Raw genomic sequence first — 112,483 nt, forward strand, 5'->3', positions numbered from 1 at the left:
TCTTCCGCTGCCCGGCGGCGTTCAGGAAGGACGCTATTTCCTTTACCGGGCACCAGCACAAACAACACGGGTCGCTGCCGAATAGGTCCTTGGGCTTGTCACCTCCCGAGCTTTGTGGTCTAAGCCAAGACAAAGCTCAGAGGAAAATGACATGACCGACAGCGAAGACAAAAAGGAAAAGAAGGACGATCCGGTCGCCCTCTTCATCCTCAGTCACCTGAAACAGAACCCGGGCACACCAAGCCCGGATGACATTGCCCGCGCCCTTTATGCCACCAAGGCCAAAAAGGGCGACCCCCGCGATGCATGGCGCAAGTACCTGCCCGCCGTCAAACAGCAGGCGCTGTTTCTGGCGCGTACGGAACGGGTTCACATTCTCCGCCACGGCGAACCGATTGATCCGAACAAACCGGTCAAGGGTCTGATCAAACTGGCCCTGCCGAAATAGGCAAACAAAAAGCCCGGCTGAATTCCAGCCGGGCTTTTTGTTTTTCTGGATATCGCAGAGCGATTACTTGCCCAGCAGATCCGGCTGTGGCAGGCCGAGCTTGCGTGTCGCAGCTGTCAGTGTGTTCACCAGCAGGCAGGCAATGGTCATCGGACCAACACCGCCCGGAACAGGTGTGATTGCACCGGCACGCTCCATTGCAGAAGCTGTGTCAACGTCACCCACCAGGATGTTCTTGCCATCGCGTTCGATGCGGTTGATGCCCACGTCGATAACAGTTGCGCCTTCCTTGATCCACTCGCCCTTAACCATTTCAGGACGGCCAACAGCAGCAACAACGATGTCCGCACGACCAACCACCTCAGGAAGGTCCTTTGTACGACTGTGCGCTGTTGTTACAGTACAGCTCTCACCCAGCAGAAGCTGGGACATCGGCTTGCCGACAATGTTGGAACGACCCACAACAACAGCGTTCAGGCCGGACAGGTCACCAAGGTGATCCTTCAGCAGCATCAGGCTGCCCAGCGGCGTACAGGGAACCAGTGGAGCCTGGGCGCCGGTTGCACCGGTCGCCAGACGGCCGGAGTTGATCACGTGGAAACCGTCAACATCCTTTTCAGGAGAGATCGCGTTGATGATCGCGTGGTCATCAATGTGCTTCGGTACAGGCAGCTGAACGAGGATGCCGTGAACGTTCTCGTCATTGTTCAGCTCTTCAACCTTGGCCAGCAGCTCTTCCTGGGTTGTTTCAGCAGGCATTTTGTACTCATAGGAGTTCATGCCGACTTCCTTGGTCATCTTGCCCTTGGAGCTGACATAGACCTTGGAAGCAGGATCTTCGCCCACCAGAACCACGGCCAGACCAGGCGTCATACCGTGATCGTTTTTCAGTTTTGCCACTTCTTCTGAAATGCGGCCACGAAGTTTTGCAGCAAAAGCCTTGCCGTCAATGATTTGCGCGCTCATCTGTCGTGAACTCCCGTATCAATCTCATTACTTTGGAGTCGCCGCCTGACCACAGCAGTCAAACGGCCCTAAACCAGTCTTTGGCTATCTATAGGGGATGGTGGAAAGGATGCAACACGAAAGGCTGCAGATTGCCCCTCAACAGAGCCAATCCTGATCCAAATTTTAGAAGAGATGATTTCCCTTTCTGATCAAGCCAGATCGGAACTCTTCAAAAGGATGACACCCGCTTCCTTCATTGCCTCCAGCGCACGAGCCAGCGACCCGTCCAGATCAATCGCCCGGCAGGCATCTTCCAGCAACACCACCTCGAAACCTTCCTTGCGCGCATCCAGTGCGGAATAGAAAACACAGAAATCCGTTGCCAGTCCCGTCAGGAAAACCCGTTTGATTCCGCGCTCCCTCAAGGCCCCGGACAGCCCTGTCGGGGTCTTCTGGTCATTTTCGTAAAAGGCCGAGTAGGAATCGATCCCCTTGCGGAAACCCTTGCGGACCGTCAATTGCGCCGGATCCGTTTGCAAATCCGCGTGAAAGGCTGCGCCCGCCGTCCCCTGCACGCAATGATCCGGCCAGAGAACCTGGGTGCCATAATCCAGTTCGACAGTTTCAAACGGGGCCTTGCCACTGTGGCTGGACGCAAAGGAAGAATGACCGCCCGGATGCCAGTCCTGGGTCAGAACAACCGCCGAAAAACGGTCCACAAGACTGTTGATGACCGGGACAACAGCAGAGCCATCCGGCACCGCCAGGGCACCGCCCTCGCAAAAGTCGTTCTGGACATCAACAATCAGCAGCGCATCGCTTTCAAGGAGAGCAGCTGGCATGTCCTAGAACCCGCCCAGAAGCTTGAACTGCAGCTGTGCCAGAATATTCTGCAGGAAGAAGATCCCCAGCAACAGCACAATGGCAGACAGATCAATGCCGCCAACAGCCGGAACAACGCGGCGAATGCGCCCCAGAACCGGCTCGGTCAGGCCAAAGACAAAGTTGCCGATCATGCTGACAAACTTGTTGTAGCTGTTCACGACATTGAAGGCATAGAGCCAGCTCAGAATGATCGCGATAATAACCACCCAGCTGTAAAGCTTGAGGGCAACCTGAAGAACAGCGAAAAGCGGGCCAATAAGAACGTCCATGATGATCAAGCACTCAGAAGTTGTTGAAAGCAATCCGACCCAAGACTAACGGAAAAGCCAATTCCGCGAAAGCCTTGTCCGGCTCTATCCCGGATTTAGGAAGTCTTGCCCGTCAACTCAAGAGGGCAGGCCCTCTCTCTGGAAATCGTAGACCGATCCCAGCCCCAGTATTCCGGTCAGTTCATCCAGTGCCGTGCGGCTTTCATCCAGCAGTTCCGGATCAGCCAGATCTGCCGGACTCAAGTCCTCGCGGTAGTGGCGCATCACCCAGTCCTGCAGGGTTGTATAGAGATCTTCATCCAGAAGAACCCGCGCCCCGAGGGCTTCCCGATCAGCACCGGACAATACCACACGCAAACGCAGACAGGCCGGGCCACCACCATTGTTCATTGATTGCCTCAGATCGAAATAGCGCACCTCCTGCAAGGGAGAGTCATTTTGCTGAAGCAATCCGTCCAGATAGGCCTTTACCGCAGGGTTTTCCGCACAGTCCTGTGGCGCAATCAGTGTATGGCGTCCGGCAGAATCCGGCAGGGAAATCAGCTGGCTGTTGAAAAGATAGCTCCTGACCGCATCTGCAACCGGAACCGCATCGCGTGGCACCTCCAGAAAGACCATTTCAGCACCGCACTGCCAGGCCAGCTTCGCCCCCAGCTCGGCTTTCATGGTTGCAGTCTCCAGAAAGGCATCCTGATGATAGAACAACAGGGTCCGGTTCCCGACAGCAATCACGTCATTGTGGAAGACACCCTGATCAATCACCGCCGGATTTTGCTGTGTAAAAACAGTATTTTCCTCGCTCAGGCCGTGTCGGCGGGCAATGGCGCGACTGGCCTCCAGCGTCTGTCTGGCAGGAAAGTTCTGCGGAGCGGGAGCCCCTTTGCGCTGCGCTTCAACACCATAGACGAAATGCTCGACCCCGGCCGAATCATAATCGGCGCAGAACCGCGTGTGATTGGCCGCTCCCTCATCACCCAGTGCAGCCTGTGCAGGCAGCGCATCGTGATGGGCGAACCGTTCCTCGTCTGCAAAGATTCGACGCAGAATGCGCCCGGTAACCGGATGTTCCAGGGAACGATGCAGCATGGAGGTCAGGTTTGCCGGAGAAAAGTGCGTGCGACCATCAGCCGTATCGGCAAAGGGCGAAACTGTCCCCGCATTGGCAGTCCACATCGGGGAAGCCGAAGCGGACGCAGCCAGCAGGGTTGGCGCTTCCCTGCCAACCTTCTCAACAATGCTGCGGTCAATGCCGCTGTAGCCAAGCTGTCTCAGAAAGGGGACAAAGGGGCGTTCCTGCGGGGGCAGAACAGCCTGAATCATCCCGGCATCATGCAGGGCCTTCATTTTGGCCAGCCCCTGCAGGGCTGCCGCCCGCGGACTGGAAAGCTGGCCTCCGTGCTGATCCGATGCAATATTGCCGTGTGACAGACCTGCATGATTGTGCGTTGGTCCGACAAGTCCGTCAAAATTGACTTCCACAGTTTCTGAAACACGCATCTGCTGTCTCCTCAGGCCTTGTTGTCAGGGAGAGTCAGGCCCGGTGCGAGCGCATCCGGCACCACAAGAGCATCCGCCTGCATGGTTGCCACGGGATAGGCCGCATAGTCTGCCGCATAGAAGGCACTCGGGCGGTGATTGCCGCTTGCTCCTGTTCCACCGAAGGGTGCTGCTCCGGATGCTCCGGTCAGAGGGCGGTTCCAGTTGACGATACCGGCCGTGCTCTCCAGCAGGAAATCATCCCACAGGGCCCTGTCATCACTGAACAGCCCCGCAGACAGACCATAGCGCGTGTTGTTCGCCTCGCGAATTGCCGCATCAAGATCGGCAACACGGATCACCTTCAACAAGGGGCCGAAATGCTCTTCATCCGGCAGGTTTTCCACCGCGGACACATCAATCAGGCCCGGTGTCAGATATGGCTTGTCCTTGTCCAGACGGCGCGCTTCACGCAGCACAACAGCCCCCTTCTCCACCAGATCGGACTGCGCCTTCAAAATGGCATCGGCAGCAGAATTGGAAACCAGCGGTCCGATGAAAGGCGGTTCACCCAGCCCGCCAGGCAGCATTTCGGGATCAGGACCAACAGAAATACCGTCCATCTGGGCCTGCAGCTCTTTGAGAAAGGCCCCGGCTTCCGGCCCGTCGACCAGAATCAGGCGGCGCGCACAGGTGCAGCGCTGCCCGGTTGTCACAAACGCGGACTGGATGGTGTTGTAGGCCGCCGCACGAAGATCCCTGACACCGTGAACGATCAGGGGATTGTTCCCCCCCATTTCCAGCGCCAGAATCTTGCCGGTCTGACCTGCAAACTGCTTGTGCAAAAGCTCACCCGTTGCAGAAGAACCGGTAAAGAACAACCCGTCTAGTTCTTCGTGTCCGGCAAGGGCAACCCCCGTCTCGCGGCCACCCGGCACCAGATTCAGCACGCCTTCGGGCAAACCGGCCTCTTCCCAGAACTTTGTCATGCGTTCGGCCACCAGCGGAGTCAGATCGCTTGGCTTGTAAACCACTGTGTTGCCCGCCAGAAAGGCAGGAATGATATGGCCATTCGGCAAATGACCCGGGAAGTTGTAGGGACCAAAAACAGCGACAACACCATGGGGCCGGTGGGAAACAACAGCCGTGACACCGCCCGGCATGTCCTTTGAAGTTACGCCTGTGCGCTTGTCGTGGGAATCAATCGACAGGGCAACCTTGCCGATCATGGCAGCAACTTCCGTGCGTGATTCCCAAAGGGTCTTTCCGGTCTCCAGCGCAATGGTACGCGCCATGTCTTCCTTGCAGGCTTCCAGAATATCGCGATAGCGCTGCACAATGGCGATGCGCTCCTGCAATGTACGGCGAGCCCAGGGTTTGAAAGCGGCACGCGCGGCCTTCATGGCCTGATCGACATCATCGGCAGAGGCTGTGCAGCCTGACCAGACCGGATCGTTTGTCAGGGGGCTGACAGAGTCCATGGTGGCGCCCTGTCCCTTTTGCCAGACTCCGTTGATATAAAGACGTCCAGACATGTCATTCACTCCTTTGGGTCTCTCGCAGACCGGCTTATCGAATTTTGAAGGGACAGAATGCGACGGCATCACCCTCTGCCAGTTTGAGACCCCTTGCAGAGTCTGCGCTCATGTGAACAGAACAGCTTCCGTCATCCTCGCGGCTCAGCTCCATCGGAATCAGCGCAAGGCGGTAGCCCTCGCGCTTCCGGTTGGTCACGATATAGAGGTTGGAAGCATCTTCGGCCGGTTCCAGCTCCCTGAAATCACGCACCAGACCATCCCTGGAATGCTGGATTGTCCGGATCGAAGAACGGTGGCATTCAACAGAGGGGCCTCCATCGAAGACATCCACATAGCCCCGCCATGCAAAGCCTTCCTTTTCCAGTAGCTTCAGGGCCGGGCTGGAAGACTTGTGGGGCTTGCCGATCACCTCCTGTGCCTCCTGCGGCAGCAGATCCATATAGATCGGATACTTCGGCATGAGATCTGAAATAAACTGGGTGCCCTCAACGGCGGAAATCTTGTCCGCATTTTCAAAGGCAATGCCAAAAAACTTTTCACCCAGATTGTCCCAGAAGGGAGAACGCCCCTCATCCGTCTGGTAACCGCGCATTTCCGCGATCACCAGATCACCGAAACGCTCCGGAAAATCGCGCATCATCAGATAGCGGCTTCTGGAGAGAAACTGTCCAACGCCAGGCTTGCGATAGTCCGGCGAAAGATAGAGCGATCCGATTTCCGTCGTCCCGGTGTAGTCGTTGACCAGAGACAGAATACGGGTGTGCTTGGTTTTCTGCAAAACGGTGGAAGCCGTTGTCAGCGTGGACAGCTTGTAGGAGTAAAAGGGGGTTTGCAGCCCGACACCGGCATAGATTGCCGTCGTCCCGATGGCTTTCTGTTTCTCTGTGTCTTCCAGCACCAGAAAGTAGACTTCGCCCCCCGGTCCCTCGACAGCATCCTTGCCGAAAGACTCAACAGAACGGGTCAGCTTTTCAACCCATGCGCCTTCATTGGCCGGCATGGAGGTCATGCCGGTACCCACAGCGCGGGAAATCTCCATCAAATCGCCCAGATCGCTCAAGCGGGCGGGTCTCAGTACCAGCATATCAAAGCCTCACTTTCACAAAATGTTGTCGATTGAATACTTTATTGATCATTGCGCCCGGGAAAGGGAACCCGGCCAGAGGCCAATCTGTGCAACAGCAGGGCACTCAGGGCAGCCCGTTCGCTCAGGGACGACGCAATCATATACTCCTGATCGGAATGCAGGTTAGCCCCGCGCACTCCCAGGGTGTCGATGTTCACAAGTCCGGCAGCCGCAAGATTGTTTCCGTCACAGCAGCCCCCTGTGGCGCGCCAGCTCACGGACTGTTCCAGACTTTCACCACAGGATCTCAGGCTTTCAAAAAAGCTCTCGAGTTCCGGTGTCATGGGCTTGGCCTGACGCCCGAAGCCCCCATGCAGCTCAAGGGAAATGCCATCCTTCTCCTGCTGGCCGGCTTCCTCCAGAAGCCTTTGCAGCGACGCTTCCGTCCAGAGCTGATCATCCGGAGAGGGAACGCGAATGTTAAAGCGACAGAGCGCAAAATCCGGAACGACATTGTTCGGCGCACCACCGGACAGGCCTGCAACGTTGATGGTCACCCCGTCGCGTTGTCCGTTCAACTGATCCAGACGGCTCATGACACGGGCCAGAGCCGTCACAGCATTGCGCCCCGCCTGGAACTCGCGTCCGGCATGGGCAGAGCGTCCGCGCACGATCAGGGTAAAATTGCCGCTGCCCTTGCGCGCACCGGCCATTGTCCCGTCTTCAAGGGCCGGTTCAAAAACCATTCCCAGATCAGCCCGCCGAGCGGCAGCAGCCAGTTCCGCAGCAGAAGACAGCGAACCGACTTCCTCATCCGGATTGATCAGGATTTCCCACCCAAGAGCACCCGCCTGATCGCTTTTCTCGAAGGCCATCAGCGCATGGAGCATCACCAGCAGGCCTCCCTTCATATCCGCAGTCCCGGGACCACGGATCAGCTCTCCGTCACGACAGCAGCTCTGGAAATGGTGATCCTTTGGAAAGACCGTGTCACAATGACCACTGAACAGAATCTTGCGATTGGCTTCACGGTGTTTTGTCAGTTTCAGCAGGGGAGCCACCTGCGAACGCCGGACAGACCCGTCCGCAGCAACATCTTCACGCTCAGGCAGGGGCACAAACTCGACCTCGGCCCCCAGGGGAGCTGCAAGCGCAACAAGTCTTTGCTGCACGCTCCTGATCCCCTCCAGATGCGTGCTGCCGGAGTTGAGATCACAGAGATCTATCAACTCCTGCTCCATCCGGTCCTGAACAGCCTGCACCGATGCAATCAGTGCCTGCTCCCTGTCTGAAAGAGACAAAACCATGGACCTCAGCCCTCCGCGCGGGCCAGCAGCGTTTCAGCCGCAGCCGCAAGACGATCGATCGCCGTATCGATTTCAGCTTCTGTGACATTCAGTGGCGGCAGCATGCGCACCTGGTTGTCACCCGATTTTGCAACCAGCATCTGGTGATCATCGCGCAGACTGACCAGCACATCCCCGTTCGGAACAACACACTTGAAACCAAGCATCAGCCCCTTGCCGGAAACGGAATCATAAACATTCGGATAGCGGGCAATCAGACCAGCCAGTTTCTCCTGCAGATAGGCCGCCCGGGACTGAACGGATTCGAGGAAGCCCTCTTCGCTCAGCAGGTCCAGAACGGCATTGCCGATCGCAGTTGCCAGCGGGTTTCCACCATAGGTGCTTCCGTGTGTTCCAAAAACCATGGCCGCAGCAGCCTTGTCGTTGGCAAGACAGGCTCCCAGGGGGAAACCACCGCCGATACCCTTTGCCAGGGACATGATATCAGGTTCCACACCATACCACTGATGGGCAAAGAGCTTGCCTGTGCGACCCATCCCGCACTGAACTTCATCCACCATCATCAGGATATCGTGCTCATCGCAAAGACGGCGCACACCCCTGAAGAAGGCTTCATCAGCCGGACGGATACCGCCTTCACCCTGGACAGGTTCCAGAATCACACCTGCAGTCTGCTCCGTAATCGCGGCTTCCAGAGCAGCCAGATCACCGTAAGGCACCTGATCAAAGCCCTCGTCTTCCATCAGGAAGCCCTTCATGTGCGCCGGATTGCCGCCCGCTCCGACCGTCGCGATTGTCCGGCCGTGGAATGCACTGCTGAAGCCGATGATCCGGTTTTTGACACAGTTGTGTCCGGCAGCTTCAGCTTTGACAGCCTGGTACTTGCGAATGGCCTTCAGGCCGCACTCGTTTGATTCCGCGCCGGAGTTGGTAAAGAAAACCTTGGTCGCAAAGGACTGCTCACACAGGCGGGTTGCCAGACGTTCGGCCTGGGGAATGCGGAACATGTTCGAAAGGTGCCAGACCTTTTCAGAGGCCTCCTGCAGCGCCTTCACAAGATAGGGATGGTTGTGCCCGAAAGCAGACACCGCAATCCCGGAATAGAAGTCCAGATAGTCCTTGCCGTCATTGCCGTGCAACCAGACACCCCTGCCACTTTCAAAGGCAAGATTTGGCGGGCTGTAGGTCGCCATCATGGCTTCGCGACCAAGCAATACAGAGGGTGGTGTCGGGGTGGACATAATATACAGACTCCTGTCTTGGCCAGCCCGCACCCGCGAGCGGCCCTGTGTCATTTCTCCTGAAAAAGGATACAGAAGATTCTTCGAAATGAGCTTTCTTATTCACTATGAAAAAGCGCATAATCTGCCTAGAATTAAAGCACCATGAAATATTCTGCATCACAGGAAAACATTGAAAACAGCGCCTCTTCAAAAGAAAAATCAAGATAAATAATTGATAAAAATAAATAATATCTTCGCACCAAGGACATGCACATGAACGATGAACAGAAGCTGGACCGCATTGACAGAAAGATTCTGTCAATCCTTCAGAGCAATGCACGAATCAGCAATCAGCAACTGTCCGAAGAGGTCGGCCTGTCACCCAGCTCCTGCCTGAAAAGAACGCGACGGCTGGAAGATGCCGGCCTGCTTGGCCCCTATCTCGCGTCCATCAACCTTGATTCTCTCTGCCGAAGCGTCACTGTACTCGCAACCGTCGTACTCAAAGACCACACCAAGGAAGCCTTCATCGCCTTTCAGAAGCACGCCAATTCCATCCCGGAGGTCCTCGAGTGCTACATGGTCAGCGGGTCCTTTGACTTTTTCCTGCGGATCGTTGCCGCAGACATGAACAGCTACAACCACATCAATGACCGACTGCTTGATTCCGATGTCGGCGTCCTGAAAGTCAGCAGTCATGTTGTCCTGAACCAGAGCAAAAGCTTTGAAGGCTTTCCTCTGGAACGTTTACTCTGATGTCCCAAAGCGTCGTCCGGCAGACAAATTGTTTCCCGAACAGAAACAGTTTTTCTTTTATTCGCCCCCTACACCCGACAGAAATTCCATCTTAGTTTAGCATCAGACTCGAAAAACGAATGCCCGATCCCATCTTGAAAAGGGCCATCACGAACTGTTGAAGCGGGAGTGAAGTTATGTCACTGAAGAACACAGCCACACGCTACGGAAGCGTCGCTCGCGCGCTGCACTGGTCCATGGCGCTTCTCATCATCACCCTGATTGCCATGGGTTTCTGGATGGGAACACTGAGCGAAATCAGTGAGATTATCTATTACGTCAACCTGCACAAATCACTTGGCATTATCGCACTTTTCCTCGGAATTCTGCGCATTGTCTGGCGTTTTGTTTCCCCGCCTCCTCCGCTTCCGGCCGATCAGCCTGCCCATGAAAAGCTTGCAGCCCACACGGCCCATCTGGCGCTCTATCTGATGTTCATTGTGCAACCTGCAGTCGGCATCGTGCATTCCTGGGCGACAGGCTATCCCATCGTATTTTTCAACATTTCCCCCCTTCCTGCACTGATGGCCCCGGACAAAGGGCTTGCAGAAATTCTGGGAGCAACCCACTTCTATGTTGGTTGGGCTTTAGTGTTCGTTATTGCGGCTCATGCTGCTGCGGCCCTCAAGCACCATTTTATCGACAAAGATGATGTGCTCCTCAGAATGTTGCCTCACCGCGCCCCCCAAAACGGGCGTGACGAGTAATCCTTCGCCAAATCGTTGGACAACACGCAAACAGAAAGGAGCACCACAAGATGGAAACAAGCTCTATGAAAATGACGTTGAGACTTCTGGCCTCAGTTCTCTTTATCATTCTGGCCATTGCCTTTATCGGCCGTTCACATGCACAGGCTGCCCCCCTCTGGACCCTGACAGATGACAGCTCTGTCGGCTTTACAGCCGAGCAAAGCGGTGCACCGGTGCCAGGAAAATTTGAAGAGTTCTCAAGCGAGATCAAGTTCCACCCGGACCAGCTGGACAGCAGCAGCATTCGCGTTGTGATCCAGACAGGCTCTGTCAACACCGAGGACAACTCCCGCGATGGCACGATCCGTTCCGGCTCCTTCTTTGACAGCGACAGCCACCCGGAAGCGACCTTTGAAGCCAGCAGCTTTGAAAAAACCGGCGACGACCAGTTTGTTGCCAAAGGCACGCTGAACCTGCGCGGCACAAGCAACCCGCTGGAGCTGCCCTTTACCGCCTCGGTTGAAAACGGCGTTCTGAAAGCCAGCGGTTCAACAACCCTTGAACGTCTCGACTATGGCGTCGGGATTGGCGAATGGGCCTCCACGGCTGTTGTTTCCAATACTGTTGAAATCAACTTCGACATCATCGGGAACCAGTAACTGTCGCAAGCTCGGCCAGAGCTTGTCTTTCATGTGAGTTTGATGATCAGCCTGCCTGTTTCACCACAGGCAGGTTTTTCTTTGTTCCGGAGAAAAAGCATCCTTGGCATCCGGCTTGCCGTTGTTGTAGCGTCCTGCCATGACACTCCTTAAGCACATAGACATTTGTAACCACTGGGTCCCCGGCGACTATTCCCCCTGGTATATCGGGAACACGCGACAGGGCTGGCTCAAACACGATTTTTCCGAAACCCTGCTCCAGTACCCCGAGCTCTTTGTGAGCCACGGCGAGGGCCTGCAGCTCGCACCGGCGCTCGACACATTCGAAAGCCGGACGAGCACCGTTCAGGGCCTTCTGACAGAACTGGCCCGGCAGGAGAAAATTCCCGCTCTGCGCAACGAACCCTTTGCCGTGCGGCAACAGTGGGATGCCCCTGCACTCATGACCCTTGATCGCGGAGCCGCAGGAATTTTCGGCATCCGGGGCTATGGCGTCCACATGAACGGCTTTGTGCGCAGGGGGAACGAATTGCTGCTCTGGGTCGGCAGACGCGCGGAGGACAAGCTCTCCGCTCCGGGCAAGCTGGATCACATCGTTGCAGGCGGACAGCCCTATGGACTGAGTCTGCAGGAAAACCTCATCAAGGAAGCGGAAGAAGAGGCCGACATTTCGCGGGAACTGGCAGGGAAGGCGATTCCCTGCGGCATGCTCAGCTATCGCTGCGAGCGCGAGGACGGACTGAGGGATGATCACATCTTCTGCTTTGATCTGGAGCTTCCCGAGAGCTTTGTTCCCCGCAATATAGACGGCGAGGTTGCAGGTTTCGAGCTTTGGTCTGCTGAAGATGTTCTTGAAAACCTTCGCGAAACAGAAGACTTCAAATACAATGTCGCCCTGGTGCTTCTGCACTTCATGATCAGACATGGCGTCCTCTCCCCGGATGAGACAGGCTACACCGAGCTGGTTCAGGGTCTGTCACGCATTCCGGCCGAGCCAGTTTAACAAAAGTGGTGCGCCAGTTTTTTTTGTCACGGCCACTAATCCGGTTGGAAGCAGAGGCGTAAAGTGCAAGGATCACGAAGCAAGCCACCAGTAACAACCTGATACAAAAGGACAGATTTCATGGATATTATTCTGAATATCTTGATTTTCCTCTCTCTGGGCGTTGTTGTGTTCGTGCTCTTCGGTGGTCTGATTTCCATGGCCCGCGGCAATCATGAAAAATCAAACATCATGATGCGCTATCGGGTGATTGCGCAGGCCGGAGCCCTTGCCGTGATCGCGATCAGCCTCTGGCTCAAGCAGGCTGGCGCAGACTAGGCACAACACCCCTTCATAACGTGGAGAACAGCATGGTTCAGCTGACCAGAATCTATACGCGCGGCGGAGACAAGGGAAAGACCTCTCTGGGAAGCGGCCAGCGCGTTGCCAAACACGACCTGCGTGTGGACGCCTATGGCTCTGTCGATGAAGCCAACGCGATCCTCGGAATCGTGCGCCTTCATACAGGAGACTCCGGTGATTCCAGCCTCCGGGAAATGGATGCTGTTCTGAGCCGGGTCCAGAATGATCTCTTTGATCTCGGGGCTGATCTCTGCACGCCTGAAATCGAGAATCCGGAATACCCGCCCCTGCGGGTTACAGCCCCCCAGGTCGACGCTCTTGAAGGCTTCATTGACGTCTACAATGAAAAGCTGGAACCCCTGAATTCCTTCATTCTTCCGGGCGGCAGCCCTGCAGCGGCCTACCTCCACCAGGCCCGCACTGTCACCCGCCGTGCAGAGCGCCTTGTTTCGGCCCTGTCCGACCGCGACGAGATCAACCAGCAGGCCCTGCGCTATCTGAACAGGCTCTCCGATCTGCTCTTCGTTCTGTCGCGCGCCGCCAATGAAAACGGCCGCAAGGACGTGCTGTGGGTTCCGGGCAAGAACCGCTAATGCGAGAGCTAATCCGATCACGAAACGAGGATTGGTCGTAATCGGTCAATCTTCTCCTTCAGGAAGTCGCAAAAAAGCACGAATGAGATCATTTTCCATGCTGTGATCCGAGATGATTGACAGCCTCTTTTACGCCGCCTATGGTTTCCGCGAATTGGAGGCTTGCAGGGCACTTTTTAGCCAGGTGTTCTGCGAACGAAAAAATAGCAAGGATCCCTCTCGATGAAAGTTCTCGTCCCGATTAAACGAGTCATCGACGCAAACGTTCAGGTCCGCGTTAAAGCTGACCAGAGCGGCGTTGAACTGACAAACGTCAAAATGGCCATGAACCCGTTCTGCGAAATCGCCGTGGAACAGGCCGTGCGCATGAAGGAAGCAGGAACAGCAACAGAAGTTGTTCTGGTTTCCGTTGGCAACCAGTCTGCACAGGAAACACTGCGCGCAGGTCTGGCAATGGGTGCTGATCGTGGCGTTCACGTTCAGACTGATGACGATCTGGAGCCACTGGCAGTTGCCAAGCTGCTGAAAGCTGTTGTCGAGAAAGAAGAAGCCGGTCTGGTTGTTCTGGGTAAACAGGCAATCGACGGCGACAACAACCAGACCGGTCAGATGCTGTCCGCACTGCTCGGCTGGTCCCAGGGTACATTCATTTCCGAAATGGAACTGGCTGGCGACACAGTCAAGGTAACCCGTGAAGTTGACGGCGGCCTGCAGAAGGTTGACATCAAGATGCCTGCCATCCTGACCGTTGACCTGCGCCTGAACGAGCCGCGCTTTGCGTCCCTGCCAAACATCATGAAAGCCAAGAAAAAGCCGATTGATGCCATGAGCGCAGCTGATCTGGGTGTCGATGTTGCTCCCCGCCTGAAGGTTCTGAAGGTTGAAGAGCCTGCTGCACGTGCTGCCGGTGTCAAGGTTGCAAACGTCGCTGAACTCGTCGACAAACTGAAAAACGAAGCAAAGGTGATCTGATCATGTCCATTCTTGTGATTGCCGAACACGACAATGCTGAACTGAAAGGTTCAACACTGAACACTGTTGCTGCTGCAAACGCCATTGGCGGCGACGTACACATCCTGGTTGCTGGTGCCGGCTGTGGTGCTGTTGCCGAACAGGCTGCCAAGGTTGCCGGTGTTTCCAAGGTCCTGAACGCTGATTCTGCCGAATACGAAAACCAGCTGGCTGAAAACGTTGCTCCGCTGATCGCGAAGCTCGCTTCCGGTTACAGCCACGTTCTGGCTTCTGCGACAACAAACGGCAAGAACATCCTGCCACGTGCCGCTGCACTGCTGGATGTTCAGCAAATCTCCGACATTGCCGGTGTCGAATCTGCGGACACCTTTGTGCGTCCGATCTATGCCGGCAACGCTCTGGCAACCGTTCAGTCCTCTGACTCCATCAAGCTGATCACAGTGCGCTCCACAGCTTTCGAAGCTGTTGCTGCCGAAGGTGGTTCCGCTGCTGTTGAAGCCGCTGACGCAACGGGTGATGCAGGCCTGTCCAGCTTCGTTTCTGCCGAACTGACAAAGTCCGATCGTCCTGAACTGACTTCTGCCGGCATCGTGATTTCCGGTGGTCGCGGCATGCAGAGCGGTGACAACTTTGCCATGCTCGAGAAGGTTGCTGACAAGCTGGGTGCAGCTGTTGGCGCATCCCGTGCTGCTGTTGATGCCGGTTACGTTCCAAACGACTACCAGGTCGGTCAGACCGGCAAGGTTGTTGCTCCGGATCTTTACATCGCCGTTGGTATCTCCGGCGCGATCCAGCACCTTGCAGGCATGAAAGACTCCAAGTACATCGTTGCAATCAACAAGGACGAAGATGCTCCGATCTTCCAGGTTGCAGACTACGGTCTGGTCGCAGACCTCTTCGACGCTGTACCTGCTCTGGAAGCCGAGCTGGGCTAAGTTACGCCTGTACAAGGCACCAGGAAAAACGGGGCTGACTTGTTTCAGCTCCGTTTTTTTTTGCGCTCATACAAAGCCTCTGTTTAAACTACAGCCAAACAGGAAGTTCATCTGCAAGGATAGCAGTTTGAAAACAGAGGGTCCCGACATGACGATCACATCAATTGAGCAGATTTCGACCATTGGCGTTATTGGTGCAGGACAGATGGGCAACGGCATTGCCCATGTCTTTGCCCTGGCCGGCTATGATGTGGTGCTGGTTGATATCAATCAGGAGCAGCTGGACAGGGCTCGCGACAGCATCCGGAACAACATGACCCGGCAGGTCAGCAAGGACCGGATCACCAAGGACGAGATGGAAAGCGCCCTGGAACGTCTCAAGACCTCCAGTGACAATCAGGCTCTTGCACCGACAGACCTCGTGATCGAGGCAGCAACCGAGGACGAAGCCATCAAGAAGGAGATCCTCAAGAGCATCTGTCCGATTCTCAAGCCGGATACCCTGCTGGCGACGAACACCTCGTCGATTTCCATCACACGTCTGGCAGCGGTAACGGATCGCCCCGAACGCTTCATGGGCATGCACTTCATGAATCCCGTTCCTGTCATGCAACTGGTCGAACTCATCCGCGGTATCGCCACTTCGCCGGAGACCTATAGTCTGGTTCAGGCGCTGACAGAAAAGCTGGGCAAAACCCATGCCTCTTCCGAGGACTTTCCGGCCTTTATCGTCAACCGTGTTCTTATGCCCATGATCAATGAAGCGATCTATACACTCTATGAAGGTGTGGGAACCGTTCAGTCCATTGATACAGCCATGAAGCTGGGCGCAAACCATCCGATGGGGCCACTTGAACTGGCCGATTTCATCGGTCTGGACACCTGCCTGTCCATCATGACAGTGCTCTATGACGGTCTGGCAGACAGCAAATACCGCCCCTGCCCGCTTCTGGTGAAGTATGTCGAAGCAGGATGGCTCGGCAAGAAGAGCGAGCGTGGCTTCTACGATTATCGCGAGGATCCACCCGTTCCAACGCGATAGGCAGACGCCACAGCCCGCCCTGCTGACTGACCTCTAGAGCGAATCGTAGTATTCAACCAGTTTGAGAACCTCCGGACGGTCCCATTCAAAGGGGCCGAACAGAGCGCCAACAACATTGCCGGCCTTGTTGATCAGGAAAGTCGAGGGCATAACCTGAAGCTTGAAGGCCCCTGCCAGCTGGTTGTTGTCATCCTTGTAGACATCCAGGTGATTCAGGCTCAGTTTCTGAAAGAATTCCCTCGGGACACTCAGATCCCCCCGGTCCACGGAAACAGTCACAACACGCAGCTTGTCCTTGCCCGCTTTTTCCTGCAGGCGATCGAGTGACGGCATTTCCTTGACACAGGGTGCACACCAGGTTGCCCAGAAATTGAGGAGCGTCACCTGCCCTTCAAAATCCTTGAGTTGAACTGGCTGTCCATTTTCGTCTAGAAAGGACGCCTGAGGAGCTGGAACCAGCTGATCGATCACCGTATAGTTCTGCACCAGTTGACCTTCCAGAGGCACAGACTGGGCCGATGCGCCCTGCACTGAAAAGGCGGACAGAACAAGCCCTGCAGTCACAACGGCTTTTGCGGCAAGACGGGATACAACAGAAGAAACAGCCCTTCGCGGGGCCAGGGAACAAGTGGAAAAAGCGATGAGCGACATGACGAAAAAATCCTCCAATGCCATGTGGGGTGGACGCTTTGCAGTAGGTCCGTCAGAAGTGATGGAGAAGATCAATGCCTCCATCGATTTTGACAAACGCCTCTATCGCGAAGACATTGCTGGTTCGAAAGCTCACTGCGCAATGCTTGTAAAACAGGGCATTATCTCTGCTGAAGATGGGGAATCCATTCAAAAAGGTCTAGACACAATTCTGCGAGAAATTGCTGAAGGCCACTTTGAGTTCTCGGCTGCGCTGGAAGATATCCACATGAACGTGGAGTCCCGCCTGCGCGATCTTATCGGTGACGCAGCAGGCCGGTTGCACACAGCGCGTTCCAGAAACGATCAGGTTGCCGTTGATTTCCGCCTCTGGGTTCGCGGAGCAGCAGACGAGCTCGACAAGCAGCTGGGCCTGCTGCTCGAAGCCCTGATTGATCAGGCCGAAGAAAACCATGACGCCATCATGCCCGGCTACACACACCTTCAGGCCGCACAGCCCGTCACCTTTGGCCACCATCTGCTGGCCTATGCCGAAATGCTGGGCCGCGATCGCAGCCGTCTGCGTGACTGCCGTGCACGCATGAACGAATGTCCGCTTGGTGCTGCCGCCCTGGCGGGGACCTCTTTCCCGATTGACCGTTTTGCCACTGCAGAAGCCCTTGGCTTCGACCGCCCGACAGCAAACTCGATGGATTCTGTTTCCGATCGCGATTTTGCCCTGGAATTCCTGTCTCTGGGTTCCATTCTCGGCATGCACCTCTCCCGCATGGCGGAAGAGTTTGTGATCTGGTGCTCCGAGGGTTTCCGTTTTGTCGAGCTGTCCGATGCCTTCACAACCGGCAGCTCCATCATGCCGCAAAAGAAAAACCCGGACGCCGCCGAACTGATCCGCGGCAAAGTCGGGCGCGTCATGGGCTCCCTCAACACCTTGCTGGTCGTCATGAAGGGCTTGCCCATGACCTATGGCAAGGACATGCAGGAAGACAAGGAACCGGTCTTTGATGCCGCAGACACCCTGATTCTCTGTGTGACCGCCATGGCCGGCATGGTTCGGGACATGAAGTCCAACCGCGAGCGCATGATGGCGGCAACCTCCGCCGGCTTCCTGACCGCAACAGACCTGGCTGACTGGCTTGTTCGCGTTCTGGGCTTGCCCTTCCGCGATGCCCACCATGTCACAGGCACCCTGGTCAAAATGGCCGAAGACAAGGGACTGGATATCGCAGATCTCTCACTGGAAGAAATGCAATCGGTTGAATCACGGATCACAGATGATATCTTCTCTGTGCTGACTGTTGAAGCCTCTGCACAGAGCCGCACAAGCTATGGCGGTACAGCGCCAACAATGGTAAAAGCAGCAGCAGAAGCAGCACGCAAACGTCTGCTGTAACAGCAGAATTCAGGCAGAACAGACAGAAGAGGCTTTTTGGAATGAACAAAGGACAGAAACACACCGGACTGTCGTCACGGAGCCTCTTCATCCTGTCCCTGATCGCTCTTTTCGGTGTGACAGCCTGCGGAAAGGTCGGCAACCTTAAGAGACCGGAAGGGGATGCGCCCTATCCAAGGGAATACCCTGCGCCACAATCACAGGTTCCCACAAACAGGAGCAGTGAACCCGTTCAGCAAACCACTCCTGACGTTTCCAGCGGAATTCTCATTCACGGCAGAAACAGCAATACAAAGACAACAACCTACTGACTGTCTTGAAGACAACCCGTTTCAGGAAAAAACACTGCCGGTCTGCACAGCCTGATCAACCGCTTCGAGCATTTCATCAAGTTCAAAGGGCTTGCAAATGACGGAGTGGACCAGATCATCAAGGTTTCTGGCGCGATCACGCTCATCCGGATAGCCCGTCATCAGGATAATCGGAACGGCAGGACAGTCCCGGGCCACTCTCAAGGCAAGACCGATACCATCAAGCCCGGGCATGACAATGTCCGTGATCAGAAGGTCATATCCACAGCCCTGCAGGGCTCCAAGAGCCTCGGTCCCGTCCACAACGGCTACGACCTCATGCCCCCTGGCATGAAGCACCTTGTGCAGCAGTGTTCTTTGAACTTCATCGTCTTCAGCAATCAGAATACGCGCCATTCAAGCGACTCCCGACCCATCCCAATAGTTAAGATATTATTAACCACATATGGGGACGACGGAAGCAAAAAGCAAAAGCCCCGGTGGATCTGTCCTGTCCTCCGGGGCTGTATCTGCGTTCAAATCACAAATTTTATCATTCCTGATCAGGATGTTGGCTCAAAATCCGGTTCCTTCAGGGACTGCTCGTCACTGACAAAAATTGTAACGACATTTGAAGCGCCTTCAGTCGATGTCAGCGAGATTGTGAAGTTCTGGAACTGCCCCGGCTCCAGATGGGCCGGTTCCATTTGCAGGGTTTTGCGTGTCAGTGCGACACCCTCGCGATCCAGAAGGGAAGCCTGCAGTTTGGGAATAATCACATCCAGTTCGGTGATGTTCTGGATCTGACCGGAAATCACAATCAGGCTTTCGCCATTGTCACCACGACCCCGCTCCGTCTTCATATTGACCAGATCAAGGCCTTCACCCACCGGGAAAACAGGGATTCCCGCCAGATCATAAAGCTTCATGGCCTTGGGATAGAAGGTCACAATTTCCTTGCGGCCGTACCACAAACCTGCCCCGGTTCCTCCGATGATCAACAGCAACAGCACCCAGGCCAGAGCAGCACCGCCCCGTTTCCCGGTCTGCTTTGCTGCCTTGCCCTTTGCAGCGGGCTTTGGCTTCTTTCTTTTACGGGTTTCGAGCTCTTCAGGCTCGACAAAGTCATCCAGTGGCGGAGCAGAATCCAGCGGAGGGCGATCCCTGCCGGGTTCGTGTTCGGTTTCAGCCCCGGACTGTTCCCCTTCAGCATCCCCGTCTTGCGCATCATAGTCCCCGGCAGGCATCCCCATGTCTTCTGCCCAGTCAGGCGCTTCTTCCTCAACAGGCTGATCCTCAACCGGGTCCTGAACGGGGTCCTGAAACCAGACAGCCTGACATTCGCTGCAGCGTAACTTACGACCTTTGGGCTCCAGCAGCTTCGGGTCCAGGCGAAACTGTGAACCACAATCGGGACAATCAATAACCATGATCGCAAAAGATCCTGTGTCTACTCGTTATTTAAGGACAGCAACGGACGAATTATGCCGGACCAAAGATTGCGGAATCCTTTTCAGAAAGTCACAAAATTCGATCTTTATTGCATTCGGGGCAACAGAATACTGATCCAGCCCTTTTTCGTCCATTGATTAGTCGGCAAATTAAATGACAAAACAGGGATGCCACTTTGCGACGCATTGAAACTATGCCATTGTTTCGCCCATAAAAAAGGCTACGCCTTTCGCAATCCGGTTTGATCGCATCCCCCCAACCTCCTACCAGCAGGCTCTAAAGTGGTTCGATTTGAAGATGTCTCCCTCCGCTACGGGAATGGACCTGAAATTCTGAAATCAGTGAACCTGTCTCTGGAGCCGGGATCGTTCCACTTCATTGTTGGTCCCAGTGGCGCCGGGAAGTCATCCCTGATGAAGCTCATGTATCTCGCCCACCACCCCAGCAAGGGGCGCGTGACACTCTTCGGACGTGATACCCGGGAGATGTCCCGTCAGGACATGGCCAACATCCGCCGCAGAATTGGTATTGTCTTTCAGGATTTTCGCCTGCTTGATCACCTCAGCGCACTTGAGAACGTCGCCCTGCCCCTGACCATCACAGGGCAGCCGCTGGAAAAGGTTCGCAAGAATGTGACAGAGCTTTTGACCTGGGTGGGGCTGGCCGACTTTCTGGATGCAAAACCACCGACGCTCTCTGGCGGCCAGCAGCAAAGGGTTGCCATTGCCCGCGCCGTCATCGCACGCCCCAATCTTCTGATCGCCGACGAGCCGACCGGGAATGTCGACAACGCCATTGCGGAGCGTCTGCTGTTCCTGTTTGAAGAGCTGAACAAACGCGGCACGACAATTGTTGTGGCAACGCACAGTGATTCCCTGATTCGCCGGTTCAACCGCCCGATTTTCCGTCTGGCACACGGTGAGGTTCACCTGGATTACCCGAGTGTTGACAGAGCCCGGAAACCGAAGGAGAGCCAGACGCCATGATCTCTTCCTTCCTCTCGCGCAGCCACTCTGTTCCCCTCGACAATGATGCTTCAAGCAGGCTTCTGCCCTGGCTGATTGCCCTGATGGTCTTTCTGGCATCCCTTGCGATGGTCGTGGCCTTTTCCATGACAAAGCTTGCAGATCGCTGGGACAGTTCCCTCTCCAGGGGACTGACCATTCAGGTTCCATCCGGTTCGACCGAGGCTGAGCGCAACTTCACACGCGAGCAGATGGACAAGCTCGCACAGCGCCTTGAAGGCATAGAGGGTGTGTCTGCCGTCGCAATTCTGGGCGATGCGGAACTTGAACGCATGCTCGCACCCTGGCTGGGTACGGAAATCCTGATTCAGGACCTGCCCATCCCCTTTCTGATCTCCGTCGAGCTCGACAGTCTGGAAGGACGTCTTGTCGACGAGATTCGCAAGGCGGTCTCCGCCATTATTCCCTCCGCGGCAATCGATGATCACCAGCGCTGGATGCGCAGCCTGCTTAATCTGGCTGAAACCATCAAGCTTGTGGCTTTCCTGACGGTTTTTCTGGTCACAGGTGCGGCTGTTGTCATGGTGGTTCTGGTCACGCGCATGAGTCTGGCCATTCACTTCAAGCTGGTTGAGCTCTTTCACCAGATGGGCGCCTATGACAGCTTTATCGCCCTGAGATTCCAGCGACATGCCTTGCGCCTGAGCCTGCTGGGAGGACTGATGGGTCTTTTCCTGACAGGTGTCACCGTGGCGGTGATGAGCTATTTTATGGGGCAGGCCAACACCGCACTTCTTCCGCAGCTGACACTGACGTCATGGGAGTGGGCAGTTCTCGCACTCTTTCCCATCTCCGCCGGTCTCATTGCCATGATCACCGCCAGAGCCACAGTTCTGCGTTCTCTGGAAGAAATGCCATGAGACATGTTTTCAGAAGGGAACGGCACTCCGGCCTGACAGGTCGCCTGATCTGGCTGGCCCTCGTGGCACTGGTTCTTGCCTGGGGGCTGGGCTTTCTGTCCTATGCCGACGACCTGCCGGCTGTCATTGACGATGCAGACAGTTCCAGCGATGCCATCGTCGTTCTCACCGGCGGGACAAGTCGCATCAGTACAGGGCTGGACCTGCTCTCGGAAGGCAAGGCCGACAAGCTTTTCATATCCGGCGTCTACAAGGGCGTGGAGGTTCGCGAACTGCTTGAATCGGATCAGCACACCCCTGAAAGGCTCGAATGCTGCATTGTCCTCGGCTATCAGGCCGATGATACCCGGGGCAATGCTGCGGAAACCCGGCAGTGGGCCCGGGACAACAGCATCACATCCATTCGTCTGGTCACCGCGGCCTATCACATGCCGCGGAGCCTGCTGGAATTCAGGCACAGCATGCCGGATGTCACCCTGATCCCCCATCCTGTCTTTCCCCCGCATGTCAAGCAGCAGGACTGGTGGCTCTGGCCCGGCAGCAGCTGGCTGATTCTGTCGGAGTACAACAAATATTTGCTCGCACAGATTCGCATTTGGATCACAGACATGCTAGACCCTCTTTTCTCGTCTGACCAACAGTGATCTTTCAACCATGGTTTCTCCGCTGATCCTTCTGCGCTCCACAGTTTTCAATATCTTTTTTCTCCTCTGGTGCCTGATCTACTTCCTCGCCATCCTGCCCCTCGTTCTCGCGTCATGGAAAACCATGATGAAGGCAGGAAGCCTCTGGGCCCGCGGAACCTTTTTCCTGCTCCGGATCATTTGCGGAATCAAACTCGAGGTCAGGGGACGCGAGAACCTGCCCAAAGACGGCAAAAGCTATCTGGTGGCCAGCAAGCATGAATCAGCCGCAGAAACCATCAATCTGCTCATGATTCTGGAAACCCCCTGTTTCGTCCTGAAAAAGGAGCTGCTGAAGCTTCCGCTTTTTGGCTGGTTCCTCCAGTGTGGCAAGGTTATCGCCATTGACCGTTCAGCCGGGGCAAAGGCCCTGAAAATGATGGTTGAGGACGCAAAGGACAGAATGCAGACCGGGCGCCCGATCATTATCTTTCCCGAAGGCACGCGGACAGCTGTCGGGCAACGCCAGGACTTTCAGCCCGGTGTCGCAGCCCTGGCGACCGGCACAGGCCTGACCACAATCCCGACCGCATTGAATTCCGGGCTTTTCTGGGGAAAGAATGCCTTTGTAAAGCGTCCCGGAACAATGGTGGTCGAGTTCCTCCCGGCGCTGCCTGACGGCCTGAGACGCAAGGAGTACATGCCCTTGCTGGAAGAGACCATCAACACAGCCTCTGACCGCCTGACAGAAGAGGCTCTGAAAGCGGATCCGGGCCTGATCAGGGTCGTTGAGGAATCCCGTGCGAGAGGTGCATCCGGCTCCTCCGGCGAGGCTCAGTAAACATCATCCGCATCACGCACGGATCTGGTCACATCGCTTCTCGGATCAAGACGCGAGATCACAGGTGAGGACGGCGGAACAGGGATGTACTCGTTCCTCTCCTCCCGCGGCAGGGATGTACGGCGGGACATCCGGTAGAGCGCAATCGCGATAAAGGTGACAGCCAGAATGACCGTGTGCAGGAAAAGTCCGCCCGGTCCGACAAAATGCATCAGCTTGGTCGCAGTGATCGGACCAAGGGTCATTCCGACCCCGTAGGCCAGCATGAGCGTCGCACAAAGCGGCACCATTTCGTTTTCCTTACAGTAGTCTCCGGCATGGGAGAGCGCGATCGGATAAACAGACATGGTGACCCCGCCCATGACAAAGATCAGACCGATCTGGGCCCAAAGTCCCAGCATGGTTTCCATCAGGATAAAGAGCAGACTGATCGCAGCAACACAGCTCACGGCAAAGACAAGCACAGTCCGCCGATCTCCCCGATCCGAGGCGATGCCCATCGGAATCTGGAACAGAACCGCTCCAAACTGGAAACCGGCCACCAGCAAAACAGCCTGCTCCGTGGAAAACCCGATCGAAGCGCCATAAAGCGACAGCAGGTTTGCGAGCGGGCTGTTCATGATGCCCACAAAAAGACAGGCAATGAAGGCAAGGGGGGAACGATCAAACACCTGCCGGATCGACATCCTGTCCTGTCTTGCATTGTCCGGATTGGTGCTCTGGGCTTTCGGATTGCCGCCCTTGCGCATGGCAACGGGCAAGAGGGACATGGAAATCAGCGCGCTGACCAGCATGAAATGCCAGTTGCCAAAGATCGTTGCCAGTGTCAGAGCCAGTGGACCAAGACCCTGGGCCACCTTGTAACAGAGGGTATAGACCGCAAGGACGCGTCCGCGCCGACTCGAATCAGCCTCGACCGTGATCCAGCTGTCCGAAACCGTCAGCATCCCCGCAAAGCAGATGCCGGACATCAGACGCGCAATACTCCAGAGACCAATCGAGGTGTCAATGGCAAGTGCCAGGGTCAGCACCGACAGCACCGTTGCAAAACAGGCAAAGGCACGGATATGACCGACCTTGGCAATCAGTCTGGGCGCATAGAGGCATCCCAGTAAAAAACCGCCGGCAAAAGCGGCGGTCATGTACCCGATTTCTGCCGAGGAAAATCCGGCTTCGGCCATCCGCAGGGGCAGAAGCGCCGACATGAGGCTCATACCGGCCTGCAGCAGCACAACCCCTGAAATAATGGCAGCCAGGGACGCATAGGGCGAAGAGTGTGGTTGCGAGATCGAAGTGGTCGTCATTGTCCAGATAACCCGTGCCGTTTCCTGAAGCTTAAAACCATAAGGAGTGAAAAAGGAATGAAGAAAATGGCTTCAGAACGCATTTTTCTCTCTTTCCTGTTTCAAAACAGCAAAATCCCCGTCACGAAACAGACAATTAGGAGTCACATTCAAAACGCCTTTGCCCTATAGTTCCGTTTCAATCGGTTGGCAAACCGGTCCACTGGATACAACAGGAATCAAGAGACCAGAATGTCTGAAGAGACAGCCCCGCCCAATCCACAGGCCCGCCGCGTGATTCTTGTCAGCGGTCTTTCCGGCGCTGGACGCTCAACAGCGTTGAAAGCGCTTGAGGATGTCGGCTTTGAAGCGATCGACAACCTGCCCCTGTCCCTGATCGACCGCGTCGTCGAGGGCATGGATGACGCCACACCTCTGGCACTTGGAATTGACGCCCGCTCCCGTCACTTCACGACCCAGAATCTGACCCAGCACGTTCTCGAGTTGAAAGCCCGCAAGGATTTGAACCTGTCCTTTTTGTTCATGACCTGCTCTGACCAGGTTCTGGAAAGACGCTTCAAGGAAACCAGACGCCAGCACCCCATGGCTGACGGGCGCCCCTTGCGGGACGGGATTGCAGCAGAGCGCCGTTTGCTGGTTCCGCTTCAGGAAAATGCCGACCTCGTCATTGATTCCTCTGCCCAGACACCCGCCGAATTCAAACTGACACTGGCCGCCCAGCTGGGACTGAATCAGCAAAACCATATGACAGTTCAGGTTCTGTCCTTCTCCTTCCGCTTCGGAATTCCGACAGAAGCCGATCTTGTCTTTGATGTCAGGTTTCTCAGAAACCCGCATTATGACCCGGACCTTCGCCCCCTGACCGGACAGGACAAGGCCGTTTCCGACCATGTTAAAAGCGATCCGGAATTCGGCGGTTTTTCGGACAGACTGCTGGCTCTGGTTTCTCCCCTTCTGCCCCGCTACGAAGCCGAGGGCAAAAAACATCTGACCATTGCAGTCGGCTGTACCGGAGGACGACACCGCTCCGTAACAGTTGCCAACTGGCTGCACGCCAGACTGAAGGAACAGCACGACGCCATTGTGCTCTCCCACAGGGATATCCACCGGGACAAGGAACGCTATCAGGCCTGAAGCCCGACCCCCAAATCAGGCCGCTTGTAAGCACCTGCCTGACACGGTAGCTTCTTCCCCACGATGACAACGATTTATGCCCGGCGACACGGGCAAGAGGAAAGACAGAAACATGATTGGAATGGTCCTCGTCACACATGGCAACCTCGCCCTGGAAATGATCGCAGCACTTGAACATGTTGTCGGACCCCAGGACGCTGTTGCCTCGATCTGTATCGAGCCGGATGACGACATGGAACAAAGACGGGCGGATATCATAGAATCCGTTCAGAATGTCGATCATTCCAAAGGCGTTATCATCCTGACCGACATGTTTGGCGGCACGCCCTCGAACCTCGCCATTTCGATCATGGACAAGGCAAACGTCGAAGTGATTGCCGGAGTGAACCTGCCGATGCTGATCAAACTGGCAGCCATTCGTGAAAGCCGGGACATGAAAGCTGCCGTTCTGGAAGCTCAGGAAGCCGGGCGCAAATACATCCATGTCGCTTCAGAACTTCTGAATGACAACGGCTGAGGCAACACGTTTTCACAATGACCCAGGATCATCTTCAGACCACAGTCCCTGAAGCGGATTTCAGCAGTGAAGCCGTTATCCGGAACAAACGCGGCCTTCACGCCCGTGCTTCGGCTCGTTTCGTCAAGCTTGCCGGAAACTTCTCGGCACAGATCACCGTATGCCGCAAGGACACCTGTGTTCCGGGCGTTTCCATTATGGGGTTGATGATGCTGGCAGCCTCTCCGGGCACCACACTCAGGATTTCGGCAAGCGGAGCGGATGCCAGGGAAGCTGTTGAAGCCCTTTGCCAGCTCGTTGATGACAAGTTCGACGAGGAATAGAGCAGTGTCATGACAGACAGGAAAACGGACATGGAAAGGCCCGAGGAAAACTACGCTTCCATCCTGCAAAGACAGGAAGACGAGAAGCTGTTTCAGGGTCTTGGCGTTTCCCCGGGGATCGTGATCGGCCCCGTATATGTCAGTGCTGCCAGCGAGATCAGCGTTCCCGACTACTCCCTCGCCACGCGCGATCTGGACCGGGAACTCAACCGTCTGGACTGCGCCATCGAGGAAGCACAGGAGCAGGTCCTGAAGCTCAAGCGAAAGGGCGAGGACAACCACGGCGAATCGGCTGAAGAGCTGTCCCTGCTGCTGGATGCCCACCTCCAGATGCTGGCCAGCAAGAGCATGATCGGGGGGATTCGCGCCCGTATCCAGACGGGGCGAAAGAATGCAGAAGCTGCGGTCATGGCCGAAGCCAAACAGATTATGGCCCGCTTTGCCAAAATGGATGATCCCTACCTGCAGGGCAAGGCGCAGGAAGTCAGGGAAGTGGCCCTCCGCCTGATCCGCAACCTGATCAAGGCGACCAGTGACAGCTACACCGGTTTGAAAAAGGGTTCCATTATCCTTGCCGAGGACATTACCCCGGCTGACACGGCCCAGATGGACCCCGGCACTGTGGGCGGCTTTGTTGCCGCTCTGGGCGGACCGGAAGGGCACACCGCGATCATGGCCCGCTCCCTTGGGCTTCCGGCCGTTCTGGGGATACCGGATCTGATATCCGTCGCAGAGACATCGCAGACCATTATTGTCGATGGTTCGCGCGGCCTTGTGATTCTCAACCCGACAGATGAACGGCTGAAGGACTACCGCAAGCGCGCCAAGGCAGAAGCCGATGAAAACCACGCCCTGGCAGGCTTGCGTTTTACCAGGGCTCTCACGCTTGACGAGATCGAACTGAATCTCCACGCCAATATCGAACTGCCCCGCGAGACAGAAATCGCCCTGCATCAGGGTGCAGAGGGGATTGGCCTTCTGCGGACCGAGTTCATGTTCATGAACCGCGAGCAGCTCCCCGATGAAGAAGAGCAGTATCAGACACTCTCGACCATTCTCGAGGCAATGGACGGTCGTCCCGTCACCATCCGGACACTGGATGCAGGCGGGGAAAAACTGGTTCAGGCTCTGGACGGGCTGGACCCCAAGGCCATAAACCCTGCCCTCGGCCTTCGCGCTGTCAGACTGAGCCTGAAACACAGCGATCTTTTCAAGCAGCAACTGGCTGCCATACTGCGCGCTTCACTGCGCGGTCCCCTACGCATTCTCCTGCCACTGGTGACAACAGCCGGGGAGATTCGCCAGACGCGACGCCTCCTGAAGGAGGTTGCAGATGAACTCAGGGCAAAGGGATACAAAATTCCGGAACAGCTCCCGCCTGTCGGTGCGATGATCGAGGTTCCTGCTGCAGCTCTGGCCGCCGACGGCCTTGCCCGTGTTGCGGATTTCTTCGCGATCGGGACCAATGATCTGACCATGTACACTCTGGCAATCGACCGCGCGGATGATCAGGTCGCCTATCTGTACAATCCCCTTCATCCGGCGGTTCTGCGCCTGATTGAGATGACAGTTCGTTCTGCCAACTTTGCAGGGATTCCCGTCTCCGTCTGCGGAGAGGTTGCCGGAGACATCCGGTATCTTCCACTGCTTGTCGGTCTTGGCATTCGCGATCTGTCCATGAGCGCGCATTCCCTGCCGCGGGTCAAGAAACGTGCCCTGGCCCTTTCCGTCGAGGAAGCCAAACGCCGGACAGAAAAGATCATGGCCCAGAATGATCCCATCCGGATTGCCACACTTCTGGAAGACTTCAACGACAACATTCAGGCCGGTTAATGCGACCAATCAAAGACTTTTCAAAAGAAGACCGTCAGAAAGTCCGCTATCTGCTCAGCGACATAGATGACACCATCACCAGTGAGGGGCGCCTCACGGCAGAGGCTTACCAGGCACTGGAGGACCTCAAGGCTGCAGGTTTTGTTGTGGTTCCGATTACAGGCCGGCCAGCAGGCTGGTGCGATCACTTCTGCAGAATGTGGCCGGTGGATGCCATCGTTGGTGAAAACGGCGCCTTCTATTTCCGGTATGATCATGAAAACCGGAAGATGGTTCAGCGCTACTGGAAAGACGAAGAGACCAGAAAGGCAGACCGCCTCAAACTGGATCAGCTCCGGGACAGAATTCTGGACGAAGTTCCCGGCTGTGCCCTGGCCTCCGACCAGAACTACCGGGATGCGGATCTCGCCATTGATTTTTGCGAGGATGTTCCCCCGCTCCCCAGAGAGGATATCAGCAGGATCGTCTCCCTGTTTGAAGAGGCCGGTGCTGTTGCAAAGGTCAGTTCAATCCACGTCAACGGCTGGTTCGGAAACTATGATAAACTGTCCATGACCCGCCTTCTTTTCCGGGAGGTCTTTGGCGAGGAGCTGGAGACTGTCAGGGAAGAGGTGGCCTTCAGCGGCGATTCTCCGAATGACGCCCCCATGTTCGGCTTTTTCCCGCATTCTGTCGGCGTGGCAAATGTCCGGGATTTCGAGGACCAGCTTGCCGCAAAACCGGGCTGGATCACAGAGGGGCACAGCGGAACCGGATTCGTGGAAATGGCGCGACTGCTGATCAAAGCCCGCAAGCCTGACTGATCTTTTCTGTTGATGTTTGCACCGGACAAGCATAAGCAAAAATGATCATCTCCTGAAAAGGACAGCTGCAATGTCACATCTCGATCTTGATCTTCGTGCACTCGACATCTTCGTTGCCGTGGTTGAATCAGGCGGAATGACAGCTGCAGCCCAGCGCAAGGGCGTCACACAGTCTGCTGTCTCGCAGGCTGTTTCGGGCCTCGAAAAACGGATGAATGTCAGTCTGATGGACCGGGGTGTCCGCCCTCCGGCCCTGACACCGGCCGGCAAGATGCTGTTTGATCGTGCCCGCAATCTGCTGGACACCGCCAGAGAGACCTCCTTTCTGGTCAGGGCACAACAGCAACAGTCCCTGCCCCGCCTGAACGTCGGCATGGTTGATTCCTACGGAACCACGGTCGGCCCCTATCTGGTCCAGTCCCTGACAGATGAAGCACTGGAATGGTCGATCTGGTCCGGTCTGACAAAGCTCCATTTCAAAAGGCTCTTTACCCGGGAAGTCGACATTGTCATCACAGAGGGCCAGGTCGATACAGAAGAACAGATTCTCAGTCACCGCTTGCTGCAGGAGCCCTTTGTTCTTGCTGTTCCGGCCGGTTATGACAAACCCATAGAGACTCTCCATGACCTCATGGAGGACTATCCCCTGATCCGTCACAGTTCACGCTCCCTGACAGGCCTCAATATCGAATCCCACCTGCGCAGACTGGGTATCCGGGCCTCCAGACGTTTCGAGTTTGACACCGGGGACACAACACTTGCCATGGTTTCTGTCGGCATTGGCTGGGCCATCACAACCCCCCTGTGCCTCCTGCAGGCAAAAGGCAGGCTGGACAGCATCCGCGTTGCCCCGCTGCCCGGGCCTTCCTTTACACGCAGCCTGATGCTGGTCACCCGCCGGCACGAGCTTGAAAGCCTGCAACGCAAGATCGTTCAGGAATCGAACTCCATCCTGAAAGAGCACTACCTGCCAGAAATTGAAAGCTTTGCCCCCTGGGCTCTGAAGCACTTCAAAATCGGGCAGGAAGGTGATCCTGCATACTATTAATAAAACTAATGTTGTCTATTAGGAAGCAAGGCGACATCATGTCATTCGACGAAGAGTGGTCTCTTCCATGCAGAGAATGGTGTGGTGTTTCAGATGCCCGCTGTTTTCTGGTTTGATATTCAGTTCTGAAAAGCCCGTTCAGGTGAAACTTGTTTGCAGAATCGTGCTGTTTCGACTGACCTCATTTGATCCTGCCTCAGGATCATACCGTTCATGTCTGGATCCTTAAGGACTTGGACTTTAGGGATCAACTTTCAGCAGAATACCCCGCAAGGGTATTCTGCTTTTTTTATTGCTGAACATTCCGTGCTGTCACAGCGCTCAGGAAGAGCGCACCCTGCGCACGCCTTCAATGTAGCCCATTGTGTAGTCAACAGCAGTCCAGGCCGTCACAACCGTGGCAATGGTCAGAAGCCAGAAGGAAACCTCCGGGACGGACCAGTACTGGCTGAAGAAATCCTCCAGTCCGAACATGCCGACAGTCCAGACCTGTGCCGTTGCCTGGACAATCGCCTTGATCTTGCCACTGGACCGCGCGGCCATCGTGATACCCTCCTGCTGTGCAAAAACACGAAGATAGGCAACAATAATGTCACGGCTGATAATGATCGCGGCAAACCAGACCGGCAGCCAGCCCACAGCCATAAGCCCCAGGAAAACCATGGCCCGGTAAAGGCTGTCGCTCATGGGATCAATGATCATCCCGAAACGACTGACGAGATTGTAGCGACGTGCCAGAAACCCGTCCGCTGCATCGGAAAACTCGGCCAGCAGCATAATGCCGGTCGCAACGATCAGCAGATCCTTGTCGTTTTGCAGGAGCAGATAGATCACAACAAAACCGATAACACTGCGGAAAAGACTGAGGATATTTGGCAGGGACATCACATTTCTTTCCCAATGGCTGCAGGACTCTGCAGATGATCGAAACAGGGTTTCCTCACCTTCGCGTGCAACTGGCAACAGCAACTGGGCACAAAAAGGTGACAGAGACAGGAAATGCTTTATAACAATGCTTATATCCCTGAACAAGGCTCCGAACGACGAAGAAAAACACACCCGAGACAACAACCATTAACCGGTCCTTGTCTTTCATGGGGTTAGTGTTTCTTTCAAGGCCCTGCCCGGAGATACCGACTTGAATGAATGATACGGACGCATGAAAAGCTGGTTCAGACATAAGCTCCACGCCCGCAACAAGAAAAACTGGATTTCAGGCTTTCTGAGACTCCTGTACTACCGTTTGATCATCCCGATTCTGCGCTCCATTGATCAACCCCATCTGGTCGCGCGTGGCGTCATGATGGGCCTGATTCTCGGATCAACTCCGACTGTTGGTGTGCAGCTTTTCATGATTCTGGGGGTGTGGTGGGTTTCAAACTACATTCTCAAGTGGAAGTTCAGTCTGATTCTTGCCATGGCCTGGTCCTGGCACTCCAATCCCTTCACCATGATTCCACTGTACTATCTGTTCTACATGACAGGGTCCGTGCTGCTGTTCGACTTTGACCACAGCCAGAGCTTTGATCATTTCGAACACGCCCTGGGCGGTCTGCAAAATCCTGACCAGTCCTTCTGGGAATCCCTCTATCACGGTATTCTGCTGCTCTGGGAAAAAGTCGGCGTTTCCATCTTTATCGGCTGCATCCCCTACATGATTATTCTCGGCACTCTGGGTTACTGGATTGCCCTGAGAGTCGCGACGAAATGGATGCATCGCAAACAGCACAAGATGCAGGAAAAAAGCAAAACCCGTACGGCGCAAAACAATGAAAAGCTTGGGCAACATCAATGACCTCTCCCGGCAACACGGACACTCCACGCCGCAAAAGAAAACCGGATCAGAAAAAGTCCGGACAAAGGAAATCAGGTCCGCGCGGGCAAATGTCTCCCCGCGCCCTGGCTCTGGCCGCACTGGGCAACGTTCTCCAGAAAAAACAACAGCTCGACGAAGCTCTCAAGCCCTTCTCCTCACAGCTTGAAAAGCTCGAAAGCCGTGATCGCGCCTTTGTCAGGCTGCTGACCACCACAACCCTGCGACACCTCGGCCTTATTGACCGCGTCATCAAGGCCTGTCTGGATCATCCGATCTCTGACAAACAGATCGAAGTCAAAAACATCCTGCGGCTCGCCACTGCACAGCTGCTCTATCTCGACACGCCGCCCCACGCAGCCGTCAGCACGGCTCTTGATCTGGCCACACACCCTAGGAACAAGCCCTTCAAGGGGCTGATCAACGCGCTTCTTCGCAGGATCGCTGAGGAAGGAAAGGCCCTGCGGGAACAGGAAGACCCTGAAATCTGCAGCGTCCCTCCCTGGTTCTGGAACCGTCTGTCCTCCAATTATGGCGAGGACAGAGCCCGGGCCATCATTCAGTCACAGCTGCAGGAGCCTCCCCTGGACCTGTCGGTCAAGTCGAACCCGGCTGCCTGGGCTGAAAAGCTCGGCGGACAGCTTTTGCCAAACGGCTCTGTGCGTCTCCCGGCCGGATCCGGAGATCCCTCGCTTCTGGAGGGTTATACAGAGGGCGAATGGTGGATTCAGGACGCCGCAGCGAGCCTTCCTGCAAAGATGCTGGGCAGGACGGAGAATCTGAAAGTGGCCGACCTCTGCGCAGCTCCCGGCGGTAAAACAGCAGAGCTTGCCAGTTCCGGAGCAGAGGTCCTCGCGCTCGACATCTCGGCGAAAAGGCTGGAGCGCCTCGAAGAAAACATGGAGCGTCTCGGCTATCACAATGTGACAGTTCAGGCGGCAGACATCAGGGACTGGGCTGAAAGCAGCAATGAGCTTTACGACGCCATACTGCTGGATGCTCCCTGCTCCGCGACCGGCACCCTGCGGCGCCATCCGGAACTGATCCGTATCCGCAAGGCCAACGCCATTGAGTCCCTGTCCTCCGTTCAGACGACACTGCTGGAAGCCGCCTGGAAACGCCTGAAACCTGGCGGAACCCTTGTTTTTTCAACCTGCTCGCTTGAACCCGAGGAAGGACAGGATCAGGTTGATCTCTTCCTTGCAGCCCACAGCGGGGATGCTGCGCGCAATCCCCTCTCACCGGAAGAGCTTGCCGCGCTGACACAAAGCCCGTCTGAAGAGGAAGCCTTTGTGCCACTGGTCACAGCTGATGGAGACCTGCGTTGTCTGCCCTGTCACTGGCGCGATCTTGGCGGCATGGACGGTTTCTTTGCAAGCCGTCTGATCAAGAAGAAGCCCGCAGCAAACTGAGACTCTCACAAAGAACAATCACGAATTCATACAAAGAATTGATAATTTGTCTGGACAGAGACAGACAGAGAACAGAAACTCCTGCGTATTAAAAAATAACAATACTCCTCAATACGACGGTTGCAATGTTGGACATTCAGGCAGACTCGCTTCTGCAGGGGAAAGAACCCTCTCGCCCGAAAATTTTCGTGATCAATCTCCCCTCCTCGACAGAACGACGGGAGAGAATCTCCGCTCAGCTTGACAGACTGGGGCTCGAATACGAGATCACCGAAGCCGTCAACGGCCACAAGCTGACAGACGAGGACTGGGCGCTCTATCGCAGAGACAAACGCCAGAAGATGTTTGGCAAGGATCTGACCATCGGTGAAATCGGCTGTTATCTCAGCCACTATCGCCTCTGGGAACGCATCGTGCGCGAAGATCTGGCAAAGGGAGCCATCATTCTGGAAGATGATGTTGTCATCAGCGATGACCTGCCGCAGGTTCTGGACAGCCTCTCAAAGACGGACCTGAAGTGGGAAGTCCTTCGCCTTTGTGGCATTCGCAAGCGAAAGTACAAAACGCTGGAACAGCTCGACAACCACTACAGACTCGTTCGTCTCAACCATGTGGCCTGCGGTGCTGCAGGTTACTGGATCAATAAGAAGGGAGCCTCACGGCTTCTTCCGATCTGCCGGGAAATCATCTGGCCTGTCGACATCATTCTGGACCGCTACTGGAAAACCGGTTTGCGTATTCTCGCCATCCAGCCCTATGTAATTGACCAGTGCCAAAACGACGTCCCTTCCGACATCGACCAGTGCGGAGAACAGCGAAAAGCGCTGAAAGGGAAGAAAAACCTCTCTCTGTATTTCAGAAAACGCCTGCGCCGTCTGAATGACACTGTTCACAGAACCTGCCATAACTTTATTGACAGTCTGGGATAGGAAAGGCCGCCAATGGCGGCCTTTCCCCTTTCCGTCCCGATAGTCTCAGACAGCCTTGATGTCCCTGGAAAAGGTTCCGACAAGCTCGCGCATCATCGTGGCCCGATCTGAAACCTCCTTCGCAACCTGACTGACAGAGCGCGCCGCACCGTCTGTTTGCCCCGAAGCAGCACTGACAGCGTGAATGTTCGTTGTCACCTCGGCCGTCCCGGCAGAAGCCTCCTGAACAGAACGGGAAATCTCGGAGGTCGCCGCACCCTGCTGATCAATGGACACAGCAACGGAAGCCGAAATCTCGCTCATCCGGTGAACCGTATCACCCACACCCTCAATAGCTCCGACAGCGCCTTTGGTCACCTGCTGGATTTCCTGCACCTGCCCCGAAATGTCCTCGGTCGCCTTGGCCGTCTGATTGGCGAGATTCTTGACTTCGCTTGCCACAACCGCAAAGCCCTTGCCGGCTTCACCTGCACGTGCGGCCTCGATTGTCGCGTTGAGAGCCAGCAGATTGGTTTGCTCGGCAATCTCGGAAATCAGCTGGACAACCTCTCCAATCCGGTTCGAAGCCTCTTCCAGCTGGCGGATGGTTTTGACATTTGCCGTCACCTCGCTGACAGCCTCATCGGCAATGCTGTTTGATTCCTTGACCTGACGGTTGATCTCATCAATCGAGGAACTGAGTTCTTCCGCAGCCGAAGCCACGGTCTGCACATTTGCAGAGGCTTCCTCAGCCGCCGCTGCAACAGCATTGGATCTCAGGTTTGCATCCTCGGCACTTTTCAGAAGCTCATCGGATGTCGTTGTCATCTGGGTCGCCGAACTGGCGACATCCTGCAGGATTTGCTCACTTGCCTCTTCGAAGTTCTGAATCAGGCTCTCAATCTTTCTGGTTCTCTCCTCGCGGAACTGAACCATTTCAGCTTCCTTTTCTGCCATCTCGTCCTGTTTGATGGCATTTTCCTTGAAGACAGAAAGTGCGCGGGCAATGTCGCCGATTTCATCACCGCGATCCTCTCCGGAGATATCAAAACCGCGATCACCATCAGCCAGTGCCAGCATCTCGCCGGTCGAGCGCGACAGAGGCGAAACAATACCACGTGCAAAGTACCAGCCCATTCCCACAACAAAGAGCAGAACAACACCGCCAACCACAAAAATCATCATGCCGATTTCATGCACGGCATGCAGGGCTTCATCCACCCCGATATCCAGCATAATGGCCCATCTCTCACCCTCGAAATCAACAGGCTTGTAAAAGGTAAAGAACTCTCCACGCCCTTCCAGAACCTCGCGGCCCACACCGCTTTGCCCATCCAGGGCCGCTTCAACGAAACCGCTTTTCTGTTCTGTCGCAAGGATGGATGTCTCCCCCTCGGCAACAAAACGGGAGTCCGTGCGCATCATTCTGTCGGAACCAACGAGAACAGAATCCCCGACAGCGCCCAGCCCCGTTGCATCGTTCACAATAAGGTTGAGACGATCGACAGGAATCTGAATGATAAAGGAACCGGCAAAGCGGCCACTGACAAAGACCGGTGCCGCAAGGAAACTCGCCGGAGCATCCGCACTCGGTCCATAGGGTTTGAAATCATCGAAGACCATGGTTCCCTTGGCAGGATTGGCAGCAACCGTCCTGGCAACCGTTGCAAGACCACTGTCTGACCATTCCCCAGTGACCAGATTGGTGGCGTAATCCAGCTCCTTGAAAACCGAATAGACAACGTTGCCCTGGGGATCGATCAGGAAGATGTCATAATACTGGGTCTGTTCCAGCATAGTCCTGAAAAACGGATGATAGATCCCGTGAACAGAGTTGTAACTGTCCACTCCCGAAGCCGCATCCAGAAGATGCTTTTGCCCGGTCGGGTTCGGATTGTCGGTTATATAGGCTTTCTGAAGGTGTTCCAGGGCATTTCCCCTGGCATTTTCCACCGCATCAAAGCTGTCGGAAAAGGCCACCAGCGCTTCCGCGACATGGGCACTCACAGAAGAGCTTGAAACCTGGAAGGAAATATTATCCAGCTCGCGTCTCACATTGCCGTATCGCGTCTCTCCAAGGGCTTCCAGGCGCTCAATGGCAAGTTCTTCCAGAGCCTTCCCCATCGTAAAATTGATAAGTAAGCCAACGGATACAATGCTGATAATGGAAACTAATACAAAGAGAATCGGCAATTTTTTACTGAGTCTCATATCCTTAAAAGCCATAGCGGTCTCCCAAAAACACACTTTCGCATTCTTGAATTCTTTTTCGACGCCTGCTTTTTTATCTTTTTATATATGATTATTGAGAAAACTTAATTTTATATGAATAAAAAACACCAAATGGTTTATTCAAAATCACACTCAACTCCCTAAGGTTGATATAGTCCAATCAAAAACGCACGTGCTTATAATTTCCACAGTCAGATACCGGAAAGCACCGTCCCCTATCAGCCATGGACGCCTGAACAAATAGTGCTTATAAAGTCTCCAAATCCAAAGATCGGTAAGGAACCTGTCATGCCAAAACCTGTCCGCATTGCGCCATCCATTCTGGCTGCAGATTTTTCTTCTCTCGGAGAGGAGGTCCGCAGACTGGATCAAGCCGGATGTGACATGATTCACGTCGACATCATGGACGGCCATTTTGTGCCCAACATTTCCTTTGGCCCGGCCATCACCAAGTCCATCAGGCACTGCACAGACAAACCCTTTGATGTCCACCTTATGATTGCGCCGGTTGATCCCTACATTGATGACTTCGTCGATGCCGGTGCAGACATCATCACCGTGCATCAGGAGGCAGGCCCCCATCTCCACCGGACCATTCAACGCATCAAGGCCCATGGAATCAAGGCCGGAGTGTCCCTCAACCCGGCGACACCGGTTGAAACCCTTGACGCTGTTCTGGAAGAACTGGATCTCGTACTCGTCATGTCTGTCAATCCGGGCTTTGGCGGTCAAAGCTTTATCGAAAGCAGCCTGCGCAAAATCGAAAGCCTGCGAAAGCGCATTGACCAGCTGGGCCTTGATATTGATCTGGAAGTGGATGGCGGGATCAATTTCGAGACAGCGCCCAAAGCCATTGAGGCCGGAGCAGATCTTCTTGTTGCCGGTACAGCAACCTTCAAGGGCGGCCCCGATCATTACGCTGCCAACATCCAAAAACTGAAAGGTGCTGCATAAAAGCAGCCCTTCGCGATCTTTTCATCACAATCAATTGGGAGTAGAACATTTAACTGCTCCCAATTTTTTCTGTCAGGGTCACATCTTGCAGCATCTTCCCCTCCTCCCCAAAGGCAAAGCACTGATCGCTTTTGCACACGACATCATCATGCTGGCGGTGTCCTTTGCCCTTGCATTGAGCCTTCGACTGGGAATTGAAGATGCCGCAACGCTCTACTTTTCCGGCAAACTGGACGTCGCCCTTTCTCTCTTCACAGCGATGGGCATCCTGATTTTCTGGCTGGCCGGCCTCTACAGGGGAATCTGGCGTTATGCCTCCATGGCCGATCTTGCAACGATCCTGAAATCCGTTTCGCTGCTGCTCGTGCTCTATGTTCCGGCTCTCTTCCTCGTCAATCGTCTGGAAGACATTCCGCGCTCAACCGTTCTGATCAACTGGTTTGTGCTGATTTTCCTGCTTGGTGGCCCCAGACTGCTGTTCCGCCTGTACAAGGACGGCCTGCTCAAACGCAGCTTTTCCCTGTCTTCTGTCAGCAATCCCGGGCACCCCATTGTTCTGGTCGGCGCAACGGATCAAAGCGAGGCCTTCATCCGCGCGATGAGCCGGAACGCAAAGGCCCCCTACAACGTGCTGGCCCTTATCGATTTCAATCCGCGACGTGCCGGCAGAAAACTCCACGGTCTGACCGTCCAGCACATTGAACCCGAAGCCATTGGAACAGCCCTTTCAGATTACTTTCCGGCACCCCGGAAGCTCGTTCTTTCACGTCTGGAAGACCGCGAAACCATGCAACACCTGCGGGAGCAAACCAGCAAACTGGGAATCAAGCTGGAACGACTGCCCAAGGAATCAACGCTTGATTCAGGCAATGAAAGCAATCTGAAGGTTCAGCCAATCGCCATTGAAGACCTGCTGGGGCGTCAGCAGGTTCAGCTTGATCGTGCCGCCATCCGCGAGATGATCCAGGACAAAACCGTTCTGATTACAGGAGCGGGGGGATCAATCGGTTCCGAACTTGTGCGGCAAATTGCCAGCATGTTGCCCCGAAAACTCGTTCTGGTCGACAACGGCGAGTACAACCTCTACGCCATTGACATGGAGCTCCATCAGGCCCGAAACGAGGTTCCGAGGGAAAGCCTGCTCTGTGATGTCAGGGACAGGGCAAAGATTCAGGATATCTTTACCCGGCAAAGACCCGACGTTGTGTTTCATGCCGCAGCCTTCAAGCACGTCCCGATGGTAGAAGCCAACCCGCTGGAAGGCCTGAACACCAATGTTGTCGGCACAAGGAATGTTGCTGATGCCTGCCGGGACCACAAGGTCAAGGCAATGGTTCTGATCTCGACCGACAAGGCCATCAATCCACCCAACATCATGGGCGCCAGCAAGCGACTGGCAGAAATCTATTGTCAGTCCCGGGATATTGAAAGCCGCAACAACGAACAGGGAACCCGCTTTGTCACCGTGCGCTTCGGCAATGTGCTCGGCTCAACCGGTTCGGTTGTTCCCCTCTTCAAAAAGCAGCTTGAAGAGGGTGGCCCCCTGACAGTGACCCACCCCGACATCACCCGCTATTTCATGAGCATCAGGGAAGCTGTCGAGCTTGTCCTCCAGTCCGCCACCATGGGTCTTACCGACCTCACGGAGAGTCTGGGACGGATCTACGTCCTGAATATGGGGGAACCCGTCAGGATCGTTGATCTTGCCCGGGAGGTTATTCGTCTGGGCGGTTTTGTCCCCGACGAGGAAATCCAGATCGAATTTACCGGCCTTCGCCCCGGTGAAAAGCTTTACGAAGAGCTTTTCCACGACGAAGAACCCCTTGAGCCAACGCATCACGACAGCCTGCAGCTTGCGTCCCCCCGGGTTATCGACGCAAAGCTGGTTGCACAAAAGCTGGATCAGATCAAAAAGGCAATTGATCAGCAAAATACGGATGATGCAATTGCCATCCTGATGGAACTCGTTCCGGAATACTGCGGGCATCACAGGCAGGCTCTGCCGGACAGAGACCCTGCACAAAAGGAAGCCCAGAAAAAGCAGATCATTCACTAAAAAAGGCAGCCCAAAGGCTGCCTTTTCAATTCCTGCTACATCCTGAACTCTCTATTCAGGCGATGAACGGTCCAGGGAATAACCTGCAGAGCGGACTGTGCGGATCAGGTCCTTTTCCCCTTTCTCGTTCAGAACTTTCCTCAGACGACGGATATGGACATCAACAGTTCTCGGCTCGACATAAACATCGTGGCCCCAGACAGAGTCCAGCAACTGTTCACGGCTGAACACACGGCCGGGGTTCTGCATCAGATGGCGCAGAAGCTTGAACTCGGTCGGCCCCAGATGCACCTCGCGGCCGGAACGATAGACCTTGTAGGCAGACAGATCCATGTTGATGTCTTCAAAGGCAAGCATTTCGGTAAAGGTTTCCGGCTTGCTGCGGCGCAGCACGGCACGGATACGCGCCACCAGTTCTGCCGGAGAAAAGGGCTTGGTCACGTAGTCATCAGCACCGGAGTCCAGTCCGCGAACCTTGTCACTTTCCTCACCACGCGCCGTCAGCATAATGATGGGCGTGTCCTTTGTTTCCGGCAGGCGTCGCAGCTGGCGACAGACTTCTATGCCGGAGATCAGCGGAAGCATCCAGTCCAGAAGAATCAGATCGGGAGTCTCCTCCTTCGCCTTCAACAGGGCTTCCTCACCGTCGGCAGCTTCGTTTACACGAAAGCCTTCCTTTTCAAGATTGTAACGCAAAAGGGTTGTCAGTGCTGCTTCGTCTTCCACCACCAGGGCCAGGGGTTTCATCATCCATCTCTCTGCTAGAAAACATCAATTCTGTGGGAAACCGCACCTTGTACCAGACACAGTTTCCCAAAACACATAAGCCTTGTCACACTTTTGTTTCAGTTTCATGACTTCCTTGAAAACCGACAAAAGACACCTGGCCTGTCAACTCAGACTTCAAAAGCGGTCGTATCGCCCTTGGGTCGCTTTCCTTCGATCTGTTCCCCTGTTTCCAGATAATAGACCGTCTCGGCAATGTTGGTCGCGTGATCGCCAATGCGTTCGATGTTCTTCGCGATAAACATCATATGCGTACAGGCTGTGATGTTGCCGGGATCTTCCATCATGTAGGTCAGCAGCTCGCGGAACAGGGAGGTGTACATCTCGTCCACTTCCTCGTCGCGGTGCCAGATGTCGATCGCGCGGTTGATGTCCCTGTTTGAAAAGGCATCCATTGTGTCCTTGAAGATCGCCTGCACCAGGCGACCAAGGCGTGCAATCGGGGAAAAGGATGGTTTTCTGTCAACCTGGCCAATCGCAATCGAGCGCTTGGCAATGTTCTTGGCATAGTCGCCAATCCGCTCCAGATCAGATGCGATCTTCAGGGCGGAAATGGCCGAACGCAGGTCATCTGCCATGGGCTGTCTCAGGGCAATCAACCGGACAACTTCCTGCTCCAGCTCCCGCTCCAGATCGTCAATCTGCGCATCATTGGCCCGGACCTTCTGCGCCAGCTCGGCATCCATCCGGCACAAGGCATCAAGGGCTTCGGCAAACTGACTCTCCGTGAGCCCTGCCATGCGCATGATCAGGGTGTGGATATCATCAAGTTCCTTGTCGAAGGACGTTACAATGTGACCTGTGTTCATTCAGGTTAATCCTTTAGCTTGCAGGGCCACTCGCCCCTGCTGATCAAGTCATAATGACCGGAAAACTCTTGTTCTGACTAGCCAAATCGACCAGTGATATAACCCTGCGTGCGGCCATCGACAGGATTGGTAAAGACCTGGTCCGTGTCACCGACCTCAACCAGTTCACCCAGGTGGAAGAAGGCTGTCTTCTGCGAGACACGTGCGGCCTGTTGCATGGAGTGCGTCACAATCGCGATCGTGTAGCGCTCGCGCAGTTCGTCAATCAGTTCCTCAATCTTTGCCGTCGCGATCGGATCAAGCGCTGAACAGGGCTCATCCATCAGAATCACTTCCGGATTGATCGCAATTGCGCGGGCAATACACAGACGCTGCTGCTGACCACCGGAAAGCCCGGTTCCCGGTGTATCCAGACGATCCTTCACCTCGTTCCAGATGGAAGCACGGCGCAGGGACTTTTCAACAATCTCGTCCAGCTCCGCCTTGTTCTCGGCAATGCCGTGAAGTTTCGGGCCATAGGCGACGTTTTCATAGATGGACTTCGGGAAAGGGTTCGGCTTCTGGAAAACCATCCCGACACGCGCACGCAGCAGAACCGGATCCAGATCCGTGTTGTAGATATCCTCGCCATCAAACAGGATCTCGCCTTCGACGCGACAGCTTTCAATAACGTCGTTCATGCGGTTCAGACAGCGCAGGAAAGTGGACTTTCCACAGCCCGAAGGGCCGATCAGCGCAGTCACCTCGCGTTCAGGAATGTCCAGGTTGATTTTGTTCAGGGCCTGCTTTTCACCGTAATAGACATCGACATTGCGCGCTGTAATGGCGTTGCGCTTGGCTTCAGTCCCTTCCAGTGCAGCGTTGATGGTTGCAGCTGTAGTGCTATCGAGTGTTTGTGACATCGTTGAACTGTCCATTTTAAGTGTCTCCTTGATCTTTACTGCGAATACCGGATTTTTACCAGCGACGCTCGAACCGCTTCCGCAGAAGGACGGCCAGAGCATTCATTGCAAAGAGGAAAAGCAGAATGATGATAATAGCAGCAGAGGTTTTCTCGACAAAGGCGCGTTCCGGCGCATCGGCCCAGAGGAAAATCTGAACAGGAAGAACTGTTGCAGCATCGGTAAAGGATCCCGGGATATCCGCGATAAAGGCAACCATGCCAATCATCAGAAGCGGAGCCGTTTCACCCAGAGCCTGCGCCATACCCAGAATGGTTCCTGTCAGGATACCCGGCATCGCCAGAGGCAGAACATGGTGGAACACCACCTGGACGCGGGAGGCCCCCATACCCAGTGCGGCTTCGCGGATTGACGGCGGAACCGCCTTCAGCGCCGCACGCGCCGCAATGATGATGGTCGGAAGCGTCATCAGAGCCAGAACCATACCACCGACAAAGGGGGCAGAGCGCGGCAATCCGAACACGCCGAGGAAAACAGCCAGACCCAGCAGACCAAAGACGATGGAGGGAACGGCAGCAAGGTTGTTGATGTTCACCTCGATAACGTCCGTCCAGCGGTTCTTTGGGGCAAACTCTTCCAGATAGATCGCCGTCAGAACGCCAATCGGGAAAGAGAGGGTCAGGGTCACCAGCAGGGTCAGGAAGGATCCGACCAGAGCACCGCGGATCCCGGCATCTTCAGGTTCGCGGGAGTCGGCATTGACGAAGAAATCCGTGTTGAAATGGGTTTCAATGCGGCCTTCGGCCTCCAGCGTGTCCAGCCAGGCCAGTTCCTGATCCTTGACGCGGCGATCATCTTCGGGAAGGGTCCGGTCAATGTAGCCCTTGAAGTAGCTGTCCACATCATCGGAAACCTTCATCGCGATCCGGACTGTTGTTCCGATTTCACCCGGATTGTCCAGAACATACTCCTTGACGTTTCTGTCAGAGCCGGCACCGGCAATACCGAAAAGCTTGCGCAGCTCACGACGCCCCTCAACTTCCGGGAAAGCGTCCTGAAGGGCAGAGCGGACCAGAGCACGGTACTTCGAGGAGGAAACCGCCTCCAGCTTGGCCACGTCCCGCTGACCATCCGGGTCAATCCGGCTTTCTTCCAGCGTCACATCCAGAACCATATAAGTCTGGTAGAAGGCACTGTATCCCTTGGAAACAATGGAGGTGCCCAGCGTCAGGAGAATCAGGCCGGCCAGGGCAATGGCCATCAGCCCGTAGAGACGGAAACGCTTCTCGGCAGCTCTGCGCTGAACAAGGCGTTTTTGAATGACAGAGAGTTGATTGCTCATCAGTTAAATCCTTGCTCCGGCGCCTTAATCGTATTGTTCGCGATATTTGCGCACAACGCGCAGGGCAATAATGTTCAGGGTCAGGGTGACGAAGAAGAGCACGAGACCCAGTGCAAAGGCAGCCAGCGTCTTCGCACTGTCGAACTCCTGGTCACCGACAAGCAGCGTAACAATCTGCACCGTCACGGTTGTCACCGCTTCCAGAGGGTTCGCCGTCAGGTTCGCCGCCAGGCCGGCCGCCATCACAACGATCATTGTCTCGCCGATTGCGCGGGACATCGCCAGCAGGATCGCACCGACAATCCCCGGCAGGGCCGCCGGAAGGATCACAAGACGGATTGTCTCGGATTTGGTTGCGCCCATGCCATAGGACCCGTCACGCAGGGACTGCGGCACAGAGTTCATCACATCATCGGACAGGGAGGACACGAACGGGATGATCATGATGCCCATCACGACACCAGCTGCCAGCGCAGATTCAGAGGACACATCCAGCCCCAGCATCGTCCCGTTCTCACGGAAGAAGGGCGCAACAGTCAAGGCTGCAAAGAAGCCGTAAACAACCGTCGGGATCCCCGCGAGAACCTCAAGCATCGGCTTTGCCAGACCACGGAACCGCTTGCCGGCATATTCCGACATGTAGATTGCAGCAAAGAGACCGACCGGAACCGCAACCAGCATCGCAATAAAGGTGATCAGCAGGGTTCCTGCAAAGAGCGGAATGGCACCGAAACTACCGGAAGCCCCGACCTGATCCGCCCGCAAGGCTGTCTGCGGGCTCCAGTGTGTTCCGAACAGGAACTCCCAGAAAGGCACCTTGTTGAAAAACAGAAGGCTCTCGAAAAAGAGCGAGAGCACAATACCGATTGTCGTCAGAATGGCGATGGTCGAGCTGAGGATCATGATAACATTGATCACACTCTCGACCTTTGTGCGGGCGCGCATTTCAGGTTTGATCTTCTTGAGAGCAAACGCCAGCGCGGCAACCGCAACAGACACGGCAACAACAGCCATTGCATAGAAGCTGTTGTTGCGGAAAGAAACAAGATCGTTGGAAATCTGAACCAGAACCGGATCGATTTCACCGCTCAGAATACCCCCCGAAGACAGGGCCATGACATCCGTCAGACGCAGCTTCAACTCATCGGCAGTCAAATCGGGTTTCAGGGCCTGAAGCTGGGCTTCAACAATCCAGGCCGAAATCTCCGCCTCACCCAGCATCCAGACGGCCATCAGAATGATCGCCGGCAGACCACACCAGAGCGCAGCATAAAGACCGTAGTACGGAAAACGAGAATGCAGGGCGTTGTTTTCCTGACCGGACAGGGAAACTGCTTTGTTCCGTCCCAGGCTGAAAGCCAGAACGGACATGAAAATCAGAAGCAGAAAGAGGGTGATCTGTTCCATTTTGTGACCTATTGGAAGTCATGACGTGAAAGCCGGAATGGCTTTCGGGGAGTTGGGACCCGGGCCGGAACTGAAAGCTGTTCAGCTCTGCGACAGGGCCTTGAAAGAGCAAATCTCCGAAACGAAAGAACTGACGGCCTCGAAAAATCAAGAACCGCCAGTCCCTTTTCATTGACAGAAAATCTGCACTCTTGAAGCAATCAGAGTTTCAGCTCTGACAGGTTGCGAGCCGCAGAGCCAACGCTATCGCGATCCCCTGATGGCAGAGGAATCAGGCCCTTGTCAGTCAGGTAACCAACATCACCCCAGGCATCTTCATCCGTAAAGGCATTTACGAATTCCTGAATACCGGGCACTGAACCGACATGTTCTTTCTTCACATAGAAGAACAGGGAACGGGATACACCGTATTCGCCATCGGCAATGTTCTCGAATGTTGGCTCGGCACCATCAACGATGGAACCCTGAACCTTGTCGGAGTTCTGGTCGAGGAAAGAGAAACCGAAGATACCCAGAGCAGCAGGGTTTGCTTCCAGCTTCTGAACGATCAGGTTGTCGTTCTCACCTGCTTCAACATAGGCACCGTCTTCACGAACAGCGTGGGCAACAGCCTTGAACGCTTTCTTGTCTTCCTTGCGCAGAGCAGCCAGGGAGTCGAATTTCTTCGCACCACCTTCAAGAGCCAGCTCAACGAAAGCATCACGTGTACCGGAGGTTGGAGGAGGACCCAGAACCTCGATCTTCAGATCCGGCAGGGATGAGTCGATGTCGGACCATTTCTTGTAGGGGTTGTCAACCAGCTTGCCGTCAACAGGAACCTGCTTGGCCAGCGCCTGGAAGATCTGCTTTTTGGTCAGGTTGAAACGCTCACCGGATTTCGCATTTGCCAGAACAATACCATCAAAGCCAACCTTGACTTCGGTGATGGTGACGCCGTTCTTGGAACACTTTTCAAACTCGGAAGACTTGATACGGCGGGATGCGTTCGTGATGTCCGGGTGCTCAACGCCAACACCGGCACAGAACAGCTTCATGCCGCCACCAGAACCTGTGGATTCAACAACAGGCGTCTTGAAGTCTGTGTCTTTACCGAACTGCTCTGCTACCGCGGTGGAGAACGGGAAAACAGTGGAAGAACCAACGATACGAATCTGGTCACGTGCTTGCGCAGCGCCTGCGGCCGCTACAACGGCACCGGCGAATACTGTCGCAGTAAGAATCTTTTTGATCACGATCAATAATCCTTGTGAAAGGTTGTGTCTTTGTCTGTGCCTCTGACACCCCAATCCGAAGAAAGTTTGCTTTCTTTCAGATTTATACGCCGGGGCATCACATCAATTATCAGAAGCCGCCCGGTATAGCTCCCCAACCGAGCAACTGGGGCAGACACTACGCCGAATGCGAGATACTAATGTGACTCTAAAATTACATTTTCTTTACAAAGCACAATTCTGAACAAAGTCAGAAATTGATGGAATAAATGAATAAAAACAAAGGGGAAGGAGCATTGCCACTCCATTCCCCCTGTCCGGCTTCAAGGCTTTCAAAGCCCCAAAGATTAACAGCTGTCACAAAAAACTATTCCTGTTCGATCACAACAGCCGTGCCATTAGCACTGACCATCAGCATGGAATCCCCGACAGCCTCGTAGTCGAGATCGACACCGATAACAGCATTGGCTCCCAGGTCGCGGGCCTGCTGCATCATGTCCTCGATCGCGTGCTCCTTGGCACCGCGCAGGGCCTTCTCGTACCCCCCGGCGCGGCCACCCAGAACATCCGTGATGCGCGCAAAGAAATCCCGGATGAAGTTTGCCCCGACAATGGCATCTCCGCTTACGATCCCCTTGTAGGCAACAATCCGGGTACCCTCGACAGAGTCTGTTGTAACGATTTGCATGATCTGCTCCCTGTATTCAATCCTTGGTCACCCCGTTCGGGGATTGCGAACCCTACCATGACACAAAACAGTTTCAGATGTTTAGCAAAGAATCATGACAAAAATGAACAACCCCTGTCCTCCGGCGTGAAAGGAAATGCCTTTTCCAGATAACGGCAATCTCTTTTCTTTCCGGGCGAAGATCGTCAAACTGTGGCAAGGTCCATAAAAAACAACATAACAAACGCTAAGGGAGCACTCTTGATGTCCAGAATGGATCAGCACCTTGAACAGGAGCTTCTGTCCCTGAAAGAACAGGGACTGTTCAAGGCTGAAAGGCTTATCACCTCCAGCCAGTCCTCTTCGATCTCGGTCACCCGGTCCGGTGACGTCCTGAATTTCTGTGCCAACAACTATCTGGGTCTGGCCAATGATCCCGACCTGATTACAGCCGCCCAGTCGGCACTGGACCGCTATGGCTTCGGGATGGCCTCGGTCCGCTTTATCTGTGGCACCCTTGATATCCACAAGGAACTGGAACAGCGGCTGGCCCGTTTTCTGGGGCAGGAAGACACCATCCTCTATTCCTCCTGCTTTGATGCCAATGCCGGTCTGTTTGAAACCCTGCTGGGGCCGGAAGATGCCATCATCAGCGATGCCCTGAATCACGCCAGCATTATTGACGGGGTTCGCCTCTGCAAGGCGGCGCGCTTCCGCTATGCAAACCGGGACATGCAGGATCTGGAGCGCTGCCTTCAGGAGGCATCCGACAAGCGGTTCCGCATGATTGTCACAGACGGCGTCTTTTCAATGGACGGTTATCTGGCTCCCCTTCCCGAGATCTGTGATCTGGCTGACAAATACGACGCCATGGTCATGGTCGACGACAGTCATGCTGTCGGCTTTATGGGCCCGAACGGAGCAGGCACTCCGGATCACTTCGGTGTGCGCGATCGTATCGACATCATCACAGGGACCCTCGGCAAGGCCCTGGGTGGTGCATCCGGTGGCTACACTGCAGCCAGCAAGGCCGTTGTGGAATGGCTGCGTCAGCGGTCCCGCCCCTATCTCTTTTCCAACACGCTTGCGCCGGCCATCACAGCCACATCCCTGGCCGTTCTCGACAAGCTGGAAAGCTCCAGCAATCTGCGCGACAGGCTCTTTGCCAATGCAGCACGCTTCAGGGAGGGGATGAGCCAGGCCGGCTTCACCCTGCTGGAAGGCGAACACCCGATCATTCCTGTCATGCTCGGCGATGCGGCACTGGCCGGAAAACTGGCAGATTCCCTGTTGAAAAAAGGCGTTTACGTCATCGGCTTCTCCTATCCGGTCGTCCCCAGGGGCGAAGCACGCATCAGAACACAGATGTCGGCGGCTCACAGTCCTGAACAGATTGATCAGGCTGTGGCAGCCTTCACAGAAGCAGCCAAAGAGCTGCAAATCCTCTGACAGATAAAAACAATACTGTCAGATCAGTGTGTACCAGACCTCCCTGTCCCCACTTCGGGAGGCACAAAAAGAAAGTTCAAGAATGGTAACAACGAACTCATCAATGAAGGCTCTCGCCAAGCTTGAAGCACGCGAGGGCATATGGATGCACGAGACAACCGTCCCGGAACACGGACCGGATGACGTTCTGATCAAAATCAGGAAGTCCTCCATCTGCGGGACGGATGTCCATATCTACAACTGGGATCAGTGGGCAGAAGCCACCATTCCGGTCCCCATGACAGTCGGTCACGAATACTCCGGCGAGGTTGTCGCTGTCGGCAGCCAGGTCAAACACCTGAAAATCGGACAGCGCGTCACGGGCGAAGGACACGTTGTCTGTGGTCATTGCCGGAACTGCCGCGCCGGGCGCCAGCATCTTTGTCGCAACACCAGGGGCATTGGTGTCAACATCTCCGGCAGTTTTGCCGAGTATCTGGCCCTGCCCGCCAGCAACGTCTTCCCGCTGCCCGATGATATTTCCGATGACATTGCTGCCATCATGGATCCCTTTGGCAATGCCACCCACACGGCCCTCGCTTTCAACACGGTTGGCGAGGACGTCCTGGTGACCGGGGCAGGACCCATCGGCATTATGGGAGCAGCCATCTGCCAACACGTCGGCGCGCGCCACGTGGTCATCACCGACGTGAACCCCTACAGGCTTGAGCTGGCGAGGAAGATGGGCATCCGGAATGCCATCAATCCGCTGGAAACAGGTCTGCGCGATGTCATGTCCGATCTGGGTATGACGGAAGGCTTCGACGTCGGGCTGGAAATGTCAGGCAACGAACAGGCCTTCAACGACATGATTGACGGCATGAACAACGGGGGCTCGATTGCACTGCTGGGCATTCCGCCGGGGAAGATGGGCATTGACTGGAACCAGGTGATTTTCAAGGCCCTGACCATCAAGGGAATCTATGGCCGCGAGATGTACGAGACCTGGTACAAGATGGCCGCTCTGATTCAGGGAGGTCTGGATTTGACTCCGATCATCACCCACCGCTTTGCCATTGGTGAATTCCAGAAAGGCTTTGACGCCATGCGATCCGGCCAGTCGGGCAAGGTTATTCTGGAATGGGACTGACTGCTGTACAGCAGGTTGTTGAGCAGCGGGCCGGAGGAGACTCCGGCCCCTTATTTTTTGCGCAGCCACCAGACCCTGACGGTCAGTTCACCACCACTGAGGCTGGTTACATCCTCACAGGTCATCCCGCCTGCAGCAGCCAGCTGTTCGATCTGGTCATCGTCAAAACCCAGCCAGACATGAGCGTGATCCTCCCGCAGGCTTTCCATCGAGTGCGGAGCAAAATCGATAATCACCAGACGCCCGTTGGGCGCCAGAACCCGGCCCGTCTCGATCATGCAGGTCCTGGGATCGTGCAGATAGTGCAGCACCATGTGAAGCGTCGCGGCATCGAAGCGGTGGTCGACAAAGGGCAGATGGTGGATGTCTCCGTGGCGAAGCTGCGTCACAGAGGAAAGCTCTTCCTTGTCTTCCAGATTCTTTTCGGCAACCGCCAGCATCTCCCGGGATGTATCCAGGCCAACAGCCTCCTTGACATGGGGAGCCAGCAGTTCCAGCAGACGCCCGGTGCCGGTGCCAAGATCCAGAAGACGTTCCACAGATTCACGCATCAGGCCTGTAACGAGTGTATCCTCGATTCGCAGCGCATCAACATGCAGGCTGCGGATGCGATCCCACTGATCGGCATTGCGGCGGAAATATTCCATGGCGCGCGAGGCACGTGCTTCCTTGACCTCTTCAAGACGCAGAAGATCCTTCGCTGTTTCGGGATCGTCGTCATTGAGAAGATCGATCACCTGCCGCGCCAGTTCGGCACCGCGGCCACTTTCGGAAACCCTGTAATAGGCCCAGTTTCCTTCCTGGGATCTCTCCAGAACACCGGCTTCCATCAGAAGTTTCAGGTGACGGGACACACGCGGCTGGCTCTGCTCCAGAATCGTCACAAGTTCCGAAACCGTCAAATCAGAGTGAGCACAAAGGCTCAGAATCCTTAAACGGGTTGTTTCTGCAATGGCCTGAAGGCCTTTAAGCAACTGCCGCACGAGATACTCCGTCTTCAAGAGAGTCTATTAATTTCACTTTTAAGATATAACGCATTTTACGTCGCTTGCCAGAGGAGCGACCACTTTATCTTGATCAAATCCGAACTTCTTGTTTTCGACACAATTGAGTCCAACTTACCACGCATTCCTCAACAACTATGAAAGATGACAGGATTTTTTTGAAGTTGCCATATCCTGTCGTGTTGCTCTGCGCCTGAAGCGATCAGCCTTTTTGCCGGATTATCCCCCCTGGCAAGCTCTCCTATCGGGCTGTTTGGCGCAGACAAATGTTGCCCTTAAGTCAAACTTGAAGACACTGTCCCCCCGGGCAGTGTCTTTTTTTGCTCTGAATCATTTTCCTGCAATCTGTTAAACAGTACAAGAAAGCTGAATTCAAACAGATCGAATGCCCTGAATGCTTCAAGACACTCAAAATTCGCAGCCTGAATCCGGTAAGGATCAGCCCCTCCTGATCGTTGCCCGCAATCTCGCCTGTCAGCGTGGCGGGCGGACAATCTTCACCGGTCTTGACCTTGATCTTGCCGATGGGGAAGCCCTGCTCGTCAGGGGACCCAATGGCTGCGGCAAATCCAGTCTGCTGCGCGTCCTGAGCGGTTTGCTGCGCCCCGCAGGAGGAACGCTTGGCTGGCCTGCGGCCCCCGAAGAGGAAACCGCAGCGCTGCACCTGCATTATCTGGGTCACCAGAACGCTTTCAAATCCGTCTTCACGGTTCGCGAAAATCTTGCGAGCTGGGCGGGGGCCGAAAGAAATCCGGAACGCGAGGAACTGGCTCTGGCCACCTTTCAGCTTGAAAAGCTTGCCGACACGCCTGCACACCTCCTGTCGTCCGGTCAGGGACGCCGATTGGCTCTGGCCCGGCTGCTGGCCGTTCACCGCCCCCTGTGGCTGCTGGACGAGCCTTCTGTCGGTCTGGATGTTGCCTCGGTCAAACTGCTTGAACAGGCTGTTGAAACACACAGGCAAAATGGCGGTGGCGTGATTCTGACCACCCACACGCCTGTTGAACTGGAACAGTCCCGCATTCTTGATCTGGCGCCCTATTCAAAAACAGATCTGCAGCGCAAGGCATCGACAGGCCCGGGTGAAGACAGCAGGTCCGGAAAGACCGAGTGGAAGGATGAAGACCCATGGTTCTGAGCAGCTTCCTCTCGGTTCTCAAACGTGACCTCCGCCTCGCCCTGCGGCAGAAGAGTGATCTGGCAACAGCAGTGCTTTTCTTCATCCTGACCGCCAGTCTCTTCCCCTTTGGCCTTGGTCCCGAGCCCAACCTGCTGGCACGGATCGCCCCCGGCATCATCTGGGTCACCGCCCTTCTGGCCGTTCTGCTGTCTGTGGAGCGGATTTTCCTCGCCGACTACGAAGACGGCGCACTGGAACAGCTGATCCTCTCTCCGGCTCCCCTGGAGCTCGTCGTCCTGGCCAAGATCGTTGCCCACTGGCTGACCACCGGCCTGCCACTCATTCTGGCTGCACCTCTGCTTGCCGTTTTCTTCAACATGGATTTTGAAGGTCTGGGTGTCATGCTCCTCGCCATGTTGCTCGGCACACCAAGTCTCAGCCTGATCGGCGGGACGGCCGCAGCCCTGACACTGGGGGCCAGACGGGGCGGGATTCTGATCCCCCTGCTGGTCCTGCCGCTTTACATCCCGACACTGATCTTCGGAGTCGGAGCCATTGACGCAGCGCTTTTTGATCTGCCCTACAAGGCCCACCTTTTTCTGCTGGCAGCCATCATGACAGTTTCCCTGCTGGTTGCCCCGCTGGCAGGAGCAGCAGCCCTGAAGCAGGCCGTTGAATAAAACAGGCCGGTCGTGTCTTTAAAAACCACGGCACAAGCCGCAAATAACCGAATACCCGAGCAGAGTGATGCGGAATGTCACACCCTTCTGAAGCATTCAGGACTGGAAAGATACGCCGGATTGCCCTAGATCAAAGCACAAGGACGGAATGGATGGCAGGTTGCATCATAATAAAACGGAAGCCGACAAGCAGGTTTTCGGGATAAGCTTAACAAGCACCTGTTACTGGACGGATCAGGACGATGAGTGTTTTACACCGCTTCGCAAATCCCAATCGCTTCATGCGGCTGGCTACAGCCATCCTGCCGTGGAGCGCCGGATTGACAATCTCGGGACTGGCAATCGGGCTTTATCTGGCCCTCTTTGTGTCCCCCCCTGACTATCAGCAGGGCGAGTCCGTGCGCATCATGTATGTGCATGTCCCCTCTGCGTGGATGGCCATGTTCATCTACACAGGCATGGCTGTGGCCAGTCTTTTTTCCATCATCTGGCGTCACCCGCTTGCCGATCTCGCCGCCAAGGCTTCCGCACCGATTGGCGCAGCCTTTACATTCCTCGCCCTGGCAACTGGCGCTCTTTGGGGCAAGCCCATGTGGGGCGCCTGGTGGGTCTGGGATGCACGCCTGACCTCTGTGCTGATTCTCTTTTTCCTCTATCTGGGACACATGGCCCTGATGAACGCCTTCGAGGATCGCGAACGCGGCAACCGCGCGGCTGCGATTCTGGCGCTTGTCGGCTTTGTGAATGTTCCGATCATCAAGTTCTCTGTCGACTGGTGGAACACACTTCACCAGCCTGCCAGCGTGATGCGCCTGGACGGTCCGACGATTGATCCTTCCATGCTCTGGCCGCTTTTGATCATGGGAGCAGCCTTCAAGTTTTTCTACCTGACCCTGCTTCTGCTGCGTATCAAGAGTGAACTGCTGGAAGCCCGCATTCGCAAGCACCGTCGCCTGATGGTTGATGCCGCCTGATTTGTGTTATCCGGAGATCTGAAATGGAAAGCCTCACAGAATTCCTTGCCATGGATCGCTACGGCGCCTACGTCTGGCCCTCCTACCTGCTCGCAACTCTCATCATGTCCGGGTTGTGGCTCTCCACCCGCGCCCGTCTCAAACGCAACGAGACAGAGCTGAGACAGCTTGAACACAGCACGGAGGACCAGGCATGACCCGCAAGAAAAGACGCATCATGATTGTCTCTGCTGCCGGTGTTCTTCTGGCCATTGCAACTGTGCTGGTGCTCACCGCCTTTCAGCAGGACATCATCTATTTCTATGGTCCCAGTGATCTGAAGGAAAAACAGGTTTCCGGCGAACTGCCCGAAGGACGCGCCCTTCGCCTCGGCGGCCTTGTCGAGGACGACAGTGTGATCAAGGAAGACGGGACCACACGTACCATCTTCAGGGTTACGGATGGCAGCGAAAGCTTCACAGTGTCCTATGACGGCATTCTGCCCGATCTCTTCCGCGAAGGTCAGGGCGTTGTCACAGAAGGCATTCTCAACCATCAGACCGGCGTCTTCCAGGCCACGGAAGTTCTGGCCAAGCACGATGAAACCTACATGCCGCCGGAAGTCATGGAAGCCCTAGAGAAAGCCGGATACAAATACGAGGAAGGCAAGGGCCACAACGCCGCGTCCGGTGATGGTGAAGCCAAAGCCTACTGAAAAAGGCCACCCGTCAGAAGAGTACAAACCTGTAGCGAAAGACAAGCGCCGTCGCTTTCTTTCCCAAGAAAGACCACGTTATGATCGCAGAAATCGGACAGTTCACCCTTGTACTGGCCCTGCTTCTTGCCCTGTTGCAAAGCACACTGCCGCTCTGGGGCGCGGCCAGGGGTGACACACGCCTCATGGCAACCGCTCCGGTTGCCGCACACCTGCAGTTTCTTGCCCTGACAGCCTCTTTCGGTGCCCTGACGGCGGCCTACATTCTTTCGGACTTCACCGTTCTCAATGTGATCGAGAACTCGCACTCCACCAAACCCCTTCTCTACAAGATTTCCGGGGTCTGGGGGAACCACGAGGGCTCCATGCTTCTGTGGGTTCTGATTCTGGCCCTGTTCGGATCGGCTGTTGCACATTACGGGCACAACCTGCCACGCACCCTCCACGCCCGCGTTCTCTCCGTTCAGGGCATTGTCGCGCTCGGCTTTCTGTCCTTTATCATCATCACATCCAACCCCTTCACCCGCGTGGATGTTCCACCTCTGGACGGGAACGATCTCAATCCGCTGCTTCAGGACCCGGGTCTGGCGTTCCACCCGCCCATGCTCTATCTCGGCTATGTCGGTCTTTCCGTCGCCTTTTCCTTTGCCATTGCGGCCCTGATCGAAGGCAGGGTTGATTCAGCCTGGGCGCGCTGGGTGCGTCCCTGGACCCTGATGGCCTGGATTTTCCTGACCGGCGGCATCGCTCTGGGAAGCTGGTGGGCCTATTACGAGCTGGGCTGGGGCGGCTGGTGGTTCTGGGATCCGGTTGAAAACGTCTCCTTCATGCCCTGGCTGATGGCAACAGCCCTGCTGCACTCTGCCATTGTCGTCGAAAAACGCGACAGCCTGAAAGTCTGGACCATTCTGCTGGCCATCCTCGCCTTTTCGCTCTCTCTGATCGGTACCTTTATCGTGCGTTCGGGACTTCTGTCCTCGGTCCACGCCTTTGCCGTCAATCCGGGACGCGGACTGTTTATTCTCATCCTGCTGGCCATCACAGTGGGCGGTTCGCTGGCTCTCTTTGCCTGGCGCGCTCCGGATCTGAAAGCAGGCGGCCTCTTTGCGCCGATTTCGCGCGAGGGCGGTCTTCTGGTCAACAACCTGATTCTGAGCACGGCAACGGCAACTGTCTTTCTGGGCACTCTCTATCCGCTGTTTCTTGAAGCCTTTGGCGGAGGCCGTGTGTCTGTGGGTCCGCCCTTCTACGATGCGACCTTTGTTCCCCTGATGCTGCCTCTGCTGGCCCTGGTCTGTGTGGGTGCCATGATGCCCTGGAAACGCGGGGACATCCTCGCCGTTCTGGGACGTTTGAAAGTTGCAGGTCTTCTGACACTGCTGGCAACGCTGGTGGCTCTCTATCTCTCCGGAGTGTCGGAAATCTATGCTGTCCTCGGCCTGTTGCTGGTTGCCTGGCTTTTCTTCGGAACACTTGCCGAATGGGCTGAGCGCATCAAGCTTTTCTCTGCACCGCTGGCAACTTCCTGGCAACGCATGATCAAGCTTCCCGGCAGTGCCTGGGGCATGACCCTGGCCCATCTGGGACTGGCTGTCTGTGTCGCAGGCATGATCGGCGCCACCGCGTGGAAAGAGGAAGCCGTCGCCAACATGCGCCCCGGAGAAAGCCTGACACTGGGTGAAAAAACCTACGTCTTCAGGGATGTGGTAACTGTTGACGGACCAAACTATCAGGCCGCACAGGCCCGGTTTGATCTGCTCCACAACGGCGAGGTCATCGCGGAACTGACACCGGAAAAACGGGTTTACAATGTCCAGGCCATGCCAACAACCGAAGCGGCCATCCGCTCCCGTTTTCTGGGAGATGACTATCTTGCCCTGGGCGATCAGGGCACAGATGGTTCCTGGGTTGTCCGCGTCTATCGCGAACCCATGATCCAGTGGATCTGGCTGGGCTGTTTCATGCTGATGATCGGCGGCAGCTTTTCCCTGATGGACCGTCGGATCAGACTGGGATCACCAGCCGGAAAGACAGCCGGGGCAGAAAAATCTCCTGCCCGAACAGGACAACAGGAAGCCGTCTGATGACTGAAAGCACTCCGAAAAGCCCAACGCGCACACGCCTGCTCTTCCTGCTGCCACTGCTGCTGGTCTCGATCCTGTTCGGCTACTTCCTCTGGGGGCTCACCACCGAGGGGCGCGATCCGAACAAAATCCCCTCCGTGCTGATCGACAAGCCGGCACCCGACTTTGATCTTCCGGCCCTGGAAGGCACAAGCATGCCCGGCTTCAGCACAGCCGACCTTCGAAACAGCGGAAAGATTTCAGTCGTCAATGTCTTCGCCTCCTGGTGTATCCCCTGCCTTGCAGAACATCCCAACATGATGAAGCTGGGGCAGCGTGACGATATTGTTCTTTACGGAATCAACTACCGCGACAAGCCTCTCGATGCCCTGAACTGGCTTGAAAAACACGGCAATCCCTATGACAGCATCGGCGCAGATACAAACAGTCGTGCCAGCATCAACTGGGGTGTCTACGGTGTTCCTGAAACCTTCATCCTCGATCAGAGTGGCACCATCCGCTACAAGCACACCGGTCCGATCAATCCGGGTCAGCTTGAATCCCTGATCATTCCGGTAATCGAAACACTCAAGGCGGAGAAAACCTCATGATCTCCCGTCTGCTCTGCTGCCTTGTTTTCACTCTGGCTCTCTTCGCTCATCAGCCGCAAAAGGGTGCTCTGTCATTCGCTGGCAAGGCCGTCCTTGCCGTCGAGCCTGACGAAATTCTGCCCGACCCCGCTCTGGAAGCCCGCGCCCGGGAAATTTCAAAGAACGTTCGTTGCGTCGTCTGCCAGAACGAACCCATTGATTCCTCCAATGCCGACATTGCCAAGGAGCTGCGCCTGATTATCCGCGAGCGTCTGGTCGCCGGCGACAGTGACCGGGAAATCGAAGCCTTTCTTGTGGCCCGTTATGGGGATTACGTGCTCTTCAGGCCACCGTTCAATTCCTACACGCTTTTTCTGTGGCTCGGTCCTTTCGCCGTTCTGCTTCTGGGCGGAACCGGCCTGTTCTTCTATTTCCGTTCCGGCAGGAAGGCCTCCGGTACAGCTTCTGCACAATCTTCCGGCTCCAGCGCGCTCAGTGCAGAGGAACAGGCCGAGCTTGACCGGTTGCTTGCATCCGATCAGGAGAAAGGGTCCCGATCATGATCTTCTGGATTTTCTCCGGCATTGTAACAGCCCTGGCCCTGATTCTCGTCCTGCGACCTCTCACCCGTCCCCTTGCCGTCAGTGGCGAAAAAGCCAGCGTACGCGCCCAGCGCCTCTTTGAAGACCAGCTGGCCGAGCTTGATCGCGACCTGACTCAGAATCGCCTCAATGCCGAGCAACACGCGGCTGCAAAGGTAGAGCTCCAGCGACGTTTCCTGCGCGACCAGCGCCTGAACAGAAAAAACGAAGCAGACCTGCCCAGAATCAACAATCCGCTCTCCGGTTCAACACTGAAACTGATCATGGGCTCGCTGGCTGTTGCCTTTCCCGTTGCGGCCATGGTGCTGTATTTCCACTTCGGTTCTCCCGGCACACCGGGGCTGCCCCATGCCGAACGGCTGGCTCTCGAGCAACAGGCTCAACAGCAGCAGGCCGAGGCTCTTGCAGAGATGGAACAGAACCTGCAGCAGCAACTGACAGATGATCCTGCAAACATACGGAACTGGCTGTTGCTTGCGCGTCTGAGACTGGAAACAGGAAACATCCGCGGATCTGCCGAGGCTTTCCGGGGCGCTCTGGACAACGGTGCAGATGATGCAGCAACGCACGGTTCCTATGGTGAAATGCTCGTCGCCGCCGAACAGGGACAGGTCACCGGGGAAGCCATTGAAGCCTTCCGCACAGCCCTTGAACGGGACCCCAATGACCCGCGTGCGCTCTTCTACTCCGGCCTCGCCCTTCAACAGGGAGGCCTCCAGCAGGAAGCCCTCAATCTCTGGCTCAAGCTTCGCACAATCCTGACAATCGACAATCCCTGGCTGGAGCCCACCGATGAACGGATCCGGACAACAGCACAGGCCCTTGAGCTGAACGCCGTTGAACTGCTGGCAGCCAATCCTGCACAGCAGCCCTCCGGTCCGTCCCGGGCCGATATCGAGGCGGCACAAAGCCTCTCGGCAGAAGAACAGCAGGACATGATCCGCGGTATGGTCGAAAGGCTTGCCGAGCGACTGGAAACAGCGCCCGATGACCTCGAAGGCTGGCTGCGCCTGACACAGTCCTACCTGATTCTGGAAGAGCAGGAAAAAGCGCAGGAGAGCTTCGAACGGGTTCGCCAGATTGTGCAGGAACAGGGTCAGCCCGATCAGGTTCAGGATATCGAAGCGCTTGGCCGTCAGTGGGGTCTGGTGAACTAATTGCCTCTCTTGTCTTTCCAACATCATATACCAAGCCACTGATTTACCGGGCTTTTGCGAAAAGGCGAAAGATTATTGCGCATTTCTTCTTTCCTCTTCGGACAAAGAACAGTAATTTCGTGCCGAATTGCTATTTGCGTTGTACCGTTTGAACAGGGAACTTTTCATGACGTCTGCCGTCATTGATTCACAGAAGGCCACCACAACTCCGGCACTGGTTTGCGAAGATATCCATAAATCCTTTGGTTCTCTGGAAGTCCTCAAAGGCATTTCCATGACTGCAAACGAAGGCGATGTCATCTCCATTCTCGGCTCCAGCGGGTCCGGCAAATCGACTTTTCTGCGCTGTATCAATCTTCTGGAAACCCCTGATTCAGGAACTGTGACTGTCAATGGCGAGACCATCGGCATGGCCCTGAACAAAAAGGGCGCGTACCTGCCGACAGACAGGAAGCAGGTGGAACGCATCCGCACCAGCCTCTCCATGGTCTTTCAGAGCTTCAATCTCTGGTCTCACATGACCGCCATTGAAAACATCATGGAAGCACCTGTTCACGTTCTGGGTCTCTCCAGAGCCGAAGCCCGTGAAAAGGCCGAGGCGGCCATGAACAAGGTCGGCATCTTTGATCGCAAGGATTACTATCCGGCCCACATGTCAGGAGGACAGCAGCAACGCGTTGCCATTGCACGTGCACTGGCCATGAACCCGACTGTCATGCTTTTTGACGAACCAACCTCGGCACTGGATCCGGAACTGGTGGGCGAGGTGCTCAAGGTCATGCGCAATCTGGCCGAGGAAGGCCGAACCATGGTCGTCGTTACCCACGAAATGGGCTTTGCCCGCGAAGTTTCCAACCAGACGATTTTCCTGCATCAGGGCCGTGTTGAAGAACAGGGACCGTCGCAGGAAATCTTTGCAAATCCCAAGTCAAAACGCTTTGAACAGTTTGTCACCGGAAGCCTGAAATAATCGGGTTTCAGGGCGCAAAGCCTGACTTGTGATCACTTGGGCTTGAAAGCCCGCCAGAAATTAAACTAAAATCGCCGGATTATAAATCGGCACTCTCAAGCCGATCAACTAACGGGCAGTCACCTCTGACGGGGACGCTCAAGGGAAGGTAAAAAATGAAAAAAATTCTGCAAAAACTGACAACACTGGCTGTCGCTGCTGCTCTGCCACTGGCTCTGGCTGCAGGCGTTCAGGCTGCTGACAAGGTTCGCATCGGCGTCGAGGGTGCTTACCCTCCATTCAGCTCTGTTGATGCAGACGGCAAACTGGTTGGTTTTGACATCGAGATCGCGCACGCACTCTGCGAGGAAATGAAAGTCGAGTGTGAGCTGGTTGCCCAGGACTGGGACGGCATCATTCCCGGCCTGCTGGCCCGCAAATACGATGCGATCATCGCATCCATGTCCATCACAGAAGAGCGCAAGAAAAAGGTCGACTTCTCTGCGAAGTACTACAACACACCTGCACGCTTCGTGCGCAAGAAAGGCTCCGGCATCGAGATCGACGACGCAAGCCTGAGCGGCAAGACTGTTGGCGTTCAGCGCGGCACCATCCACGACAACTTCATTTCCGGCGAGTTCGACGGCAAACTGGACATCAAGTACTACGGCACCCAGGACGAAGCCTACCTCGACATGGCGGCTGGCCGTATCGACCTGCTGTTCGCTGACTCTGTTGCCATGGACGACGGCTTCCTGAAAACAGATTCCGGCAAGGATTTCGAATTCGTTGGTCCTTCCTACTCTGATCCGAAGTACTTCGGTGAAGGCGCAGGCATCGCGATCCGCAAGCAGGACAATGATCTGCGTGACAATTTCTCTGCAGCGATCAAGGCAATCCGTGCAAACGGTGTTTACCAGAAGATCAACGAGAAATACTTCCCATACGACATCTACGGCGCTGAATAATCGCCCCGTCTGACGAATAAGAGAAAGCGGAGAGAAAACTCTCCGCTTTTTCAGTTCTTTCATGCCTTTTAATCCAGAAGGTGCATCGTGCTAGATTTACAAGGTTACGGGAGCTCGGTCATTCTGACCGGTGGCTCGGTCACTCTGTCTGTGGCCCTCGTCTCTCTGCTTATTGCATTGTGTCTCGGTTTGCTGACAGCCCTGGCAAAACTCTCCGACGGAATTGTTTTGCGTTCTGTCGCAACGGTTTACACCACTGTCATCCGCGGTGTTCCCGATCTGGTCCTTATGCTTCTGATCTTCTTCGGGGGTCAGCTCTTTATCAACAATCTGCCCTACGATCTCCTGAATCTGATTGAAAGCTGGTTCGGGGAAGAGGCCAGGGCCGCTGCAGAGCCCTGGCTGGACTGGGGTTACATTGATATCAATCCTTTCATTGCCGGCACCCTCACCATCGGCTTCATCTTCGGAGCCTACATGGCAGAGACCTTCCGCGGGGCCATTCTGGCCGTGGATCGCGGAATGCTGGAGGCCGGAGAGGCCTATGGCATGACACGTCTGCAGGTCATCCGCCGCATTCTGATTCCGCAAATGATGCGTCACGCCCTGCCCGGACTGGGGAACAACTGGCTCGTTCTGATGAAAACCACAGCCATTGTGTCCATTATCGGCCTGGATGACATGGTGCGCAAAGCCAACCTGGCTGCCGGTGCGACCCGTGATCCGCTGACCTTCTACACCGTTGTTGCCTTCGTCTTCCTCGCCTTCACAAGCCTGTCAATCTGGGGCCTCAAGTGGCTGGAAGACCATTACTCTGTCGGCGTGAGGAAGGCCTGATCATGGATTTTGAAATCATCTTCGACAGCATCCCGCTCTATCTCGAGGGTCTCGTTGTCACACTCTGGCTCGTTGGTCTGTCTGTCCTGATCGGCTTTGCCCTTGCGCTGCCGCTGTCAATCATGCGCACCTCAAAGAATCAGTTCATCAACAAACCTGTCTGGGCCTTCACCTATTTCTTCAGAGGCACACCCCTGCTGGTTCAGATGTTCATGATCTATTACGGTCTCGGGCAATCGGAAACCCTGCAATCCCTCTATGATGTGGCACCGATCCTGAAACAGGCGAGCCTCTATGCGCTCGTCGCCTTTACCCTGAACACGGCAGCCTATACGACCGAGATCTTCCGCGGTTCCATTGAGCAGACGCCTTTCGGGGAAATCGAGGCTGCGAAGGCCTGCGGCATGTCGCGAGGCCTGATGCTGCGCCGCATCATTCTGCCCTCGGCCCTGCGTCGCGCCATCCCGGCCTATTCCAACGAGATTGTCTTCATGCTGCACGGCTCTGCCATTGCTTCCGTGATCACGATCATCGATCTGACCGGCGCGGCCCGACTGGTTCAGTCCGACTACTATGCGCCCTTTGAAGCCTTTGTCACGGCAGGGGCTTTCTACTTTGTTCTGACCTTCTTTATTCTCTGGGTGTTCCGCGTTGTCGAAAAACGCCTGAACAGGCATCTGCGCCCCCGTGAAGAAGTGAACATGGTCGTTTAACTATAAAACCTCTGCAGTCTGATTGATTGCAGAGGTTTTTTGTTTGAAATCTTAACCAAGCAAACATACAAAAGCATTCGGAAAGGCCCTTTCTCCCTTGAAGGATGAGAGATTTTTTGCCTTTCTTTAACAGCTGTTAACCTTGTTTGGTTAGCCTGAGCAAAAGAAGTGACTTCAATTCGAGAGTACTGAGGCGACAGCCCCGGACAAAGACGCAGGACAGGGACAGGGTTTCACAATGACAGCCACTGCAGAAAGCATTGAATACAACAGCGAGCAGAGAAATCTGCAGAGCTGTCTGCCGGGCAGTAACGTGAATGAGGTTTCGTTTCTTGCCACCGACTACCTGAATCACCTCAACGAGCCGATCATGATGCTCGAGATGGTTCCTGACATGCCCGACATGCTTGAGGAGGTGGAAAGCTGGCAGCCCAAGAGTTACCAGCAGCATTTCCGGGACAGCCTCTTTGCTGCCAAGGACATTGCCATCGAAGCCTACGAAATTGCCCCGGCTCCCTTCCGGCAACCCTTTGACATGTGCATCACCATGGCCGGAAACGCCATCATGGATTCCGCCCAGGCCACCCGCGCAGCGATCAAGTCCGGTGACGAAGCCCGCATTGCCTTTCTGGTTGAACGCACCTCAAGCCACGTCCGCCATCTGATCGATATTGCCTCCGGCGCGATCAACGGCAAGCCCAATGCTCTTGATCGCCAGAAGGCCATGGAGCTTCGCAACAGCTGGAAAGATGTTCTTGCCAACAAGAGTATGGCCCCTGTGGATATGGTTGAGCCGGAGATGGAAGAACAGGATGACAGCCCATCCATGAATCAGGACTCCATCGACGCCCTGTTCGACTGACAACCTTTCGACTGACAGCTTTTCGGGTAACGCCCCGTTGGCGAACCCTTGTTCAACTTGCGTTTGTCCCATTAACAGGTCGTCTTCTAGAACAGCTCCTCAATCCGGAACGATCCCAGATCGGGTTCCCTGTATCCTTCAGGCTCCTGCCGTTCAGGAAGCACAACCTTTTCCGTCTGAAGATCCGGATAGTCGAATTGCCGGAGCAGATGGGAGATGCAGTTCAGGCGGGCCCGGCGCTTGTCATTGGCCTCCACCACATGCCAGGGAGCCCAACCTGTGTGTGTGGCCCTGAACATGGCATCCCTGGCTCTCGAATAGTCATACCAGCGCTTGTGTGCCTCGATATCCATGGAGCTCAGCTTCCAGATCTTTCGCGGGTCCCGGATCCGCTGATGAAAGCGTTTTGTCTGCTCTTCCGCATCAATCTCGAGCCAGTACTTGATCAACCGGATGCCCGACTGGGTGATCATCTTTTCAAAGAAGGGCGTGGTTTCCAGAAAGTGTTCGTACTCTTCGTCTGTGCAGAAGCCCATCACCTTCTCCACCCCGGCCCGGTTGTACCAGCTGCGATCAAAAAGCACGACTTCACCAGCTGAGGGGAAACGGCTGAGATAACGCTGAAGATACATCTGACTGCGTTCGAGCTCGCTCGGTGCAGAGAGAGCCTCAACTCGGAAAACACGGGGGCTGACACGATCCGTAATCCGTTTGATCACCCCTCCCTTTCCGGCTGAATCCCGCCCTTCGAAAAGAACAATGACGCGCAGTCCCGTTTCGCGGACATGCATCTGCAGCTTGACAAGTTCACCCTGCAGAATGGCCAGCTGTCTTTCATAGCTGTCCCGGTCCATCTTTGCGGACAGGGTCCTGTTCCCATCATCCTTCTTCGCCATCAAGCTGTCCTGTCGCCTCCGTTGCGCCTGTTGAAGACTGACAGCTTTGAACCGGGGAAACAATGCGCTGTATCAATGGGCAGGGGCTGTATGAGGCAGCTGCGCTTCAAGAGCACGGACAATTTTTGGGGACAGCGGCGGTGTCATGGAGGAAAACCAGTCCACCAGTTGCCCATCCGGTGCAATGAGATACTTGTAGAAGTTCCAGCGAACCTGTCCCTGAACGCCAACCTGGGACGACACCCATTGATAAAAGGGATGAGCCTGTTCGCCCCTGACACTGACCTTTTGGGTCATCGGGAAATTGATGTTGTAATTGTAGGTGCAAAACTGGCGAATTTCCTCATTGCTGCCCGGTTCCTGTTTTCCAAAGTCATTCGAGGGAACCCCCAGGACCACAAGGCCGGCCTCCCTGTACTGATCCCACAGACTTTGCAGCGCTTCATACTGACCGGTGAAACCGCAAAAGGATGCCGTGTTGACCACAAGAACGGTCTGCCCCCTGAAGCTGGAAAGAGGAAGCTCCCCTCCGTCTATGGATTCAAAAACAAAATCATGGGCTGTTTTTTTGTCTGTCTGGTTCTGCCCGTTTGCCAGAGCAGAGCCAAAGAGGGAAACAGAGCAGAGAAGAGACCAGAGATACTTCACCGTTTATTCCTTTCAATCTTCTGTTTCTTATAGTCTTTTTTATGGCCTTTGGATCAAACAGGCAAAGAGCCAGTTTTTCCGAACCAAGGCTCCACCCCTGAATTATTCAAGAAAATGTTTGTATTCCACTGAAGAATATGTTGCGATTCCGTTACAGAATAAAAAATCACCAGTAAAGGTGAAGAAAAATGTGGTTTCCGACTGTTATTTATCCTGAAGACCACTGAATAAAATAGGGAAGCAGAGGAAAAACAATGAACAACTCGTATCTCGTTGCTGTAGACAACAGTGACGGCAGCAAAAGAGCATTGCAACATGCTGTTGAGCGTGCCAAAGCCTCAAGTGCAAAACTGATTCTGACACACGTGATTGACTGGTCCCCCTACAGTTTCCACACGCCGGATGAACTGGCGGAACGGACAAAACGCAGGGAAGAGGAAATCATCCGTGCCAGAGACATCGTGCTTGTCCCCCTGGCAGAGGAAGTCAGACAGGCCGGCCTGGAAGTCGAGATTGAAATCCAGCACGGTCGCGGAGCAGAAACTCTCGCTCAACTGGCAGAACAGCACAATGTTGCACAGATCATTGCCGGGCGTAGCGGAGAAACCAATCTCAAGACGCTCATGTTTGGCAGTACATCATCAAAGCTTGTACAGATCAGCTCTGTTCCGGTTCTGATCGTTCCATAATCGAATAATAAATCAAAAGATATCCTGACAGGGAGATTCTCCGTGAAAACGATCGCTTCTATGCTGGCTATGCTTGGAGCATGGCTTTCAAGCTCGTCTGCACATGCAGCCGGGATTGATGAAACAATCAACGAACTGACAGCCCCCATCGCCTCCTTTATCGGACAGGTTGTCTTCTTCAAGATCCCGCTTTTCGGCGCACAACTGCCCCTGGTCGTTCTCTGGCTGGTCGTCGGTGCCGTTTTCTTCACCCTCTATATGGGCTTTGTGAACCTGCGTGGCTTCAAGCACGCCATCGAACTGGTTCGCGGTGACTATGCAAACCCCAAGGATTCCGGTGAAGTATCCCATTTCCAGGCCCTCGCAACTGCGGTTTCCGGTACAGTCGGCATCGGTAACATCGGCGGTGTTGCTGTTGCGGTTACCGTTGGCGGCGCAGGTGCAACCTTCTGGATGATTCTGGCCGGGTTCCTGGGCATGTCGACCAAGTTTGTCGAGTGTGCCCTCGGGGTCAAATACCGTCAGGAAAATCCTGATGGCTCGGTCTCCGGTGGCCCGATGTACTACATGCGCAACGGTCTTGCAGCACAGGGCCGCGAAGGCCTCGGCAAGTTCATGGGGACTTTCTATGCCGTCGGCATCTTCATCGGCGCACTGGGTATCGGGAACATGTTCCAGTCCAATCAGGCCTACGTTCAGCTCAACACTGTTGCAGGTGGCGCACTGGATGGTCTGGGATGGCTCGTGGGTCTGGCCCTTGCCGGCCTGGTCTTTCTGGTGATCGTCGGCGGCATCAAGTCCATCGCTTCTGTCACAGAGAAAATCGTCCCCTTCATGGCGGTGCTCTACTGCACCTTTGCCATTATCGTGATTCTGCTCAATGCCTCCTACATCCCTGAAGCCATCAGCAACATCTTTGTTGGTGCCTTCTCTGCAGAGGGTGTCACTGGGGGTGCTCTCGGGGCCCTGATCATCGGTTTTCAGCGCGCTGTTTTCTCCAACGAGGCCGGGATCGGTTCCGCCTCCATTGCCCACTCGGCCGTGAAAACCAACGAGCCGGTCACCGAGGGCTATGTTTCCCTGCTGGAACCGTTCATCGACACGATTGTCATCTGTACCATCACAGCACTTGTGATCGGCACATCACAGGTTGCCGATCCGAACTTCGCAGGGGGCGCAACAGGTGTTGCCATGACATCCGCAGCCTTTGAACGCCAGTTCAGCTGGTTCCCGCTTCCCCTGGCGATTGCGGCCCTGCTTTTTGCCTTCTCGACCATGATTTCATGGTCCTACTATGGCCTGAAGGGCTGGACCTATCTTTTCGGGGAAGGCTCCCAGACACTTTACAAGGTTATCTTCTGTGCCTTTGTTGCCCTGGGCTGCATGGTACAGCTGGGACCAATCCTCGACATTTCGGACGCCCTTGTCTTCCTGATCTGTGTACCGAACATTCTGGCACTCTATTTCCTGGCACCAGTGGTCAAGCGCGAGATGAACGACTATCTCGCCCGCATCAAGTCAGGAGAGATCCGGAAACACAACCAGTCCGGCTCCGACAGCATGGCGGAAGAAACCTGATCGGCATTTTCTGCAAAACACACTGAATGAAAAAAGCCCCGGGGAAACACTCTCCGGGGCTTTTTTGATGGGTATGGGGCGCAGCTTTCCTGAATCAGCCTAACCGATCGGGAAACTGCCAAAACGAACACGAATACGGCGGTTCTGTTTGCCCTTTTTCTCGATCTTGCCCACATGAATGGCCCCGATACTGCCGGTTGAAGCAACATGGGTGCCGCCGCAAGGCTGACGATCAACGGCGCCGTCCTCTCCGATCTCCACCAGACGCACCCGTCCCTGCCCGCGAGGCGGACTGACAGACATGGTCCTGACCAGATCGGGATTGGCATCCAGCTCACGTTCCTCAACCCAGCGGGAGGAAACAGGATAATCCCCTTCAACCAGAGCCATCAGACTGTCTGACAGCTCTTTTTTGTCAGGGTTCTCAGGCATGTCGAAATCAAGCCGGCTTTCCTCTTCCCCGATGGAGCCACCTGTCACCGGATGGGGAATCAGCGAACACAGCAGATGCAGTGCCGTGTGCATGCGCATCAGTTTTTCACGCCGCTCCCACTCAAGCGAAAGAACAAGGGTTTCGCCCACCTCAAAGGCTGTTTGAGCCTCCGCAACGTCGTGAACAACCGTTTCCTTTTGCGCAGAATCAAAGCGTGTGTCCTGCACCGCCACCACCTCTCCGGATGCACGTCGGATCGATCCCCGGTCTCCGGGCTGCCCGCCACTGGCAGCGTAAAAGATGGTCTGATCCAGAATCAGACCACCCTCCGGTGTCACTGAGAGAACCCTGGCCTCTGTCTCCTGACAGAAGGCATCTTCAAGAAACAGCTTGTCTGTCATGACTTTTCCCTGTTGAGCCTTTGTTGCTTTTTGTTGTTCATCCTGCCCTTGAGCAGGGACAGGACACAAAGAAGAACAGATCACTCCGGAAAGCTCAACTGCTACATGACAAACAACCTCAAAAAGCCGGCTCCAGTGTCAGCTTCGGTGTCCCTCACAGCTCTCCCGCTCCATAAAGGCACGCAGCCCCCTTGTCTCGTCTTCCGTGAAAACCTCTTCAGTCAGCACAAGGTTCTCCATGCGATCAAAACGGAAAGTGCGAAAATCCTGTCGCAGTTCACACCAGGCTGAAAACATCCAGCCATCCGTCAGGTCCCAGACAACCAGAGGACACACCCGGCGCTCCGTCGGGTTATCAGCGCTGTCCCGATAGTCAAATCCGACAATTCTTTTCCGGCGAATGGCACTGCGGATCAGGGCAACATGGGCAGAGGCATTGTGCTTGTTCTGAAGACTGAAAAACGGTGCATCTGCAAGCCTGCGTTCTTCCGGTTCCGGCATACCGGCCTGAATCTTCGCACGGGCCTCGCGCGCGGCTGACACCAGAACAGGATCCCCCGTCCTTTCGACAAAGGAAAGACCAATTGCCAGAGCATCAATCTGGTCATGTGTAAAGGCAACATTGGGCAGATCAAACCCCGGTCTCAGCAGATAGCCGATACCGGCCTCCCCCTCTATCGGGAGGCCCGAGGCCTGAAGATGCGCAATGTCGCGATAGATTGTGCTGACGCTGACCTCGAAATGACCGGCGAGCTCACTGGCGCGGCTGACACCCCGGGTTCGCATTTCATTGACCAGTCTGAACAATCTTTCTGCCCGTCTCATCGCCCGTCCACTCAATCCGGTTTCCACATCAAAAGCCTACATCACCGCATCTGCTGTTCACAGTGATATCAGGAGCGAAGGCAACTCCGGATTGACCTTCCGGCACAGGAACCCGGAGTTTCTGCAAAGCCCTTCAAAGGATATTCTAATCCGCTGCAGTGGCTTCGATTTCAAACATCAGCGGTGGCAACGCAAGCCGCGTAACCCCCAGAAGGGTCATCGGCGGCGTCACCCCGAATCTCCCGAAGCGCGATCCCAGAAGATCAAGGTGCTTCATGGCATCATCAACATCCGTGGTGTAAAGGCTCAGGCGGATAACATTTGAAAAGGTCATCTCCGCAGCATTCAGGACAGTTTCAAGATTGTCGAGCGACAGTGCAATCTGATTGCGCATGTCACCTGCATGCTGCGGATTTCCCTCCCCATCCACAGACGTTTGCCCGGAACACACCAGACAGCGAGCGGACCTGTCGATGATTTCAGCCTGGTTGTAGCCGTAATTCAGGGACCACGGCCAGGGGTTTACAGCAGTTCTCTTCATGGTTTTAACATCCTCGTTCATGATTGGAGCCTCCTGTAAAACACAGAGCTCCTCTCAGCGTGGTGAGAAGAGAGTGAGAGGAGACCCGCCTCCGCATGCCTCCAGTCACCGAGCAGACAGCACAACAAAAAAGAGGCTACAGAAACTGCAGCCTCATCGTGTCAGAAACGTCTCTGAACGGTTTGCCGAACAGCAGGGATCAGGTCGCCAGGAACAGGTCTTTGTACTGTTCTCTCAGAACATTCTTCTGGACCTTGCCCATTGTGTTGCGCGGCAACTCCTCCAGAAGGATCAAATCACGCGGATGCTTGAAGCGCGCCAGGGAAAGCCTAACAGCCTCCCTGATTCTTTCCAGATCAGGGGTCTGGCCGTTTTCGGGAATGATAATCCCCAGAACCGTTTCCCCGAAATCGGGATGGGGCACACCGATCACCGCACTTTCCAGAACACCGGGTTGCTCATCCAGAATCAGTTCAATCTCCTTGGGATAGATATTGTAGCCCCCGGAAATGATCAGGTCCTTGTTGCGCCCGACGATATAGAGATATCCCTCCTCATCCATCCGGCCCAGATCCCCTGTGATGAAAAAGCCGTTCTCTCTCAATTCAGCAGCCGTCTTGTCCGGCATCTGCCAGTAGCCTTTGAAAACATTGGGGCCGCGAACTTCAATCTGGCCGACATCTCCCGCGTCCAGCTCTTCACCTCTGTCCGGGTCCGTGATCCTGATCTCCACACCGGGGAGCGGAAAGCCTACAGACCCGGCGCGCCTGTCTCCGTCATAGGGATTGGAGCTGTTCATGTTGGTTTCCGTCATCCCGTAGCGTTCGAGAATTCTGTGCCCGGTGCGTTCTTCAAAGCGGACATGGGTCTCTGCCAGCAGCGGAGCCGAACCGGACACGAACAGCCGCATGTGCGCCGTCAGTTCCCGTGTGAAGCGTTCATCATCCAGCAGACGCGTGTAAAAGGTCGGAACCCCCATCATGGCTGTTGCCTGCGGCAGGCTGGCAATAATCCCGTCCTGATCAAACCCTGTCATGAAAATCATGCTGCCCCCGGCAGCCAGTGCAACATTGGTTGCCACAAAAAGACCGTGCGTGTGGAAAATCGGCAAGGCATGAAGCAGGACGTCCCGATCGGTAAAGCGCCATTCTTCGACAAGGGTTTGGGCATTTGACAGCAGATTGTTCTGGGTCAGCATGGCCCCCTTGGACCGGCCCGTCGTCCCGGATGTATAAAGCAGTGCAGCCAGATCCTCTCCGTCGCGCGAAACCGTCTCAAAGAAAGCCGGCATTTCCTGCGCCAGCGCCATCAGGCTTCCCCCGCCCTCCCCATCCAGGGTTTCCAGCCGTGCCTCCAGTCTTTTTGCAACGGACAACAGAGCGTCTTCACGGGTCGGGGAACAGACAACCAGGCTGGCCCCGCTGTTTTCGATAAAATAGCTCAGCTCCTCAACGGTGTAGGCCGTGTTCAAGGGCAGAAACACCAGACCGGCCTGTACACAGGCCGCATAGAGAGCGAGCGCTTCCGGGGATTTGTCGACCTGCACAGCAACGCGATCCCCGGGCCGGAGACCTATTTGAACCATGACCCGAGCCATCCGCGCAGACAGGGCGAGAAAATCCCGATGTGTCAGAATCCGGCCATCCTGCAAATGCAAAAACGGCGTTGTCCTGTCAGCATGGATCGCAAAAAGGCTGTCATAGAGGGGGTTGGTCACAAGCTTGCCTGCCATTCAAGTGAATTTCCGGGTATTGTATAACCCTGAAACTCAAAAGCAAAAACAGTCTGAGTGATCTGCCATGGGTCCTGAAGATCCGGATCGCTCTTTGCGAGGAGAAGTTTTCAAAACGCGAAAAGCTTCTTTCCCGCTGCTCTCGCCTCCCGAAAAACAGGACACAGCCCTGAAAATGCCAACCCCTTCGCCTAAAAAAGAAGTTCTTGCGGCCGATGTCATGCTCGCCGGTGACGTCCTCCGTGTCGTGCACTCCGGCCTGCCCGAACTGAAAGCACAGAATGCAGAAGAGGCCCTGTTCGAACTCAGAGCAGAACACGAGGCTTTTCGTACATTCCTGAACACAGCACCCAATGGCAATGCAATGATCAATTCCTGCCTGCTTTACCCTCCATCAGGGGACGGTACGGATGGCACCCTGTTTCTGGCCTCACAGTTTGCCTATGCTCCCCTGGCCGGAACAGCCCTGATGGCAGCAGCCACTGTTCTGGCTGATGAGGGAAAGCTGGCAAGGACAGGAGACAAAACAGCATCGGAAAACAGTTGTAACCCGGAAAACAGTTGTAACACTGTGATTCTGGAAACAGCCCGGGGCCTTGAACAGGTTGATCTGGTTCTGGAAAATGGCCTGGTTGCTTCGGCAAGCTGGGCAACACAGCAACCCGAGATGCTTGCTCCCGGCGTCGAGCTGGTTCTACCGGATGGTCAAACTGTGACTCCGGCACTGGTTCATTCGGGCCTTCCCTATCTGGTCATCGCCGAATCAGAACTGGGCCTGTCACCGTCTTCTGAGCAATTCAGCCAGGCCATAACAGAGTTAAGCGCCCAGGCCTGCGCACGCTATCCCGTCACAGAATTCGGAGTGCAGAGTGATTTCGAGCGCTACCTTGTCATGATCATAAGAAACATCACGCCCGAAAGCATTCGGGTTCTGTGGGTTTCAGACAAGGGAGAGGTCGCAAATTCCGCAGGAGGAACAGGAGCTCTTGCCGCACAGCTTGTCTGCGAAAGACGCGGCCTGACAGAAAGGGGAAGGAGTCTCACCGTGGAAGCTCCCGGCGGCGCATTTAACTGTCAAATCTCTGACAGAAAGGCAACGGTAACCTCGAAGGTAGAGATCGTTTCCAGACATCTGTTTTATCATTCCGGATAAACTGGCCGCTCTGGGACACAAGAAGGAAAAATAGTCCAGAAACGACAAAAGCCCTTGCAGAGCAAAGGCTTTTTGGAATGGTGGAGCCGAGGGGAATCGAACCCCTGACCTCTACAATGCCATTGTAGCGCTCTCCCAACTGAGCTACGGCCCCATTCGCTGTGGATCGCTTTGATCCGCGACAGCCGGAAGATAGGCAGTTCATTTTCTTTTGGCAAGCAAAAAATAGTGCGCCACAACAACAACTTTCATCCGGGTCCGATCCCGGTTTGATTCGGGCAGGAGTTCCGGTCAACCCCCTGCCCCTGCACCTATTTCCTGACATAGACTGCCGTGATCGCAGCACTGTCCAGTGTATGGGCTCCAACCATGAAACCCGCCAGGGCCGAACTGACGTTTTCATTGATAGGAAGTGCCTCGACATCCAGTGCATGAACCGTGAACTGATAACGATGCATTTCTCCCTCTGGCGGACAGGCTCCGCCGAAATCGCGGCCTCCATAATCATTCTGAAGCTGAAAGGCACCGGATGGCAGCGTTTCGGCGCGCGTGCCCTTCTCAAGGGCGTGAACATCGGCAGGAATACCGGCCACAAACCAGTGCCACCAGCCGGAACCGGTCGGCGCATCGGGATCATAAACCGTCAGGGCATAGCTTTTTGTTCCCTTTGGCGCTCCGCTCCAGCTGAGAGCGGGGGAGAGATTACCACCCTCACAGCCAAAACCGCTGAATTCCATCTCAAGCGGCATGATCTCGCCTTCGGCAATGTCAGGACTGCTGAGCGTAAAGGGCCCGGCAAGGGCAGAGGAAACTGACAGCAGGAGGGGAAGGGAAACAACAGATTTCAAAAGACTCATGGCAAACTCCTTTTCTGGAGTGCAATCAATGCCATGACGACAGGAGAGCGGATATCAGCGATCAATCAAAAAGAATCAAAAAACGATCATTTTGCTCCAACATCAACGTATTTCCCGCGGCAAAAGATCGAAACGTGTTTTAAATGCTGTCGTCAGGTGGGAGGCACTGGAAAAACCGCAGGCATAGGCAATCCCCGCAACGGTCTCTGCAGTGCTCTGCAAAAGCAGCAATGCACGATCCAGCCGCACATCGGTCACCACGCGCTTCAGGGATGTTCCTTCCTGTCTCAGCCTGCGCCGCAGGGTCGCCTCACTCATTCCAAGCAGCTCGACAAAATCGGCTGTCCTCCAGGGTTTTTCCGGCTCTCGCGCAACATGCCTGTAAATCCGGCGTGTGAGGCTCTCCTGTGCCAGCAGCTCGACATCGAGTCCTGCTTCTTTGAGCCACAACAGCAATTCAGCGGATTGATGAAATCTCAGTTTATCAGGCAGGTGGGAAAAATCCTTATGCCGGGTGCGGTCAAGTGCCTCCAGAAAACCCGAAGAAGCTCTGCAGACGCCAATTTTTTCTCGCCCCTGATGCGTGGCATCACCGGAAGAATCACCCTGATACTGATTCAGGAAACGCCCGACAAAATCATGCGAAAGGCTGCAGGCCAATGCCTGATAGCCCTCCTCCTCACTGACGGTGTTGCGGATCGTGTAGAAATGTCCGGGAGCCACCCAGAAAATATCACCTGTTCGGGCCTGAACCAGCGCCTTTCGGTCCAGTCCGACAGACTTTTCGCCCTTTTGAATCAAAAAGAAGCTGGGGTGCTGAATGTAAATTCTGTTGAAAAGAGTCGAGCGGGATTGCCGGATTACAGAAAAATCAATCACGATAACATCCGGTTACAGTACAGCCCTCAATAGGCCTCTTCATGTTCATGCGCGGATTCCAGAGCCTCACCGAACTCGTCCTCGGAAATCTCCAGCTCCGGTCCGTCATCAATATGATCCAGCTCTTCATCATTCGGAAAATCGTCCAGCTTCTGCTCGCCCTCAGCCGCTTCGGTCTCAGGCGTTTCAACAGGGTCCTCCAGCCTGATTTCCCCGTTTTTGAGCATATCCTGAACAACCAGTTCCTCAAGATGGGCAACCGAAACATCAGCCTCGGTATCACACTTCGGACAGACGACAGGAAATTTCAGAAAATCATAGAACTTGGCACCGCATTGCTCGCAGTGATGCTTGCTTCCCCATTCAGGTTTTGACATGACGCGTTTTCTCCCTCTCCCAAGGCTGAAAATGGTGTCTGTTGCTACGTCAAATCTTTTACATCCAGGTGGCCACAGCTGAATCATTCAGCATTTTACCTTTTCAATGCAATCAGAAAATCATTGCAAAAGATTCCAGCCCCTTCCTTTTCAGATCCGCACTGTCAAAGGACAAATTGAATTTTGCTGACAAAGCAATCGCTTATCTTCAAGGAATACCCGGAAAAGGGCAGAAAAACCCCAAGTTCACTTTCATGTGGACTGTACACTTTTCACATTCACGCTTTTGCTCTAAAACAGGTTCAATTCCCTTTCCCTTTGTTACAAAGGCTCACCAGAATGTCTCACAGCCACGATTCCTCGGCTCCGTCCACACTGCGTTCCACACCATCCGGCCGCCCTCTCAAGGGAGAGGTCAAGGTTCCCGGTGACAAGTCCATCTCTCACCGCTCCCTGATGTTCGGAGCCCTGGCACTGGGAACGACGAAGGTTCACGGAATGCTGGAAGGCGAAGATGTTCTGAGCACAGCCGGTGCCATGCACCAGCTGGGTGCAGACATCACGCGGGACGACGACGGTGTCTGGCATGTGACAGGCCGCGGTCTCGGTGCCCTGCAGGAGCCGGAAGATGTGCTCGACATGGGCAACTCCGGCACTTCGGCACGCCTGCTGATGGGGATCCTTGGCAGCCACCCGATCACTTCTGTCATGACCGGTGATGCCTCCTTGCGCAAGCGCCCGATGGGCCGTGTCGCCAATCCGCTGGCGGAAATGGGTGTCACCGTTCACTGCCGCTCCGGACAGCGCCTGCCGCTGATGGTTCAGGGCACGGACAAGCCCCTGCCCGTTCGCTACAAACTGCCGGTTGCCTCTGCACAGGTGAAATCCTGTATCCTCCTTGCAGGCCTGAACACACCCGGCGAGACAACCGTGATCGAAACGGAACACACCCGCGATCACACCGAAAAGATGCTGACCCACTTCGGCGCCGAAGTGCGCGTAAAAGACACCGACGAGGGCCGGGAAATCACAGTTGTCGGCCAGCCGGAACTCAAGGCTGCCGACGTTATTGTTCCCGCCGACCCCTCCTCGGCGGCCTTCCCGACGGTCGCTGCGCTGATCAACCCGGGTTCCGAACTGCGTCTGCCGGCCATCGGCATGAACCCGCACCGCAACGGCCTCTACATCACGCTGAAGGAAATGGGTGCCGATATCACACTGGAAAACGAGCGTATTGAAGCGGGCGAACCCGTCGCCGACCTCATTGTCCGCGGCTCCAATCTCAAGGGTATCGACGTTCCTGCAGAACGCGCGCCGTCCATGATTGACGAATATCCGATCCTTGCCATTGCTGCAGCCTTCGCCAGCGGCAAGACCGTCATGCAGGGCGTCGGCGAGCTGCGTGTCAAGGAAAGTGACCGCCTTGCCGCTGTGGCAGCAGGCCTGAAAGCCAACGGTGTTGAAATTGAAGAGGGTGACGATTTCCTGATCGTCCACGGCGTCGGCGACAACAACAAACCCGCCGGTGGCGGTGTTGTCGAAACCCACCTGGACCACCGCATTGCCATGAGTTTCCTCGTCATGGGAACCGCGGCTGAAACGCCGGTGACCGTAAAGGATGCCGCCGCCATCAACACCAGCTTCCCCGGCTTTGCAACGCTGATGAACAATCTGGGTACAGAGATCGTCTGAGGAGACAGAAACCATGTCTGTGGTCATTGCAATTGACGGCCCTGCTGCTGCGGGCAAGGGCACACTCGCACGCCGTCTGGCTGACAGCTTCGGGCTGGCCTATCTGGACACGGGAGCCATCTACCGGGCAACCGCTGCGCGCCTGCTCGCAGAAGGTGGCGACCCGAACGACTCCGCAGCGGCTCTGGCTTCTGCCCGGAGTCTTTCCCCGGAAGATCTCGAGCGCACGGATTTGCGCACAGAGGCCGTTTCACAGGCCACATCCATCGTTGCTGCAAACCAGGATGTTCGCGCAGCCCTGCTTGAATTCCAAAGAAGCTTTGCGAATCAAGCACCTGCAGAAAAGGTGGGTGCCGTTCTGGATGGCCGCGACATCGGAACCGTGATCTGCCCCGATGCCGACGTGAAGCTTTTTATCACTGCAAGCGATGAAGTCCGCGCAGAACGGCGCTATAAAGAGTTGCTCGCAAAAGGAGAAGAGGCTATATACGCGCGTGTGCTTGAGGACCTTCAGGCGCGGGACAAACGTGATTCTTCACGGGCAACCGCACCTTTGAAAGCAGCAGAAGATGCCGTCACACTGGACACCAGTGCGCTGGATATCGAAACTGTCTTCGGCCAGGCCGCGCAGATCATTTCGGACCGGACTGGTCTGGAACAGAGGATCTGAGACCTGATCAGGATCTCCTGCCACATCTGAATATAAACCCCGGCCTGTCGGAAATCACCTCACTGAACATCCGGCAGGAAGTCCACCGATCGTATCGTGTCGATCATCGGTTGGCCTGTCTTTACAATATTGGAATTCTTTTCTCATGACTGAGAATTTTGCTGATCTCCTCGCTGAATCCCTCGGACAAACAGACCGCCTGGAAGGCAACGTACTGCGTGGTACAATCGTTGCTCTGGACAGCGATGCTGCAACCATCGACGTTGGTCTGAAATCCGAAGGTCGCGTTCCACTGAAAGAGTTCACTGTTTCCGGTGAAGCTCCTGAACTGAAAGTGGGCGACGAAGTTGAGGTTTACCTCGAGCGCATGGAAAACAAGAACGGCGAAGTCGTTCTGTCCCGTGAAAAAGCGAAGCGCGAAGAAGCCTGGACCCAACTGGAGAAATCCTTCAACGACGGCGAACGCGTTAACGGCGTTATCTTCGGCCGCGTCAAGGGTGGCTTCACTGTTGATCTGTCCGGCGCTGTTGCGTTCCTGCCAGGCTCCCAGGTTGACATCCGTCCGGTTCGTGACGTTGCACCCCTGATGGGCAATGCACAGCCATTCCAGATCCTGAAAATGGACCGTGCACGCGGCAACATCGTTGTATCCCGCCGTGCCGTTCTGGAAGAAACACGCGCTGAACAGCGTTCCGAACTGGTTGCAAACCTCACCGAAGGTCAGGTTCTGCAGGGTGTTGTCAAGAACATCACCGACTACGGTGCGTTCGTTGACCTCGGCGGCGTTGACGGCCTGCTGCACGTCACCGACATCTCCTGGAAGCGTATCAACCACCCAAGCGAAGCCCTGACCATCGGTCAGCAGGTCGACGTTCAGGTGATCCGCTTCAACAACGAAACCCAGCGTATCTCCCTGGGCATGAAGCAGCTCGAAACCGATCCGTGGGAAGGCGTTTCTGCCAAGTACCCAATGAACGGCAAACTGGTTGGTCGCGTTACCAACATCACCGACTACGGTGCGTTTGTTGAGCTGGAGCCAGGCATCGAAGGTCTGGTTCACGTGTCCGAAATGTCCTGGACCAAGAAAAACATCCACCCTGGCAAGATCGTTTCCACCAGCCAGGAAGTTGAAGTTATGGTTCTGGACGTTGATGAGTCCAAGCGCCGTATCTCTCTGGGTCTGAAGCAGTGTTCTTCCAACCCTTGGGATGCATTCCAGGCGAACCACCCTGCCGGTGCCGAGCTGGAAGGCGAAATCAAGAACATCACCGAATTCGGTCTGTTCGTTGGCCTGCCTGGCGACATCGACGGCATGGTTCACCTGTCCGATCTGGATTGGGAGCAATCCGGTGAGGAAGCTGTCAAGTCCTACAACAAGGGCGACAGCGTGAAGGTGAAGGTTCTCGACGTTGACGTTGACAAAGAGCGCATTTCCCTGGGCATCAAGCAACTGAGCGAAGATCCGTTCGCCGGTGCTTCCGAAGGCCTGAAGAAAGGTGACGTTGTGACCTGTACTGTAACAGCGATCAACGAAGGCGGTATCGACGTTCAGATCGGTGACGAAGGCGCTGTTGGCTCCATCCGTCGCAACGAACTGGCGCGTGACCGTGCTGACCAGCGCACTGACCGCTTTGCTGTTGGCGAGAAGATCGATGCCCGCATCACTTCCATCGACAGCCGCACACGTCGCATCTCCCTGTCCATCAAGCAGTTTGAAGCGGCAGAAGAGAAGCAGGCAATGGCTGAATTCGGTTCTGCTGATGCCGGTGCGAGCCTCGGTGACATCCTGGGTGAAGCTCTGCGCAACGCGAAAAACTAATCAACTGATCTTTTTCAGTTTTCGAAGGGCCTGCATTTGCAGGCCCTTTTTCTTTGTGTAAAAAGAATAAAACCTTTTCTTACTGTTTCCCGTCCGAAGATTAGTCCAACACTCATCAGGAAAGATCATGGAAAGTCTGCAGCAATACTGGAATCTCGTGCTTGATGTCTGGAACACGGGAGCCTTTGGCATCGACATTGGCCGCCTCGGTATCGCGCTGCTTGTCTTCATGGTTATCCTGATGATCCGCCGTGCCTTTGCCCGCATCGTTATTCGCAGACTGCATTCCATCACCAAACGCACCAGAACAACACTGGATGACGAAGCCCTCAATGCACTGGATGGCCCCTTGCGCATGGTTCCCATCACGCTGGGTGTCTTTTTCCTGCTGGAGTACCTGAAACTGAGCGGGGATGCAGAAACCTTTGGCGAAAATCTGCTGCGCTCCCTGCTGGCCTATACCCTTTTCTTTGCCCTGTTCAAGCTTGTCTCGCCCATGGCAACCCTGCTGAACAGACTGGAGGAACTGCTGTCCTCCATCATGATCGAGTGGCTGGTCAAGGCCGCAAAACTGCTGATTTTCATGCTGGGAAGCGCTGCCATTCTGGAAATCTGGGGAATCAATGTCGGCGCCATTATCGCCGGTTTCGGTCTGTTCGGTGTCGCCGTCGCACTGGGAGCACAGGACCTTTTCAAAAACCTGATTGCCGGTATCCTGATCATTGCCGAAAAGCGTTACAGCCTCGGAGACTGGATCATGATCGACGGACTTGTCGAGGGAACAGTCGAGGACATCGGCTTTCGCTCGACCCGCATCCGGCGTTTTGACAAGGCCCCCGTCTATGTCCCCAACGCCAAGCTTTCAGACAGTGCTGTCATCAACTTCTCCAAGATGACCAACCGCCGGATCTACTGGATGATCGGGGTCGAATACGGAACAACATCCGCACAGCTGCAGCAGATCGTTCACGAGATTCGCGATTACATCGAAGGCTCCAGCGACTACGAAACCGATCCCGCTGTGACAACCACCCTGATCAACATAGACAGCTTCAACAGCTCATCCATCGATATCATGGTCTATTGCTTCACCAAGACAACCAACTGGGGCCGCTGGATGGAAATCAAGCAGGATCTGGCACTCAAGCTGAAGGAAATCGTCGAGGGCGCAGGAACCGGCTTTGCCTTCCCGACATCCACGCTCCACGTTGCCAGCCTTCCGCCCCAGCAAATCGCCATCGGCAAACAGGTCGGCGCGCCCGAGGTTCCCGACTTTCTGATCAGCGACGGAGACTGATGGCTTCTACCAGGGGCGGATCGGAACACTGGAGATCGAGTTCTTGGGGCTGCCCTCAATCAGCTTGTCGCTGTAGACCAGATAGATCAGGACATTGCGCTCTTCATCCAGAAAGCGGACAACCTGCATCGATTTGAAAATCAGGGAGGTCCGTTTGGTAAAGACCTCCTCGCCTTCATCAAACTCCTCGAGAATCTCGATCGGTCCGACCTGACGGCAGGCAATCGAGGCATCCGCAGTGTCTTCCGCAAGCCCCAGAGCACCGGAAATACCACCTGTCTGCGCACGGGACAGATGACAGGTCACGCCCTTGACCTTTGGATCATCAAAGGCCTCAATGACGATCTTGTGGTCAGGTCCGAGAAACTTGAAAACAGTACTGACTTCGCCAATAACCTCGGCCCTTGCACTGAAAATCCCCAGAAAAGCTGTCAGCACAACGAGGGTTGCTGCTTTGACAAAAGAGAGGGGAGACGGGACAATCGTCTTCTGCATGGCTTGATCCTTCAAACTGTTTTCTCGCCAGAGTCGGCAATTTGCAGTATAGCTGTGCCCTGCGCAAGCAAAGCGCAAGAGAAAAGAAAAACAAACTATCCCGCAAAGAGGATGCAGCAAGAACATGCCAAAGACTGTTGACCTGCAGATGTCACTTCAAGATCTGCTCAAAGGCTACCGCGACTACAAGGATTTCCGCTACCCGGAAGACAAGCCCCTGCTGGACAATCTGGCGAGGGAAGGCCAGAGCCCCAAGGCCCTCGTGATCTCCTGTTGCGATTCAAGGGTTGAACCTTCCGCCTTTCTCTCCACAGGTCCGGGCGACCTTTTCATGGTCCGCAATGTGGCCAATCTGGTGCCTCCCTATGAGGTTGACAGTCAGTATCACGGCACATCTGCTGCTGTCGAATATGCCGTCGAAGCGCTTAACGTTCCCCATGTGATTGTCATGGGGCACTCACACTGCGGCGGCATTCAGGCCCTGATTGCGGGTGCGATGGACGAGAAGAAGGACAGTGCCTTTATCCACAAATGGATTTCCATGGCAAAGGGGCCATGCCAGCAGGCGCTTGAAGAGGGACATGAAGGTGCCGTCCTGCAGGAGCGTGTGGAACAGCTCTCCGTGGTCAACTCCATGAAAAACCTGCGCAGCTTCCCCTGTGTCCAAAAACGGGAGAAAGACGGAACCCTGCAGGTGCACGGCTGGCATTTTGATTTCACCAATGGACAGCTCTGCCGCTATGATTCCGACAGGGATGCCTTTGTCTATCTGGCCGATCTGCCTGTAAAGGACTGATCTGATTCGGAATTAACACTTCTTCAAGCTTCCTTGTGGATAATTTTTCATTCAAGTCGCAGAGTCGTTTTTTGAAACGCCGGAAAAAAGCGACAGAAACGGAGTGAATGAAAATTACAGGCTCTGCGCCTCAACGCAGGGCTGAATGCTTGGGGAAAAACAATGACAGTCGCGGATCACCATCCTTCCTGTCGGGGAGAGACCACAAAACAGAAGGCAGCCGAAGGCTTTCTGAAACACTACTTCAGACGCATTTCACCAGACGTCGCGCAGAGCTTCAACAAGGAACAGCGTGCCGCCATACGCACCATGTTCGGTGATCGTGGCATGGCATCCCACATTGTTGAAATCCGCCGCTCCCTGCCTTTTTTCGCACGCAGGCGCTTCTATCTGATCTTTCTGATCGGCCGCGAGCGCCGCACTCTGGAGCGTCTTGAGGATGAAGGCCAGATGGCCACCAGCCTGGCCTATCTTCTGACCGGGATCATTCTCTGCATTCCCGGCGTTGCGCTCTCCCTGCTGGTTTCACTGTTCCTCTAGAAACAGAACAACAGGCACAAGAGATTCTGCAGAACAAAACAAAGGACGTCCCGATATGATCAGGGACGCCCTTTTCCTGTTCCGGTTTCCGGAGTGGAGCGCCCCTGTCAGGCGCTCCGGATATCACCGACCATCCGCGTGGCCTCGTCACTCAAGGCACGAACCTTCTGATCCAGCTCGTTGAGCGTATCGGCGACGGACTGCGCTGCCGATGTGCTCTCGACCGAAGCATTGTCAACATCGGAGATATTGGTCTGGATATCACCCAGACCTGCCGCAACAATCTGGATCTTGCTGGAGATATCCTGCGTTGCAGCCCCCTGCTCTTCCACAGCTCCGGCAATCACGGTCGAGATCTCGTCCATTCTGGAGATCACAGTCGAGATTTCCTGAATGGAATCAACCGCATTCCTGGTTTCCTCCTGAATCTCGACCACCTGCTGCCCGATTTCCTCCGTGGCATTGGAAGTCTGGGTTGCAAGGGATTTCACCTCGTTTGCAACAACGGCAAAGCCGCGACCGGCCTCACCGGCCCTTGCGGCCTCAATCGTTGCATTGAGCGCCAGCAGGTTTGTCTGCTCGGCAATATCGGAGATCAGCTTGACCACCTCGCTGATGCGTTCAGCCGACTGGGCCAGTGCATTGACATTGGTTGAAGAACGTTCAGCCTCGCCAACCGCGCTGGACGCAATCTGGGCTCCCTGCCCCACCTGCTGGGAAATCTCGCTGACAGAGGACGCGAGCTGTTCCGCAGCCGAGGCCACAGCCTGTGCTGAATCATTGACAGAGTTCGACGCAGATGTCGCCTGACTGGCTGTATTCTGGGTCTGCCCCGCTGTGTGCTGGAGATTTTCAGCAAAGTGCTTGATGCTCTCGACCGAGGCCTCCACATCCGTGATCAGACCACTGACACCCTGCTGGAAATTGTCCGCAATGCGATCCAGTATCTCCTTGCGATCCCGTGCAGCCTGCTCGCGCTCCTGTTCCTGTTGCTGCTCGAGCTGCTGCTTTTCGATAGCATGTTCACGCAGAACCTCCACATCGTGGGCCATAACACCCAGTTCATCCTTGCGATCCTTGCCAGCCACCTCAACATTGACCTCGCCACTGGCAAGACCGCGCACGGCAGAGGAAATCTGATTGATGGCGCGTGTGGTGCCAATCCCCAGATAGGCATTGAAAAGCATCAGAACGGCAATCACCAGCGCGGATACCAGAATCATGTTGGTGCGGGCTTCATTTGCGTTGGCCGTGACCACAGAAAGAGGTGCGGACACGACAATGCCCCAGCGGGCCTCGGCCTGACCAAAGGAAACCGGAACGATCGAACGCAGAAGAGGCTCCTGGCCCTCAATCTCGACGACATCGACAAAGCTTTCGCCGCTTTTGATCGAACCAACAATTTTCCCGACATCTTCCCCCGCATCAACAACACCCAGCTTGCTGTCATCCGGGTGGGACACCCACATTCCCCCATCCGTGATCAGGGAAATGGACCCCTGTTCAACAAAGCGGATTTCAGACAGCTTTGTTTGCAGATCCTTCAGGGCCATATCGACTGTTGCCACACCGATGGCCTTGCCGGAGGCATTGGTGAAGGGAACAGAAGCTGTGGTCATGAGCACATCGACGCCATTGACCGGATACAGATAGGGATCGGTGATCACCTCCCGATTGTTGGCAATCGGTTGTTCGAACCACTGTTCCGAACCGGCTTCAGGTCCGACAACCAGAGGCTCCCATGTCACGGAAGAACCATCCATATAGGCGTAAGGGACAAAACCGCCCTTGTCATCGTGATACTTCCGGCCGACAGAATCACTGTCGCTGCCCACTGCATTCGGGAGGAGCCCCGCACCGGCACCAACATAAACAGGATTGCGCCGGACTGTGTTTTCCAGAATTTGCCCGAAGGGCTGGCGGTCCGTTTCACCGCTGTGGACCAGACCCTCGATGGCAAAAGCCATGCCCCGTGCCGTAACAAGGGCTTCCTGAATGTCCACCTTTACAGACTGCGCATAGTGATCAGCGAGTGAGCGAAACAGCTTTTCTGTTTCTGCCTCATCATGCTGCCTCTGGTTGATGTAGGAAAATGCGATAATAACGACAAAACCCAGGATCACGATAATCGAGTTCAGGCCGATTAGACGGAATCTCAGACTGTTAAACCCACTCATTGAAACCTCTCTTGCTGCCTTGTTGTCTTGTTCGGACAAGACCTTAACGCCAGAGGATTGAGGATTGTTTAACACTGAAACAGAAGTGAAATTATTTGCAACCATTCAAAGAAAAGCAGCCCGGAACACCGGGCTGCAAGGTAAGGACTCTCTGGATTGGTTTCAAAAAAGAAACCATATGATCTGCCTGTAACAGATCTAGAAGTTCACTTGCACAGAGGTCTGCAGACGAACAGCATCCACATCTGCACCGTTCTGGTTTTCCCGGTCAAAGTAGATCACTTCGCCACCGAAGGTCACCCGATCAAGGGGTGTCCAGAAAACAGAAGTGTGAACCGTGTTGACGCTCTCGACATCTGTATCGGCAAAGGTATCAAGGAACTCCGAACGGCCATAGACAACCTGGCCAAGGATTTCATCCGTGAACTGGTGATTGACACCCGCCACGACGCCATAGGACTCAATGGTTTCAAGATTGCCATTGGCATCAAGGAAAGCATCCTGACCAAAGCCGTTGATAATATAACGGCCAACGCCGTCACCGTATGTGAAGGAGCCAAGGATATTGCCGCCTTCCCACGCAGAATAGATACCGCTGATGTTCACGCCATAGGCGAACTCGTCATCACTGTCGTTCGGGCTCGTCAGCAGGCGCCCGACACCTGCGAGCCTCACCTGCCCCCAGTCATCGTTGTACTCGACAGCACCTGTAATGTCGGGAATACGGTCAATACTGGCCTGAATGCCGGAGGCATCATTGTCATTTCCGATCGCGTTTCCGGCTGCATTCCTGCCACTTAGCTCCGAGTTTTCAAGGGAGGCAGAAAGCCGGAGATTGTCATCCACATCATGCGAATATCGCACCTGGGCCTGACGAATGAACGGAATCCCCGCAGGACCTTCAAAATCCACAGTCGCAGGATAGGACGTCAGCGGCATGAAGTTCGTCCAGGTCTGACCCACCAGGAGATTGCCAATCTCTGCATAGGCGTGACGCAGACGGAACTCAAAACTGTTGGAAAAGGACTCTGGCTGGCTTGATGTGCCATTGCCGCCAAAGAAGTCACCTTCCACAAAGGTCTTCAGATCCCCCAGCTCTGTCGGGGTTGAGGTTCCGATATTGATGCGGGTCTGGCGGGCATGCGCGCGGAATTCACCATCTTCATCATCCGGATTCACATCCAGAAATTCCGGCAGAATGATATCACCCTGGGGCTGATCCAGATCGTAGATGAAATCAGCCTTCACATAGCCACCGATTGTGAACTCCGTATTTGTACCGGGAATAATAAAGCTTCCCGGACTTTTACCACTGGCAAGGACAGCGCGCTCACGCGTGTCCTCAACCTTTTCTTCTGTCTTGGCCTGTTTTGACTCCAGATCCTGCAAGCGTTCGGACAGCACGCGCAGTTGTTCCTTGAGCGCATTGACTTCCTGATCTGTTGCAGCATGGGCCGCTGTTGTTGCGCCAACGCCCAAAAGGGACGTCAGTGCCATCACTGATACTGTGTTTTGAAGAAACCGGGACTTCATCTCTTTCGCCTCGTCTGTTTTTATTGCAATGCAGGACTTGAATTGCGTGTTTTTTTCCTGCAGCGAGATGAAAGGATGTTTAAGCGAATGAAATCAATTTAAATAAATACAAAATAATTTATGATTTTTTATACGCACACCAAAAGTACAAAATTACGTTATCGCATCTTAAAATGAAAATTTTTCACAAAAAGAACACAAAGACATAAATAAAAAGAGACTTTTTAAATGAATAATACTAAAAACAACAAAATTACATGCTTATTAATTCACAGTTTTTTTAACAAAATGCGAGCACATTAAAAATAATAAACCGAAACTAAATCAAGATTCGAAATATTATTGCCCGACTGTTTCAATAAGACTTTTGAGCCTCTGAACAGACTGATCAATAATCTTTTCCGGGCAGCTGCCATAGCCCAGCAACAAACCCTGCCGGACCGGCTTGATTTCCTCGTAGAAAACGGACAGCGGCCGCAAAGACAGATCAAAGGAATTTGCTCTGGCTGCAAGCTCCGTATCCCGCAAACCCGACTTTTTCAGCGAGGGCTTGAAATCACAGACCAGATGCAGGCCAACCTCGTCAGGACGGATTTCCAGATAATCGCGACAGTGGCGTTGCAGCGATTCAATCAGGGTTTTCTGCTTTTGTCCGTAGATTCTGCGCATGCGACGGATGTGGGCCGCAAAATGTCCCTCCGCCATAAAGCGGGCCAGCGCAGGCTGCGCCACCAGGGATGTTCTGTCCTCGACAGAGACCCGGGCCTTTGCAACCATATCGACCAGATCATCCGGTACGACAACATATCCCAGGCGAATGGCCGGAAAAAGCGCCTTGGTAAAGCTTCCCAGATAAATCACACGCCCCCCTGCCTTGAGCTGATTGGCAAGGTCCTCGCTGTCCCTGAAGCGTTTTGCGCCAAGGCTTTGCGCCCGCCTTTCCGCCTCCAGTCCCTGCAGGGACGACAGGGGCTTTCCGGTGTAGCGGAACTCGCTGTCATAATCATCCTCGAAAATCCAGCTGCCCTGTTCCTCCGCCCAGTCCAGCAGTTCGAGACGACGCGTCAGGGACATCACCGTTCCCAGGGGATACTGATGAGAGGGCGCCACAACAGCCATGCGCGCATTCAGGGCCTTCTCTCGCCCGATTTTCACCGAAAGTCCTTCCTCATCCACCGGCACGTGGACCGGCGTCACACCGGAAGCAAGGAGCGGTCCGCGTATTCCCGGATAACCGGGGTCCTCGAACCAGACCTCATCCCCCGGATCGAGGAGGAACTGCGCCATCAGTGTCACAGCCTGCTGCGAACCGGATGTGATCATGACCTGTCGCCAGTTGCAGACCAGTCCCCGCGCAATGCGCAGATGATCCGCAATGGCCTTGCGAAGGGGAATATACCCACAAGGATCGGGGTTGTAGAGCAGATCCCGGTCCGGAACCCGCCAGGATTTCGCCATCACCCTGGCCCAGAGATCAAAGGGAAAGGCCTCACTGTCAGGTCCCATTGTAAAGGCCGGGAAATAAGGCTCCAGACTCTTCTCGAACGATGTGAAAAGCCGTCCCCGGTCTGAAAGACCTTCCCCCGGCTTTCGCCCTGTCACCGGCTGTTCCTGCGCCGACGAAAGGGGGCCTGCATGGCGGGACACAAACCCGGACGTCCCGGAAAGTCCGCCCATCTGCCCCAGATCCTCCGGCAAAGTCGAGGACACATAGGTCCCCGAACCGTGAATCCCTTCCAGATACCCCTCTGCCAGAAGCTGGTCAAAAGCTCCCTGTACCGTGTTGCGCGAACAGTCCAGCTCTCTGGAAAGTTCCCGGCTGGATGACAGCCGTTCACCGGGCGCAAGGCGTCCACCCAGAATCAGGTCCCTGATCTGGTCATAGAGCTGCTGTTGCAGGGAAACAGCCCCGTCTCTGTCCAGGGAAACCTGCAGAAGAGGGGCAGACAAACGACGCACAGACATAAGTGGCACCATAGAATCTTCAGAAGTTGGACTTTAATAGTGCCACTTTCCCGTCAAGACTGCCAAGGAAATTAACGACACCACAAATCAGCAAAGACAGAAGAATGAGTACACTGCACAAACCCCAGGACGACGAACTCAGCTATCCGGTTACAGAACGGTCCCGACTGAAACGGACCTACAAAAGAGGTCACTACGATCATGAAACGGTTCACGGCATTCTTGATGCGACCCTGACCTGCACCATTGCCTATTCCATTGACGGCCTCCCCTATGCAACGCCGACCATGCACTGGCGCATGGGACAGCGTGTGTACTGGCATGGTTCATCCGCTTCACGCATGCTGAAGAATCAGGCCCGGTCCATTCCGGTCTGTCTCTCCGTTATGGCCATCGACGGGATTGTGATGGCGCGCTCGGCCTTCCACCATTCCATGAACTTTCGCTCTGTCATGGCTTTCGGTGATGCCAGACTGGTGACCGATCCGGAGGAAACCGATTCCGCGCTGGAAGCCCTGATGGAAAGGATCGCCCCGGGCCGCTGGCACGAAGCGCGCAAGCCCAACGCACAGGAACTCAAGGCAACAAAGCTGATCGCTCTGGATCTTGAAGAGGTCTCGGCAAAGATCCGGACCGGAGATCCTGTCGACGACGAGGAAGACATGGAGCTTCCCGTCTGGGCAGGCGTCCTTCCTGTCCGCCAGGTCGTCGGACTTGCCGTCCACGACAGGTTGCAGGGCGAACAGCTTGGCGAAAGACCGGCTTCGGAAATGGATGAGCTCTGCAAGGCACTGGAGCAGTCCTTTCTGCCCTGATGCAGGATAAAAACAGTTGTGTACTGGTATTCCGGAAAGTTGAATGCTAAGGCTTTCTGACATTCTTCTTTCCGGACAGTGCAGATGCAAAACAGTCAGAGTTCTTCAGTGCTTTCATTGGCGACCTTGTCTCCGATCATTTTCGTATTGATCTGGAGTTCCGGTTTTGTATTTGCCAAGTTTGCCCTGCCCTATGCAGAAACCTTCACTCTGCTGGCAACGCGCTTTGCACTGGTCGTCGCCATTATGCTTCCCGTTGCCCTGCTGACCCGTGCAAAATGGCCCGGAAGCTGGAAGGAAACCTTTCACATTGCTGTTGCAGGCATGCTCCTGCAGGCAGGATATCTGGGCGGGGTCTTTGCCGCTATCGAACAGGGGCTCCAGGCCGGAGCGACAGCTCTGATTGTCGGAACACAGCCTCTGCTGGTGGCTTTTTTTGCCCGGTTTTTCCTCAATGAAACAGTGTCGTTCCGTCAATGGACCGGCCTTTTTGTCGGTGTAACCGGCGTCATCCTTGTCGTCTGGACCAAGCTGATGTCAGGTCTCGGAACCACGGAAGGCATCATTCTCGCCCTGATTGCCCTGGTCACAATTTCAGCCGGAACGCTCTATCAGAAGAAATACTGCGGGACGATGGATCTGCGGAGCGGTTCCGTCATCCAGTATGCCGCATCGGTCCTCGTCTGCGCACCTATCGCCTACGCCACAGAGACCATGGTCATAGTGTGGAGTTCAGACTTTATTCTGGGCATGGCCTGGCTTGTCCTGGCTCTCTCCGTCGGGGCCATTACAATCCTCTTTGTGCTGATCCGCCAGGGTGAGGCTTCCCGGGTTTCCTCACTCTTCTTTATGGTTCCGCCAACAGCCGCGCTCTTTGCATGGCTCTGGTTTGATGAAACCTTTGGCCCCATGGCCATGGTCGGAATGGTTCTGACCGCTTTGGGCGTTGCCCTTGTAACGCTCAAGGGGCGTTCACAGATAAGGGACAGCAAAACAGCCGAAGCAAAAGGCTGAACAGGTCCGAAGCCCGATTTCCCTTGCTGAAACGGGCAGGAACCTTATAGTCAGAGCCAAATTTTGCCACAGAAATACCGGGACAGACCCTCAATGAACCGAACAAAACCAGGCTGGATCACTCCGGCAACAGAATACGGACCGCTTGTTCTCTTCTTTGCTGTCTATTACATGCAGGGGCTTATCGCAGCGACTGTTGTTCTGATGGCTGCTGCGCCAATCGGCATTGGCGTTGCCTATTTCTATGATCGCAAGATTCCGGTTGTGCCGTCGATTACAGCGGCCGTGGTTATCTTCTTCGGTGGTCTGACCCTCTGGCTGAATGATGAAACCTTCATCAAAATGAAACCGACCATTATTCAGTCCGCCTTTGGCCTGGTTCTCCTTGGCGGGCTTGTGTTCAACAAGCCGCTGATCAAACCACTGATGGAAAAGGCCTGGAAGATGACAAACGAGGGCTGGCGTGTTCTGACCATCCGCTTTGCCATCTACTTCTTTGCCATGGCTGCCCTGAACGAGCTGGTCTGGAGAACCCAGAGCACGGATTTCTGGGTTAACTTCAAGGTCTTTGGACCAATGGCCATGATGATCATCTTCATCTTTGCCCAGTATCCGGTCATTCGCCGCTATCACATTCCTGATGAAGACGAGTTTTCGGAAAAGGAGCCTCTCTGATCGGAAGGCCCCTTCCTCTCCGCGAACGCTCGAACGCTCAGGCCATCGTCAGAACCAGCTTGCCCGTTGTCTGCCCGGACTCAAGCTGACGGTGCGCCTCGGAGGCTGATTCGATCGGCAGGACCCGGATGTTCGGCGACAGCACACCGGAAGACAGAAGCCCGAAGACCTTGCCCAGATCAGCATTGAAGACTTCGGGACGACTGGTGAAGTGGCTGTAGATATCGCTGACCCGGACAGCGACAGATTTCCCGAAGTGTCTGGCAAGGTCCTCAGCAAAGGACCCGGATGGCATTCCTCCCAGAAAACCGAAAATGACAGCCGTTCCCAGAGGAGCCAGCAGTTCGAGATCCGTCTTCAGTGTTTCTCCGGCGATCGGATTCAAAGTCAGGTCAACACCCTTTCCACCCGTTAGCTCCCGAACGCTCTCCACAAGATTTTCTTTTTTATAGTCAATCACATAATCTGCGCCCTGTTGGCGTGCGTAGTCTTCCTTGCCGGTACTCACAGAAGCGATCACTGTTGCCCCCAGATGTTTCGCAATCTGCAGGATCATTGTTCCAACGCCACCTGCGGCTGCATGAACCAGAATTGTGTCACCGCTTTTCAGATGCCCCAGATTAACCAGCATGTGCCAGGCCGTCAGGGCATTGACCGGCAGGGCAGCAGCCTGTTCGAACGATATCCCTTCATCAAGGGCTGTCACACAAGGCGTTGCGACCACCGAGTGCGTCCCGTAGCCTCCTGCACCAACCGGTCCCATCCAGGCAACCCGGTCGCCCACCGAGAACCCTCTCACATCAGGGCCAAGCGCCTCGATAACACCTGCCCCCTCGACGCCGGGGATGTGTGGCAGAGCCGGCATCATGCCTTCCGGCATTTCTCCCCTGCGAATGATGGTATCAATAAAGTTGACTGCTGCCGCATGATTGCGGACCAGAATTTCACCGGAAGCGGGCTCGGGACGCTCAATCGTCTGCTGCTTCAAAACATCGGGTGATCCCGTTTCGGGAACAATCATTGCGCTGGTCATGGAAAGTCTCCTCAAAAGTTTCCACAAAAGTAGACCTTTCCACGAACGATGATAATATCACCAATCAGGATATATTATTGCTAATATGAGATAATGATTTACAACGATCTTGTTCTTTTCTCTTCTGTCGCACGTCACCTGAGCTTTTCCGGAGCTGCCAGGGAAGCTGACATTCCCCTGAGCAAAATCAGTCGGCGGATTGCAGAGCTTGAGGAGAATCTCGGCGTCAAGCTGTTCGAGCGCACCACGCGCAAGGTGCGATTGACAGAAGAAGGGAAACGCCTGCTTGATCGCTGTCAGGCCCCGCTCGAGGAACTCCAGACCATTGCAGGGTTTTCCAGTGCACCTCAACAGCAACTGATCAGGATTACAGCTCCTCCCCTCGCAGCCAGGGATCGCATTGGCCCCCTGCTGCTGGACTTCGCCGAAGAAAATCCCGGCATCAGAATTGATTTAATCACCACCAACACAAAACTGGACTTTCTGCGTGACAATATTGATCTCGCCTTCCGTCTCGGTCCTCTCTCGGAATCTTCAATGATTGCCAGAAAACTGTGGTCTCTGACCTACAGCTTTTGCTGCAGTCCTGAATTTGCAACCCGACACAATCTTCAAGAAACAATCCACAGAGACAGATTGCTCAAACTCCCGGCCCTGACTCTGAATCATGGCTGGCTGCTGGAAAACGGCGACATCCTGAAAACAGGGAACAGACTGCATGTGTTTGATGATCTGGAGCTCATCAGGGAAGCTGTCGATCGCAATCTGGGGGTGGCACTGCTTCCTGATGTGATGCTGAGCGACCGGCATTTCAAAATCGGCGTAACCGGGACGCGCCCGGCTTCACGGGACATGTTCGCCGTTTATCCATCACGAAGACTGCTCCCCATGCGGATCCGGACCCTGATTGATTTCATGGTTTCACGGGACAAGTGAAAAAGGCCATCAAACGATGGCCTTTGTGCATCAGAGGTCCAGCTCGACAACAAGCGGAATATGATCTGACGGCTTTTCCCAGAGGCGCGTGTCCTTGACAGCCTTAAAGGACCTGAGATTTCCTTCAAGTGACTGGCTGGCCAGAATGTGGTCCAAACGCCAGCCATAATCCTTTTCAACAGACAGCTTGTAACGATAGCCCCACCAGCTGAAAAGTGTCTGATCTTCCGGGACAAAATGGCGCCCGACATCAATCAGATCACCTTCTGTATGGAGCCTGACCAGTCTTTCACACTCACCGGGGGTGTGACCGATCTGCTTTTGCAGTCTTTTGTGATTCCAGACATCATTTTCAAAGGGAGCAACGTTCATGTCGCCAACAAGCAACAGCTTCCCTGCCTTTTGCTCCGGCTGTGCAACCCATTGTGCCATTTCATCCAGAAACTGGAGTTTGTGGGCAAATTTGTCATTGGCTTCGGCATCAGGAACGCCACCGCCGGAGGGAACATAGAAATTGTGAACCGTCAGCCCGTTTTCCAGCGTGACGGCAAGGTGGCGCCTGTCATCCTTGTCACACCAGACAAGGCGTTCTTCGGCCTGCACCGATTTTCTGACCAGCACCGCCACGCCGTTGTAACTCTTCTGGCCATGGAACAGGACTGTTTCAAACCCCATGGCGTGCATGTCATCCTTCGGAAATTCCTCATCCCTGACCTTTGTTTCCTGCAGGCACAGAACATCGGGCTGATGTGTGTCCACAAAGCTTTTGAGATGATCAAGGCGTTGACGGATTGAGTTTACATTCCAGGTTGCAACACGAAAGGCCACAGGCAGTCTCCACAAAAAACCGGAACTGTCAGGAAATCCTGCCACTATCGAGTCCCGGTCATCAGTTTCAGGTATCAGGTCCGGGGGAGAGTGTCACAAATCCCTGTAAACCAAAAGCCCTATCCCGGAGCAGCGTCTTCAAAAACCCGGGACCAGCCCTTCCTTTCACAAGACATCGCTCTTTGATCAGAACATGAAAAAGCAACTCAAAAAGAGCGCCCGGAGCACAGGAGCATTGAAACGCCTTTTAAAACAGACAATTGCTTCATGACAGAAATATCGTTTCGAAAAAGGAATATCATTGTTGCACAAGCGAAACATCTTGTTGCAATTTCGAAATGAATTCATTCTGATATGGAAATAAATTTATTAACGTTGCGGAACGTTTATTATTAACAGTTCGGAATTATTCAATTCCCGCAACAGGAGCGGCATTGCCACTTCTCTTGAAATCCATCCGTAAGAGACTGATTTCCATAGAAAATACTCTAGCAAAAAGCAGAATCGCAGACAAGAAAAAAGGAGCACCCGGTCAGGGGGGACTAAACCGGATGCTCCCGCTTCTTCGCAGAGAAACAGGAACCGTAAGGGGGGGACACGGTTCCAGCTACACCGATTGTTTTGGAGGGTAACCGGTGCTCTTAATAGGTAAGTGCAATTTTTACGATTTCAACAGTAAAAAGCTGCGCAATTATTCGTGAACAGCATTGCAAAAAACACAATCCCCTAGCGGAAAAGGGCGGTTTTACAGGCTTTTCCAAAGGCCTCAAAGATTATTTTCGACAGTTCGTTTTTTACAGCCCCGTATTCAGGATGCCATTGAACAGCAAAGCAGAAACTCTCACCGGTTCCACTGACGGCCTCAATAACACCATCGGCGGCAGTCGCCTCGATCTTCAGGGAAGGAGCAAGATCAGCAATGGCCTGACGGTGAAGACTGTTGACCCTGAGCTCTCCTAAATCAGGCAACTCCTCTTCTGCCTGCTTCAGAAAATCGGAAAAAACACCGCCTTCAACAACCGAAATGCTGTGTGCTGCTGCATAATCGACAGAAGGATCACCCGTCGTCGGATCCCGGTGATCCATACAGCCTTCTTCCTCCTGAATGTCGTTGCGCAATGTCCCCCCCAGTGCAACGTTCAGTTCCTGCAGTCCGCGGCAAACACCAAGAACAGGTTTTCCCTGCTGCAAACACTCGCGAACAAGAGCCAGGGACAACGCATCACGGTATGAATCAAAGGGGGCAAAGGCATCATCCTGTTCACGCCCGTATCGCAACGGCTCGATGTTGCTGACACCTCCGGTCAGGAAAAGCCCGTCAATCCTCTCCACCAGAGCAGACAGGTCATAGGATTCAGACATGGCCGGAATCATGACCGGCAGAACACCCGCAACATCTGTCAGCGCACTTGCATATTTATGCCCGACAGAGGATCTGCGCTTGTCGGGATGTTCCGCGCCATTCGAACAGCCCGGCATGGCGACAAGAGGCAAACGAGCCGATGTCATGATGTCACTTCTCCAAAACGTGATTCAACTCCTGGGCACTGTAGGATACTATCAGGGCAAAATCACGGAATTCAAAGGCCTGATCACCGGATCAGTCTTCTCCAACAGCGGGAATACAATGGAAGAGCTTCTGCAAAACAAGGCCATTATTATCGGGTTGTGGCTGATTCTGTTCTTTGCGCTGGAACGCCTTCGCCCCATGGCCGTGCATCCGGACCTGACAAAACGCCCTGAAGCCAGGGGACGGGTTATCCGAAATGCCCTGCTCTGGTTCTGCAACACGCTGATGTCGCCTTTCATCGTGCTGCCCATTACAGCCTGGGCCTCAACACATGCGCTGGACTGGCGCGCAGACTTCATGGACGGCAATCTGGCTGTTCTGCTGATCGATCTGCTGATCCTCGACATGCTGATCTACTGGTGGCATCGCTTCAATCACCAGATTCCTTTCCTGTGGCGCTTCCACGAGATTCACCATCTCGACGCCTTTCTCGACAGCACGTCCGCTCTTCGCTTTCACTTTGGCGAGGTTTTCATCTCCGCGCTTGTTCGGGCCGCAATTGTCATCACACTGGACATTCCCTTTGAAACCATTGTGATTTTCGAAATCTGCGTCCTGATCTCCACAATCTTCCACCATTCGAACCTGAAACTTCCGCGCGCACTCGAACGCTTTCTTTCCCCGCTTGTCATCACACCGGCCATGCACTGGATTCACCACCATGCCGTCAGGAAGGACACGGACAGCAACTACGGCACTGTCCTGAGTTGCTGGGACAGGATTTTCGGCTCACACAACCGCACAATCCGCACGCCCACAATGCGGATCGGTGTGGAAGGCGTGGAGGAAAAGGATATCACCGGGCTGCTCCTCAAACCTTTCAAGCCCAGAAAACACTAAAGACCTTCCTTCTGGATTTCGCGCAGGAACCAGTCCCTGAAAACCAGGGCAGCAGACTTGATCACGGGTCCCTGTGGCGCAAAAAGGTAGTAATGCTGACGCCCCAGGACATCGAGTCCGGGCAAACAGGGCACAAGACCGTTCAGCGCAACAAGGCGATCACTGATCGGTGCGCGGGCCAGCGCGACACCAAAACCGGCTCCGGCAAGCGAAAGAGCGGTGACAGTGTTGTCGGTAAAGCTGAGAGTTCCGTAAAAATCACTTTCCAGACGGTCCGAGAGCAGCTGCATCCAGCTGCTGTGATGCTCCGACACCTCGATCAGCCGGTAAGAGAAAAAATCCTCAACAGATTTGATATTCCGGGCAATTTCGGGAAGGGCGACAGGAATCAGTCTTTCACGGAAGAGCTGCTCCGCCTGTTCGGGAAAGTCTGTGGCCGAGCCGAAGGCAATCTGCAGATCCGGACCGCTTCTGGCAAAATCCTCCGGTATATTGCCTGTCAGCAGCTGCAGTTTGATCCGGGGATACTCTTCTTCAAACCGGGCTGCCTTTTCAGCCATCCAGCTGCATCCCATCAGAAAGAGAACCTTGATCACAAGGACTTCCCTTTCCTCCGGTCCGAAAAGTGCCGAGGCCGTCGCCTCGATCGAAGAGAGAGACTGTCTGACAACAGGCAGAAAGGCCCGCCCTTCATCTGTCAGGAGGACACGCTGGGCCTTGCGGATAAAGAGATCCTTGCCCAGCGACTGTTCAAGAGCCTTGATCTGCTGGCTGACAGCAGGTGGACTCATGTTCAGCAAACGCGCTGCCTGCGCGAAGCTCTCGGTCAGGGCAGCCGTTTCAAAGACACGAAGCCAGTTCAGGGATGGGATACGTCGGAAAGCCATACCAGAGCATAAGTTATACTTTTCCTTGTACGCAACATTATTAACTTTTCCAAATGACAAATCCTGCTCAAATAGAGAAAACAGGATTGGACAGGAGAGCGCTGCCATGCGGCTTACGGAAGAACAGAAGCAAAGCTACAGAGACAAGGGTTACGTTATGCCTCTTCGCCTCTTTTCCGGCGAGGAAGCCCTGAAAGTCCGTCAGGAAATCGAAGATCTGGAACGCAATCACAGCGCGGGGTCCGGCACTCATGATCTCAACCGGTTGTTCCGCATCAACGGACAGGTCGCCATACCGCTTCTGGCTCAAATTGCGCAGACTCCGGAGCTTCTGGATGCTGTCGAGGACCTGATCGGGCCCGATTTGATGGTCTGGTCCTGCGAGCTTTTCATCAAGGAAGCCGGAACGGAAAAAATTGTCTCCTGGCATCAGGATCTGACCTACTGGGGATTGGGCGAAACCGATGATGAAGTCACCGCCTGGATTGCCTTTTCCGATGTTTCGAGGGAAGCGGGCTGCATGCGCTTTATTCCCGGTTCCCACAAGCAGCGTATCCTGCCGCACAGGGACACCTTTGATGAAGGCAACCTGCTGTCCCGCGGGCAGGAGATTGCCGTCGAGGTGAACGAGGACGAAGCTGTCTTTGATGTCCTCAAGCCCGGGGAGATGTCCCTTCACCACGGCCGGCTTTTCCACGCTTCGGGTCCGAATCATTCCGGCGACAGACGCATTGGGATGGCCATCCGCTATATTTCACCGAACGTCGAGCACTCGGCAGACCACAACGACTACGCCATGCTGGTCCGCGGAGCCAACCGGAACAGAAACTGGATCAACTTTGCGCCGGCCCGTCACCTCTTCGGGGAAAACGAAATGCGCCTCTATAACGAAATTCTGGCGGCCCAGGCAGGCACCCTGAGTGCCGGAGCAGAAGAAACCGTCAATCTCTATGACGTTCAACACACAACAACCTGACAGGAACAGGGAACCACAAAAATGAAAACAGTTGATTTTACCCAGATGAAAGACGGCACAAAGGAAGAGTATGAATTCCTTGCCGAACTCGAAAAGCCCTATCACGCACTGACGGCAGACCGCATTCTTGCCGAGCTGCACAAGCAGGGCGAAGACACCATGACAGGCTACCAAATCACGCGCCTGCAACACGGTCTGCAGTCTGCGACCCGTGCACACCGCGAGGGAGCGGATATCGACTGGGTTGTCGGTGCACTCCTGCACGATATTGGCGATGGCCTCGCCCCGCAAAACCATGACCGCTTTGCAGCAGAAGTGATTCGACCTTTTGTGCGCGACGAGGTGTCCTGGGTTGTCGAGCACCACGGCATTTTCCAGATGTTCTATTACGGGCACCACTACAACTGGGACAAGAATGCCCGCGAAGAGTTCAAGGATCACCCCTGCTATCAATCCTGCGCCGATTTCTGCGAACGCTGGGATCAAAGCTCCTTCGACCCGGACTATCAGACAGAGTCTCTCGAATTCTTCGAACCGATGGTGCGCGAGGTTTTCAGCCGCAAGGCCTATGATCCTGACGTTATGCAGGAAGGCTTTGTCAAAGGTCTGCCATCGCTTGCCTCCTGATTAAAAAGAACAATTGTCTTTCGACATTATCTGCCGCAGTCTTGAGTGAATTTCGTAACGATCTCGAGACTGCGGTTTTTTGTGGAGCAGAGAGATCAGCAGCAAAAGAAAGACGCCATGCAGAATCTCTCCGCCGAACAGGTCGAAAAGGCACTGGATTACCCTTCCCTGATTGAAGCGCTCAAACAGGCCTTCCAATCCGAAATCACCGTGCCCAAGCGCCATCACCACGACATGCCCCAACCCGCCGGCGAAAAGGGTGAAGAGCGTCGGGATTCAACCCTGCTTCTCATGCCCGCATGGGAAGCCGGAGAAGCCACCGGCGTAAAGCTTGTCACCATTTCGCCCCACAACGGAGAACTGGATTTGCCTGCCATCCAGGGCATTTACATCCTGTTTGACGGAAAGACAGGCATCCCCCGGGCCCTGGTTGAAGCAAAGACCCTGACGACAAAGCGAACGGCCGCAGCCTCTGCGCTTGCCGCCAGCTATCTGGCCAGGGAAGATTCAAAAAAACTGCTGATGGTCGGGACAGGCGCTCTTGCTCCCGAACTGATTCAGGCCCACGCAGCGGTCCGCCCGATCAAGACCGTTGCCATCTGGGGCCGCTCACCCGACAAGGCCCGCAACCTGATCACCGAACTGGAACAACAGTTCCCCGCCCTGCACTTTACCGTGGCAGAAGAGCTGGAAGATGCTGTCAGCGAAGCCGACATCATTTCCTGTGCGACGCTCAGCGAAGTCCCGCTGGTTCACGGAGACTGGCTCAAACCAGGACAACACCTCGATCTGGTCGGGGCTTACAGGCCCGACATGCGCGAGGCTGACAACCAGGCCATCCTGACAAGCCGCGTCTTTGTCGACACGCGCGAAGGTGCGACGCACGAAGGCGGGGATGTGGCCATCCCCCTGAAGGAAGGTGTCATCGGCGAAGGTCACATTCTCGGAGATCTTTTCAGCCTCTGTCGTGGCGAGATCAGGGGGCGGGAAAGTTCAACAGATATCACACTGTTCAAATCTGTCGGTCACGCACTGGAGGATCTTACCGCGGCGAAGCTGGTGGTGGAGCGCTGCGCTGAAGCTTCCTGACCTGCTGAATCAGTCGCTCCAGCCCGTTCAGGAAATCAGACCGGTCACGCTTGGAGAAAGCCGGGTGATGATCCCTGATCTCTCCGGCCTCCCGCAGACCGGTCTTCAGATCGCGAACGGCAACAGCCATTCCGATCGACTGGTCTGTGAAGGCCTTTCCCTTGTTGTTCGTCACCAGGGCACCGGCCTTTATGGCCCGGTCGGCCAGCGGAATATCCTGTGTGACAACGATGTCACCCGCACCGCAACGCTCGGCAATCCAGTCATCGGCGACATCCGCGCCTTCGGGCACAGCGATGGACTCCACCAGCGGATGGCGTCCCTGACGCAGCCAGACGTTACTGACCATGAAAACAGGCCACTTATGACGCTCGGCAACCCGGATCACCTCGTCCTTTACAGGACAGGCATCGGCATCGACAAAGATACGGTTGGGTTTCTCCAGAAGCTCTGACATTCTTTTCACCTGACAGGGATAGCACGTGACCGCAAGATCGCTCTTTGCTATACCCTCTTTCCGGGCAGATGCAAAATCTGTCCTGTTTTACGATCTGCCGGAGCCCTGTCATGACCGCATCCCCGAATCTGCCTGTTATCAACGAAGCAAAGGATCGCATTCTTGTCGCTCTTGATACCCGGGACGTTGCACACGCCCGGACGCTTGCGCAGGAACTGGACGGTCTGGTTGGCGGTTTGAAGGTTGGCAAGGAATTCTTTACGGCCGTCGGACCACAGGGCGTTCAGAAGGCTGTTGGCTCCATTCCTCTCTTTGCAGATCTCAAGTTCCACGATATTCCCAACACTGTTGCAGGGGCTGTGCGTTCTGCTGTTCAAATGAGCCCCATGATCGTCAACGTTCATGCAACAGGCGGTCGGGCCATGATGGAAGGCGCAGCCCAAGCAGCGACGGAAGAAGCCGGGAAACTCGGAATTGCGCGCCCTCTGGTTATTGCCGTGACCGTGCTGACAAGCATGGACAACAAAGATCTTTCCGAAATCATGGGCCGCGAGATTACAGCCGAAGAACAGGTCCGTCGGCTGGCTCTGTTGGCGCAGGACAGCGGCATGGACGGTGTTGTCTGTTCCGCGCACGAGATCACCATGCTGCGTGAGGCCTGTGGTCCCGACTTCAAACTTGTTGTCCCCGGCATTCGTCCGGAATGGGCCGCAGCAGGAGACCAGAAACGCATCAAAACACCAGCCCAGGCTGTTCGAGACGGCGCAGACTATCTTGTCATCGGACGCCCCATCACCGGGGCTGACAATCCTGCCGATGCCGCAAGACGCATTGGCGCGGAACTGAAAGACCTCTGAGACTGCTGCCTCAAAGGCTTGATCCCTCAGCAAAGCGACCTTACCTTCTGAAAAACACCCTGTTCCAAAAGGCTTGATGTCATGGCTTCCCAACAGCCTCCCTCCAGAGCAATCGCCTCCTTTCCGGTCATCCAAACCTGTGTGGCTTCCTGGACAACAATGCTGTCCGACCTTCCCATGCTGATCAGGATGGCCGCCTATCCCTTTGTGCTGTCCATTGCCCTGACACTGGCGTCGGTTTCAACACTGGACCAGCCCCTGTTGAATCTGCTGATCTCCATTGCGGCCTATATCCCGATGGTCCTCTTTGCTGTTGCCTGGCATCGCCGGACCCTGCACGACAAGGCCATTGCTGATTCGACATCACTGACTGCCTGGAAAAGGCGCCACTGGCGTTTTTTCAGCAGCACCATGATGATCATCTTCCTGTCCTTCATCACAGTCTTTCTGATCTCGATTCTGACGGCCGCTTTCCTGCCGCTACCTCTTGTTCTGACCCTCTGCGTGCTTGGTGCCCTTTATATCGCGATCCGGCTTTGTTTTATCTGGCCCGCTGCTGCTGTCGAGGAAATCGAGTATGATCTCAAGACATCATGGCAGCACACTGCCGGACAGAGCAGCCGGATCTTTTTTGCCTATATTCTGGTCAACATCCCGTCCCTTCTGCTTGTTTTCCTCAATCAGGCTCTGCTGATGACCTTTGTCGTCTCAACAGGCTCCCCGGATCAGGATGCAGCCCTTTCGCCTTTCGACATGGTTGCCATTGCAGAATCAATCCACGACAACATTCCGGCCTTTATCGGTGTGAGTATCGTCATTTCGGCCCTGTCCTATCTGCCGGTTGCAGCCAACTTTTCACTGCTGTCCCTGATCTTCAGACAGACAACCGGATGGGTTCCGGAAATCACGCAGGAGCAATCTGCATCACAAGCAGAAAACAACCCGGATCACAGAGAAGAGTAAGGGAAGAACAACCGTGGCACAGGTCAAGATTTGCGGAATCACAACACCGGAAAACATGCAGGACACCCTGTCGGCCGGAGCGGATTATATCGGACTGAATTTCTATGCCCCTTCCCCCCGCTCTGTCACGCCTGATCAGGCCGGAATTCTCTCTCGCATCACCTCTCCGGATGTAAAGAACGTCGCGCTGGTGGTCGATGCCGGAGATGATCTCCTCGGAGAAATTGTCAGCAAGGCTGAAATCGACCTGATTCAGCTTCACGGATCGGAAGACCCGCGGCGCGTTGCTGAAATCCGCGAACGCTTCCAGCGCCCTGTCATGAAAGTGGGCAAGGTCGCAGAGGCAGCAGATCTGGAAGCCATGCGCAGCTTTGAGGACGTTGCCGATTACCTGCTCTTCGACGCAAAGGCACCCAAAGGCATGAAGAACGCCTTGCCGGGCGGGAATGCCCTGTCCTTTGACTGGACACTTCTGGCCGGGACACAATGGAAAAAGCCCTGGATGCTGGCCGGAGGCCTGCACCCGGACAATGTCGTGGAAGCCATTCGCCTGACCGGCTGTCCCTGCGTTGACGTGGCCTCGGGCGTGGAAAGCAAGCCGGGCCTGAAAGATCCTGAAAAAATGAAAACTTTCATTCAGGCAGCCAAAGGACTTTAATGCCGGTTGCATTTCCTTTCCTGCAGAGGACAGATTGATATTCCCATGACAGAACTCCACCATTTCGACCGCCAGAAACTCAACCAGTATCACCCCTTCACGCGCCTCCGCGCTCTTCTGGACCCGCTCCAGCCCGGCGTTTCTCCGAAAGAAGACGGGAGTGTTGTCAATCTGTCCATTGGCGAACCGCAGACACCGCCTCCCGTCGATCTCATCGAAAAGGCCATGCAAGGCAATCCCGCCGGCTGGGCCAAATATCCGCTTTCCAAGGGCATTCCCGATTATCTGAATGCCAGTGCAGAATGGCTGACGCGCCGTTACGCCCTGCCGGAAGGTTTTATCAACCCAGACCAGCACATCATTGCTGTTCCGGGCACCCGCGAAGGTCTGTTCTTCACGGCCCTGAGTGTTCTGCCCGCCCCAAGGGAAGGCGAGGACAGACCGGTCTTTCTGGTTCCGAACCCGAGCTATCATGTCTACATCGGAGCAGCCGCAGCCACAGACTGTGAGGTCTATGCCGTTCCCGCAACACGTGAAAGCGGCTATCTGCCGGATTACAGCGCGGTTCCGGAAGAGATCCTCAAACGGACAAAGCTTTGCGTTCTCTGCACGCCTTCCAACCCCGAAGGCGCGGTTGCCAGACCGGAAGAGGTCCACAAGCTGATCGAACTGGCCCGTCGCTATGACTTCGTTGTCTGCTTTGACGAGTGCTATGCGGAAATCTATTTCGGAACACCACCGCATTCCTCTCTGGAAACAGCAGCAAAAATCAATGCGCAGGGCGAAGACCGCCTGAAGAACATCCTTGCCTTCCATTCCCTGTCCAAGCGGTCCGGAGCCGCCGGGCTGCGTTGCGGTTTCATCGCTGGTGACCAGAACTGGATCACGCGGATCAGCACAACGCTTCAGGTCGGTGGCGCAGGCGTTCCCCAACCCGCCCAGGCAGCAGGTGCTGCACTCTGGCGCGACGAGGACCATGTCGTTCGCAACCGCAAACTCTATGAAGAGAACTTCCGCATCGCCGGGGACATTCTGGGTGAGGACTTCAATGTTGAACTGCCGGCTGGCGGATTTTGCCTATGGCTGGATGTCGGCAACGGCGTTGAGGCGACACTGAAGCTCTGGCAGGAAGCGGGTATCCGTGTCATGCCCGGTGCCTATATGAGCCTTGATGACAAGACCGGCTTCAATCCCGGAGCAGCCTATATCCGTCTTGCGCTTGTCTATGACACGGACTTCACACGCCTGGCACTTGAACGCCTGCGGGATGTACTGAAAGCCTGACAAAAGACGGCAAAAAACGTTACCTTTTCAAAACAAATCCCTTTTGCCCTGCAAGCGGCAGAACGGATTTGTTTTGACTTATCTCTGCTGTTACCACAAAGAAAACCTGCACAAATCCAATATCTTTTCTATAATTCAGGCTGATACCTTTTCAAATTCGCATTCAATTTCAGAAGTAGATCCCGATGGCCACACGCAAAGACAGCCAAAAACTCCAGATCCTGCCTGTAGGCGCCAGCGAGTTTCTCAGGAAACGCGCCATGGAACTGGTCGGCCTGTTCTTTGTCGCCCTCGGCATCGTCATGGCTCTGAGTCTCCTGAGCTTCAACCCGGAAGATCCGGGGGTCAACCGGGCTGTTGATACCCCTGCGGTCAACATGCTCGGGACCGAAGGCGCCCTGTTCAGCAGCTTCATGTTGCAAACCTTCGGACTGGGCAGCCTCTTCCTTGTGCTGATGCCACTGGGATGGGGCTGGCGCAGTATCAGGGATCACAGCTTCCGCGGCTGGTGGAGCTATCTGCTGACCATGCCCCTGCCCGTTGTTCTGGGCGCTCCTGCCTTTGCAGCACTTCCGGACTGGCAAGGCTGGATTGGACCCGGAGTAACCGGAAATCCCGGAGGAACCCTCGGCCTTCTGATCGTCAGAAATCTGGAACACACCCTTGCCATTCCTGTCTGGGTGACCTCCCTCGCAGCCCTGCTTCTGGCCTGCCTGATCTTCGGGTACAGTTCCGCCGTTTCCAGAAGCGAGTGGGCCAGTATGCTGCGCAGGCTTTCAGGCGGACTGGTTGATCTGGGCACAGGAAGCGCCAGGGGAGTGCGCGGGCTGATCCGCGGAGAAATCTCCCTCTTCCCGCGCAGGGACCCCGCCCTGAGCGAAGGTTTGATTCACACGCCTCATTTTGACGAGGAGGAGGTCAATCCGGAACTTCGCAAGAGAACGGCTGAACGCAAGGAAGAGCGCCGCAAGCGCAAGGAACCTCTTCTCAAGGCCCGCTCCGATGCCAGAAAACAGACAGCCAGCCCGGAGAATGCCTCCAGGGAAAGCCGGGTTGAAAACCCTGTTGAGGAGCCCAAACCCGGGAAACGCGCGAAATCCGAGGAACAGGGACGTCTGGACCTTCCGGCTGTAGACGGCGAATACGAATTGCCCCCCCTTCATCTCCTGAGCGAAGCCCCGGAGAGTGAACGGGATGCCAGCCTGTCACAGGATGCCCTTGAGAAAAACGCCCACCTGCTGGAAACCGTTCTGGAAGACTTCGGTGTTCGCGGAGAGATTGTTTCGATCAAGCCGGGACCGGTTGTCACTCGCTATGATCTGGAACCGGCACCGGGAACGAAAACAAGCCGTGTTGTCGGCCTTGCCGATGATATTGCCCGTTCCATGTCCGCCATTTCCGTGCGGGTTGCTGTCGTCCCCGGCTCGAATGTCATCGGCATTGAGCTTCCGAATCAGAGCCGGGAGACGGTCTACATCCACGAACTGCTGGCCTCGGATACCTTCGAGCGCGACAAAGGCAAGTTGCCGCTGGTTCTCGGCAAGGATATTGGCGGTGTTCCAACCATAGCCGATCTGGCGCGCATGCCACACCTGCTTGTCGCGGGGACAACCGGTTCCGGTAAATCCGTTGGCGTCAACGCCATGATTCTCTCGCTGCTCTATCGTTTCAATCCGGATGAATGCAAGTTCATCATGATCGATCCGAAGATGCTGGAGCTTTCCGTTTACGAAGGTATTCCCCACCTGCTGGCCCCGGTCGTCACCGACCCGAAAAAAGCCGTGGTTGCCCTGAAATGGACTGTCCGCGAGATGGAGGACCGCTATCGTGCAATGTCCCGTCTGGGCGTCCGTAATATTGACGGCTACAACAGCCGCATGGAAGAGGCCCGCAAGTCCGGGGAAGTCCTGACCCGAACTGTACAGACAGGTTTTGACCCCGACACCGGGCAGCCCATCCACGAGGAACAGCCCTTTGACATGGAGCCTCTGCCCTACATCGTCGTCATTGTCGATGAAATGGCAGACCTGATGCTCGTTGCAGGCAAGGACGTTGAAGCGGCGATCCAGCGGCTGGCCCAGATGGCACGTGCAGCCGGGATTCACCTGATCATGTCCACGCAGCGCCCATCTGTCGATGTCATCACAGGAACAATCAAGGCCAATTTCCCGACCCGCATTTCCTTCCGGGTGACCTCGAAGATTGACAGCCGGACCATCCTGGGCGAGCAGGGTGCCGAACAGCTGCTGGGCATGGGTGACATGCTCTTCCTGGGTTCCGGCGGGCGAACACAGCGTGTTCACGGCCCCTTTGCCTCTGATGAGGAAGTTGAATCTGTCGTCACCTGGATCAAGCGTCAGGGCAGTCCGTCCTACGTTGATGGTGTCACAGACGAAAACGAAGTCGACACCAGCAGCATACCCGGTTTTGATGCCTCTGCCGGCGGCTCCGGAGGGGGCAATACAGGCAAGGGCGATGAGCTTTATGACAAGGCCGTGGAGGTTGTCATCCGGAACCAGAAGGCCTCGACCAGCTTTGTCCAGCGCCAGCTGTCCATTGGCTACAACCGCGCCGCCACCATTATCGACCGCATGGAAGACGAAGGTCTGATTTCTGCAGCCAACCACGTGGGCAAACGCGAGGTGCTCGTTCCCAACCGCGAAGAGTAGAACGAACGAAAAAAACAGCACGATTCAGCCTTGATCCTGTCGCATTTCCACGGCAGGGTCTCAAGGCTAACCAACAGGCTATTGTTCCAGCGGACCCCTTAATGTTTTCAATCAAAAAACTCACTGCACCGGTTGCTTTCATCCTGAGCTTCTTTCTTGCCATGACATCCCTTCAGGCACAGGAAAGCCAGACCCGCGAGGCCCTCCAGGGACTGTCTCCCGATGAAGTTGCCGTTGTCCGCAAGGTCGAGAACTATCTCAACAGCCTCAGGACTGTCTCCTCGCGCTTTATCCAGGTTTCTGATGGTGGCGGCCCGGCCGAGGGCCAGTTCTACCTCCAGCGACCCGGGAAGTTCCGCTTCGATTACGACGATCCGGTTCCGATCACACTGGTCACAACACGATTCAGCCTGCTCTATTTTGACCGTGAACTGCGGGAAGCAACCTATATTCCGCTTTCCAGCACACCCCTGTGGTTTCTGATCCGAGAAAAGGTTGAGCTCTATGACGGCATTTCGATTACATCAGCCGTGGAAACCAAGGGTTCCATCGTCCTGACACTCAAGATTGATGACGATGATCTCGGCTCCCAGATGACTCTGATCTTCGCCAACAATCCGCTGTCGCTGGTCAAGTGGTCTGTTGTTGATGAACAGGGAATCACAACCCAGGTCTCGCTGATTGATCCTGTCTACGACAATCCGATCGCTCCGGAACATTTCAGCACAAAGGATCTCAACCTGCCCCGCCCGGGCCGCAATCGCGTCGACGACTAGAGTTTCCCGATTACGGACGACTCAGCTGGACTCGCCTTGCATTCCTCCATAGGCTTTCGGATGAATTGTCCGGGGAATGGAAGGGAAAAAGCAAATGAGCCTCGAGATCTGGCTGCTGTACGTGACAACTGTGCTTGCCCTGATGAGCACGCCGGGCCCAAGTCAGCTTCTGATGCTTTCCAACAGTGCAACGCACGGCTTTCATCGCTCACTGGCAACGGCAACAGGCGACCTGAGTGCAAATGCCCTGCAAATGCTCGCTGCCGGTCTCGGCCTTGCAGCCCTTGTCACAGCGTCCGGCTCGGCTCTGACCTTCACCAAATGGGCCGGTGTCATCTATCTGCTTTATCTGGGCATTCGCATGATCAAAAACGCGGGAGCAAATGATCCGGCCCTCCACAGCAAGGAAAGCCAGGCTTCCCTGCACGGCTTGTGGTTACAGGGCTTTCTGACTTCAGCGGCCAATCCGAAAGCTGTTGTCTTCTTTGCAGCGCTCTTTCCACAGTTTATCCAGAGCACCAGTGCATTTTGGCCCCAGTTCCTGATCCTTTCAGCAACCTATCTTGTTCTGGACGGCTTCTTTCTGTCCGCTTACGGCCTTGGCGCAAGCTGGATTTCAAGACGCTTCAGGGGAAAGGCAAAAGTCTGGATTGAACGCACAGGCGGCAGCTTCATGATACTGGCTGCAGTTCTGCTCGGCCTAAAATCTGCGACCAGCAGATAAGGCTGCACAAAAGCCGGCATAGATCTCGAGCTTCAAAGCCGCAGAAGCTTCAAAGGCCCTGATTTCAAGTTTTGGCAAGGAGCAGCCAAGAAAGCTCACCCTCTGACCCGCCTTGCTGAAATCAGGCATCCGCTCGACGTCTCTTTGCTCGTTCGGGTCCTGCAAATCAGCAACGCCAACCAGTTCGACCCTTTCAAGGCTCTGCTCCAGCCTGATAATACCCAGTCCTCTGACTTCCAGAAGGCCCTGAAGATTTGTCGGGGCCGAGGCAATCACTGTCTCGTTCCGGAGGGCGAGCCCAACCTGGTCATCTGCAACCAGAACCGCACCCCGTTCCAGACACCGCAGGGCCAGATCGGACTTTCCGGAGCCGGACTCACCTCTCAAGAGCACTCCGACCCATCTTTTTTGCATCTCCGGGCTGCCCGTAAAAGTCCAGTCCACAAACCCGGTGTCAGGGTTTTGCGGTGTCTCTGCTGCAACAGGAACAGCAAAGGCAATGACAGTGGCATGGATCAGACTGGCATGTTCCATTCTTGTCTCTTTCCCCTAGAGCGGAGGCTGATAGACAGGCAGGCGTATCACAAAACGCGCCCCCAGAATCTCACCCTTTTCGTCCTTTCGGTTCTCGGCGTGGATTGTGCCCCCGTGAACCTCGACAATCTGCTTCGAGATGCTCAGCCCCAGACCGGAATGTGTTCCGAATTTCTCGGCCTCGGGTCGTTCGGTATAGAAGCGATTGAAAATGTCACCGAGATTCTTTTCGGGAATACCCGGCCCTTCATCCTCAACGGTGATGACTGCACTTCCCTCTTCCTCATAGGCCTTCAGCAGGATCGTGCTGCCTTCGGGAGCAAAGCTTTCGGCATTGCTCAGAAGGTTGCCGAGAACCTGGCCCAGACGACTCTCCATACCGGAAACACAAAGGTCCTGTTCTTCATTGATTTCCATCCTGCAGGAAACATTGCGACGCTCGGCCGTGATCTGCTGAAGCTCGATAAAGGTTTTCAGAAGGCTGTTCAGATCAAGAGGCTCCATGAGCGTTCTGGAAAGCTCTGCATCCAGCCGGGACGCATCGGAAATGTCACTGATCAGGCGATCCAGCCGCTCGACATCATCAAGGATAATGTTCATCAGCCGCTTTTGCTGGTCCGGATTGCTGACCCTTGTGACGGTCTCGACAGCAGAACGGAGCGATGTCAGGGGGTTTTTCAGCTCGTGGGATACATCGGCCGCAAAGCCTTCAATGGCATGAACGCGCGCCCACAGGGCCTCTGTCATGTCCCGCAAGGCGCCGGACAGATCTCCAATTTCATCACTCCTGCCGGAGAAATCCGGAATCTCCCCTGCCTTGCCCTTTGAAAAGCGGACCCGGTCCGCGGCATCTGCAAGACGACGGAGGGGTTGCCCGATGGTCCAGGCCAGATAGAGGGACAGGAAAATGGTCACGGCAAGAGCCAGTCCGCAAACGATCAGAATGTCGCGTCTGCGATCCTGCACCTGCCGTGTGATCTCCTGACCATCCTTGGAAAGCATCAGGGCACCGAGAACCTGCCTGTACCGACGAATGGGAACTGCGGCGGAGAGAACCAGTCGACCAGCGGCATCCTGACGGACAATCCCTGTCGGCCTGCCCCTGAGTGCGGAAACAACTTCCGAATAGTGGCGAGCGTCCTGAACACGGGCCTCCTGATAAAGCTCCCAGTCTTCCTCTCCACCCGGCAACCAGTTCAGGAAGTCACCGACCAGCGCAACAAAATGGTCAAAGCCCGACCAGAAACCCGCCTCCGGCAGGGGGGTCATGGTCACAGGCTGCCCTGCTCCGGTCAGATGGAGACTGTCCCCCAGCAACTGTCCGTTCGGGGAAAATATCCTGGCCCGCACCCCGACATCGCGGAGCATGCCGCGCATCAGGCTTCGGGTCAGCTCGGGCACAAGCCGTTCATCCCCGACCCGCCCGGCAACCACAGCAGTTGATCCGATGGAAAGCGAGAAAGCGCGCCCCTGTGTCCCCATCGCCTCAAGCTCGGAAACGATCAGACTCAGGCGATACTGTTCCAGATGGAGCAAACCGAAGACAGGGATCAGCAGAACCAGCACATTGATCATCAGGATCTTGCGCGAGAGCGAGGAACGCCAGCGCCGAACCCTCCTGACCTTTCGGGGTCTGGGCTCAACCCTGATGTCCTTCGTTTTGTCGGACTGTTCCTTCTGTTCCCGGGAAAACTGAACCATCAGGCCCCCGACAGGAGAGAAATGATCTCTTCCGGCAGTTCAAAACAGACAACATCCTGTCCCTGCGCCTCAGCCTTCCATGCATCCAGATGCATTCCGCGATAGAGAAGGCCCCTGTCTGCGTAAAAGGCGTAGCTGTCAGTCACACTGGCTCCGGATTGCTGGGCCCAGAGAAAACGGGATGGCTGCAAACCGGTCAGACTGCACTCCCGTTCCACGGCATCATACTCCAGTGCCAGGATCAGGGTTCTTTGCTGAATCCCGCTCAGGGAGCGTTCCTCACCGTTTTCTCCGGACAACCACATGCTGTCATAGCGCGGCATTGCGCGAAGTTTTTCCCGCGGTCCCGTTTCAGATCCCTCTTCCCCCAGCAAAAGGGAAAGCGGCCTGAAAATGTTCTGATGCTTCTGGCGCAGATCGGAATGGGCGACAAACTCTGTCAGCAACACCACAGCTGCACAGACTGCCAAGAGTCCCAGAATCCTGAAGGAATGACTTCTGATCGACAAGAATTTTCACCAAGCTACCTGATCAAACACCCACCGGAGCCCCAAAGCCCCGAAAGAAGGTTCATCAAACCAGAGCCTCCGCCGGATGGCAACTCCCAGTTTGACGTCCCCGCCGCGTCTTATTCCTTGTAACGATAACCAACACCGTAAAGTGTTTCAATCTGGGAAAACTCGGTATCCACATCCCGGAACTTCTTGCGCAAACGTTTGATATGGCTATCAATTGTCCGGTCATCAACATAGACCGAATCCCCATAGGCCGCATCCATGAGCTGGTCGCGGTTCTTGACATGCCCCAGCCGTTGGGCAAGGGCCTTCAGGATCAGGAACTCCGTGACGGTCAGATTGACCGGCTTGCCTTTCCAGACGCAGAGATGACGGGAAACATCCAGCGTCAGTTCTCCGCGAACGATCGGCTTTTCAACGCCGTTGCTGGTGTCGTTCTGCTCACGCATCAGCTTTTCCCGGCGCAGAAGGGCATTGATGCGCTCAACCAGAAGCCGCTGGGAGAAAGGCTTGGTGATGTAATCGTCTGCTCCCATGCGCAGGCCCAGCAGTTCATCAACCTCGTCATCCTTGGAGGTCAGGAAAATCACAGGCATGGACGAATTTTCGCGAATGCGCCGCAGGACCTCCATTCCATCCATTCTCGGCATCTTGATGTCCAGAACGGCAAGATCCGCAGGATGGGTTGCCAGTGTGCGAAGAGCTTCAGACCCGTCTGTGTAGGTTCGAACCTTGAACCCCTCTGCCTCAAGGGCAATGGATACAGACGTCAAGATATTACGATCATCGTCGACAAGAACAATGCTGCTTTGCTGATCGATTTGATTCACAGGAATGATCCTTTCAATACTGAAACCTCTTCACTGACGTGACCTGATCCGGTTTTTCAGGAAGATATCAAAAAGAGATGCCCCCGCAATAAGGAGAGAATTTGTCCAAAAACGGATTATGGCATGGAGAAAGGGAAAAAGGTGCCACAATTGTCTTCTGTCAGGAAAATTCAGCCCAAAAGAGCACTCCAGTGAAGACAGGGGGGACGCGTCATCATGCAATAGTAATCATTCCCGGGGATTGAAGTCACACAGCCCAATCCCGATGAAAATCCGGAGCAGTTGAACCCGGATTCCTGATGTTTATATTGTTGTTATATATATACTAATTATTGTTGAGAATCGAGAAAAACGCTGTCCGGACTTGCCCGGAACACAGAATTTGGCTCAAAATAGCTTCAAAATCATATTTTATGCGCTTTTTCTTTTCCGATCTCCGCCGTTTGCTGGAATCGTAAAGGTTTATTAAGGATATTTCTGTTACCCCTTTACAAAGGCTTCATAAGGCCAACTGTCTGAAGAGTAATAGCATTGATGCGATATAACGGAAACTGTTACTCTTCTGACTGGTATCAGGAAAGTGAACTCCAGGAACCGGAAGCGCGAACGACACAAGGCAAAGACTAGGTAATGACTGCTTTGGATAAACCTCTGGATAATCTTCTTGCTCTTGCAATGGATCGATCCAGGGAAGGGCGAGAAAAACTGGCGGAAACGATTGGCAAGCTCTTCGCCAATCAGGAACGCGTGCTCACCGAGCACGAACAGGCCCTGATCATTGATATCCTTGGAAAACTGGTCAACGATGTTGAACGGGAAGTGCGGCAGGCCCTCGCAAGGGAGCTTGCCACAGCCGAGACGATTCCGGCAGAAATTGCCACCAAACTCGCCAATGACGAGATCGAGGTGGCCCGTCCCATCCTGCTCAACAGTCCTGTCCTCAAGGACGGGGAGCTGATTGACATCATTTCCCACAGAAGCCAGCAGCACCAGCTCTCTGTCGCGTTGCGCAGCAACCTCTCGACAACCATCTCCGATGCCCTGGTCAACACCGGCGATCGCAAGGTGATCTCGACACTTCTCAACAACGACAATGCCGAGATTGCTGACAAAACACTGAACTATCTGGCCGAACAATCCAGACGTATCGACGAGTTCCAGGAACCTCTGATCAACAGAAAGGACCTCCCCAAAGGTCTTGCCGAACGCATGTACTGGTGGGTTTCTGCAGCACTACGCCAGAACATTATCGAAAATTTCGATCTGGATATCGATGTCCTCGACAGCAAGATTCAGGCGGGTGTCCACGGCCTGATTCACAAGGCCAGAGCCGAAACAGTCGAACCGCCCGCGGCGGAAACGCTCGTTGAGAGAATGAAGAACGAAAAGCTTCTGACGAATGCGATGCTGCTGGATGCGCTGAAGGACGGCGAAATCGAACTGTTCGAATCCATCTTTGCAGAACTGAGCGGTTTTGATCGCAAGGGCGTTGCAAAGGTTCTTTATGAAACACGCAGCGAAGGCATTGCCATTGTTTGTCTGTCAATGGGTATCCCCAAACAGGTTTTTGCCTCGATTTATCTGCTGAGTCGCAAGGGGCTCTCGGGAAATCACGTCACAGACCCGAGAGAGCTGTCCCGGGCCATGACCCTTTACGACAAGATCAACAAGGAAGATGCAAAGCGCATCGCGAACACCTGGCGAATGGATCCGGCCTATCAGGACGCCATTCACATGATCGAGGCCTCCATCAAGGATTCCGGCAAAAGCAGGGCGTTATGATGAGTGAGGTAATGCTGGAGAACCGCAGTGAGTAAGAGCAAGAAAACGGTGCGTCTCTTCTCTATGTCAGGCTCTGGGACTGGAACAGCCCCCAGAGCCTCAAAGAGCGATTCCAGTCCGAAACTCCCTCACAACCTTGGCAAGGTTGTCGAGAAGATCACGGCTGCCCAGAACGATCTGCTTCACAATGGTGATCCTGTCTGCATTGTCGAACTCGATGGCCGCATCGTCTATGCCAATCCCGCCTTTGAAGAGATCTCGGACAGCATTCTGGCTGTTGATCTGATCAGCAATGCCATTGAACCCAGCTATTCACCGGACGAAGTGGAAGCCATTGTCCAGGCTGGCGGTCCCAATCCCTTTGAGTACGCTGTCGACATCAACGGCCAGAAAAGATACTTCATCGCCCGATTCCACCACAACATCACCCAGGGCCTTGTCTCCATTTCCCTCACGCCCAACGACAAGGTGATCACAGCACGCGAAGCCCTCCTGAAAACAAGCGAGAGAATGAGCGATCTGGCAAGGCTAGTGGCCGACTGGACCTGGGAAACCGACCGCGATCTGAACATGATTTTTGCCTCCCAGAACCTCTATCGGATTCTGGGTTACCATCCCGGCGAAATTCTGGGGCGCTCCTTCCTTGATCTGCCCTTTGCCGCCCCCAACAGTCTGACCGTTCACATGGAAAACACAAAGGTTCCCAAACCGTTCCGTGACATCCAGGTCAACCTCTTCCACAGGGATGGCAGCACCCGCATCCTGCTGTTCAGCGGCCTGCCCCACTATGACCGGGCAACCGGAGAATTTTGCGGCTATCGCGGTTCCACGCGGGACATCACGGAAGACCGCAAACAGGAAATTGCCCTTCAGTCC

The 112,483-nt window shown here is 55.0% G+C and carries 114 protein-coding genes and 1 tRNA gene (2 of these 115 running past the window's edge); 70 read left to right on the forward strand and 45 right to left on the reverse strand.

What is annotated here, in order from left to right; all coding sequences use genetic code 11:
* On the forward strand, window positions 1-85 hold the 3' end of the coding sequence (locus AAAH10_RS04460) for a class I SAM-dependent methyltransferase (RefSeq protein WP_343560937.1). 431 nt of this gene lie to the left of the window's left edge; 85 of the gene's 516 nt are visible here — the last part of the coding sequence; its start codon lies off the left edge, out of view; its stop codon occupies window positions 83-85.
* A 66-nt stretch (window positions 86-151) separates the two neighbouring features.
* Window positions 152-448, forward strand: a complete 297-nt coding sequence (locus AAAH10_RS04465) for a DUF3253 domain-containing protein (protein WP_343560939.1) — start codon at window positions 152-154, stop codon at window positions 446-448.
* 63 nt (window positions 449-511) lie between these two features.
* Here the strand turns inward: AAAH10_RS04465 and folD are convergent, their stop codons facing one another.
* The 8 genes from folD to AAAH10_RS04505 all read right to left on the reverse strand — a co-directional run bounded on the left by folD (window position 512) and on the right by AAAH10_RS04505 (window position 9,178).
* Window positions 512-1,414: a bifunctional methylenetetrahydrofolate dehydrogenase/methenyltetrahydrofolate cyclohydrolase FolD gene (gene folD / locus AAAH10_RS04470; protein ID WP_343560941.1), complete on the reverse strand. Its 903-nt coding sequence runs from the start codon at window positions 1,412-1,414 to the stop codon at window positions 512-514.
* Between the two features lie 191 nt (window positions 1,415-1,605).
* On the reverse strand, window positions 1,606-2,238 hold the full coding sequence (gene pncA / locus AAAH10_RS04475; RefSeq protein ID WP_343560943.1) for a bifunctional nicotinamidase/pyrazinamidase: 633 nt from the start codon (window positions 2,236-2,238) through the stop codon (window positions 1,606-1,608).
* Window positions 2,239-2,241: 3 nt separating this feature from the next.
* Window positions 2,242-2,550, reverse strand: coding sequence for a YggT family protein (locus AAAH10_RS04480; protein WP_343560945.1), 309 nt, complete (start codon window positions 2,548-2,550; stop codon window positions 2,242-2,244).
* A gap of 117 nt (window positions 2,551-2,667) precedes the next feature.
* Window positions 2,668-4,047, reverse strand: a complete 1,380-nt coding sequence (astB, locus tag AAAH10_RS04485; RefSeq protein ID WP_343560947.1) for an N-succinylarginine dihydrolase — start codon at window positions 4,045-4,047, stop codon at window positions 2,668-2,670.
* An 11-nt stretch (window positions 4,048-4,058) separates the two neighbouring features.
* Entirely contained in the window at window positions 4,059-5,561 is a 1,503-nt protein-coding gene (gene astD / locus AAAH10_RS04490; protein ID WP_343560949.1) for a succinylglutamate-semialdehyde dehydrogenase, read from the reverse strand.
* Between the two features lie 34 nt (window positions 5,562-5,595).
* Entirely contained in the window at window positions 5,596-6,648 is a 1,053-nt protein-coding gene (locus tag AAAH10_RS04495) for an arginine N-succinyltransferase (RefSeq protein ID WP_343560951.1), read from the reverse strand.
* A gap of 41 nt (window positions 6,649-6,689) precedes the next feature.
* A complete protein-coding gene (locus tag AAAH10_RS04500) occupies window positions 6,690-7,937 on the reverse strand; it encodes a hydrolase (RefSeq protein WP_343560953.1) in 1,248 nt (415 codons plus the stop codon).
* Between the two features lie 5 nt (window positions 7,938-7,942).
* The gene (locus AAAH10_RS04505; RefSeq protein ID WP_343560955.1) at window positions 7,943-9,178 is read right to left on the reverse strand and encodes an aspartate aminotransferase family protein; all 1,236 of its coding nucleotides are present in this window, start codon (window positions 9,176-9,178) and stop codon (window positions 7,943-7,945) included.
* 255 nt (window positions 9,179-9,433) lie between these two features.
* On the opposite strand from AAAH10_RS04505, the gene AAAH10_RS04510 reads away from it, so the two are divergent.
* The 9 genes from AAAH10_RS04510 to AAAH10_RS04550 all read left to right on the forward strand — a co-directional run bounded on the left by AAAH10_RS04510 (window position 9,434) and on the right by AAAH10_RS04550 (window position 16,190).
* The gene (locus AAAH10_RS04510) at window positions 9,434-9,916 is read left to right on the forward strand and encodes an Lrp/AsnC family transcriptional regulator (protein ID WP_343560957.1); all 483 of its coding nucleotides are present in this window, start codon (window positions 9,434-9,436) and stop codon (window positions 9,914-9,916) included.
* A gap of 176 nt (window positions 9,917-10,092) precedes the next feature.
* Window positions 10,093-10,662 (forward strand): cytochrome b, encoded by a 570-nt coding sequence (locus tag AAAH10_RS04515; RefSeq protein WP_343560959.1) that lies wholly within the window; start codon window positions 10,093-10,095, stop codon window positions 10,660-10,662.
* Between the two features lie 50 nt (window positions 10,663-10,712).
* On the forward strand, window positions 10,713-11,303 hold the full coding sequence (locus AAAH10_RS04520; protein WP_343560961.1) for a YceI family protein: 591 nt from the start codon (window positions 10,713-10,715) through the stop codon (window positions 11,301-11,303).
* Between the two features lie 139 nt (window positions 11,304-11,442).
* Window positions 11,443-12,306 (forward strand): DUF4743 domain-containing protein, encoded by an 864-nt coding sequence (locus tag AAAH10_RS04525; RefSeq protein ID WP_343560963.1) that lies wholly within the window; start codon window positions 11,443-11,445, stop codon window positions 12,304-12,306.
* A 120-nt stretch (window positions 12,307-12,426) separates the two neighbouring features.
* Window positions 12,427-12,624: a twin transmembrane helix small protein gene (locus AAAH10_RS04530; RefSeq protein WP_343560964.1), complete on the forward strand. Its 198-nt coding sequence runs from the start codon at window positions 12,427-12,429 to the stop codon at window positions 12,622-12,624.
* A gap of 32 nt (window positions 12,625-12,656) precedes the next feature.
* Entirely contained in the window at window positions 12,657-13,241 is a 585-nt protein-coding gene (locus AAAH10_RS04535; RefSeq protein ID WP_343560965.1) for a cob(I)yrinic acid a,c-diamide adenosyltransferase, read from the forward strand.
* 222 nt (window positions 13,242-13,463) lie between these two features.
* Window positions 13,464-14,213 carry an electron transfer flavoprotein subunit beta/FixA family protein gene (locus tag AAAH10_RS04540; RefSeq protein WP_343560966.1) on the forward strand — a complete coding sequence of 250 codons (750 nt, stop codon included), beginning with the start codon at window positions 13,464-13,466 and terminating at the stop codon, window positions 14,211-14,213.
* 2 nt (window positions 14,214-14,215) lie between these two features.
* Complete coding sequence (locus tag AAAH10_RS04545; protein WP_343560967.1) at window positions 14,216-15,148, forward strand: electron transfer flavoprotein subunit alpha/FixB family protein; 933 nt, start codon at window positions 14,216-14,218, stop codon at window positions 15,146-15,148.
* A 148-nt stretch (window positions 15,149-15,296) separates the two neighbouring features.
* On the forward strand, window positions 15,297-16,190 hold the full coding sequence (locus AAAH10_RS04550) for a 3-hydroxybutyryl-CoA dehydrogenase (RefSeq protein WP_343560969.1): 894 nt from the start codon (window positions 15,297-15,299) through the stop codon (window positions 16,188-16,190).
* A gap of 33 nt (window positions 16,191-16,223) precedes the next feature.
* On the opposite strand, the gene AAAH10_RS04555 is transcribed toward AAAH10_RS04550, so the two are convergent.
* Window positions 16,224-16,841, reverse strand: a complete 618-nt coding sequence (locus AAAH10_RS04555; RefSeq protein WP_343560971.1) for a TlpA disulfide reductase family protein — start codon at window positions 16,839-16,841, stop codon at window positions 16,224-16,226.
* Between AAAH10_RS04555 and argH the strand changes: the two genes are divergently transcribed.
* Window positions 16,831-18,231: an argininosuccinate lyase gene (gene argH / locus AAAH10_RS04560; RefSeq protein ID WP_343560973.1), complete on the forward strand. Its 1,401-nt coding sequence runs from the start codon at window positions 16,831-16,833 to the stop codon at window positions 18,229-18,231. The two genes, AAAH10_RS04555 and argH, sit on opposite strands and share 11 nt — an antisense overlap.
* 41 nt (window positions 18,232-18,272) lie before the next feature.
* Window positions 18,273-18,542, forward strand: a complete 270-nt coding sequence (locus AAAH10_RS04565; protein ID WP_343560975.1) for a hypothetical protein — start codon at window positions 18,273-18,275, stop codon at window positions 18,540-18,542.
* A gap of 21 nt (window positions 18,543-18,563) precedes the next feature.
* On the opposite strand, the gene AAAH10_RS04570 is transcribed toward AAAH10_RS04565, so the two are convergent.
* Window positions 18,564-18,938 carry a response regulator gene (locus AAAH10_RS04570; protein WP_343560977.1) on the reverse strand — a complete coding sequence of 125 codons (375 nt, stop codon included), beginning with the start codon at window positions 18,936-18,938 and terminating at the stop codon, window positions 18,564-18,566.
* Window positions 18,939-19,084: 146 nt separating this feature from the next.
* On the reverse strand, window positions 19,085-19,951 hold the full coding sequence (locus AAAH10_RS04575; RefSeq protein ID WP_343560979.1) for a zinc-ribbon domain-containing protein: 867 nt from the start codon (window positions 19,949-19,951) through the stop codon (window positions 19,085-19,087).
* A 303-nt stretch (window positions 19,952-20,254) separates the two neighbouring features.
* Here AAAH10_RS04575 and ftsE point away from each other — a divergent pair, with 303 nt between their 5' ends.
* From ftsE to AAAH10_RS04595, 4 genes are read left to right on the forward strand one after another with little or no spacing between them, the layout of a single operon-like run.
* A complete protein-coding gene (gene ftsE / locus AAAH10_RS04580) occupies window positions 20,255-20,959 on the forward strand; it encodes a cell division ATP-binding protein FtsE (RefSeq protein WP_343560981.1) in 705 nt (234 codons plus the stop codon).
* Window positions 20,956-21,858 carry a cell division protein FtsX gene (locus AAAH10_RS04585; RefSeq protein ID WP_343560983.1) on the forward strand — a complete coding sequence of 301 codons (903 nt, stop codon included), beginning with the start codon at window positions 20,956-20,958 and terminating at the stop codon, window positions 21,856-21,858. The genes ftsE and AAAH10_RS04585 overlap by 4 nt, the downstream gene beginning before the upstream one ends.
* Window positions 21,855-22,502 carry a YdcF family protein gene (locus AAAH10_RS04590; RefSeq protein ID WP_343560985.1) on the forward strand — a complete coding sequence of 216 codons (648 nt, stop codon included), beginning with the start codon at window positions 21,855-21,857 and terminating at the stop codon, window positions 22,500-22,502. The genes AAAH10_RS04585 and AAAH10_RS04590 overlap by 4 nt, the downstream gene beginning before the upstream one ends.
* Window positions 22,503-22,512: 10 nt before the next feature.
* Entirely contained in the window at window positions 22,513-23,322 is an 810-nt protein-coding gene (locus AAAH10_RS04595; protein WP_343560987.1) for a lysophospholipid acyltransferase family protein, read from the forward strand.
* On the opposite strand, the gene AAAH10_RS04600 is transcribed toward AAAH10_RS04595, so the two are convergent.
* Window positions 23,316-24,626, reverse strand: a complete 1,311-nt coding sequence (locus tag AAAH10_RS04600) for an MFS transporter (RefSeq protein ID WP_343560989.1) — start codon at window positions 24,624-24,626, stop codon at window positions 23,316-23,318. The genes AAAH10_RS04595 and AAAH10_RS04600 overlap by 7 nt on opposite strands.
* Window positions 24,627-24,857: 231 nt before the next feature.
* Between AAAH10_RS04600 and rapZ the strand changes: the two genes are divergently transcribed.
* The 6 genes from rapZ (at window position 24,858) to AAAH10_RS04630 (ending at window position 30,284) form a co-directional block, all read left to right on the forward strand.
* Window positions 24,858-25,760 (forward strand): RNase adapter RapZ, encoded by a 903-nt coding sequence (gene rapZ, locus AAAH10_RS04605; RefSeq protein ID WP_343560991.1) that lies wholly within the window; start codon window positions 24,858-24,860, stop codon window positions 25,758-25,760.
* A gap of 112 nt (window positions 25,761-25,872) precedes the next feature.
* Window positions 25,873-26,277, forward strand: a complete 405-nt coding sequence (locus AAAH10_RS04610) for a PTS sugar transporter subunit IIA (RefSeq protein ID WP_343560993.1) — start codon at window positions 25,873-25,875, stop codon at window positions 26,275-26,277.
* A 17-nt stretch (window positions 26,278-26,294) separates the two neighbouring features.
* Window positions 26,295-26,600, forward strand: coding sequence for an HPr family phosphocarrier protein (locus tag AAAH10_RS04615; RefSeq protein WP_343560995.1), 306 nt, complete (start codon window positions 26,295-26,297; stop codon window positions 26,598-26,600).
* Between the two features lie 9 nt (window positions 26,601-26,609).
* A complete protein-coding gene (gene ptsP, locus AAAH10_RS04620; protein WP_343560997.1) occupies window positions 26,610-28,433 on the forward strand; it encodes a phosphoenolpyruvate--protein phosphotransferase in 1,824 nt (607 codons plus the stop codon).
* Complete coding sequence (locus tag AAAH10_RS04625; protein ID WP_343560999.1) at window positions 28,433-29,236, forward strand: HAD-IIB family hydrolase; 804 nt, start codon at window positions 28,433-28,435, stop codon at window positions 29,234-29,236. Before ptsP ends, AAAH10_RS04625 begins: the two co-directional genes overlap by 1 nt.
* 70 nt (window positions 29,237-29,306) lie before the next feature.
* Window positions 29,307-30,284: a LysR family transcriptional regulator gene (locus tag AAAH10_RS04630; protein ID WP_343561001.1), complete on the forward strand. Its 978-nt coding sequence runs from the start codon at window positions 29,307-29,309 to the stop codon at window positions 30,282-30,284.
* Between the two features lie 321 nt (window positions 30,285-30,605).
* Here AAAH10_RS04630 and pgsA read toward each other — a convergent pair whose 3' ends face one another.
* On the reverse strand, window positions 30,606-31,169 hold the full coding sequence (gene pgsA / locus AAAH10_RS04635; protein ID WP_343561003.1) for a CDP-diacylglycerol--glycerol-3-phosphate 3-phosphatidyltransferase: 564 nt from the start codon (window positions 31,167-31,169) through the stop codon (window positions 30,606-30,608).
* A 274-nt stretch (window positions 31,170-31,443) separates the two neighbouring features.
* On the opposite strand from pgsA, the gene AAAH10_RS04640 reads away from it, so the two are divergent.
* The 3 genes from AAAH10_RS04640 to AAAH10_RS04650 all read left to right on the forward strand — a co-directional run bounded on the left by AAAH10_RS04640 (window position 31,444) and on the right by AAAH10_RS04650 (window position 34,438).
* Window positions 31,444-32,079 carry a DUF2062 domain-containing protein gene (locus AAAH10_RS04640; protein WP_343561005.1) on the forward strand — a complete coding sequence of 212 codons (636 nt, stop codon included), beginning with the start codon at window positions 31,444-31,446 and terminating at the stop codon, window positions 32,077-32,079.
* Between the two features lie 89 nt (window positions 32,080-32,168).
* Complete coding sequence (locus AAAH10_RS04645) at window positions 32,169-33,509, forward strand: RsmB/NOP family class I SAM-dependent RNA methyltransferase (RefSeq protein WP_343561008.1); 1,341 nt, start codon at window positions 32,169-32,171, stop codon at window positions 33,507-33,509.
* Between the two features lie 188 nt (window positions 33,510-33,697).
* Window positions 33,698-34,438, forward strand: a complete 741-nt coding sequence (locus AAAH10_RS04650; RefSeq protein ID WP_343561010.1) for a glycosyltransferase family 25 protein — start codon at window positions 33,698-33,700, stop codon at window positions 34,436-34,438.
* A 45-nt stretch (window positions 34,439-34,483) separates the two neighbouring features.
* Here AAAH10_RS04650 and AAAH10_RS04655 read toward each other — a convergent pair whose 3' ends face one another.
* Entirely contained in the window at window positions 34,484-36,628 is a 2,145-nt protein-coding gene (locus tag AAAH10_RS04655) for a methyl-accepting chemotaxis protein (protein ID WP_343561012.1), read from the reverse strand.
* A gap of 309 nt (window positions 36,629-36,937) precedes the next feature.
* On the opposite strand from AAAH10_RS04655, the gene rpe reads away from it, so the two are divergent.
* Together rpe and AAAH10_RS04665 are read left to right on the forward strand one after the other, a co-directional pair.
* Entirely contained in the window at window positions 36,938-37,603 is a 666-nt protein-coding gene (gene rpe, locus AAAH10_RS04660; RefSeq protein ID WP_343561014.1) for a ribulose-phosphate 3-epimerase, read from the forward strand.
* Window positions 37,604-37,688: 85 nt separating this feature from the next.
* On the forward strand, window positions 37,689-39,659 hold the full coding sequence (locus AAAH10_RS04665) for a polysaccharide biosynthesis protein (protein ID WP_343561016.1): 1,971 nt from the start codon (window positions 37,689-37,691) through the stop codon (window positions 39,657-39,659).
* Between the two features lie 51 nt (window positions 39,660-39,710).
* Here the strand turns inward: AAAH10_RS04665 and phoB are convergent, their stop codons facing one another.
* From phoB to AAAH10_RS04700, 7 genes are all read right to left on the reverse strand, one after another.
* Entirely contained in the window at window positions 39,711-40,406 is a 696-nt protein-coding gene (gene phoB, locus AAAH10_RS04670) for a phosphate regulon transcriptional regulator PhoB (RefSeq protein ID WP_343561018.1), read from the reverse strand.
* A 149-nt stretch (window positions 40,407-40,555) separates the two neighbouring features.
* Complete coding sequence (gene phoU / locus AAAH10_RS04675) at window positions 40,556-41,254, reverse strand: phosphate signaling complex protein PhoU (RefSeq protein ID WP_343561019.1); 699 nt, start codon at window positions 41,252-41,254, stop codon at window positions 40,556-40,558.
* 77 nt (window positions 41,255-41,331) lie between these two features.
* On the reverse strand, window positions 41,332-42,171 hold the full coding sequence (gene pstB, locus AAAH10_RS04680; protein WP_343561020.1) for a phosphate ABC transporter ATP-binding protein PstB: 840 nt from the start codon (window positions 42,169-42,171) through the stop codon (window positions 41,332-41,334).
* A 40-nt stretch (window positions 42,172-42,211) separates the two neighbouring features.
* Window positions 42,212-43,498, reverse strand: coding sequence for a phosphate ABC transporter permease PstA (pstA, locus tag AAAH10_RS04685; RefSeq protein WP_343561021.1), 1,287 nt, complete (start codon window positions 43,496-43,498; stop codon window positions 42,212-42,214).
* A gap of 24 nt (window positions 43,499-43,522) precedes the next feature.
* On the reverse strand, window positions 43,523-44,905 hold the full coding sequence (pstC, locus tag AAAH10_RS04690; RefSeq protein ID WP_343561022.1) for a phosphate ABC transporter permease subunit PstC: 1,383 nt from the start codon (window positions 44,903-44,905) through the stop codon (window positions 43,523-43,525).
* A gap of 200 nt (window positions 44,906-45,105) precedes the next feature.
* Window positions 45,106-46,137 (reverse strand): PstS family phosphate ABC transporter substrate-binding protein, encoded by a 1,032-nt coding sequence (locus AAAH10_RS04695; RefSeq protein WP_343561024.1) that lies wholly within the window; start codon window positions 46,135-46,137, stop codon window positions 45,106-45,108.
* Between the two features lie 346 nt (window positions 46,138-46,483).
* Window positions 46,484-46,804, reverse strand: a complete 321-nt coding sequence (locus AAAH10_RS04700) for a YbjQ family protein (RefSeq protein WP_343561026.1) — start codon at window positions 46,802-46,804, stop codon at window positions 46,484-46,486.
* Between the two features lie 243 nt (window positions 46,805-47,047).
* Between AAAH10_RS04700 and AAAH10_RS04705 the strand changes: the two genes are divergently transcribed.
* Window positions 47,048-48,232 carry a glycine C-acetyltransferase gene (locus tag AAAH10_RS04705; RefSeq protein WP_343561028.1) on the forward strand — a complete coding sequence of 395 codons (1,185 nt, stop codon included), beginning with the start codon at window positions 47,048-47,050 and terminating at the stop codon, window positions 48,230-48,232.
* Between the two features lie 82 nt (window positions 48,233-48,314).
* A complete protein-coding gene (tdh, locus tag AAAH10_RS04710) occupies window positions 48,315-49,361 on the forward strand; it encodes an L-threonine 3-dehydrogenase (protein WP_442490261.1) in 1,047 nt (348 codons plus the stop codon).
* Between the two features lie 50 nt (window positions 49,362-49,411).
* Here tdh and AAAH10_RS04715 read toward each other — a convergent pair whose 3' ends face one another.
* Window positions 49,412-50,344, reverse strand: coding sequence for an ArsR/SmtB family transcription factor (locus tag AAAH10_RS04715; protein WP_343561030.1), 933 nt, complete (start codon window positions 50,342-50,344; stop codon window positions 49,412-49,414).
* 415 nt (window positions 50,345-50,759) lie between these two features.
* On the opposite strand from AAAH10_RS04715, the gene ccmA reads away from it, so the two are divergent.
* The 14 genes from ccmA to AAAH10_RS04785 all read left to right on the forward strand — a co-directional run bounded on the left by ccmA (window position 50,760) and on the right by AAAH10_RS04785 (window position 62,574).
* Entirely contained in the window at window positions 50,760-51,503 is a 744-nt protein-coding gene (ccmA, locus tag AAAH10_RS04720) for a heme ABC exporter ATP-binding protein CcmA (RefSeq protein ID WP_343561032.1), read from the forward strand.
* Window positions 51,500-52,165 carry a heme exporter protein CcmB gene (ccmB, locus tag AAAH10_RS04725; RefSeq protein ID WP_343561340.1) on the forward strand — a complete coding sequence of 222 codons (666 nt, stop codon included), beginning with the start codon at window positions 51,500-51,502 and terminating at the stop codon, window positions 52,163-52,165. Before ccmA ends, ccmB begins: the two co-directional genes overlap by 4 nt.
* A gap of 242 nt (window positions 52,166-52,407) precedes the next feature.
* Complete coding sequence (locus AAAH10_RS04730) at window positions 52,408-53,139, forward strand: heme ABC transporter permease (RefSeq protein ID WP_343561034.1); 732 nt, start codon at window positions 52,408-52,410, stop codon at window positions 53,137-53,139.
* Window positions 53,140-53,162: 23 nt separating this feature from the next.
* Window positions 53,163-53,336 (forward strand): heme exporter protein CcmD, encoded by a 174-nt coding sequence (ccmD, locus tag AAAH10_RS04735; protein WP_343561036.1) that lies wholly within the window; start codon window positions 53,163-53,165, stop codon window positions 53,334-53,336.
* Complete coding sequence (gene ccmE / locus AAAH10_RS04740; protein ID WP_343561038.1) at window positions 53,333-53,833, forward strand: cytochrome c maturation protein CcmE; 501 nt, start codon at window positions 53,333-53,335, stop codon at window positions 53,831-53,833. The genes ccmD and ccmE overlap by 4 nt, the downstream gene beginning before the upstream one ends.
* A gap of 80 nt (window positions 53,834-53,913) precedes the next feature.
* Window positions 53,914-55,917: a heme lyase CcmF/NrfE family subunit gene (locus tag AAAH10_RS04745; protein WP_343561040.1), complete on the forward strand. Its 2,004-nt coding sequence runs from the start codon at window positions 53,914-53,916 to the stop codon at window positions 55,915-55,917.
* Window positions 55,917-56,507, forward strand: coding sequence for a DsbE family thiol:disulfide interchange protein (locus AAAH10_RS04750; protein ID WP_343561042.1), 591 nt, complete (start codon window positions 55,917-55,919; stop codon window positions 56,505-56,507). Before AAAH10_RS04745 ends, AAAH10_RS04750 begins: the two co-directional genes overlap by 1 nt.
* Window positions 56,504-57,049, forward strand: a complete 546-nt coding sequence (locus tag AAAH10_RS04755; RefSeq protein WP_343561044.1) for a cytochrome c-type biogenesis protein — start codon at window positions 56,504-56,506, stop codon at window positions 57,047-57,049. The genes AAAH10_RS04750 and AAAH10_RS04755 overlap by 4 nt, the downstream gene beginning before the upstream one ends.
* Window positions 57,046-58,245: a c-type cytochrome biogenesis protein CcmI gene (ccmI, locus tag AAAH10_RS04760; RefSeq protein ID WP_343561046.1), complete on the forward strand. Its 1,200-nt coding sequence runs from the start codon at window positions 57,046-57,048 to the stop codon at window positions 58,243-58,245. Before AAAH10_RS04755 ends, ccmI begins: the two co-directional genes overlap by 4 nt.
* A gap of 166 nt (window positions 58,246-58,411) precedes the next feature.
* A complete protein-coding gene (locus AAAH10_RS04765; protein WP_343561048.1) occupies window positions 58,412-59,215 on the forward strand; it encodes an ABC transporter ATP-binding protein in 804 nt (267 codons plus the stop codon).
* A gap of 155 nt (window positions 59,216-59,370) precedes the next feature.
* Entirely contained in the window at window positions 59,371-60,162 is a 792-nt protein-coding gene (gene aotJ, locus AAAH10_RS04770; protein ID WP_343561050.1) for an L-arginine-binding protein AotJ, read from the forward strand.
* Between the two features lie 87 nt (window positions 60,163-60,249).
* Complete coding sequence (locus AAAH10_RS04775; protein WP_343561052.1) at window positions 60,250-60,999, forward strand: ABC transporter permease; 750 nt, start codon at window positions 60,250-60,252, stop codon at window positions 60,997-60,999.
* A 2-nt stretch (window positions 61,000-61,001) separates the two neighbouring features.
* Window positions 61,002-61,712, forward strand: coding sequence for an ABC transporter permease (locus AAAH10_RS04780; protein ID WP_343561054.1), 711 nt, complete (start codon window positions 61,002-61,004; stop codon window positions 61,710-61,712).
* 238 nt (window positions 61,713-61,950) lie between these two features.
* Window positions 61,951-62,574, forward strand: coding sequence for a hypothetical protein (locus tag AAAH10_RS04785; protein WP_343561056.1), 624 nt, complete (start codon window positions 61,951-61,953; stop codon window positions 62,572-62,574).
* Between the two features lie 86 nt (window positions 62,575-62,660).
* On the opposite strand, the gene ppk2 is transcribed toward AAAH10_RS04785, so the two are convergent.
* Both ppk2 and AAAH10_RS04795 read right to left on the reverse strand, forming a co-directional pair.
* Window positions 62,661-63,470 carry a polyphosphate kinase 2 gene (gene ppk2 / locus AAAH10_RS04790; RefSeq protein ID WP_343561058.1) on the reverse strand — a complete coding sequence of 270 codons (810 nt, stop codon included), beginning with the start codon at window positions 63,468-63,470 and terminating at the stop codon, window positions 62,661-62,663.
* 72 nt (window positions 63,471-63,542) lie between these two features.
* On the reverse strand, window positions 63,543-64,118 hold the full coding sequence (locus AAAH10_RS04795; protein ID WP_343561060.1) for a glutathione peroxidase: 576 nt from the start codon (window positions 64,116-64,118) through the stop codon (window positions 63,543-63,545).
* Between the two features lie 254 nt (window positions 64,119-64,372).
* On the opposite strand from AAAH10_RS04795, the gene AAAH10_RS04800 reads away from it, so the two are divergent.
* Both AAAH10_RS04800 and AAAH10_RS04805 read left to right on the forward strand, forming a co-directional pair.
* Window positions 64,373-64,807, forward strand: coding sequence for a universal stress protein (locus AAAH10_RS04800; RefSeq protein ID WP_343561062.1), 435 nt, complete (start codon window positions 64,373-64,375; stop codon window positions 64,805-64,807).
* 42 nt (window positions 64,808-64,849) lie between these two features.
* Window positions 64,850-66,385: an alanine/glycine:cation symporter family protein gene (locus AAAH10_RS04805; RefSeq protein ID WP_343561064.1), complete on the forward strand. Its 1,536-nt coding sequence runs from the start codon at window positions 64,850-64,852 to the stop codon at window positions 66,383-66,385.
* A 99-nt stretch (window positions 66,386-66,484) separates the two neighbouring features.
* Here the strand turns inward: AAAH10_RS04805 and AAAH10_RS04810 are convergent, their stop codons facing one another.
* The 4 genes from AAAH10_RS04810 to AAAH10_RS04825 all read right to left on the reverse strand — a co-directional run bounded on the left by AAAH10_RS04810 (window position 66,485) and on the right by AAAH10_RS04825 (window position 70,317).
* A complete protein-coding gene (locus AAAH10_RS04810) occupies window positions 66,485-67,219 on the reverse strand; it encodes an alanyl-tRNA editing protein (RefSeq protein ID WP_343561066.1) in 735 nt (244 codons plus the stop codon).
* A gap of 138 nt (window positions 67,220-67,357) precedes the next feature.
* Window positions 67,358-68,044: a helix-turn-helix transcriptional regulator gene (locus AAAH10_RS04815; protein ID WP_343561068.1), complete on the reverse strand. Its 687-nt coding sequence runs from the start codon at window positions 68,042-68,044 to the stop codon at window positions 67,358-67,360.
* A 145-nt stretch (window positions 68,045-68,189) separates the two neighbouring features.
* Window positions 68,190-68,606, reverse strand: coding sequence for a RidA family protein (locus AAAH10_RS04820; protein WP_343561069.1), 417 nt, complete (start codon window positions 68,604-68,606; stop codon window positions 68,190-68,192).
* 178 nt (window positions 68,607-68,784) lie between these two features.
* Window positions 68,785-70,317 (reverse strand): malonate--CoA ligase, encoded by a 1,533-nt coding sequence (locus AAAH10_RS04825; protein ID WP_343561070.1) that lies wholly within the window; start codon window positions 70,315-70,317, stop codon window positions 68,785-68,787.
* Between the two features lie 175 nt (window positions 70,318-70,492).
* On the opposite strand from AAAH10_RS04825, the gene AAAH10_RS04830 reads away from it, so the two are divergent.
* A complete protein-coding gene (locus AAAH10_RS04830) occupies window positions 70,493-71,470 on the forward strand; it encodes a proline racemase family protein (protein ID WP_343561072.1) in 978 nt (325 codons plus the stop codon).
* Window positions 71,471-71,548: 78 nt separating this feature from the next.
* Here AAAH10_RS04830 and AAAH10_RS04835 read toward each other — a convergent pair.
* From AAAH10_RS04835 to AAAH10_RS04850, 4 genes are all read right to left on the reverse strand, one after another.
* Window positions 71,549-71,624, reverse strand: a tRNA-Ala gene (locus AAAH10_RS04835).
* A 157-nt stretch (window positions 71,625-71,781) separates the two neighbouring features.
* Window positions 71,782-72,327 (reverse strand): YbhB/YbcL family Raf kinase inhibitor-like protein, encoded by a 546-nt coding sequence (locus AAAH10_RS04840; RefSeq protein WP_343561074.1) that lies wholly within the window; start codon window positions 72,325-72,327, stop codon window positions 71,782-71,784.
* 102 nt (window positions 72,328-72,429) lie between these two features.
* Window positions 72,430-73,206 carry a helix-turn-helix transcriptional regulator gene (locus tag AAAH10_RS04845; protein ID WP_343561076.1) on the reverse strand — a complete coding sequence of 259 codons (777 nt, stop codon included), beginning with the start codon at window positions 73,204-73,206 and terminating at the stop codon, window positions 72,430-72,432.
* A gap of 26 nt (window positions 73,207-73,232) precedes the next feature.
* Complete coding sequence (locus tag AAAH10_RS04850; RefSeq protein WP_343561078.1) at window positions 73,233-73,583, reverse strand: FYDLN acid domain-containing protein; 351 nt, start codon at window positions 73,581-73,583, stop codon at window positions 73,233-73,235.
* A gap of 339 nt (window positions 73,584-73,922) precedes the next feature.
* Between AAAH10_RS04850 and aroA the strand changes: the two genes are divergently transcribed.
* From aroA to AAAH10_RS04870, 4 genes are all read left to right on the forward strand, one after another.
* The gene (aroA, locus tag AAAH10_RS04855; protein ID WP_343561080.1) at window positions 73,923-75,275 is read left to right on the forward strand and encodes a 3-phosphoshikimate 1-carboxyvinyltransferase; all 1,353 of its coding nucleotides are present in this window, start codon (window positions 73,923-73,925) and stop codon (window positions 75,273-75,275) included.
* Between the two features lie 13 nt (window positions 75,276-75,288).
* A complete protein-coding gene (gene cmk / locus AAAH10_RS04860; RefSeq protein ID WP_343561082.1) occupies window positions 75,289-75,945 on the forward strand; it encodes a (d)CMP kinase in 657 nt (218 codons plus the stop codon).
* Between the two features lie 145 nt (window positions 75,946-76,090).
* Entirely contained in the window at window positions 76,091-77,764 is a 1,674-nt protein-coding gene (gene rpsA, locus AAAH10_RS04865) for a 30S ribosomal protein S1 (RefSeq protein ID WP_343561084.1), read from the forward strand.
* 127 nt (window positions 77,765-77,891) lie between these two features.
* Window positions 77,892-79,061 (forward strand): mechanosensitive ion channel family protein, encoded by a 1,170-nt coding sequence (locus AAAH10_RS04870; protein WP_343561086.1) that lies wholly within the window; start codon window positions 77,892-77,894, stop codon window positions 79,059-79,061.
* A 6-nt stretch (window positions 79,062-79,067) separates the two neighbouring features.
* Here the strand turns inward: AAAH10_RS04870 and AAAH10_RS04875 are convergent, their stop codons facing one another.
* Window positions 79,068-79,556 (reverse strand): CreA family protein, encoded by a 489-nt coding sequence (locus AAAH10_RS04875; protein ID WP_343561089.1) that lies wholly within the window; start codon window positions 79,554-79,556, stop codon window positions 79,068-79,070.
* A 124-nt stretch (window positions 79,557-79,680) separates the two neighbouring features.
* On the opposite strand from AAAH10_RS04875, the gene AAAH10_RS04880 reads away from it, so the two are divergent.
* Window positions 79,681-80,352, forward strand: coding sequence for a carbonic anhydrase (locus AAAH10_RS04880; RefSeq protein WP_343561091.1), 672 nt, complete (start codon window positions 79,681-79,683; stop codon window positions 80,350-80,352).
* Between the two features lie 162 nt (window positions 80,353-80,514).
* Complete coding sequence (locus tag AAAH10_RS04885) at window positions 80,515-80,892, forward strand: hypothetical protein (protein ID WP_343561093.1); 378 nt, start codon at window positions 80,515-80,517, stop codon at window positions 80,890-80,892.
* A gap of 107 nt (window positions 80,893-80,999) precedes the next feature.
* On the opposite strand, the gene AAAH10_RS04890 is transcribed toward AAAH10_RS04885, so the two are convergent.
* From AAAH10_RS04890 to AAAH10_RS04900, 3 genes are all read right to left on the reverse strand, one after another.
* Window positions 81,000-83,069, reverse strand: coding sequence for a methyl-accepting chemotaxis protein (locus tag AAAH10_RS04890; protein ID WP_343561095.1), 2,070 nt, complete (start codon window positions 83,067-83,069; stop codon window positions 81,000-81,002).
* 198 nt (window positions 83,070-83,267) lie between these two features.
* Complete coding sequence (locus AAAH10_RS04895; protein WP_343561097.1) at window positions 83,268-84,566, reverse strand: DcaP family trimeric outer membrane transporter; 1,299 nt, start codon at window positions 84,564-84,566, stop codon at window positions 83,268-83,270.
* A gap of 375 nt (window positions 84,567-84,941) precedes the next feature.
* Window positions 84,942-86,579 carry an aminotransferase-like domain-containing protein gene (locus tag AAAH10_RS04900; RefSeq protein WP_343561099.1) on the reverse strand — a complete coding sequence of 546 codons (1,638 nt, stop codon included), beginning with the start codon at window positions 86,577-86,579 and terminating at the stop codon, window positions 84,942-84,944.
* A 92-nt stretch (window positions 86,580-86,671) separates the two neighbouring features.
* Here AAAH10_RS04900 and AAAH10_RS04905 point away from each other — a divergent pair, with 92 nt between their 5' ends.
* The 3 genes from AAAH10_RS04905 to AAAH10_RS04915 all read left to right on the forward strand — a co-directional run bounded on the left by AAAH10_RS04905 (window position 86,672) and on the right by AAAH10_RS04915 (window position 89,071).
* On the forward strand, window positions 86,672-87,382 hold the full coding sequence (locus AAAH10_RS04905; protein ID WP_343561101.1) for a pyridoxamine 5'-phosphate oxidase family protein: 711 nt from the start codon (window positions 86,672-86,674) through the stop codon (window positions 87,380-87,382).
* A gap of 84 nt (window positions 87,383-87,466) precedes the next feature.
* Entirely contained in the window at window positions 87,467-88,396 is a 930-nt protein-coding gene (locus tag AAAH10_RS04910) for a DMT family transporter (protein ID WP_343561103.1), read from the forward strand.
* A 93-nt stretch (window positions 88,397-88,489) separates the two neighbouring features.
* Window positions 88,490-89,071 (forward strand): septation protein A, encoded by a 582-nt coding sequence (locus AAAH10_RS04915; RefSeq protein ID WP_343561105.1) that lies wholly within the window; start codon window positions 88,490-88,492, stop codon window positions 89,069-89,071.
* A 37-nt stretch (window positions 89,072-89,108) separates the two neighbouring features.
* Here AAAH10_RS04915 and AAAH10_RS04920 read toward each other — a convergent pair whose 3' ends face one another.
* Window positions 89,109-90,104: a quinone oxidoreductase family protein gene (locus AAAH10_RS04920; RefSeq protein ID WP_343561107.1), complete on the reverse strand. Its 996-nt coding sequence runs from the start codon at window positions 90,102-90,104 to the stop codon at window positions 89,109-89,111.
* 93 nt (window positions 90,105-90,197) lie between these two features.
* On the opposite strand from AAAH10_RS04920, the gene AAAH10_RS04925 reads away from it, so the two are divergent.
* Window positions 90,198-91,040 (forward strand): LysR family transcriptional regulator, encoded by an 843-nt coding sequence (locus AAAH10_RS04925; protein WP_343561109.1) that lies wholly within the window; start codon window positions 90,198-90,200, stop codon window positions 91,038-91,040.
* 30 nt (window positions 91,041-91,070) lie between these two features.
* Here AAAH10_RS04925 and xth read toward each other — a convergent pair whose 3' ends face one another.
* The gene (xth, locus tag AAAH10_RS04930) at window positions 91,071-91,868 is read right to left on the reverse strand and encodes an exodeoxyribonuclease III (RefSeq protein WP_343561111.1); all 798 of its coding nucleotides are present in this window, start codon (window positions 91,866-91,868) and stop codon (window positions 91,071-91,073) included.
* A 726-nt stretch (window positions 91,869-92,594) separates the two neighbouring features.
* Complete coding sequence (locus AAAH10_RS04935; RefSeq protein WP_343561113.1) at window positions 92,595-93,377, reverse strand: gamma-glutamyl-gamma-aminobutyrate hydrolase family protein; 783 nt, start codon at window positions 93,375-93,377, stop codon at window positions 92,595-92,597.
* Here AAAH10_RS04935 and AAAH10_RS04940 point away from each other — a divergent pair.
* Entirely contained in the window at window positions 93,376-94,278 is a 903-nt protein-coding gene (locus AAAH10_RS04940; protein ID WP_343561115.1) for a sterol desaturase family protein, read from the forward strand. The two genes, AAAH10_RS04935 and AAAH10_RS04940, sit on opposite strands and share 2 nt — an antisense overlap.
* Here the strand turns inward: AAAH10_RS04940 and AAAH10_RS04945 are convergent.
* Entirely contained in the window at window positions 94,275-95,165 is an 891-nt protein-coding gene (locus AAAH10_RS04945; protein WP_343561117.1) for a LysR family transcriptional regulator, read from the reverse strand. The genes AAAH10_RS04940 and AAAH10_RS04945 overlap by 4 nt on opposite strands.
* A 106-nt stretch (window positions 95,166-95,271) precedes the next feature.
* Between AAAH10_RS04945 and AAAH10_RS04950 the strand changes: the two genes are divergently transcribed.
* From AAAH10_RS04950 to lhpI, 3 genes are all read left to right on the forward strand, one after another.
* Window positions 95,272-96,141, forward strand: coding sequence for a phytanoyl-CoA dioxygenase family protein (locus AAAH10_RS04950; RefSeq protein ID WP_343561118.1), 870 nt, complete (start codon window positions 95,272-95,274; stop codon window positions 96,139-96,141).
* Between the two features lie 21 nt (window positions 96,142-96,162).
* Window positions 96,163-96,768 (forward strand): HD domain-containing protein, encoded by a 606-nt coding sequence (locus tag AAAH10_RS04955; protein WP_343561119.1) that lies wholly within the window; start codon window positions 96,163-96,165, stop codon window positions 96,766-96,768.
* 117 nt (window positions 96,769-96,885) lie between these two features.
* Complete coding sequence (gene lhpI, locus AAAH10_RS04960; protein WP_343561120.1) at window positions 96,886-97,857, forward strand: bifunctional Delta(1)-pyrroline-2-carboxylate/Delta(1)-piperideine-2-carboxylate reductase; 972 nt, start codon at window positions 96,886-96,888, stop codon at window positions 97,855-97,857.
* On the opposite strand, the gene AAAH10_RS04965 is transcribed toward lhpI, so the two are convergent.
* Window positions 97,811-98,314 carry a YaiI/YqxD family protein gene (locus AAAH10_RS04965; protein WP_343561122.1) on the reverse strand — a complete coding sequence of 168 codons (504 nt, stop codon included), beginning with the start codon at window positions 98,312-98,314 and terminating at the stop codon, window positions 97,811-97,813. The genes lhpI and AAAH10_RS04965 overlap by 47 nt on opposite strands.
* A 110-nt stretch (window positions 98,315-98,424) precedes the next feature.
* On the opposite strand from AAAH10_RS04965, the gene pyrF reads away from it, so the two are divergent.
* From pyrF to AAAH10_RS05000, 7 genes are all read left to right on the forward strand, one after another.
* Window positions 98,425-99,171, forward strand: coding sequence for an orotidine-5'-phosphate decarboxylase (gene pyrF / locus AAAH10_RS04970; RefSeq protein WP_343561124.1), 747 nt, complete (start codon window positions 98,425-98,427; stop codon window positions 99,169-99,171).
* A gap of 81 nt (window positions 99,172-99,252) precedes the next feature.
* Complete coding sequence (locus AAAH10_RS04975; RefSeq protein ID WP_343561126.1) at window positions 99,253-100,134, forward strand: hypothetical protein; 882 nt, start codon at window positions 99,253-99,255, stop codon at window positions 100,132-100,134.
* A 13-nt stretch (window positions 100,135-100,147) separates the two neighbouring features.
* Entirely contained in the window at window positions 100,148-100,792 is a 645-nt protein-coding gene (locus tag AAAH10_RS04980; RefSeq protein WP_343561128.1) for a phosphoribosylanthranilate isomerase, read from the forward strand.
* A gap of 45 nt (window positions 100,793-100,837) precedes the next feature.
* A complete protein-coding gene (locus AAAH10_RS04985) occupies window positions 100,838-102,076 on the forward strand; it encodes an aminotransferase class I/II-fold pyridoxal phosphate-dependent enzyme (protein ID WP_343561130.1) in 1,239 nt (412 codons plus the stop codon).
* A gap of 185 nt (window positions 102,077-102,261) precedes the next feature.
* Window positions 102,262-104,745, forward strand: a complete 2,484-nt coding sequence (locus AAAH10_RS04990) for a DNA translocase FtsK (RefSeq protein WP_343561132.1) — start codon at window positions 102,262-102,264, stop codon at window positions 104,743-104,745.
* Window positions 104,746-104,846: 101 nt separating this feature from the next.
* Window positions 104,847-105,521 (forward strand): LolA family protein, encoded by a 675-nt coding sequence (locus tag AAAH10_RS04995; protein WP_343561135.1) that lies wholly within the window; start codon window positions 104,847-104,849, stop codon window positions 105,519-105,521.
* Between the two features lie 94 nt (window positions 105,522-105,615).
* Entirely contained in the window at window positions 105,616-106,245 is a 630-nt protein-coding gene (locus tag AAAH10_RS05000; RefSeq protein WP_343561137.1) for a LysE family translocator, read from the forward strand.
* Here the strand turns inward: AAAH10_RS05000 and AAAH10_RS05005 are convergent.
* The 4 genes from AAAH10_RS05005 to AAAH10_RS05020 form a co-directional block, all read right to left on the reverse strand.
* Entirely contained in the window at window positions 106,222-106,779 is a 558-nt protein-coding gene (locus AAAH10_RS05005) for an HPr kinase/phosphorylase (RefSeq protein ID WP_343561139.1), read from the reverse strand. The two genes, AAAH10_RS05000 and AAAH10_RS05005, sit on opposite strands and share 24 nt — an antisense overlap.
* A 15-nt stretch (window positions 106,780-106,794) precedes the next feature.
* Entirely contained in the window at window positions 106,795-108,480 is a 1,686-nt protein-coding gene (locus AAAH10_RS05010) for a sensor histidine kinase (RefSeq protein WP_343561141.1), read from the reverse strand.
* Entirely contained in the window at window positions 108,480-108,950 is a 471-nt protein-coding gene (locus AAAH10_RS05015; protein WP_343561143.1) for a hypothetical protein, read from the reverse strand. The genes AAAH10_RS05010 and AAAH10_RS05015 overlap by 1 nt, the downstream gene beginning before the upstream one ends.
* A 158-nt stretch (window positions 108,951-109,108) precedes the next feature.
* Entirely contained in the window at window positions 109,109-109,825 is a 717-nt protein-coding gene (locus AAAH10_RS05020) for a response regulator transcription factor (RefSeq protein ID WP_343561145.1), read from the reverse strand.
* 630 nt (window positions 109,826-110,455) lie between these two features.
* Between AAAH10_RS05020 and AAAH10_RS05025 the strand changes: the two genes are divergently transcribed.
* Together AAAH10_RS05025 and AAAH10_RS05030 are read left to right on the forward strand one after the other, a co-directional pair.
* The gene (locus AAAH10_RS05025) at window positions 110,456-111,607 is read left to right on the forward strand and encodes a DUF2336 domain-containing protein (RefSeq protein WP_343561147.1); all 1,152 of its coding nucleotides are present in this window, start codon (window positions 110,456-110,458) and stop codon (window positions 111,605-111,607) included.
* A gap of 27 nt (window positions 111,608-111,634) precedes the next feature.
* On the forward strand, window positions 111,635-112,483 hold the 5' portion of the coding sequence (locus AAAH10_RS05030; RefSeq protein ID WP_343561149.1) for a PAS domain-containing sensor histidine kinase. The gene runs 735 nt beyond the window's last position; only the first 849 of its 1,584 coding nucleotides appear in the window; its start codon is at window positions 111,635-111,637; its stop codon lies off the right edge, out of view.

Origin of the sequence: Carbonatibacter coralli, assembly GCF_039592655.1 — a bacterium.
Classification (GTDB): Bacteria; Pseudomonadota; Alphaproteobacteria; order Kiloniellales; family Kiloniellaceae; genus Carbonatibacter; species Carbonatibacter coralli.

What these genes read in the sequence shown, in the direction of transcription:
- AAAH10_RS04625 (WP_343560999.1), top strand. Translation starts at nt 28,433, where the DNA reads ATGCGACCAATCAAAGACTTTTCAAAAGAAGACCGTCAGAAAGTCCGC.
- AAAH10_RS04875 (WP_343561089.1), bottom strand. Translation starts at nt 79,556, where the DNA reads ATGCAGAAGACGATTGTCCCGTCTCCCCTCTCTTTTGTCAAAGCAGCA.
- aotJ (WP_343561050.1), top strand. Translation starts at nt 59,371, where the DNA reads ATGAAAAAAATTCTGCAAAAACTGACAACACTGGCTGTCGCTGCTGCT.
- AAAH10_RS04820 (WP_343561069.1), bottom strand. Translation starts at nt 68,606, where the DNA reads ATGAACGAGGATGTTAAAACCATGAAGAGAACTGCTGTAAACCCCTGG.
- AAAH10_RS04830 (WP_343561072.1), top strand. Translation starts at nt 70,493, where the DNA reads ATGCCAACCCCTTCGCCTAAAAAAGAAGTTCTTGCGGCCGATGTCATG.
- AAAH10_RS04755 (WP_343561044.1), top strand. Translation starts at nt 56,504, where the DNA reads ATGATCTCCCGTCTGCTCTGCTGCCTTGTTTTCACTCTGGCTCTCTTC.
- AAAH10_RS05025 (WP_343561147.1), top strand. Translation starts at nt 110,456, where the DNA reads ATGACTGCTTTGGATAAACCTCTGGATAATCTTCTTGCTCTTGCAATG.
- AAAH10_RS04600 (WP_343560989.1), bottom strand. Translation starts at nt 24,626, where the DNA reads ATGACGACCACTTCGATCTCGCAACCACACTCTTCGCCCTATGCGTCC.
- AAAH10_RS04955 (WP_343561119.1), top strand. Translation starts at nt 96,163, where the DNA reads ATGAAAACAGTTGATTTTACCCAGATGAAAGACGGCACAAAGGAAGAG.
- AAAH10_RS04510 (WP_343560957.1), top strand. Translation starts at nt 9,434, where the DNA reads ATGAACGATGAACAGAAGCTGGACCGCATTGACAGAAAGATTCTGTCA.
- AAAH10_RS04465 (WP_343560939.1), top strand. Translation starts at nt 152, where the DNA reads ATGACCGACAGCGAAGACAAAAAGGAAAAGAAGGACGATCCGGTCGCC.
- AAAH10_RS04480 (WP_343560945.1), bottom strand. Translation starts at nt 2,550, where the DNA reads ATGGACGTTCTTATTGGCCCGCTTTTCGCTGTTCTTCAGGTTGCCCTC.
- AAAH10_RS04565 (WP_343560975.1), top strand. Translation starts at nt 18,273, where the DNA reads ATGAACAAAGGACAGAAACACACCGGACTGTCGTCACGGAGCCTCTTC.
- astD (WP_343560949.1), bottom strand. Translation starts at nt 5,561, where the DNA reads ATGTCTGGACGTCTTTATATCAACGGAGTCTGGCAAAAGGGACAGGGC.
- AAAH10_RS04800 (WP_343561062.1), top strand. Translation starts at nt 64,373, where the DNA reads ATGAACAACTCGTATCTCGTTGCTGTAGACAACAGTGACGGCAGCAAA.
- AAAH10_RS04965 (WP_343561122.1), bottom strand. Translation starts at nt 98,314, where the DNA reads ATGTCAGAGCTTCTGGAGAAACCCAACCGTATCTTTGTCGATGCCGAT.
- AAAH10_RS04840 (WP_343561074.1), bottom strand. Translation starts at nt 72,327, where the DNA reads ATGAGTCTTTTGAAATCTGTTGTTTCCCTTCCCCTCCTGCTGTCAGTT.
- AAAH10_RS04730 (WP_343561034.1), top strand. Translation starts at nt 52,408, where the DNA reads ATGAGTGTTTTACACCGCTTCGCAAATCCCAATCGCTTCATGCGGCTG.
- tdh (WP_442490261.1), top strand. Translation starts at nt 48,315, where the DNA reads ATGGTAACAACGAACTCATCAATGAAGGCTCTCGCCAAGCTTGAAGCA.
- rpsA (WP_343561084.1), top strand. Translation starts at nt 76,091, where the DNA reads ATGACTGAGAATTTTGCTGATCTCCTCGCTGAATCCCTCGGACAAACA.
- AAAH10_RS04520 (WP_343560961.1), top strand. Translation starts at nt 10,713, where the DNA reads ATGGAAACAAGCTCTATGAAAATGACGTTGAGACTTCTGGCCTCAGTT.
- AAAH10_RS05005 (WP_343561139.1), bottom strand. Translation starts at nt 106,779, where the DNA reads ATGGAACATGCCAGTCTGATCCATGCCACTGTCATTGCCTTTGCTGTT.
- AAAH10_RS04550 (WP_343560969.1), top strand. Translation starts at nt 15,297, where the DNA reads ATGACGATCACATCAATTGAGCAGATTTCGACCATTGGCGTTATTGGT.
- AAAH10_RS04975 (WP_343561126.1), top strand. Translation starts at nt 99,253, where the DNA reads ATGGCTTCCCAACAGCCTCCCTCCAGAGCAATCGCCTCCTTTCCGGTC.
- AAAH10_RS04750 (WP_343561042.1), top strand. Translation starts at nt 55,917, where the DNA reads ATGACTGAAAGCACTCCGAAAAGCCCAACGCGCACACGCCTGCTCTTC.
- AAAH10_RS04505 (WP_343560955.1), bottom strand. Translation starts at nt 9,178, where the DNA reads ATGTCCACCCCGACACCACCCTCTGTATTGCTTGGTCGCGAAGCCATG.
- AAAH10_RS04645 (WP_343561008.1), top strand. Translation starts at nt 32,169, where the DNA reads ATGTCTCCCCGCGCCCTGGCTCTGGCCGCACTGGGCAACGTTCTCCAG.
- cmk (WP_343561082.1), top strand. Translation starts at nt 75,289, where the DNA reads ATGTCTGTGGTCATTGCAATTGACGGCCCTGCTGCTGCGGGCAAGGGC.
- AAAH10_RS04705 (WP_343561028.1), top strand. Translation starts at nt 47,048, where the DNA reads ATGTCCAGAATGGATCAGCACCTTGAACAGGAGCTTCTGTCCCTGAAA.
- AAAH10_RS04745 (WP_343561040.1), top strand. Translation starts at nt 53,914, where the DNA reads ATGATCGCAGAAATCGGACAGTTCACCCTTGTACTGGCCCTGCTTCTT.
- rpe (WP_343561014.1), top strand. Translation starts at nt 36,938, where the DNA reads ATGCCAAAACCTGTCCGCATTGCGCCATCCATTCTGGCTGCAGATTTT.
- AAAH10_RS04920 (WP_343561107.1), bottom strand. Translation starts at nt 90,104, where the DNA reads ATGACCAGCGCAATGATTGTTCCCGAAACGGGATCACCCGATGTTTTG.
- lhpI (WP_343561120.1), top strand. Translation starts at nt 96,886, where the DNA reads ATGCAGAATCTCTCCGCCGAACAGGTCGAAAAGGCACTGGATTACCCT.
- ccmE (WP_343561038.1), top strand. Translation starts at nt 53,333, where the DNA reads ATGACCCGCAAGAAAAGACGCATCATGATTGTCTCTGCTGCCGGTGTT.
- AAAH10_RS04640 (WP_343561005.1), top strand. Translation starts at nt 31,444, where the DNA reads ATGAAAAGCTGGTTCAGACATAAGCTCCACGCCCGCAACAAGAAAAAC.
- AAAH10_RS05000 (WP_343561137.1), top strand. Translation starts at nt 105,616, where the DNA reads ATGAGCCTCGAGATCTGGCTGCTGTACGTGACAACTGTGCTTGCCCTG.
- phoB (WP_343561018.1), bottom strand. Translation starts at nt 40,406, where the DNA reads ATGAAACCCCTGGCCCTGGTGGTGGAAGACGAAGCAGCACTGACAACC.
- AAAH10_RS04615 (WP_343560995.1), top strand. Translation starts at nt 26,295, where the DNA reads ATGACCCAGGATCATCTTCAGACCACAGTCCCTGAAGCGGATTTCAGC.
- AAAH10_RS04535 (WP_343560965.1), top strand. Translation starts at nt 12,657, where the DNA reads ATGGTTCAGCTGACCAGAATCTATACGCGCGGCGGAGACAAGGGAAAG.
- pyrF (WP_343561124.1), top strand. Translation starts at nt 98,425, where the DNA reads ATGACCGCATCCCCGAATCTGCCTGTTATCAACGAAGCAAAGGATCGC.
- AAAH10_RS04780 (WP_343561054.1), top strand. Translation starts at nt 61,002, where the DNA reads ATGGATTTTGAAATCATCTTCGACAGCATCCCGCTCTATCTCGAGGGT.
- AAAH10_RS04815 (WP_343561068.1), bottom strand. Translation starts at nt 68,044, where the DNA reads ATGAGACGGGCAGAAAGATTGTTCAGACTGGTCAATGAAATGCGAACC.
- AAAH10_RS04810 (WP_343561066.1), bottom strand. Translation starts at nt 67,219, where the DNA reads ATGACAGACAAGCTGTTTCTTGAAGATGCCTTCTGTCAGGAGACAGAG.
- AAAH10_RS04540 (WP_343560966.1), top strand. Translation starts at nt 13,464, where the DNA reads ATGAAAGTTCTCGTCCCGATTAAACGAGTCATCGACGCAAACGTTCAG.
- AAAH10_RS04590 (WP_343560985.1), top strand. Translation starts at nt 21,855, where the DNA reads ATGAGACATGTTTTCAGAAGGGAACGGCACTCCGGCCTGACAGGTCGC.
- AAAH10_RS04870 (WP_343561086.1), top strand. Translation starts at nt 77,892, where the DNA reads ATGGAAAGTCTGCAGCAATACTGGAATCTCGTGCTTGATGTCTGGAAC.
- pgsA (WP_343561003.1), bottom strand. Translation starts at nt 31,169, where the DNA reads ATGTCCCTGCCAAATATCCTCAGTCTTTTCCGCAGTGTTATCGGTTTT.
- AAAH10_RS04885 (WP_343561093.1), top strand. Translation starts at nt 80,515, where the DNA reads ATGACAGTCGCGGATCACCATCCTTCCTGTCGGGGAGAGACCACAAAA.
- AAAH10_RS04545 (WP_343560967.1), top strand. Translation starts at nt 14,216, where the DNA reads ATGTCCATTCTTGTGATTGCCGAACACGACAATGCTGAACTGAAAGGT.
- AAAH10_RS04495 (WP_343560951.1), bottom strand. Translation starts at nt 6,648, where the DNA reads ATGCTGGTACTGAGACCCGCCCGCTTGAGCGATCTGGGCGATTTGATG.
- AAAH10_RS04700 (WP_343561026.1), bottom strand. Translation starts at nt 46,804, where the DNA reads ATGCAAATCGTTACAACAGACTCTGTCGAGGGTACCCGGATTGTTGCC.
- AAAH10_RS04765 (WP_343561048.1), top strand. Translation starts at nt 58,412, where the DNA reads ATGACGTCTGCCGTCATTGATTCACAGAAGGCCACCACAACTCCGGCA.
- AAAH10_RS04610 (WP_343560993.1), top strand. Translation starts at nt 25,873, where the DNA reads ATGATTGGAATGGTCCTCGTCACACATGGCAACCTCGCCCTGGAAATG.
- AAAH10_RS04940 (WP_343561115.1), top strand. Translation starts at nt 93,376, where the DNA reads ATGATGTCACTTCTCCAAAACGTGATTCAACTCCTGGGCACTGTAGGA.
- ccmI (WP_343561046.1), top strand. Translation starts at nt 57,046, where the DNA reads ATGATCTTCTGGATTTTCTCCGGCATTGTAACAGCCCTGGCCCTGATT.
- AAAH10_RS04515 (WP_343560959.1), top strand. Translation starts at nt 10,093, where the DNA reads ATGTCACTGAAGAACACAGCCACACGCTACGGAAGCGTCGCTCGCGCG.
- AAAH10_RS04555 (WP_343560971.1), bottom strand. Translation starts at nt 16,841, where the DNA reads ATGTCGCTCATCGCTTTTTCCACTTGTTCCCTGGCCCCGCGAAGGGCT.
- AAAH10_RS04895 (WP_343561097.1), bottom strand. Translation starts at nt 84,566, where the DNA reads ATGGCACTGACGTCCCTTTTGGGCGTTGGCGCAACAACAGCGGCCCAT.
- argH (WP_343560973.1), top strand. Translation starts at nt 16,831, where the DNA reads ATGAGCGACATGACGAAAAAATCCTCCAATGCCATGTGGGGTGGACGC.
- AAAH10_RS04525 (WP_343560963.1), top strand. Translation starts at nt 11,443, where the DNA reads ATGACACTCCTTAAGCACATAGACATTTGTAACCACTGGGTCCCCGGC.
- AAAH10_RS04925 (WP_343561109.1), top strand. Translation starts at nt 90,198, where the DNA reads ATGATTTACAACGATCTTGTTCTTTTCTCTTCTGTCGCACGTCACCTG.
- pncA (WP_343560943.1), bottom strand. Translation starts at nt 2,238, where the DNA reads ATGCCAGCTGCTCTCCTTGAAAGCGATGCGCTGCTGATTGTTGATGTC.
- AAAH10_RS04595 (WP_343560987.1), top strand. Translation starts at nt 22,513, where the DNA reads ATGGTTTCTCCGCTGATCCTTCTGCGCTCCACAGTTTTCAATATCTTT.
- AAAH10_RS04945 (WP_343561117.1), bottom strand. Translation starts at nt 95,165, where the DNA reads ATGGCTTTCCGACGTATCCCATCCCTGAACTGGCTTCGTGTCTTTGAA.
- AAAH10_RS04910 (WP_343561103.1), top strand. Translation starts at nt 87,467, where the DNA reads ATGCAAAACAGTCAGAGTTCTTCAGTGCTTTCATTGGCGACCTTGTCT.
- AAAH10_RS04905 (WP_343561101.1), top strand. Translation starts at nt 86,672, where the DNA reads ATGAGTACACTGCACAAACCCCAGGACGACGAACTCAGCTATCCGGTT.
- pstB (WP_343561020.1), bottom strand. Translation starts at nt 42,171, where the DNA reads ATGGACAGTTCAACGATGTCACAAACACTCGATAGCACTACAGCTGCA.
- aroA (WP_343561080.1), top strand. Translation starts at nt 73,923, where the DNA reads ATGTCTCACAGCCACGATTCCTCGGCTCCGTCCACACTGCGTTCCACA.
- ccmA (WP_343561032.1), top strand. Translation starts at nt 50,760, where the DNA reads ATGCTTCAAGACACTCAAAATTCGCAGCCTGAATCCGGTAAGGATCAG.
- AAAH10_RS04655 (WP_343561012.1), bottom strand. Translation starts at nt 36,628, where the DNA reads ATGAGACTCAGTAAAAAATTGCCGATTCTCTTTGTATTAGTTTCCATT.
- AAAH10_RS04985 (WP_343561130.1), top strand. Translation starts at nt 100,838, where the DNA reads ATGACAGAACTCCACCATTTCGACCGCCAGAAACTCAACCAGTATCAC.
- AAAH10_RS04915 (WP_343561105.1), top strand. Translation starts at nt 88,490, where the DNA reads ATGAACCGAACAAAACCAGGCTGGATCACTCCGGCAACAGAATACGGA.
- phoU (WP_343561019.1), bottom strand. Translation starts at nt 41,254, where the DNA reads ATGAACACAGGTCACATTGTAACGTCCTTCGACAAGGAACTTGATGAT.
- AAAH10_RS04575 (WP_343560979.1), bottom strand. Translation starts at nt 19,951, where the DNA reads ATGGTTATTGATTGTCCCGATTGTGGTTCACAGTTTCGCCTGGACCCG.
- AAAH10_RS04995 (WP_343561135.1), top strand. Translation starts at nt 104,847, where the DNA reads ATGTTTTCAATCAAAAAACTCACTGCACCGGTTGCTTTCATCCTGAGC.
- AAAH10_RS04500 (WP_343560953.1), bottom strand. Translation starts at nt 7,937, where the DNA reads ATGGTTTTGTCTCTTTCAGACAGGGAGCAGGCACTGATTGCATCGGTG.
- AAAH10_RS04585 (WP_343560983.1), top strand. Translation starts at nt 20,956, where the DNA reads ATGATCTCTTCCTTCCTCTCGCGCAGCCACTCTGTTCCCCTCGACAAT.
- AAAH10_RS05010 (WP_343561141.1), bottom strand. Translation starts at nt 108,480, where the DNA reads ATGGTTCAGTTTTCCCGGGAACAGAAGGAACAGTCCGACAAAACGAAG.
- folD (WP_343560941.1), bottom strand. Translation starts at nt 1,414, where the DNA reads ATGAGCGCGCAAATCATTGACGGCAAGGCTTTTGCTGCAAAACTTCGT.
- AAAH10_RS04935 (WP_343561113.1), bottom strand. Translation starts at nt 93,377, where the DNA reads ATGACATCGGCTCGTTTGCCTCTTGTCGCCATGCCGGGCTGTTCGAAT.
- AAAH10_RS04785 (WP_343561056.1), top strand. Translation starts at nt 61,951, where the DNA reads ATGACAGCCACTGCAGAAAGCATTGAATACAACAGCGAGCAGAGAAAT.
- ptsP (WP_343560997.1), top strand. Translation starts at nt 26,610, where the DNA reads ATGACAGACAGGAAAACGGACATGGAAAGGCCCGAGGAAAACTACGCT.
- pstA (WP_343561021.1), bottom strand. Translation starts at nt 43,498, where the DNA reads ATGAGCAATCAACTCTCTGTCATTCAAAAACGCCTTGTTCAGCGCAGA.
- AAAH10_RS04530 (WP_343560964.1), top strand. Translation starts at nt 12,427, where the DNA reads ATGGATATTATTCTGAATATCTTGATTTTCCTCTCTCTGGGCGTTGTT.
- ppk2 (WP_343561058.1), bottom strand. Translation starts at nt 63,470, where the DNA reads ATGGCGAAGAAGGATGATGGGAACAGGACCCTGTCCGCAAAGATGGAC.
- AAAH10_RS04890 (WP_343561095.1), bottom strand. Translation starts at nt 83,069, where the DNA reads ATGAGTGGGTTTAACAGTCTGAGATTCCGTCTAATCGGCCTGAACTCG.
- AAAH10_RS04880 (WP_343561091.1), top strand. Translation starts at nt 79,681, where the DNA reads ATGCCAAAGACTGTTGACCTGCAGATGTCACTTCAAGATCTGCTCAAA.
- AAAH10_RS04570 (WP_343560977.1), bottom strand. Translation starts at nt 18,938, where the DNA reads ATGGCGCGTATTCTGATTGCTGAAGACGATGAAGTTCAAAGAACACTG.
- ccmD (WP_343561036.1), top strand. Translation starts at nt 53,163, where the DNA reads ATGGAAAGCCTCACAGAATTCCTTGCCATGGATCGCTACGGCGCCTAC.
- AAAH10_RS04990 (WP_343561132.1), top strand. Translation starts at nt 102,262, where the DNA reads ATGGCCACACGCAAAGACAGCCAAAAACTCCAGATCCTGCCTGTAGGC.
- AAAH10_RS04850 (WP_343561078.1), bottom strand. Translation starts at nt 73,583, where the DNA reads ATGTCAAAACCTGAATGGGGAAGCAAGCATCACTGCGAGCAATGCGGT.
- pstC (WP_343561022.1), bottom strand. Translation starts at nt 44,905, where the DNA reads ATGGAACAGATCACCCTCTTTCTGCTTCTGATTTTCATGTCCGTTCTG.
- AAAH10_RS04825 (WP_343561070.1), bottom strand. Translation starts at nt 70,317, where the DNA reads ATGGCAGGCAAGCTTGTGACCAACCCCCTCTATGACAGCCTTTTTGCG.
- astB (WP_343560947.1), bottom strand. Translation starts at nt 4,047, where the DNA reads ATGCGTGTTTCAGAAACTGTGGAAGTCAATTTTGACGGACTTGTCGGA.
- AAAH10_RS04630 (WP_343561001.1), top strand. Translation starts at nt 29,307, where the DNA reads ATGTCACATCTCGATCTTGATCTTCGTGCACTCGACATCTTCGTTGCC.
- AAAH10_RS04900 (WP_343561099.1), bottom strand. Translation starts at nt 86,579, where the DNA reads ATGGTGCCACTTATGTCTGTGCGTCGTTTGTCTGCCCCTCTTCTGCAG.
- rapZ (WP_343560991.1), top strand. Translation starts at nt 24,858, where the DNA reads ATGTCTGAAGAGACAGCCCCGCCCAATCCACAGGCCCGCCGCGTGATT.
- AAAH10_RS04950 (WP_343561118.1), top strand. Translation starts at nt 95,272, where the DNA reads ATGCGGCTTACGGAAGAACAGAAGCAAAGCTACAGAGACAAGGGTTAC.